At 66.5% G+C, this 114366-nt stretch carries 102 protein-coding genes, 2 tRNA genes and 2 pseudogenes (1 of these 106 only partly in view); 55 read left to right on the forward strand and 51 right to left on the reverse strand.

The genetic code is table 11. The features are described 5' to 3' along the window. Positions 1 to 196 precede the first annotated feature (196 nt). The gene (locus tag AC3AP7_RS15260; protein ID WP_475761507.1) at positions 197 to 865 is read right to left on the reverse strand and encodes a HugZ family pyridoxamine 5'-phosphate oxidase; all 669 of its coding nucleotides are present in this window, start codon (positions 863 to 865) and stop codon (positions 197 to 199) included. Between the two features lie 209 nt (positions 866 to 1074). On the opposite strand from AC3AP7_RS15260, the gene AC3AP7_RS15265 reads away from it, so the two are divergent. Then, positions 1075 to 2286 carry an MFS transporter gene (locus tag AC3AP7_RS15265; RefSeq protein ID WP_475761505.1) on the forward strand — a complete coding sequence of 404 codons (1212 nt, stop codon included), beginning with the start codon at positions 1075 to 1077 and terminating at the stop codon, positions 2284 to 2286. A gap of 639 nt (positions 2287 to 2925) precedes the next feature. Further along, positions 2926 to 4317 (forward strand): annotated as a pseudogene (locus AC3AP7_RS15270) (collagen-like triple helix repeat-containing protein); the annotation flags it as partial. Positions 4318 to 4609: 292 nt separating this feature from the next. Here the strand turns inward: AC3AP7_RS15270 and AC3AP7_RS15275 are convergent. Next, positions 4610 to 5761 carry a branched-chain amino acid ABC transporter substrate-binding protein gene (locus AC3AP7_RS15275; RefSeq protein ID WP_475761503.1) on the reverse strand — a complete coding sequence of 384 codons (1152 nt, stop codon included), beginning with the start codon at positions 5759 to 5761 and terminating at the stop codon, positions 4610 to 4612. Positions 5762 to 6277: 516 nt separating this feature from the next. Here AC3AP7_RS15275 and AC3AP7_RS15280 point away from each other — a divergent pair. Further along, complete coding sequence (locus AC3AP7_RS15280) at positions 6278 to 6976, forward strand: dienelactone hydrolase family protein (RefSeq protein ID WP_475761501.1); 699 nt, start codon at positions 6278 to 6280, stop codon at positions 6974 to 6976. 365 nt (positions 6977 to 7341) lie between these two features. Continuing rightward, positions 7342 to 8832: an amidase gene (locus tag AC3AP7_RS15285; RefSeq protein ID WP_475761499.1), complete on the forward strand. Its 1491-nt coding sequence runs from the start codon at positions 7342 to 7344 to the stop codon at positions 8830 to 8832. 136 nt (positions 8833 to 8968) lie between these two features. Here AC3AP7_RS15285 and AC3AP7_RS15290 read toward each other — a convergent pair whose 3' ends face one another. From AC3AP7_RS15290 to AC3AP7_RS15300, 3 genes are all read right to left on the reverse strand, one after another. Further along, a complete protein-coding gene (locus AC3AP7_RS15290; protein ID WP_475761497.1) occupies positions 8969 to 9280 on the reverse strand; it encodes a high-potential iron-sulfur protein in 312 nt (103 codons plus the stop codon). A gap of 129 nt (positions 9281 to 9409) precedes the next feature. Continuing rightward, positions 9410 to 10513, reverse strand: a complete 1104-nt coding sequence (locus AC3AP7_RS15295; protein WP_475761495.1) for an NAD(P)/FAD-dependent oxidoreductase — start codon at positions 10511 to 10513, stop codon at positions 9410 to 9412. A gap of 173 nt (positions 10514 to 10686) precedes the next feature. After that, positions 10687 to 11673, reverse strand: coding sequence for an AAA family ATPase (locus tag AC3AP7_RS15300; protein ID WP_475761493.1), 987 nt, complete (start codon positions 11671 to 11673; stop codon positions 10687 to 10689). Positions 11674 to 11939: 266 nt separating this feature from the next. Here AC3AP7_RS15300 and AC3AP7_RS15305 point away from each other — a divergent pair, with 266 nt between their 5' ends. The 13 genes from AC3AP7_RS15305 (at position 11940) to AC3AP7_RS15365 (ending at position 26255) form a co-directional block, all read left to right on the forward strand. Continuing rightward, positions 11940 to 12449 carry a hypothetical protein gene (locus tag AC3AP7_RS15305; RefSeq protein WP_475761491.1) on the forward strand — a complete coding sequence of 170 codons (510 nt, stop codon included), beginning with the start codon at positions 11940 to 11942 and terminating at the stop codon, positions 12447 to 12449. A 30-nt stretch (positions 12450 to 12479) separates the two neighbouring features. Beyond that, complete coding sequence (locus AC3AP7_RS15310) at positions 12480 to 13277, forward strand: endonuclease/exonuclease/phosphatase family protein (protein WP_475761489.1); 798 nt, start codon at positions 12480 to 12482, stop codon at positions 13275 to 13277. 456 nt (positions 13278 to 13733) lie between these two features. Next, a complete protein-coding gene (locus AC3AP7_RS15315) occupies positions 13734 to 14504 on the forward strand; it encodes a ferredoxin--NADP reductase (protein WP_475761487.1) in 771 nt (256 codons plus the stop codon). A 476-nt stretch (positions 14505 to 14980) separates the two neighbouring features. After that, entirely contained in the window at positions 14981 to 15874 is an 894-nt protein-coding gene (locus AC3AP7_RS15320) for a sensor histidine kinase (protein WP_475761485.1), read from the forward strand. Between the two features lie 10 nt (positions 15875 to 15884). Continuing rightward, positions 15885 to 16541 (forward strand): response regulator transcription factor RqpR, encoded by a 657-nt coding sequence (gene rqpR, locus AC3AP7_RS15325; RefSeq protein WP_475767765.1) that lies wholly within the window; start codon positions 15885 to 15887, stop codon positions 16539 to 16541. A gap of 279 nt (positions 16542 to 16820) precedes the next feature. Beyond that, positions 16821 to 18230, forward strand: a complete 1410-nt coding sequence (bcaP, locus tag AC3AP7_RS15330; RefSeq protein ID WP_475767763.1) for a branched-chain amino acid transporter BcaP — start codon at positions 16821 to 16823, stop codon at positions 18228 to 18230. Positions 18231 to 18500: 270 nt separating this feature from the next. After that, a complete protein-coding gene (locus AC3AP7_RS15335; RefSeq protein ID WP_475767761.1) occupies positions 18501 to 19001 on the forward strand; it encodes a (2Fe-2S)-binding protein in 501 nt (166 codons plus the stop codon). A 10-nt stretch (positions 19002 to 19011) separates the two neighbouring features. After that, positions 19012 to 21393 (forward strand): xanthine dehydrogenase family protein molybdopterin-binding subunit, encoded by a 2382-nt coding sequence (locus AC3AP7_RS15340; RefSeq protein WP_475767759.1) that lies wholly within the window; start codon positions 19012 to 19014, stop codon positions 21391 to 21393. A gap of 15 nt (positions 21394 to 21408) precedes the next feature. Then, positions 21409 to 22206 (forward strand): FAD binding domain-containing protein, encoded by a 798-nt coding sequence (locus AC3AP7_RS15345; protein WP_475767757.1) that lies wholly within the window; start codon positions 21409 to 21411, stop codon positions 22204 to 22206. Between the two features lie 341 nt (positions 22207 to 22547). Then, on the forward strand, positions 22548 to 23435 hold the full coding sequence (locus AC3AP7_RS15350) for an AAA family ATPase (protein WP_475767755.1): 888 nt from the start codon (positions 22548 to 22550) through the stop codon (positions 23433 to 23435). Next, positions 23432 to 24694 (forward strand): vWA domain-containing protein, encoded by a 1263-nt coding sequence (locus AC3AP7_RS15355; RefSeq protein WP_475767753.1) that lies wholly within the window; start codon positions 23432 to 23434, stop codon positions 24692 to 24694. Before AC3AP7_RS15350 ends, AC3AP7_RS15355 begins: the two co-directional genes overlap by 4 nt. Next, entirely contained in the window at positions 24685 to 25260 is a 576-nt protein-coding gene (locus tag AC3AP7_RS15360; protein ID WP_475767751.1) for an SRPBCC family protein, read from the forward strand. Before AC3AP7_RS15355 ends, AC3AP7_RS15360 begins: the two co-directional genes overlap by 10 nt. Next, complete coding sequence (locus AC3AP7_RS15365; RefSeq protein WP_475767750.1) at positions 25233 to 26255, forward strand: XdhC family protein; 1023 nt, start codon at positions 25233 to 25235, stop codon at positions 26253 to 26255. Before AC3AP7_RS15360 ends, AC3AP7_RS15365 begins: the two co-directional genes overlap by 28 nt. A 25-nt stretch (positions 26256 to 26280) precedes the next feature. On the opposite strand, the gene AC3AP7_RS15370 is transcribed toward AC3AP7_RS15365, so the two are convergent. Together AC3AP7_RS15370 and AC3AP7_RS15375 are read right to left on the reverse strand one after the other, a co-directional pair. After that, the gene (locus tag AC3AP7_RS15370) at positions 26281 to 27306 is read right to left on the reverse strand and encodes a serine/threonine protein kinase (RefSeq protein WP_475767748.1); all 1026 of its coding nucleotides are present in this window, start codon (positions 27304 to 27306) and stop codon (positions 26281 to 26283) included. 69 nt (positions 27307 to 27375) lie between these two features. After that, positions 27376 to 27588: a hypothetical protein gene (locus AC3AP7_RS15375; protein ID WP_475767746.1), complete on the reverse strand. Its 213-nt coding sequence runs from the start codon at positions 27586 to 27588 to the stop codon at positions 27376 to 27378. 632 nt (positions 27589 to 28220) lie between these two features. Between AC3AP7_RS15375 and AC3AP7_RS15380 the strand changes: the two genes are divergently transcribed. Further along, positions 28221 to 28403, forward strand: coding sequence for a hypothetical protein (locus tag AC3AP7_RS15380; RefSeq protein WP_475767744.1), 183 nt, complete (start codon positions 28221 to 28223; stop codon positions 28401 to 28403). 11 nt (positions 28404 to 28414) lie between these two features. On the opposite strand, the gene AC3AP7_RS15385 is transcribed toward AC3AP7_RS15380, so the two are convergent. Further along, a complete protein-coding gene (locus AC3AP7_RS15385; RefSeq protein WP_475767742.1) occupies positions 28415 to 29452 on the reverse strand; it encodes a fatty acid desaturase in 1038 nt (345 codons plus the stop codon). 190 nt (positions 29453 to 29642) lie between these two features. Then, a complete protein-coding gene (mgrA, locus tag AC3AP7_RS15390; RefSeq protein ID WP_475767740.1) occupies positions 29643 to 30686 on the reverse strand; it encodes an L-glyceraldehyde 3-phosphate reductase in 1044 nt (347 codons plus the stop codon). Positions 30687 to 30932: 246 nt separating this feature from the next. On the opposite strand from mgrA, the gene AC3AP7_RS15395 reads away from it, so the two are divergent. Further along, positions 30933 to 31139 carry a DUF3185 family protein gene (locus AC3AP7_RS15395; RefSeq protein WP_475767738.1) on the forward strand — a complete coding sequence of 69 codons (207 nt, stop codon included), beginning with the start codon at positions 30933 to 30935 and terminating at the stop codon, positions 31137 to 31139. Between the two features lie 47 nt (positions 31140 to 31186). On the opposite strand, the gene AC3AP7_RS15400 is transcribed toward AC3AP7_RS15395, so the two are convergent. Beyond that, positions 31187 to 31948, reverse strand: coding sequence for a phytanoyl-CoA dioxygenase family protein (locus AC3AP7_RS15400; protein WP_475767736.1), 762 nt, complete (start codon positions 31946 to 31948; stop codon positions 31187 to 31189). 367 nt (positions 31949 to 32315) lie between these two features. Here AC3AP7_RS15400 and AC3AP7_RS15405 point away from each other — a divergent pair, with 367 nt between their 5' ends. After that, on the forward strand, positions 32316 to 32714 hold the full coding sequence (locus tag AC3AP7_RS15405) for a hypothetical protein (protein WP_475767734.1): 399 nt from the start codon (positions 32316 to 32318) through the stop codon (positions 32712 to 32714). Positions 32715 to 32943: 229 nt separating this feature from the next. Here the strand turns inward: AC3AP7_RS15405 and metK are convergent, their stop codons facing one another. Continuing rightward, positions 32944 to 34131, reverse strand: a complete 1188-nt coding sequence (gene metK / locus AC3AP7_RS15410) for a methionine adenosyltransferase (protein ID WP_475767732.1) — start codon at positions 34129 to 34131, stop codon at positions 32944 to 32946. Between the two features lie 275 nt (positions 34132 to 34406). Between metK and AC3AP7_RS15415 the strand changes: the two genes are divergently transcribed. From AC3AP7_RS15415 to hslU, 9 genes are all read left to right on the forward strand, one after another. After that, positions 34407 to 35291, forward strand: coding sequence for a lipid A biosynthesis lauroyl acyltransferase (locus AC3AP7_RS15415; protein ID WP_475767731.1), 885 nt, complete (start codon positions 34407 to 34409; stop codon positions 35289 to 35291). A 169-nt stretch (positions 35292 to 35460) separates the two neighbouring features. Next, a complete protein-coding gene (dapF, locus tag AC3AP7_RS15420; RefSeq protein ID WP_475767729.1) occupies positions 35461 to 36321 on the forward strand; it encodes a diaminopimelate epimerase in 861 nt (286 codons plus the stop codon). 73 nt (positions 36322 to 36394) lie between these two features. Then, complete coding sequence (locus AC3AP7_RS15425; RefSeq protein ID WP_475767727.1) at positions 36395 to 37084, forward strand: DUF484 family protein; 690 nt, start codon at positions 36395 to 36397, stop codon at positions 37082 to 37084. 51 nt (positions 37085 to 37135) lie between these two features. Further along, entirely contained in the window at positions 37136 to 38074 is a 939-nt protein-coding gene (xerC, locus tag AC3AP7_RS15430; RefSeq protein WP_475767726.1) for a tyrosine recombinase XerC, read from the forward strand. Positions 38075 to 38137: 63 nt separating this feature from the next. Beyond that, positions 38138 to 39340, forward strand: coding sequence for a class I SAM-dependent rRNA methyltransferase (locus AC3AP7_RS15435; protein ID WP_475767724.1), 1203 nt, complete (start codon positions 38138 to 38140; stop codon positions 39338 to 39340). Positions 39341 to 39501: 161 nt separating this feature from the next. Then, on the forward strand, positions 39502 to 40590 hold the full coding sequence (locus AC3AP7_RS15440; protein WP_475767722.1) for a CobW family GTP-binding protein: 1089 nt from the start codon (positions 39502 to 39504) through the stop codon (positions 40588 to 40590). Between the two features lie 605 nt (positions 40591 to 41195). Further along, positions 41196 to 41615 (forward strand): RNA polymerase-binding protein DksA, encoded by a 420-nt coding sequence (dksA, locus tag AC3AP7_RS15445; RefSeq protein ID WP_475767720.1) that lies wholly within the window; start codon positions 41196 to 41198, stop codon positions 41613 to 41615. Positions 41616 to 42168: 553 nt separating this feature from the next. Next, the gene (gene hslV, locus AC3AP7_RS15450) at positions 42169 to 42705 is read left to right on the forward strand and encodes an ATP-dependent protease subunit HslV (protein ID WP_475767718.1); all 537 of its coding nucleotides are present in this window, start codon (positions 42169 to 42171) and stop codon (positions 42703 to 42705) included. A gap of 9 nt (positions 42706 to 42714) precedes the next feature. Then, positions 42715 to 44052, forward strand: coding sequence for an ATP-dependent protease ATPase subunit HslU (hslU, locus tag AC3AP7_RS15455; RefSeq protein ID WP_475767716.1), 1338 nt, complete (start codon positions 42715 to 42717; stop codon positions 44050 to 44052). Positions 44053 to 44127: 75 nt separating this feature from the next. Here the strand turns inward: hslU and AC3AP7_RS15460 are convergent, their stop codons facing one another. From AC3AP7_RS15460 to AC3AP7_RS15470, 3 genes are all read right to left on the reverse strand, one after another. Next, positions 44128 to 44670 (reverse strand): response regulator transcription factor, encoded by a 543-nt coding sequence (locus AC3AP7_RS15460; RefSeq protein WP_475767713.1) that lies wholly within the window; start codon positions 44668 to 44670, stop codon positions 44128 to 44130. Continuing rightward, positions 44667 to 45977, reverse strand: coding sequence for an ATP-binding protein (locus AC3AP7_RS15465; RefSeq protein ID WP_475767711.1), 1311 nt, complete (start codon positions 45975 to 45977; stop codon positions 44667 to 44669). Before AC3AP7_RS15465 ends, AC3AP7_RS15460 begins: the two co-directional genes overlap by 4 nt. A 173-nt stretch (positions 45978 to 46150) precedes the next feature. After that, a complete protein-coding gene (locus AC3AP7_RS15470; RefSeq protein WP_475767709.1) occupies positions 46151 to 46387 on the reverse strand; it encodes a cysteine-rich CWC family protein in 237 nt (78 codons plus the stop codon). A gap of 262 nt (positions 46388 to 46649) precedes the next feature. On the opposite strand from AC3AP7_RS15470, the gene argB reads away from it, so the two are divergent. The 7 genes from argB to AC3AP7_RS15505 all read left to right on the forward strand — a co-directional run bounded on the left by argB (position 46650) and on the right by AC3AP7_RS15505 (position 53740). After that, positions 46650 to 47549, forward strand: coding sequence for an acetylglutamate kinase (argB, locus tag AC3AP7_RS15475; protein ID WP_475767707.1), 900 nt, complete (start codon positions 46650 to 46652; stop codon positions 47547 to 47549). 275 nt (positions 47550 to 47824) lie between these two features. Continuing rightward, positions 47825 to 48625, forward strand: coding sequence for a pyrimidine 5'-nucleotidase (locus tag AC3AP7_RS15480; RefSeq protein WP_475767705.1), 801 nt, complete (start codon positions 47825 to 47827; stop codon positions 48623 to 48625). Then, positions 48592 to 49278, forward strand: coding sequence for a nucleoid occlusion factor SlmA (slmA, locus tag AC3AP7_RS15485; RefSeq protein ID WP_475767703.1), 687 nt, complete (start codon positions 48592 to 48594; stop codon positions 49276 to 49278). Before AC3AP7_RS15480 ends, slmA begins: the two co-directional genes overlap by 34 nt. 214 nt (positions 49279 to 49492) lie before the next feature. Beyond that, positions 49493 to 50638, forward strand: a complete 1146-nt coding sequence (gene metX / locus AC3AP7_RS15490; protein WP_475767701.1) for a homoserine O-succinyltransferase MetX — start codon at positions 49493 to 49495, stop codon at positions 50636 to 50638. After that, positions 50635 to 51243 (forward strand): methionine biosynthesis protein MetW, encoded by a 609-nt coding sequence (gene metW / locus AC3AP7_RS15495; RefSeq protein ID WP_475767699.1) that lies wholly within the window; start codon positions 50635 to 50637, stop codon positions 51241 to 51243. Before metX ends, metW begins: the two co-directional genes overlap by 4 nt. A 14-nt stretch (positions 51244 to 51257) precedes the next feature. Further along, entirely contained in the window at positions 51258 to 52652 is a 1395-nt protein-coding gene (locus tag AC3AP7_RS15500) for an AmpG family muropeptide MFS transporter (protein WP_475767697.1), read from the forward strand. Beyond that, positions 52649 to 53740 carry a M48 family metallopeptidase gene (locus AC3AP7_RS15505; protein ID WP_475767695.1) on the forward strand — a complete coding sequence of 364 codons (1092 nt, stop codon included), beginning with the start codon at positions 52649 to 52651 and terminating at the stop codon, positions 53738 to 53740. The genes AC3AP7_RS15500 and AC3AP7_RS15505 overlap by 4 nt, the downstream gene beginning before the upstream one ends. A gap of 12 nt (positions 53741 to 53752) precedes the next feature. On the opposite strand, the gene AC3AP7_RS15510 is transcribed toward AC3AP7_RS15505, so the two are convergent. From AC3AP7_RS15510 to gatC, 5 genes are all read right to left on the reverse strand, one after another. Further along, a complete protein-coding gene (locus AC3AP7_RS15510; RefSeq protein WP_475767693.1) occupies positions 53753 to 54532 on the reverse strand; it encodes an exodeoxyribonuclease III in 780 nt (259 codons plus the stop codon). Between the two features lie 58 nt (positions 54533 to 54590). Further along, entirely contained in the window at positions 54591 to 55430 is an 840-nt protein-coding gene (locus AC3AP7_RS15515) for a PPK2 family polyphosphate kinase (RefSeq protein ID WP_475767691.1), read from the reverse strand. A 168-nt stretch (positions 55431 to 55598) separates the two neighbouring features. Next, a complete protein-coding gene (gene gatB, locus AC3AP7_RS15520) occupies positions 55599 to 57074 on the reverse strand; it encodes an Asp-tRNA(Asn)/Glu-tRNA(Gln) amidotransferase subunit GatB (protein ID WP_475767688.1) in 1476 nt (491 codons plus the stop codon). 4 nt (positions 57075 to 57078) lie between these two features. Further along, a complete protein-coding gene (gatA, locus tag AC3AP7_RS15525) occupies positions 57079 to 58566 on the reverse strand; it encodes an Asp-tRNA(Asn)/Glu-tRNA(Gln) amidotransferase subunit GatA (protein ID WP_475767686.1) in 1488 nt (495 codons plus the stop codon). Between the two features lie 148 nt (positions 58567 to 58714). Continuing rightward, positions 58715 to 59014: an Asp-tRNA(Asn)/Glu-tRNA(Gln) amidotransferase subunit GatC gene (gatC, locus tag AC3AP7_RS15530; protein ID WP_475767684.1), complete on the reverse strand. Its 300-nt coding sequence runs from the start codon at positions 59012 to 59014 to the stop codon at positions 58715 to 58717. Positions 59015 to 59415: 401 nt separating this feature from the next. Between gatC and AC3AP7_RS15535 the strand changes: the two genes are divergently transcribed. The 5 genes from AC3AP7_RS15535 to rodA all read left to right on the forward strand — a co-directional run bounded on the left by AC3AP7_RS15535 (position 59416) and on the right by rodA (position 65869). Continuing rightward, positions 59416 to 60459 carry a rod shape-determining protein gene (locus AC3AP7_RS15535; RefSeq protein WP_004189550.1) on the forward strand — a complete coding sequence of 348 codons (1044 nt, stop codon included), beginning with the start codon at positions 59416 to 59418 and terminating at the stop codon, positions 60457 to 60459. A gap of 167 nt (positions 60460 to 60626) precedes the next feature. Continuing rightward, positions 60627 to 61730, forward strand: coding sequence for a rod shape-determining protein MreC (gene mreC, locus AC3AP7_RS15540; protein ID WP_475767681.1), 1104 nt, complete (start codon positions 60627 to 60629; stop codon positions 61728 to 61730). Continuing rightward, positions 61727 to 62239 (forward strand): rod shape-determining protein MreD, encoded by a 513-nt coding sequence (gene mreD, locus AC3AP7_RS15545; RefSeq protein ID WP_475767679.1) that lies wholly within the window; start codon positions 61727 to 61729, stop codon positions 62237 to 62239. Before mreC ends, mreD begins: the two co-directional genes overlap by 4 nt. Positions 62240 to 62380: 141 nt before the next feature. Next, positions 62381 to 64717 (forward strand): penicillin-binding protein 2, encoded by a 2337-nt coding sequence (gene mrdA, locus AC3AP7_RS15550; protein ID WP_475767677.1) that lies wholly within the window; start codon positions 62381 to 62383, stop codon positions 64715 to 64717. Positions 64718 to 64720: 3 nt separating this feature from the next. Further along, complete coding sequence (gene rodA, locus AC3AP7_RS15555) at positions 64721 to 65869, forward strand: rod shape-determining protein RodA (RefSeq protein WP_475767675.1); 1149 nt, start codon at positions 64721 to 64723, stop codon at positions 65867 to 65869. A 67-nt stretch (positions 65870 to 65936) separates the two neighbouring features. On the opposite strand, the gene AC3AP7_RS15560 is transcribed toward rodA, so the two are convergent. The 14 genes from AC3AP7_RS15560 to def form a co-directional block, all read right to left on the reverse strand. Next, on the reverse strand, positions 65937 to 66647 hold the full coding sequence (locus AC3AP7_RS15560; protein ID WP_475767672.1) for a tetratricopeptide repeat protein: 711 nt from the start codon (positions 66645 to 66647) through the stop codon (positions 65937 to 65939). Next, positions 66644 to 67426, reverse strand: coding sequence for an HpcH/HpaI aldolase family protein (locus AC3AP7_RS15565; protein ID WP_475767669.1), 783 nt, complete (start codon positions 67424 to 67426; stop codon positions 66644 to 66646). The genes AC3AP7_RS15560 and AC3AP7_RS15565 overlap by 4 nt, the downstream gene beginning before the upstream one ends. Before the next feature lie 151 nt (positions 67427 to 67577). After that, complete coding sequence (gene queD, locus AC3AP7_RS15570) at positions 67578 to 68021, reverse strand: 6-carboxytetrahydropterin synthase QueD (RefSeq protein ID WP_475767900.1); 444 nt, start codon at positions 68019 to 68021, stop codon at positions 67578 to 67580. A 9-nt stretch (positions 68022 to 68030) separates the two neighbouring features. After that, positions 68031 to 68663, reverse strand: coding sequence for a 7-carboxy-7-deazaguanine synthase (queE, locus tag AC3AP7_RS15575; protein ID WP_475767667.1), 633 nt, complete (start codon positions 68661 to 68663; stop codon positions 68031 to 68033). A gap of 66 nt (positions 68664 to 68729) precedes the next feature. Continuing rightward, positions 68730 to 69461 carry a 7-cyano-7-deazaguanine synthase QueC gene (gene queC / locus AC3AP7_RS15580; RefSeq protein WP_475767665.1) on the reverse strand — a complete coding sequence of 244 codons (732 nt, stop codon included), beginning with the start codon at positions 69459 to 69461 and terminating at the stop codon, positions 68730 to 68732. 336 nt (positions 69462 to 69797) lie between these two features. Further along, positions 69798 to 69873 (reverse strand) — tRNA-Phe (locus AC3AP7_RS15585). 86 nt (positions 69874 to 69959) lie between these two features. Then, the gene (esaR, locus tag AC3AP7_RS15590) at positions 69960 to 70649 is read right to left on the reverse strand and encodes a response regulator transcription factor EsaR (RefSeq protein ID WP_475767664.1); all 690 of its coding nucleotides are present in this window, start codon (positions 70647 to 70649) and stop codon (positions 69960 to 69962) included. Further along, positions 70650 to 73067, reverse strand: a complete 2418-nt coding sequence (locus tag AC3AP7_RS15595) for a sensor histidine kinase (protein ID WP_475767661.1) — start codon at positions 73065 to 73067, stop codon at positions 70650 to 70652. Further along, positions 73057 to 73647, reverse strand: coding sequence for a DUF4390 domain-containing protein (locus AC3AP7_RS15600; protein ID WP_475767658.1), 591 nt, complete (start codon positions 73645 to 73647; stop codon positions 73057 to 73059). Before AC3AP7_RS15600 ends, AC3AP7_RS15595 begins: the two co-directional genes overlap by 11 nt. After that, the gene (gene rsmB / locus AC3AP7_RS15605; protein WP_475767656.1) at positions 73644 to 75062 is read right to left on the reverse strand and encodes a 16S rRNA (cytosine(967)-C(5))-methyltransferase RsmB; all 1419 of its coding nucleotides are present in this window, start codon (positions 75060 to 75062) and stop codon (positions 73644 to 73646) included. Before rsmB ends, AC3AP7_RS15600 begins: the two co-directional genes overlap by 4 nt. A gap of 84 nt (positions 75063 to 75146) precedes the next feature. Continuing rightward, positions 75147 to 76004: a zinc metalloprotease HtpX gene (htpX, locus tag AC3AP7_RS15610; RefSeq protein WP_475767655.1), complete on the reverse strand. Its 858-nt coding sequence runs from the start codon at positions 76002 to 76004 to the stop codon at positions 75147 to 75149. A gap of 106 nt (positions 76005 to 76110) precedes the next feature. Next, a complete protein-coding gene (locus tag AC3AP7_RS15615) occupies positions 76111 to 76761 on the reverse strand; it encodes a LysE family translocator (RefSeq protein WP_475767899.1) in 651 nt (216 codons plus the stop codon). A 102-nt stretch (positions 76762 to 76863) separates the two neighbouring features. Then, positions 76864 to 77847 (reverse strand): methionyl-tRNA formyltransferase, encoded by a 984-nt coding sequence (gene fmt / locus AC3AP7_RS15620; RefSeq protein WP_475767653.1) that lies wholly within the window; start codon positions 77845 to 77847, stop codon positions 76864 to 76866. A 32-nt stretch (positions 77848 to 77879) separates the two neighbouring features. Next, positions 77880 to 78383 (reverse strand): peptide deformylase, encoded by a 504-nt coding sequence (gene def, locus AC3AP7_RS15625; protein WP_475767651.1) that lies wholly within the window; start codon positions 78381 to 78383, stop codon positions 77880 to 77882. A gap of 244 nt (positions 78384 to 78627) precedes the next feature. Between def and dprA the strand changes: the two genes are divergently transcribed. The 3 genes from dprA to AC3AP7_RS15640 all read left to right on the forward strand — a co-directional run bounded on the left by dprA (position 78628) and on the right by AC3AP7_RS15640 (position 83153). Next, positions 78628 to 79863, forward strand: a complete 1236-nt coding sequence (gene dprA, locus AC3AP7_RS15630) for a DNA-processing protein DprA (RefSeq protein ID WP_475767649.1) — start codon at positions 78628 to 78630, stop codon at positions 79861 to 79863. Between the two features lie 72 nt (positions 79864 to 79935). Further along, positions 79936 to 80313 (forward strand): thioredoxin family protein, encoded by a 378-nt coding sequence (locus AC3AP7_RS15635; protein ID WP_475767647.1) that lies wholly within the window; start codon positions 79936 to 79938, stop codon positions 80311 to 80313. 203 nt (positions 80314 to 80516) lie between these two features. Further along, the gene (locus AC3AP7_RS15640; RefSeq protein WP_475767645.1) at positions 80517 to 83153 is read left to right on the forward strand and encodes a DNA topoisomerase III; all 2637 of its coding nucleotides are present in this window, start codon (positions 80517 to 80519) and stop codon (positions 83151 to 83153) included. A gap of 251 nt (positions 83154 to 83404) precedes the next feature. On the opposite strand, the gene AC3AP7_RS15645 is transcribed toward AC3AP7_RS15640, so the two are convergent. Both AC3AP7_RS15645 and AC3AP7_RS15650 read right to left on the reverse strand, forming a co-directional pair. Next, the gene (locus AC3AP7_RS15645) at positions 83405 to 84496 is read right to left on the reverse strand and encodes a LysR family transcriptional regulator (RefSeq protein WP_475767643.1); all 1092 of its coding nucleotides are present in this window, start codon (positions 84494 to 84496) and stop codon (positions 83405 to 83407) included. 335 nt (positions 84497 to 84831) lie between these two features. Beyond that, positions 84832 to 86691, reverse strand: a complete 1860-nt coding sequence (locus tag AC3AP7_RS15650) for a phosphoenolpyruvate carboxykinase (GTP) (RefSeq protein ID WP_475767640.1) — start codon at positions 86689 to 86691, stop codon at positions 84832 to 84834. Between the two features lie 364 nt (positions 86692 to 87055). Between AC3AP7_RS15650 and AC3AP7_RS15655 the strand changes: the two genes are divergently transcribed. Then, the gene (locus AC3AP7_RS15655) at positions 87056 to 88069 is read left to right on the forward strand and encodes a D-2-hydroxyacid dehydrogenase family protein (RefSeq protein WP_475767638.1); all 1014 of its coding nucleotides are present in this window, start codon (positions 87056 to 87058) and stop codon (positions 88067 to 88069) included. Between the two features lie 37 nt (positions 88070 to 88106). Here AC3AP7_RS15655 and AC3AP7_RS15660 read toward each other — a convergent pair whose 3' ends face one another. Continuing rightward, complete coding sequence (locus AC3AP7_RS15660; protein ID WP_475767635.1) at positions 88107 to 88979, reverse strand: patatin-like phospholipase family protein; 873 nt, start codon at positions 88977 to 88979, stop codon at positions 88107 to 88109. Positions 88980 to 89075: 96 nt separating this feature from the next. After that, positions 89076 to 89480 (reverse strand): PaaI family thioesterase, encoded by a 405-nt coding sequence (locus AC3AP7_RS15665; RefSeq protein ID WP_475767632.1) that lies wholly within the window; start codon positions 89478 to 89480, stop codon positions 89076 to 89078. Between the two features lie 222 nt (positions 89481 to 89702). Between AC3AP7_RS15665 and AC3AP7_RS15670 the strand changes: the two genes are divergently transcribed. Further along, positions 89703 to 89778 (forward strand) — tRNA-Lys (locus AC3AP7_RS15670). A gap of 25 nt (positions 89779 to 89803) precedes the next feature. On the opposite strand, the gene AC3AP7_RS15675 is transcribed toward AC3AP7_RS15670, so the two are convergent. The 3 genes and pseudogenes from AC3AP7_RS15675 to AC3AP7_RS15685 all read right to left on the reverse strand — a co-directional run bounded on the left by AC3AP7_RS15675 (position 89804) and on the right by AC3AP7_RS15685 (position 91987). Beyond that, a complete protein-coding gene (locus tag AC3AP7_RS15675; RefSeq protein WP_475767630.1) occupies positions 89804 to 90871 on the reverse strand; it encodes a tyrosine-type recombinase/integrase in 1068 nt (355 codons plus the stop codon). Between the two features lie 196 nt (positions 90872 to 91067). Continuing rightward, a pseudogene (locus AC3AP7_RS15680) lies at positions 91068 to 91580 on the reverse strand (transposase); the annotation flags it as partial. A 47-nt stretch (positions 91581 to 91627) separates the two neighbouring features. Then, a complete protein-coding gene (locus AC3AP7_RS15685) occupies positions 91628 to 91987 on the reverse strand; it encodes a hypothetical protein (protein WP_475767628.1) in 360 nt (119 codons plus the stop codon). Between the two features lie 158 nt (positions 91988 to 92145). Between AC3AP7_RS15685 and AC3AP7_RS15690 the strand changes: the two genes are divergently transcribed. Beyond that, positions 92146 to 92481, forward strand: a complete 336-nt coding sequence (locus tag AC3AP7_RS15690) for a hypothetical protein (protein ID WP_475767626.1) — start codon at positions 92146 to 92148, stop codon at positions 92479 to 92481. Between the two features lie 12 nt (positions 92482 to 92493). Here AC3AP7_RS15690 and AC3AP7_RS15695 read toward each other — a convergent pair whose 3' ends face one another. Further along, on the reverse strand, positions 92494 to 92910 hold the full coding sequence (locus AC3AP7_RS15695) for a LysR substrate-binding domain-containing protein (RefSeq protein ID WP_475767623.1): 417 nt from the start codon (positions 92908 to 92910) through the stop codon (positions 92494 to 92496). 163 nt (positions 92911 to 93073) lie between these two features. Next, complete coding sequence (locus tag AC3AP7_RS15700) at positions 93074 to 93955, reverse strand: LysR family transcriptional regulator (protein WP_475767621.1); 882 nt, start codon at positions 93953 to 93955, stop codon at positions 93074 to 93076. Positions 93956 to 94112: 157 nt separating this feature from the next. Between AC3AP7_RS15700 and AC3AP7_RS15705 the strand changes: the two genes are divergently transcribed. Both AC3AP7_RS15705 and AC3AP7_RS15710 read left to right on the forward strand, forming a co-directional pair. Further along, positions 94113 to 94859, forward strand: a complete 747-nt coding sequence (locus AC3AP7_RS15705) for an SDR family NAD(P)-dependent oxidoreductase (protein WP_475767619.1) — start codon at positions 94113 to 94115, stop codon at positions 94857 to 94859. 86 nt (positions 94860 to 94945) lie between these two features. Continuing rightward, positions 94946 to 95119: a hypothetical protein gene (locus AC3AP7_RS15710; RefSeq protein ID WP_475767617.1), complete on the forward strand. Its 174-nt coding sequence runs from the start codon at positions 94946 to 94948 to the stop codon at positions 95117 to 95119. A gap of 56 nt (positions 95120 to 95175) precedes the next feature. Here the strand turns inward: AC3AP7_RS15710 and AC3AP7_RS15715 are convergent, their stop codons facing one another. The 7 genes from AC3AP7_RS15715 to AC3AP7_RS15745 form a co-directional block, all read right to left on the reverse strand. Continuing rightward, entirely contained in the window at positions 95176 to 95829 is a 654-nt protein-coding gene (locus AC3AP7_RS15715) for a hypothetical protein (protein ID WP_475767615.1), read from the reverse strand. 1 nt (position 95830) lies between these two features. Further along, entirely contained in the window at positions 95831 to 97576 is a 1746-nt protein-coding gene (locus AC3AP7_RS15720) for a ShlB/FhaC/HecB family hemolysin secretion/activation protein (RefSeq protein WP_475767897.1), read from the reverse strand. 35 nt (positions 97577 to 97611) lie between these two features. Continuing rightward, the gene (locus AC3AP7_RS15725) at positions 97612 to 97917 is read right to left on the reverse strand and encodes a hypothetical protein (RefSeq protein WP_475767613.1); all 306 of its coding nucleotides are present in this window, start codon (positions 97915 to 97917) and stop codon (positions 97612 to 97614) included. A 421-nt stretch (positions 97918 to 98338) separates the two neighbouring features. Beyond that, positions 98339 to 98608: a hypothetical protein gene (locus AC3AP7_RS15730; protein ID WP_475767611.1), complete on the reverse strand. Its 270-nt coding sequence runs from the start codon at positions 98606 to 98608 to the stop codon at positions 98339 to 98341. 8 nt (positions 98609 to 98616) lie between these two features. Further along, the gene (locus AC3AP7_RS15735) at positions 98617 to 107748 is read right to left on the reverse strand and encodes a two-partner secretion domain-containing protein (protein ID WP_475767895.1); all 9132 of its coding nucleotides are present in this window, start codon (positions 107746 to 107748) and stop codon (positions 98617 to 98619) included. A gap of 241 nt (positions 107749 to 107989) precedes the next feature. Further along, entirely contained in the window at positions 107990 to 108112 is a 123-nt protein-coding gene (locus AC3AP7_RS15740) for a hypothetical protein (RefSeq protein WP_475767609.1), read from the reverse strand. A gap of 32 nt (positions 108113 to 108144) precedes the next feature. Further along, complete coding sequence (locus AC3AP7_RS15745; protein WP_475767607.1) at positions 108145 to 108492, reverse strand: hypothetical protein; 348 nt, start codon at positions 108490 to 108492, stop codon at positions 108145 to 108147. 27 nt (positions 108493 to 108519) lie between these two features. Here AC3AP7_RS15745 and AC3AP7_RS15750 point away from each other — a divergent pair, with 27 nt between their 5' ends. The 6 genes from AC3AP7_RS15750 (at position 108520) to AC3AP7_RS15775 (ending at position 112792) form a co-directional block, all read left to right on the forward strand. Beyond that, positions 108520 to 108696 (forward strand): SDR family oxidoreductase, encoded by a 177-nt coding sequence (locus AC3AP7_RS15750; RefSeq protein WP_475767605.1) that lies wholly within the window; start codon positions 108520 to 108522, stop codon positions 108694 to 108696. A 25-nt stretch (positions 108697 to 108721) separates the two neighbouring features. After that, a complete protein-coding gene (locus AC3AP7_RS15755) occupies positions 108722 to 109225 on the forward strand; it encodes a DUF3237 domain-containing protein (RefSeq protein ID WP_475767603.1) in 504 nt (167 codons plus the stop codon). An 18-nt stretch (positions 109226 to 109243) separates the two neighbouring features. After that, entirely contained in the window at positions 109244 to 109645 is a 402-nt protein-coding gene (locus AC3AP7_RS15760; RefSeq protein ID WP_475767601.1) for a nuclear transport factor 2 family protein, read from the forward strand. A gap of 222 nt (positions 109646 to 109867) precedes the next feature. Continuing rightward, positions 109868 to 110713 (forward strand): alpha/beta fold hydrolase, encoded by an 846-nt coding sequence (locus tag AC3AP7_RS15765; protein WP_475767893.1) that lies wholly within the window; start codon positions 109868 to 109870, stop codon positions 110711 to 110713. Positions 110714 to 110777: 64 nt separating this feature from the next. Beyond that, a complete protein-coding gene (locus AC3AP7_RS15770; RefSeq protein ID WP_475767599.1) occupies positions 110778 to 111527 on the forward strand; it encodes an SDR family NAD(P)-dependent oxidoreductase in 750 nt (249 codons plus the stop codon). 17 nt (positions 111528 to 111544) lie between these two features. After that, positions 111545 to 112792, forward strand: coding sequence for an MFS transporter (locus tag AC3AP7_RS15775; RefSeq protein ID WP_475767597.1), 1248 nt, complete (start codon positions 111545 to 111547; stop codon positions 112790 to 112792). Positions 112793 to 112862: 70 nt separating this feature from the next. On the opposite strand, the gene AC3AP7_RS15780 is transcribed toward AC3AP7_RS15775, so the two are convergent. Together AC3AP7_RS15780 and AC3AP7_RS15785 are read right to left on the reverse strand one after the other, a co-directional pair. Next, positions 112863 to 113885 (reverse strand): class I SAM-dependent methyltransferase, encoded by a 1023-nt coding sequence (locus AC3AP7_RS15780; RefSeq protein ID WP_475767594.1) that lies wholly within the window; start codon positions 113883 to 113885, stop codon positions 112863 to 112865. 26 nt (positions 113886 to 113911) lie between these two features. Continuing rightward, on the reverse strand, positions 113912 to 114366 hold the 3' end of the coding sequence (locus AC3AP7_RS15785) for a chloride channel protein (RefSeq protein ID WP_475767592.1). The gene runs 1357 nt beyond the window's last position; only the last 455 of its 1812 coding nucleotides appear in the window; its start codon lies beyond the right edge, outside the window; the stop codon is at positions 113912 to 113914.

A 114366-nucleotide genomic window follows, 5' to 3' on the forward strand; every position in this document is an offset into this window, starting at 1 on the left:
CCTTTTCATCCGGCGCTCGTGTCTGCCCCTACTTTCTCAAAAATATGAGGTTAATTATCGGATCATGAAACCCGAAGATGTCCGCCCCCCGGAAACATTTCATTGGATGACAGCTTCTGCGACGATGCGACGCACCCGGTCCGATTATTGTTCCGCCTGGAGCGGATTCTTTCGCGCCAACACGGCAATTGCCTGATCAGCCCGCCGCCCGAGTGCGTTCAATGCACGCTTCGAGCGCGTCATGCAACGCGTGGGTATCCGCCGCGGGTGAATCGAATGGATACCGCACGCGTGCGCCGTCGACGCGCGCATCCACGCCGTAACGGTCGACGCCGATCGATTCGACCGACGGCGGGCGCCGCGGATGCGCACTGAAAAAGGCCAGCAGTTCCGCCTCTTCTTCTTCGCCGATGGGCGCAAGCGGATCCAGTTCGTCGCCATCGAGCCAGCCCATCGAGCCCAATCCGCCGATGTAGCGCATCCGCTCGGGCGCGAGAGTCCAGAAGCCGAAGTCGCCGAGCGCGAGATACCGGCTCGCATCCGGGTGATAGCGCAGATAGCGCCGCTGCGGCGCGTGCGCGGCGTCGACCGGTTCGAAGCGGCCGAGCAGCGTCACGCGCGCGCCGTTGAGCACGTCGCCGTCGGGCGCATGCGCGACGAGAAAGCCGGCGCGCGGATCGGCGAGCAGGTTGCGCGTGTGCTCGGCAAGACCGCTCACAAGAATCGTCGGCCGATGTCGCGCGTCCGGTGCGAACGGCAAGATCGACGGGTACGGAAAGCCCCCCGGCCGGCGCTCGTGCGTCGCCAGGGTGCCGAATGCGGCCTGATGCAGCAGGTGCAGCGGGGCATGAGCGGGTATCTGCAATGCACGTCCCTCGTGACGGAACAGCGGTGGACCGGTTGCGGCCGCCCGCGCAGTGCGATGACGCGCGATGCAGCGCGGCCGGGCGGCATAGAGCAGATAGTAATGCAGCCTCCCTGCAGGACCCCACGCCATTGGCTAGAATCAGGGCTTCGCTTTCAGCCCGCTTTCTCCCGTGCCCGCGCGCGGGTACATCCGCCGCCGAGCCTGCCGTGTCCGATCACCCGTCCGATCTTTACGCCGCTGCGACCGTCCGCCGCGCGCTGCCTGCGGCTTCGCTGCGCCGGGCGCGCATCGCGACGATGGCGTTGTTCTTCATCGCCGGCATGATGTACGCGTCATGGGGCGTGAACGTGCCGACCGTGCGCGACCGCTTCCATCTCGATCCGGCCATGCTGTCGCTGGCGCTGTTCGCGGTTGCGGGCGGCTCGATCGCGGCGATGGCGACCAATGCATCCTGGATTGCCCGCGTCGGCACCCGCCGCGCGTGCCTCGCCGGCGGCCTGACGATGTCGGCTTGCGCCGCGCTGATTCTCGTCGTGCCGTCCTACTGGCTGCTGCTGCCGGTGCTGGCGATGTTCGGCGCCGGCATGGCGACGCTCGACGTCGCGATGAACGCCGAGGCGAGCGCAGTCGAGGAAGCCGTCGGACGGCCGATCATGTCGTCGCTGCACGGCATGTTCAGCGCCGGCGGGATGGCCGGGGCCGCGGCGGGCGGCGCGCTGCTGTCGCGCGGGATGGCGCCGGCCATGCACATGGCGCTCGCGGCCACGCTGAGCGCGCTGGTCCTGCTCGCCGCGACGCCGGCGGTGCTGCCGCATGTGCCGCACGACAGCCATCCGCACGCGGCGGCGCCGCGCGCGAACCGCTGGCGCTCGATGGCGCTGTGGGCGCTCGGCGCGACGGCGCTGGTCGCCCTGATTGCCGAGGGTGCGATGTACGACTGGGCGACCGTCTACATGCGCGACGTCGTACACGCGACGCCGGCGCTCGCCAGCGCCGCCTACGCCGCGTTTTCCGGCGGCATGGCCGCGGCCCGCTTTGCCGGCGACGCGGTGCGCGCCCGCTTCGGCGCGCCCCAACTGGTGATGGGCAGCGCCTCGCTCGCGTGCGCAGGCATGACCGGCGCGCTGCTGCTGCCCTTTCCGCTGGCCGCGCTGGCCGGCTTCACGCTGATGGGCCTCGGGCTCGCGAACATGATGCCGGTCCTGTTCGCGGCGGCGGCGCGCGTCGACGGCATCCACGCCGCCGAAGGACTCGCGCACGTCGCGGGCCTCGCGTACTTCGGGTTGCTGCTTGGACCGGTGATCATCGGCGGCGTCGCGCAGGTGACGAGCCTGCCGGTGGGGCTGTCGGTGGTCGCGGGGTGCGCCGCGCTGATCGCGTTCGCCGGCCCGAAGGTACTGCGGCGCCTGAAGATCTGAACGCGCGCGGCCCGCGTCGCGCGCGCGGCCGCGCAAGCCGGCCGATACGCGCGCGCCGCACCGTTACAGCGGTGACCGCCGTTACGTTACAGACCGGCGTCGCGCGGTTCTGTTACCCGCCACATCGCTCCGCAGGTCTCCATCGTGCCGCATTGCGTCATCGCGGACACGCTGATTCTTAAGGTTTTTTCCGCCTTGCCACGAGTTGTGCGAGCGATGGCATAGGGTTTGCAGTCTGCTCCTGAACAGCAGGATTTATCGGGAGCGGACATGAACAACAACCCTTGCAGAATGACGGCGATCGCGCTGTGCGTATCGTCGTTGATGATCTTGACAGCTTGCGGTACGACGGTGAGTGGACCGTCGCTCGGCAACGGTGCCGGAAGCGGCGCCCTGACGACGGGTGCGGGCGGTGCCGGCGGCTCCGGCAGCGGCTCGGGAGCGGGCTCGGGAGGCGGCGGCGCGACGCCGACGCCTAGCCCGTCGCCATCGCCATCGCCATCGCCTTCGCCTTCGCCTTCGCCTTCGCCTTCGCCGTCGCCGTCGCCGTCGCCGTCGCCGTCGCCGTCGCCGTCGCCTTCGCCTTCGCCTTCGCCTTCGCCGTCGCCGTCGCCGTCGCCGTCGCCTTCGCCTTCGCCTTCGCCTTCGCCTTCGCCTTCGCCTTCGCCTTCGCCTTCGCCTTCGCCTTCGCCTTCGCCTTCGCCTTCGCCTTCGCCGTCGCCGTCGCCTTCGCCAAGCGCCAACGCGATCGGCCAGGTGCTGAAGCAGGTCAGCAACGTCATCACGGCAACCGGTCAGACCGTGAGCGCCGCCGGCAACCAGGTCGGCACGACAGCAGTTCCGGGCGCCAATTCCGCGACGACCGCCGCGCTCGGCAATGTCGTGTCCAATCTCGGCGACGGCGTGACCGCGCTCGGCGTCGGAGCCGGCAACGGCCTCGGCCAGCTCGGCGACTCGACCGACCCCGTCGGAACTACCGTCGCGAGCACCGGCAATCTGGTCTACGACGCCGGGCAATCCGTCAACAGCGCCGGCCAGCTCGTCACGAGCCTCGGCACCGGCTCGACGGCCCCGCTCAGCCCCCTGACCGCGCCGCTCGGCTCGGCGGTCTCGTCCGCCGGCAACGCTGTCAGCGCGTTGGGCACGCAACTCGGCACGTCGCTGTCGACGGGACCGGTCCAGCAGCTCACCGAGGCCACCAGCACCGCCATCACCCCGATCACCAGCGCGCTCGCGCAGACGACCCAGACCGTCGGTGACACCACGGGGCTCGGCGCGCCGCTCGACGGCCTGCTGTCGACCGTCGGCAATGGACTCGACAGCGCGGGTCAAAAGGTCAGCGGCGCCACCGATAACGCAGTCGGCGAAAATTTCGGCAATGTCGTCAGCAAGCTCGGCGACACGGTGACGTCGGTGGGCGGCCTGCTGACGTCGGGCGCGGGCAGCAGCAATCCGCTGGCTCCGCTGACCGGCATCCTGAATATCGGCGGCGACAGCGGTTCGGGCTCATCGGGCAATCCGCTCGCATCGCTCACCAGCATCCTGACCGCTTTGCCGAGCACGCTGAGCGGCGGCTTGTCCGGCAGCGCCGGCAACCCGCTCGCCCCGCTCACCAGCGCGCTCAGTTCGGTCACCTCCACGTTGACGGGCGGCCTGTCCGGCAGCGCCGGCAACCCCCTCGCTCCACTCACCAGCGCACTCAGTTCGGTTACCTCCACGCTGACGGGCGGCCTGTCCGGCAGCGCCGGCAACCCCCTCGCGCCGCTCACCGGCGCGCTCGGTTCGGTCACCTCCACGCTGTCCGGTGCGGGCAGCGGCGCGACCAGCCCGCTGGCTCCGGTGACGTCCGCACTCGGCTCGCTGAGCGGCACGCAAGGCACAGGCTCGGGCACCGGAAGCAGCGCGTCGAGTCTGCTGTCGCCCGTCACCGGGTTAGTGAGTTCGCTGACCAGCGAACTCGGCAGCACGACCTCGTCGAGCGGCAGCGGCAGTCTGCTGGGCGGACTGAGCACCCTGACCACGAAAAAATAACGACAGCAGCACAAGCAGGGAGGCGCGGCGGACCGGGCAACCGGTCCGCCGTTTGTTTTGCGCGGCTCAAAAGATCGGTGCAGGGTCGGTCGCGCCGGCGCCACGATCCATGAATACGCGGCCCGGCGTGTCGCCCGACGCGTGGCGCAGGCACGAGCGGCGCAAGCACGTGTGGCGCTGCGCGCCGGCACGCCTTCAGGTCAAACAAAAAAGGCACGCGGCCCATGCGGGGCGCGTGCCTTCCTGAATCCGGAGCCGACGGGCAGTGCGCCCGCCGTCACCGCGTCGCGAATTACATCTTGACGACGTCGAGCAGGGTCTTCTTGCCTTGCTTGTAGTCGTACAGCGAGATCACGCCGTGGCGCAGGTCGCCGTGCGAATCGAAGGTCGTTTCGCCGATCACGCCGTGGTAGTCGGTCGACGGCATTTCGGCCAGGATCTTCGCCGGATCGGTCGAGTTCGCGCGCTTCATCGCGTCGACGATGATGTACACCGCGTCATACGTGAACGGAGCGTAGATCTGGATCGGCTGATGGAAACGCTTCTCGTACTTCGCTTCGAACGCCTTGCCGCCCGGCATCTTTTCGAGCGCCATACCCGCTTCCGAGCACACGACGTTGTCGGCTGCATCGCCTGCGAGGTCCGACAGCTTGTCGGTACACACGCCGTCACCCGCGAGGATCTTCGCGCGCAGGCCGAGCTGCTTCGCCTGCTTCGCGAACGGGCCCCCGGTGGCGTCCATGCCGCCGAACATGATCGCGTCCGGGTTTTCGCCCTTGATCTTCGTCAGAATGGCGCGGAAGTCGACGGCCTTGTCGTTCGTCGCGTCATGCGACAGCACCTTCATGCCGAGCGTCTTGGCGGTCTTCTCGAACTCGTCCGCGAGGCCTTGGCCGTAGGCGGTCGCGTCGTCGACGATCGCAACGCTCTTGATGTTCATGTGCTTGGCCGCGTAGTTGGCCAGCGCCGGACCTTGCTGCGCATCGGTCGCGACGACGCGGTAGGTCGTCTTGAAGCCCTGCTGCGTGTAGGCCGGGTTGGTCGCCGACGGCGAGATCTGCACGATGCCCGCATCGCTGTAGATCTTCGAGGCCGGGATCGTGGTGCCCGAGTTCAGGTGGCCGACCACCGCGACGACGTGATCGTCGACCAGCTTCTGCGCCACCTGGGTGGCCGTGCGCGGGTCGGCTGCGTCGTCCTGTGCGTCGAGTACCAGCTTGATCTTCTTGCCGCCGATCACGAGACCCTTGGCGTTGATTTCTTCGACCGCGAGACGTGCACCGTTCTCGTTGTCCTTGCCGAGGTGAGCGATTTCGCCGGTCAACGGCGCGACGTGGCCGATCTTGACGATCTCGACATCGTCGGCCGACGCGGTCGTTGCAAACGACGCGAACAGCGCAGCCGCTGCAGCGATCGGCACCAGCTTTTGAATCTTGATATTCATGTAAGTCTCCAGTTTCGGTCCCAAAAACAACGTAATCGCCTGTGCCCCTGATTCCTGCCCGTATCGCTCTATCCCCTGGGACGATCACGCCGGTTGCATCGTTCATGCACTTGGCAAGCACGTCAGCCGGTCCGTTCGTGGCAGGCGGCTGTGCGTACTTGCGCGCAAGTGTAGGGCATCAAATTAATTTGTGGGATTTTTTTGGGTAAGTGGGATGAACACCAATAGCGTTTATCCGGCAGCATTGCGCGCGGCGCTGATACGCAACGCGCAAAGCGCCTGCCCATGCGGGTTTGCACTCAGCCGCGCGATTTATCGCGCATCCGTGGATCCGCCCGCCGGCGCCGCGCCGCGATTATGCAAAATCGCGTTTGCGCGGCGCAATCGCGCGTCCCGCATTAGACAAAGGTGCGCACCCGGGTTGAGCAGCATCAATGCAAAGCGGATCTTTTAATGGCACACTGACCGCCCGCCGGGGCATTGCCCCGCAAGCACTCGAGATTGAAGGAGCGTGACGTGACTGTGACTTCGCGATGGATCGATATTCCGGCCGGCAAGGATAGCTTTCAGGGCTATCTGGCGCTGCCGAAGAGCGGCAAGGGACCGGCCGTCATCATCATTCAGGAAATTTTCGGCGTGAACAGCCACATCCGCGCGGTCGCCGACCAGTACGCGCAGGACGGGTACGTCGCGCTCGCGCCGGACGTCTTCTGGCGCACGCAGCCGCGCGTCGAGCTGACCTATGCGGGCGCCGACCGCGACAAGGGGATCGAACTGCTGCAGAAGACGGACGTGGGTCTCGCCGTCGCCGACATCGGCGCATGCGCAGCGGCGCTGCGCACGATGCCCGAGGTGAGCGGCAAGGTCGCGGCGATCGGCTACTGCTTCGGCGGACGCCTCGCGTATCTCGCCGCCGCGCAGAAGCTGATCGACGTCGGCGTGGCCTATTACGGCGGTGGAATCCAGAACCAGCTCGACCTCGCGGCGAACATCACGGCGCCGATGCTGTTCCACTACGGCGAACTCGACCACGGCATTCCGGTTGACGCCGTGGGCCAGGTGCAGGAGCGTTTCGCCGGTCGCGACAATACCGAGCTTTACCTCTACCCGAATGCCGATCACGGCTTCAACTGCACCGACCGCGCGACCTACAACCAGCACGCCGCCGCGCTCGCGCACGGGCGCACGCTGGTGTTCCTCGGCACACATCTTTAAGCGGCGCCAGCCCGGGCGCCTTTCCGGGGGTGCCTTTCCGGGGGTGCCTTTCCGGGGGTGCCTTTCCGGGGGTGCCTTTCCGGGGGTGCCTTTCCGGGGGTGCCTTTCCGGGGGTGCCTTTCCGGGGGCGCCTTTCCGGGGGCGCCTTTCCGGGGGCGCCTTTCCGGGGGCGCCTTTCCGGGGGCGCCTTTCCGGGGGCGCCTTTCCGGGGGCGCCTTTCCGGGGGCGCCTTTCCGGGGGCGCCTTTCCGGGGGCGCCTTTCCGGGGGCGCGGCCGGGTGTGCCCGGCGCACGCGGACCGCGCGATGCATCGTCACGCGGTCCGCCTTCATCATCGTTCGATCGTCCCTGCGAGGCGCATCCGGCGTGCTTTCCGATTACCTTGCCCATGACGCGATCGGCCTTGCCGAACTCGTGCGCACGCGCGCGGCGAGTCCGCGCGAACTGCTCGACATTGCGATCGCGCGCGCCGAAGCCGTCAATCCCGCGATCAACGCGATCGTCCTGAAGGACTACGACGCCGCGCGCCGGCGCGCATCGGACCCGCACGCCGGAATGCCGCACGATGCGCCGCTCGCAGGCGTGCCGTATCTGATCAAGGACCTCGGCGCGCCGGTCGCGGGGCTGCCGATGTCGATGGGCAGCCGCCACTACCGCCGCTACGTGCCCACCGACGACGCGCCGGTCGTCGCACTCGCGCGCGCGGCCGGGCTCAACCTGTTCGGCAAGACCAGCACGCCGGAGCTCGGGCAGATGCCGTACACGGAGCCCGAGCTGTTCGGCCCGTGCCGCAATCCGTGGAGTCTCGACCACACGCCCGGCGGGTCGAGTGGCGGCGCGGCCGCCGCAGTCGCGGCCGGCGTCGTGCCGCTCGCGCATGCGTCGGACGGCGGCGGCTCGATCCGCATTCCCGCGTCGTGCTGCGGCCTGTTCGGGCTGAAGCCGTCGCGCGGGCGCGTGCCGTCGGCGGGCGCTGCCGCACCGGGCGAACTCGGAACCGATCATGCGCTGTCGCGCAGCGTGCGCGACAGCGCGCTGCTGCTCGACATTCATTGCGGCCATACGCCGCAGCGGCCGGCGGGCGCACCCGGCACCTTCCTCGGCGCGCTTCGCGAACCGTGCAAGCCGCTCGCGATCGCCTACGTGACCGACCCGATGCTGGCGCCCGCGCTCAGCGCCGATGTGCGCGCCGCGCTCGACGATGCGGCGACGCTCGCCGCATCGCTCGGACACCGGATCGAACCGGTGACGCTCGGCATCGATTTTGACGCGGTGCGCCACGCATTCCTGATCATCAGTTCGATCAGCACGCGCGACATGGTGCTGGGGGCTTCGCGCATCACCGGCCGCAAGCCGGCGCGCAGCGAGTTCGAGATCGCCACGTGGGCGATGGCGCAGATCGGCCGCAAGCTCGGCGAGCGCGAATTGCCCGCGGCGCTGGCCGAACAGCAGCGGATCGCCGCGAGGCTCGCCGACCTGCTGGGCCGCTACGACGTGATCCTGTGCGCCACGCTTGCCGCGGCGCCAATCGGCATTGGCGAAATGCAGCCTACCGGGGCCGAGCGCGCGCAGATGCGCGCCGTCACGACGCTGGCGCTCGAACCGCTGCTGCGGAAAATGCTGGCTCAGGCCGCGGACAAGGCCTTCGCGTGGGCAGGCTGCACCGAACTGTTCAACCTGAGCGGTCAGCCGGCGATGTCGGTGCCGCTCTACTGGAATGCGCGCGGCTTGCCGGTGGGTGTGCAGTTTGCGGCCCGGACCGGAGGCGAAGCCACGTTGCTGCGGCTCGCGGCGCAACTCGAAGACGCGCGGCCGTGGTTCGCGAAACGGCCGCCGCTGCTGCCCGCGCGCTCGTAGCGACACGCGGATACGGCGCCGGTTGTTGCGCGCGAAGAAGGAAGGATGTCAGCGAGTACCGGCAAACCCGCGGCATGCGCGAACAGCCCACCCAGCACACCCGGCGCGCCCGGCACACTCGCCGCGCCGCTCCTGCTCACGCCTTCTTGTTGTACGCGCTGCACCAGCCCCTGGACGACACCAGCTTGCCGCCGAACATCGGACACGCGCCCCACGGGTCGCTCGCCTTGCCCTGATAGAAGCTGCAATTGCCGCAATCCTGGCCGGCGGCGTACTTCGCAAACTTCGCCTTGTCGACCTTGCTGGCGTCTTCCTTGTAGCCGAGCGCAACGGCGGTCGGGTCGCTTTCGGAAACTTTCTGCGGCGCGGCAAAGGCCTCGCGCGATAGCGCGAGTGTCGACGCGACGCCGATGCTCGTGATCAGAAAAGTACGGCGGGATGATTTCATGGGGACTCACTCCATTGGTTTTGTCATGAACCGGACGCCGTTCTCACGACAGCGTTTCCCAAGCATAACAATGAAGCCGCCCGGCGTGGCGCCACAAATGCCGGAGATAAGCGAAACGGTAGCCCGCCCCTAGCGCCCGACGAGTTCGCACACGCGCTGCGCGATCGCAAGCGACGCGGTGAGCCCCGGCGACTCGATTCCGAACAGATTGACGAGGCCGCGCACGCCATGCGCGGCCGGCCCCTGGATCACGAAGTCGGCCGCCGGTTCGCCCGGCCCCGACAGCTTCGGACGGATGCCCGCATAGGCGGGCTCCAGCGCGCCGTCGGGCAGCCCCGGCCAGTACGCGCGGATCGCCGCATAAAACGCCTCGGCGCGACGCGGATCGACGTCATAGCTGATCGCGTCGATCCACTCGACGTCCGGTCCGAAGCGCACCTGGCCGCCGAGATCGAGCGTCAGGTGCACGCCGAGCCCCGCCTCGTTCGGCATCGGATAGATCAGCCGGCTGAACGGCGCCTTGCCCGAGATGCTGAAGTAATTGCCGCGCGCGAGATAAAGCGGCGGCACGTGGCGCGCGTCGAGGCCGCGGATCTTGCGCGCGAGCGCATTGGCCTGCAGGCCCGCGCTGTTGATCACGTGATGCGCGGAAATCGTGGTGGGCGCGGCGCCCCCCACCCGCACGACGAAATGCCCGTGGTCCGCATCGATCGACTCCACCGGCGCATGAAACGCGCAGACCGCGCCGTCGCGCTGCGCATCGCCTTGCAGCGCGAGCATCAGCTGATGGCTGTCGACGATGCCGGTATGCGGCGAAAACACCGCCTCGACGCACTGCAGCGCGGGTTCGAGCGCCTGCGCTTCCGCGCCGCCGATACGGATCAGGTCGAGCACGCCGTTTTCCCGGCCGCGCGCGAGAATGCCTTCGAGCTGCGGCACCTGATTGCGCGCGGTCGCGACGAGCAGCTTGCCGCAGCGCGCATGCGGCACACCGCGCGCTTCGCAATACTCGTACAGCATCTCGCGTCCGAGCACGCACAACGTTGCCTTCAGCGAGCCGCGCGGGTAATAGAGCCCCGCGTGGATCACCTCGCTGTTGCGCGAACTGGTGCCGACGCCGATCGCTTCACCGGCTTCCAGTACGATCACCTCGCGCCCGCGCGCGGCCAGCGCGCGCGCCACCGCGAGCCCGACCACACCCGCGCCGATCACTACCGATTCGATCTGATCCATGTCCGTTCGCGCGGCCAGCCGCGCCGCGCGCTGCGTTGTTCATCCGATGTCGAGAATGACGGCAGGCGGCACGCGCAACGCGTGCCGCACTGCCCGATCCCTGCATTGCACTCACTACGATTGTACGTCGCTGGCGGAAAACATACGCCCGCGTCCCGACCGCGCGCGCTGCGCTACGCGGCGCGAAAGCCCATCGGCTTGCGCCGGCAGCCGTAATCGAGCCGGATGTCCGCCGCGGCGATCGCATCGCGCCCGTCGATGCGCGCCGCACCGAAGCCGTTCAGGATCGCACGCCGCATTTCGCGCGGCGACGCGCCCTGCAGGACGTCGAGCGCATCGTCGCCGAGCTGCGCGGGAAAACGCAGGCCCCAGTTGTGCGCGCAACGAATCTCGTCGTAGATGGTCTGCGCGATGCGCCGCGCGCCCGCCTCGTCCGGCGACGGAATCTCGTAGACGTTCATGCGGTTGAGGATCGGCTCCGGGATCGCGCGGGCATCGTTCGCCGTCGCGATCCAGATCACGTGGCCCGCGTTGATCGGGATCTCGGCGAACTCGTCGATGAAGCTGCGCGCGGTGTCGTGCTCGAGCAGCGCGTAGAGCGCGCCGAGCGGATCGTACTGGGCGTCGCCGGTGGCCTTGTCGATCTCGTCGACGGTCATCACCGGGTTCGCGTAGCTGCCGTGCACGAGCGCCTCGAAGACCTTGCCGGGCTTCGCGTTCTTCCATTGCGACGAGGCGCCCGACAGGATCCAGCCGGCAGTCAGCGAGCTCATCGCGACGTAGTGGCAGGACGTGCCGAGCAGCCGCGCGAGCTGCTTCGCGAAATGCGTCTTGCCGATGCCCGGATCGCCGAGCAGCAGGATCGGCATCAGTTCGAGCCGGTCGTCGGTTTCGAGGCACAGCGCCACCTGCTTGCGCACGTCGTCGAGCGGCTCGGCAAAATTGGGCAACTGCGCGACCAGATCGCCGATCGACGGCATCCGGTTCGGCTTCACGCAGAAGCGCAGATTGCCGACCTTCAGCATCTTTTCGTACGTGCCGCGCAGTGCATCGTTCGCGCCTTCACCCAGTTCGTTCAGCGCCGCCTCGACCTGTTCGAGCTCGTAGACCTTGCTGAACGAAGCCACTGCAATTTCCTGTTTCACCATGGCTGTCGTCATGATTCACCCCGTCGTTCCAGTCGTGCCGCGCCTGCGTCGCCGCGACGATTTCAGTGTATCGGAGCAATATCCGTGCGCAAGCGAGCAGCCGGGCGAGGCTGCTGCTAACACCGCCGCCCGTTGAAGCGGCACGGCGCGTCCCCATCTGGGAATGCAGCCGGATGAACCTGGCCGATGCCGCCGTGTCAGAAAGGCGTTGCGTCCATCAGGCGTAAGATGAACACGTGTCGCGCTGCCTGACGCAGCGCTGCGGGGAGCCGCCGGCCATGTCGAAAAAGAGTCTCGTTGCGTTGCATGCACTGCTTGCGTTGCTGCTGGGCGTGTGGACGCTCGCCGATGCGCAGCAGCCCGCCAGTCCGCCAGTCGTGCAGTGGCAGCTCGACGTGATGCGCGACGGCCAGCAGATCGACACCTTCGACGGCAACACCACCGTCGGCCAGTCGCAGACGGACACGCACCATCACGTGGTGCAGCACGACGTCGGCTGCAAGGACAGCCCCGGCGGCAGCATCGATCTCGCCCGCACGCTGACGGTCTCGCCGATCTCCGCCGACGCGAGCAGCGTCACGCTCGCCATCGACGCGCACGAAACGCTCGAAGGCGACCGCCCCGCGCATACCGACACCGGCTGCGCGCTGCCGCCGCAGCCGCGCCTCGTGACCGCCAGCCACCCCGGCCTGCGGATCCCGGCGGGACAATGGGCCAGTTGGACGATCGTCGACAGGAATCCGAGCCTCGTGTATCGCGCGCGGGCCAGCGTCGCGAGCCAACCCTGACACATCAACGAACCCCGTAGACCACGCGGCATGCGAAACCCCGAAGAACGCCCTCGCGAATACGCGCAGCCCAAAGATTTCCTCGCGGTCAGCTGGAATCTGCACAAGGGACGCACGCCGCTCGGCTTTCATGCATGGCAGGCCATGCAACGCTGGGTCCAGTCGACCCACGCCGACGCCTATTTCCTGCAGGAAGCCATGGCGCGGCGCATCCCGGCGCCGATGCTGTCGGACGGTTTCGGCGCGCCGCTGCGCGACCCGCTCGCGGACGTCTGGCACTGCCAGGCCACGGAAATCGCGCGCGCCGCCGAGTTGCAGATCGCGCTCGGCCCCAACGTGTTCAAGCCGTCCTGGCGCCACGGCAATGCGATCCTCTCGCCACACCCGCTCGATCTCGGCGGCCGCTGGGACATCTCCGCGCACCGCTTCGAGCGGCGCGGGCTGCTGGTGGCGCGCGCGACGTTCGCGGGCCAGTCGGTCACGCTGCTGTGCGCGCATCTGGCGCTCACGCGCGCCGCCCGCCTGCGCCAGATGCACTGGATCGCACACTGGATTTCGCGCGAGGCGCCCGAAGGCCCGCTCGTGCTCGCCGGCGACTTCAACGACTGGCGCAACGACTCGGTGCCGCTCTTTCGCGAGCACGGTCTCGACGAAGTCGCGACGCTGCTCGGCGAACCGGCGCGCACGTTCCCGGCTTTCTCGCCGGCGCTCGCGCTCGACAAGATGTTCGTGCGCGGGCTGCGGCCGGTCGAGTGGATACCGCCCGCCCAGGAAACCGCGTGGCTGTCCGATCACCTGCCCTACGTGGCGCGCCTGCGCATCGGCTGACGGACCGGGCGCACAACGCGCTGCGCTTTTCCGCGCTGTTCGGGCTCAATTCGCGCGTATTCGAGCCGTTTCGGCCGGGTTTGCCTGTTTCTTCAGCAGGGTCAATGCTGCAGCGCGCGACGGGTTTCGGTATCATCGCGACCAGAGTCGTTGTTCAGGGCCCACGCCTACCGGCGCGCCGGCCCGCCGCGCACGAAGGTCGCGCCACGCGGGCGCAGCCCTCGCCCGTTTCGCGGCTGAATCCCAGCCGCCCCCCTGCCGACCGGCCTCGCCGCCGCCGCGCCCGAACCCCGTGTCCCGCCGGACACCCGGCCCCCGGTGCGCCGCCTCGCGGGCGCAAGCAAGGTAAAATAGCGGATTGCGCGTCATTTTCCCCGCCAGCGGGTTGGCGCAGCGTCGCCCGTGCCGGCCGGCTCTTTGTCTGGCCGTATTTGTTTTCGCACCCTACACGAAGCCATGAGCAACCTGAATCCACAAACCGTCCTGAGCGTCCATCACTGGACCGATACGCTATTCAGCTTCACCTGCACGCGCGACCCGTCGTTCCGCTTCGACAACGGCCAGTTCACGATGGTGGGCCTCGAAGTCGAAGGCAAGCCGCTGCTGCGCGCATACAGCCTCGCAAGCGCGAACTACGAGGAACATCTCGAGTTCCTCAGCATCAAGGTGCCGGACGGCCCGCTCACGTCGCGGCTGCAGCACCTGAAGGTCGGCGATCCGGTGCTGATCGGCAAGAAGCCGGTCGGCACGCTGGTGGCGGACAACCTGCTGCCGGGCAAGACGCTGTGGCTGCTGTCCACCGGCACGGGCCTCGCGCCGTTCATGTCCATCATCAAGGATCCGGAGATCTACGACCGCTACGAGCGCGTGGTCCTCACGCACACGTGCCGTTTCGTGGACGAACTCGCCTACAACGAGTACATCACCGACCACCTGCCGGCCCACGAGCATCTCGGCGAACTGGTGCGCGAAAAGCTGGTGTACTTCCCGACCGTCACGCGCGAGGCTTACCAGAACCGCGGCCGCGTCACCGAGCTGATCGAAACCGGCAAGCTGTTCGCCGATCTCGGCGTCGAGCCGTTCTCGGTCGAAAACGACCGCATCATGCTGTGCGGCAGCCCGCACATGCTGCGCGACACGCGCAAGCTGCTCGACGACATGGGCTTCAAGGAAGGCAGCAACAACGAACCCGGCCATTACGTGGTCGAAAAGGCGTTCGTCGGCTAAACCGCCCGTGCGCCGCGCGCGGCCTCGCGCCGTGCGCCCGACCCCGCCGAAACCGGAGCCTCGCGCTCCGGTTTTGCTTTCCGGGCTGCGAATCGTGCCGCCCGGCTCCGCTGCAGTTACAAATTCCGCTCAACGGACCCGCTCCGCGTGTCAGGATTTTTCCTACATGCAAAACCCGAGTGACATTTCAACCTTTGCTTGAAATATGTTCGCTAAGCCCTATCGGAACTGCATATTTTCTTTTTTTAAGATATGATCCGAGCCGTTGACCGGTCGTTTTGACCCCTTGGACGGCGCCTCGGCGCCATGTAACCGAACGTAACTTTCGTTACGTCACAGCGTAGCGATTCTCTGTCGCGTGCGGGGTTGCGCGAGGCAAACCGGAAGGTTCGAGCTTTCATGAGCAGCCCGTTGTCCTCGCGCGGCCAATGCGCGCGGGATCTCCAATAGCAGTTGGCATCGTGAGCGGGAGAATCATGGATACGTCGATGATCGTGCCGATCAGCGCTCATGCCTCATCCTCCGTCGCAAGCGACGGGGCGCAACGCCCGGGCCTCGCGGCTGCCGCCGCGCCCGCGGGCGTCGAACCGTGCGCCGGCGAGGCGCGCGGCGCGGCGCTCGAAATCGCCCGCCTGCGCGCCCGCGTGCGCACGCTCGCCGCCGAACTCGTGCAGGCGCAGGAAGCCGCCTGCCAGCGCGCCGCGCGCGAATTGCACGACAGCGTCGGGGCCGAGCTGACCGCTACCCGCTTCGCGCTTGCCGGCGTCGAAACCTGGCTGCCCACCGACGCGCCGCCGCAATGCGCAGCCGCGCTGGACACGGCGAACCGCTCGCTCGACGCGGTCTGCGACGCGATCCGCGAGGCCGTCGCGCAGTGGCACGCGCCGTCGCTGGACGCCGGCATCGTCAGCGCGCTCGCGCATTGGACCGGCGACTTCGCCGCGCGCACCGGCTTGCGCACGAGCTTCGTATGCGCCGCCGATCTGCGGCTCGCGCGCCTGCCGGCCGAAGCGGCCATGGCAGTGTTCCGGGTCGCCCAGGAGGCGCTGAACAACGTCGCACGGCATGCGCGCGCAAACGCCGCCGACGTGCGCCTCGACGTCGGCCGCCGGCATCTGACGCTCGTCGTCAGCGACGACGGCGTCGGCATCGCGCCGCGCACGCGGCCGGCGCGCGGCCACTTCGGCCTTGCCGGCATGCGCGCGCGCTGCGCCGCCTTCGACGGCACGCTGCAGGTCGCCCCGCGCCGCCAGGGCGCCGAGCCGTGCCGCGGCACCACCGTGCGCGCGCGTTTCGCGTGGGACGCGATCCTCGCCGACGCCCCCGCTGCCGCGCGCCGCGTCGCGAGCGGCGCGCCGCAACGCTCGTGAGGATGCCCCGATGACGCTGCGCATCCTGCTCGCCGACGATCACGTCGTCGTCCGCCAGGGCGTACGGCAACTGCTGATCGACCGCGGTGTCGCGCTCGAAGTCGCCGAGGCCGAAAACGGCGCCGAAGCGCTCGCTGCGGTCGCGAAGCACGCGTACGACGTGATCCTGCTCGACATCTCGCTGCCGGACATGAACGGCGTCGAGGTGCTCAAGCGCGTGAAGCGCAAGACGCCGCGCACCCCGGTGCTGATGTTTTCGATGTACCGCGAGGACCAGTACGCGGTGCGTGCGCTGAAGGCGGGCGCGTCCGGCTATCTGTCCAAAACCGTCGACGCCGCGCAGATGATCGGCGCGATCCAGCAGGTCGCCGCCGGACGCAAATACGTGAGCCCGGCGATGGCCGAGGCGCTGGCCGATTACGTGTCGTTCGACGGCGAGCAGTTGCCGCACGAGAAGCTCTCCGACCGCGAATATCAGACGCTGTGCATGCTCGCGTCGGGCAAGCGGCTGACCGACATCGCGGCGGCGCTGTCGCTCTCGGTGAAGACGGTCAGCGTGTACCGGACCCGACTGCTCGAAAAAATGAAGCTGCGCAACAACGCCGAACTCACGTTCTACGTGATGAGCAACCGGCTCGTGGACCTGAATCCCGCGATCGGCGGATAGCGGCGTATCGCCGCACGCGGCGCGGCGCCCGCGCCGCTGCAACCAGGTGAATCCGCCGCCGCCCCGACCATATCTCGAAAAAGCCTTGCGCGGTGCCGGGGCACGCTGCCATGACACCGCCGAATCCGCGCGCAGCCCAACCGGATTTCCCTCGCGCCTCGCGTCCCGAACCGCTCGCTTCGCCCGGTCGGCGTGCGCGAATCCGCTAGAATTCAGGGTTTTCCCGATGCATGTTGCGCCCACCGCGGCGCCCACCGCGCGTTTCCGATTCCCGCTCCCATGTCCCTGTTTCGCAAGAAAAGCATCGAGCAGATGCTTGCGGCGCGCGCCCAAGGCGCCGGCCTCAAAAAGGCGCTCGGCGCGCTCGATCTGACCTTCCTCGGCGTCGGCGCCATCATCGGCACCGGCATTTTCGTGCTGACCGGCACCGGCGCCGTGCAGGCCGGCCCGGCGCTGACGGTGTCGTTCGTGATCGCGGCCATCGCCTGCGCCTTCGCGGCGCTCGCCTACGCGGAGTTCGCGTCCACCCTGCCCGTGGCCGGCTCGATCTATACGTACTCGTACGCGACGCTCGGCGAACTGGCCGCGTGGATCATCGGCTGGGACCTGATGCTCGAATACGGGCTCGCCACCTCGGCTGTGTCGGTCGGCTGGTCGGGCTACCTGCAGTCGCTGCTGGCCGGCTTCGGCCTGAAGCTGCCGGTCGCGCTCAGCGCCGCGCCGGGGGCGCTCGCCGGCCATGCGACGCTGTTCAACCTGCCGGCCTTCCTCGTGATGATGCTGATCACCGCGGTGCTGTCGGTCGGCGTGCGCGAGTCGGCGCGGATCAACAACGCGATGGTCGCGATCAAGGTGACGGTCGTGCTGCTGGTGATCGCGGTCGGCGTATTCCACGTCCGTCCCGAAAACTGGCATCCGTTCATGCCGAACGGCTGGCATGGCGTGTTCGGCGCGGCGGCGGTGATGTTCTTCGCGTTCATCGGCTTCGATTCCGTTTCATCCGCCGCCGAGGAGGTGAAGAACCCGAAACGCGATCTGCCGATCGGGCTCATCGCGTCGCTCGCGGTGTGCGCGGTGCTGTACGTCGCGGTCGCCGCCATCGTCACGGGCATCGTGCCGTCCGGGCAATTCGCGAACAACCTGGCGCACCCGGTTTCCTACGCGCTGCAGGTGGCGGGCGAGCGTTGGGTCGCCGGCTTCATCGACCTCGGCGCGGTGCTCGGCATGCTGACCGTGATTCTCGTGATGGCGTACGGCCAGACCCGCATCACCTACGCGATGTCGCGCGACGGGCTGCTGCCCGCGCCGCTGTCGAAGCTGCATCCGCGCTTTGCGACGCCGTTCCTCGCCACCTGGCTCATCGGCCTGATCTTCGGGCTGATCGGCGCGCTGGTGCCGCTGAACGTGCTGGCCGAGCTGATCAACATCGGCACGCTGGCGGCGTTTTCGATGGTGTCGATCGCCGTCCTCGTGCTGCGCAAGACCCATCCGGCCCTGCCGCGCGCGTTCCGCTGCCCGGGCGTGCCGGTGGTGCCGGTGCTCGCGGTCGCGTCGTGCCTGTTCCTGATGCTGAACCTGCAAAAGACGACGTGGCTCGCATTCGTCGTATGGCTGCTGATCGGCATTGCGGTTTATTTCGGCTACTCGCGCCGCCACTCGCGCCTCGCCGGCGACCCGCGCGCACGCTGAGCACGAGCCCACCCGCAGCGTCTCGGCCGCCGCCACGACAAACGGCACGCCTGCCCCGCAGGCGTGCCGTTTTCTCTTTGACGCATCGCACGCGCGCGACCGGCTTCGATGGCAGCCCCGGGCGATTTGTGCTTTACTTTTCGTTGGAACCATAAAAAGTACCAACCAAAAGCACCAGAAAGCACCAACCGAAGCGAGCCCCCAGGCAGGCAGACGGTAGTGGCGGTGAATGGGGCCCGCGCCGGTCTCGATCCCCCAAGGAGACAGTTCATGGCGATCAGCATCAGTCTGACGGTCAACGGCGCGTCCGTGACCGCCGATGTCGAACCTCACACCCTGCTTGTCCAGTTCCTGCGCGAACAGCTACGGCTCACCGGCACCCATATCGGCTGCGACACCGCGCAATGCGGCGCCTGCACGGTCCATCTGGACGACCGCGCGGTCAAGGCGTGCAACATCCTCGCCGTGCAGGCCGACGGCGCGCAGGTCACGACGATCGAAGGCCTTTCGCCGAACGGCGAACTGCATCCTATGCAGGCCGCATTTCGCACGTGCCACGGCCTGCAGTGCGGCTTCTGCACGCCGGGAATGGTGATGAGCGCCAGCGCGCTCGCGATGCAATACCCGGCGCTCACCGAAGCCGACGTGCGCGCGCAGCTCGACGGCAACCTGTGCCGCTGTACCGGGTATCACAACATCGTCAAGGCCGTCCTCGAGGGCGCCGCCGGCATGAAGGCCGGCGCGCACGCCACCGCCAAAGCGACCGCTTAAGGAGCCGACGATGAACGCACCCGAATCGCATCCGTTGATCGGCAGCCCCGTTCAGCGCAAGGAAGACTATCGCTTTCTGACCGGCAGCGGCCAGTACACCGACGACGTCGTGCTGGCGCAGCAGACCTATGCGGTGTTCCTGCGCTCGCCGCATGCGCACGCGCGCATCGCCCGCGTCGATACCGGCGCGGCGCTGAAGTCGCCGGGCGTCGTCGCGATCTTCACCGGCGCCGACCTCGCCGCCGACAAGGTCGGCGGCCTGCCGTGCGGCTGGCTGATCCACAGCATCGACGGCACGCCGATGCACGAACCGCCGCACCCGGTGATCGCGCACACCAAGGCGCGCCACGTCGGCGACCAGGTCGCGCTCGTGATCGCCGAATCGGTGAAGGCCGCGAAAGACGCGGCCGAGCTGATCGAAGTCGACTACGACGAACTGCCCGCGACCGTCGATACCGCGCATGCGGCCGACCCGGGCCAGCCCGCGGTGCACGACGAGGTGCCCGACAACATCTGCTACACGTGGGGCCACGGCGACAAGGCCGCCACCGACGCCGCATTCGCGAAGGCCGCGCACGTGACGACGCTCGACATCGTCAACAACCGCCTGATCCCGAATGCGATCGAGCCGCGCGCGGTGAACGCGAGCTACTCGCCGCAGGACGACAGCTACACGGTGTACGTCGCGAACCAGAACCCGCACGTCGAGCGGCTCCTGATGGCGGCGTTCGTGCTCGGCCTGTCCGAGGCGAAGCTGCGCGTGATCGCGCCGGACGTCGGCGGCGGCTTCGGCTCGAAGATCTTCCTGTATGCGGAGGACGTCGCGCTCACGTGGGCCGCGAAGAAGATCCGCCGGCCGGTCAAATGGACCGCCGAGCGCTCCGAATCGTTCATCTCCGACGCGCACGGCCGCGATCACGTGACGAAGGCCGAACTCGCGCTCGACGCGAACGGCACCTTCCTCGGGATGCGCGTGCATACGACCGCGAACATGGGCGCCTATCTGTCGACCTTCGCGTCGAGCGTCCCGACGATCCTGTACGCGACGCTGCTCGCCGGCCAGTACGCGACGCCCGCCATCTACGCGGAAGTGAAGGCGGTGTTCACGAACACGGTGCCCGTCGATGCGTACCGCGGCGCCGGCCGGCCCGAGGCGACCTACGTGGTCGAGCGCCTCGTCGAGACGGCGGCGCGCGAGATGAACCTCGATCCGGCCGAACTGCGCCGGCGCAACTTCATCCGCAGCTTCCCGTATGCGACGCCGGTCGGCCTCACCTACGACACCGGCGACTACGAAACCTGCCTCGCGCGCGCACTCGAACTGGCCGACGTGAAGGGCTTCGCCGCGCGGCGCGCCGCCTCGGAGAAGAACGGCAAGCGGCGCGGGCTCGGCTACTCGTGCTACATCGAAGCGTGCGGCCTCGCGCCATCGAACATTGCCGGTGCGCTCGGCGCGCGCGCCGGGCTGTTCGAAGCCGGCGAAGTGCGCGTGCATCCGACCGGCTCCGTCACCGTGTTCACCGGCTCGCACAGCCACGGCCAGGGGCACGAAACGACCTTTGCCCAGGTGGTCGCGGACCGGCTCGGCATCCCGCTGGAGAACGTCGAGATCGTGCACGGCGACACCGGCCGCATCCCGTTCGGAATGGGCACCTACGGTTCGCGCTCGATCGCGGTCGGCGGCTCGGCGATCATGAAGGCGCTCGACAAGATCGAATCGAAGGCGAAGAAGATCGCCGCGCACCTGCTCGAAGCGTCGGCCGACGACATCGAGTTCCACGACGGCGTGTTCCGCGTCGCCGGCACCGACCGCACGAAGACCTTCGCCGACGTATCGCTCGCCGCGTACGTGCCGCACAACTATCCGCTCGACAAGCTCGAACCGGGCCTCGACGAAAGCGCGTTCTACGATCCGACCAACTTCACCTATCCGGCGGGCGCGTACATCTGCGAAGTCGAGGTCGACCCCGATACCGGGGCGTGCAGCATCGAGCAGTTCACTGCCGTCGACGACTTCGGCAACGTGATCAATCCGATGATCGTCGAAGGCCAGGTGCATGGCGGCCTCGGCCAGGGGATCGGCCAGGCGCTGCTCGAACGCTGCGTGTACGACAACGACAGCGGCCAGTTGCTGACCGGCTCGTACATGGACTACGCGATGCCGCGCGCGTCCGATCTGCCGAGCTTCACCGTCGAGACCGCGAAGGGCACCCCCTGCACGCACAATCCGCTCGGCGTGAAAGGGTGCGGGGAAGCCGGTGCGATCGGCTCGCCGCCCGCGGTGATCAACGCGCTCGTCGACGCGCTCGCGCCGCTCGGCGTGAAGGATCTGCAGATGCCGGCGACACCGCATCGCATCTGGTCCGCGATTCAAGCCGCGCAACAACCCTGAACGGAGCAAGCCGACATGTACTCATTCGACTATCAACGCGCGGCCGATCCGAAAGCGGCCGTCGCAGCGCTCGGCGGCGACAGCGAAGCCAAGTTCCTCGGCGGCGGCCAGAGCCTGTTGCCGACGATGCGCCTGCGCCTCGCACAGCCGTCCAGGCTCGTGGACGTCACCCGGATCGACGCACTCAAGGCAATTCGCGTCGACGCGCAAACGGTGACGATCGGCGCGGCCGTCTGTCACGCGGATGTCGCCGCGCACCCGGACATCCAGCGCCTGCTGCCGGGTCTCGCGCATCTCGCGGGCCACATCGGCGACCGCCAGGTGCGCGCGCGCGGCACGCTCGGCGGCTCGCTCGCGAACAACGACCCGGCGGCCTGCTACCCGGCCGCGGTGCTCGGGCTCGGCGCGACTGTCGTCACCGACCGGCGGCGTATCGCGGCGGACGATTTCTTCGTCGGCCTGTACGAAACCGCGCTCGAACCGGACGAGCTGATCACCGCGGTCGAGTTTCCGCTCGCCGAACGCTGCGCGTACGAGAAGTTCAACAATCCGGCTTCGCATTTCGCGCTGGTCGGCGTGTTCGTCGCCCAGCGCGCGGACGGCGTGCGCGTGGCCGTGACCGGCGCGGCCGCGTCGGTGTTTCGCGCGCATGCGCTCGAAGCGGCGCTGACCGCGAACTTCGCGCCATCGGCCGCGCGCGCGGTGACGATCGCGGCCGATGACCTGAACACGGACATGCATGCGAGCGCTGCCTATCGCGCGCACCTGATTCCGGTGCTCGCCGCGCGCGCGGTCGCGCAAGCGACCAGCTAGCGAACCGCGCGGCGCGCGCCTGCCGCCGCGTCGTCGGGGGCTTCGGGGCTTCGGGGCTTCGGGCTTCGGGGCTTCGGGGCTTCGGGGCTCCGGCGCTTCGGGCGCTTCGGGCGGTTCGGGCGGTTCGGGCGCTTCGGGCGCTTCGGGCGGTTCGGGCGGTTCGGCGGTTCGGGCGGTTCGGCGGTTCGGCGGTTCGGCGGTTCGGCGCTTCGGCGCTTCGGCGCTTCGGCGCTTCGGCGCGGCAGCCCGACGCGGGGCCCGGTGCGTCCGGGCCGTTTCGCTTCGCTCTGTTTCGCTTCGCTTCGTTTAGACCGCGCAGTTTCGTGTTCACAGGAAGATTCATGCAGCCCGCCTCGATTGACGACACCCTCGCGCAACTCGCCGCGCAAGACTATTACGCGAACCGCGAACTCGCGACCGCGCTGTTTCTCGCGCTGCGCATGGAGCGGCCGCTGTTTCTCGAAGGCGAACCGGGCGTGGGCAAGACCGAACTCGCAAAGGCCGCGGCCGGCATGCTCGGCACATCGCTGCTGCGCCTGCAATGCTACGAGGGGCTCGACACCGCGAGTGCGCTGTATGAATGGGACTACCCGCGCCAGATCATGGCGCTGCGTCTCGCCGAAGCGGCCGGCGAGACGCCCGGCAACGACACGCTGTACCGCAGCGAATTCCTGCTGAAGCGCCCGCTGCTGCAGGCGCTGCTGCCCGACGAGCATCACCCGGACGCACGCCGCGTGCTGCTGATCGACGAGATCGATCGCGCCGACGAGCCCTTCGAGGCGTTTCTGCTCGAACTTCTTTCGGACTTCCAGGTATCGATTCCCGAATACGGCACGGTGCGCGCGGCCCAGCCGCCGCTTGTCGTGATGACGTCGAACCGCACGCGCGAAGTGCATGATGCGCTGAAGCGCCGCTGCCTGTATCAATGGATCGGCTATCCCGAGCGCGATCGCGAGCTGGCGATCGTCGCGGCGCGCGCGCCGCAGACCGGCGCCGAGCTGCAGCGCCGCGCGGTCGATTTCGTGCACCGGCTGCGCGGCATCGACCTGTTCAAGGCGCCGGGCATCGCCGAGACGATCGACTGGTGCCGCGCGCTCGCCGCGCTCAGCGTGAGCGAGCTGGATCCGCAGTCGGTGCAGGATACGCTCGGCGTGCTGCTGAAGTATCAGGACGATCTGGCGCGCGTCGACGCCGCGCAGATCGCGCAATGCCTCGCGGTTGCGCAATGAAACCGGCCAGCGCTGTCATCGACGCACCCCGCGCGCCGCAGGCGCCCGCGACGTTCGCACGCAACGTCGTGCATTTCGTGCGCCTGCTGCGCGGCGCCGGCCTGCCGATGTCGCCGGCGCATGCGGTCGATGCGATCGCCGCGCTGCGCTGGATCGATCTCACGCGGCGCGACGACGTGAGGGCGGCGCTTGCCGCGTTGCTCGTCTCCGCGCCGGACGAGCGCGACATCTTCGACGCCGCGTTCAGCCTGTTCTGGCGCGATCCCGACTGGGAGGGCAAGCTGCGCGCGCTGCTGCTGCCGAAGGTAAGCAACGGCATGCCGCCGCCCAGGCGCAACAACCGCCTCGCCGACGCGCTCGCCGCCCGCCAGCCGCCCGCGCGCAAGCCGCACGACGCGCCCGGCGGCGGCGCGCAGGCATCGCACGCGCACGTGACGTTCAGCGCCGAGGAACGCCTGCGCCACCGCGACTTCGACACGCTCAGCGCCGACGAATGGCGCACGCTGCGTCATGTGATCCGCAGCCACCGCCTGCCGCTCGCAACCGAGCCGACCCGGCGCCTGAAGGCCGCCTCGCGCGGCACGCATGCGGACCTGCGGGCAAGCGCGCGCCACGCGGTGCGCTCCGGCGGCGACTGGACCGTCTGGAAGTACCGCGCCGTGACCGAGCGCAAGCCGCCGCTCGTGCTGCTGCTCGACATCTCCGGCTCGATGAGCGCCTATTCGCGCGCGGTGCTGTATTTCTGCCACGCGCTGCTGCAGTCGCGCGAACGCCTGCAGGTGTTCCTGTTCGGCACGCGCCTGACGAACGCCACGCGCGCGCTGCGCGAGCGCGACCCCGACGTCGCGATCGCCGCGCTCGCCGGGCAGGTGCTCGACTGGTCCGGCGGCACCCGCATCGGTGCCTCGCTCGCCGAGTTCAACCGGCGCTGGGCGCGCCGCGTGCTGAACGGCCGCGCCACCGTGCTGCTCGTCACCGACGGCCTCGATCACGAAGCCATCCCGCTGCTCGATGCGGAAATGGCGCGGCTGCGGCGCTTCGCGCATCGCATCGTCTGGCTCAATCCGCTGCTGCGCTATGGCGGCTTCGCGCCGAAAGCGCGCGGCGTGCAGGCGATCCTGCCGCATGTCGACGCGCACCGGCCCGTCCATAATCTCGACAGTCTCGCCGCCTTCGGCCGCGACCTCGCACAGCTGGCGCGCATGCCGCGCGCGTCCGGCCGGCGTACGATACAAACAGGAGACGTCCGATGGAACTGACCGAAAGCTACACGCTGCCCGTGCCGCAGCAGCAGGCGTGGGAAGCGCTGAACGATACCGCGATCCTGCGCGAGTCGATTCCCGGCTGCGAGAGCATCGAAGCGGATGGCGAGAACGTCTACCAGGTATCGATGCGCGCCGCCGTCGGGCCCGTGAAGGCGCACTTCAAGGGACGTATGATGCTCACCGACGTCGACGCGCCGCACACCTACACGATCGTGTTCGAGGGGCAAGGCGGCGTCGCCGGCTTCGGCAAGGGCTCGGCCACCGTGACGCTCGAAGCCGACGGCGAAGGGACGACGAAGCTCACCTACGGCGCAACCGCGCAGGTGGGCGGCAAGCTCGCGCAGATCGGCTCGCGGCTCGTCGACAGCGCGGCGCGCAAGATGGCGAGCGAATTTTTCAAACGCTTCACCGCGCAGCTCGCCGGTGAAGACAACACGGCAGCCGACGACGACGCCGCCGCTACCGGGGACGTCGAGGCGGCCGGGTCGACCGGCGAGAACCCCGACGGCGATCAACCGAAAAGGAAGCGATCATGGAAAGCGTGGATCTCGAAGTCCTGAAGTCCAGCGCCCGCTGGCTGGAACAGGGACATCGCGCGCTGCTGGTGACGGTGGTCAAGACGTGGGGCTCGTCGCCCCGCCCGGAAGGCGCGATGCTCGCCGTGCGCGACGACGGACTCGTCGTCGGCTCGGTATCGGGCGGCTGCATCGAAGACGATCTGATCGAGCGCGTGCGCCAGCAGGGCATTGCACAGACGCGCCCCGAAGCGGTCAAGTACGGCATTTCCGCCGAGGAGGCCCACCGCTTCGGCTTGCCGTGCGGCGGCACGATCCAGCTCGTGCTCGAACCGCTCACGCCCGCCAGCGGCATCGCCGCATTGTGCGAAGCGGTCGAAGCGGGCCAGCTGGTCGCGCGCACCGTCGAAATGACGAGCGGCAGCGCGCAGCTCGGGCCCGCGCAGGCCACCGACGGCGTGCACTTCGACGGCGCGCGCCTGCTGACGATCCACGGGCCGCGCTACCGGATGCTCGTGATCGGCGCGGGCCAGTTGTCGCGCTACCTGTGCCAGATCGCCGTCGGGCTCGATTATCACGTGACCGTCTGCGATCCGCGCGAGGAATACACGGACGCATGGGACGTCCCCGGTACGAAGCTCGTGCGCACGATGCCCGACGACACCGTGCTGGACATGAAGCTCGACGAACGCTCGGCGGTGATCGCGCTCACACACGATCCGAAGCTCGACGATCTCGCGCTCATGGAGGCGCTGAAAACGCCGGCATTCTATGTCGGCGCGCTCGGCTCGCGGCGCAACAACGCGGCGCGCCGCGAGCGGCTCAAGGAATTCGATCTCAGCGAACTCGAACTGGCGCGCCTGCATGGGCCCGTCGGGATCTACATCGGCAGTCGCACGCCGCCGGAAATCGCGGTGTCGATCCTCGCGGAAGTGACGGCGGCGAAGAACGGCGTGTCGCTGCCCGAACTGCTGCGGGTCGAGGGCGCGAAGGCCGCGCGCGAAATCGCCGCCAACGACGGCACGACCTGCAGCGTGTAGCGTCGGCCCCGCACCGGCGCGTCAGTCAGACCGGCCAAAGCGGCTCTTCCTGCATCGCGCCGAGTTGCTCGCGCATCTCCAGAATCCGCTCTTCCCAGTAGCGCTGCGTGTTGAACCAGGGAAACGCCGCGGGAAACGCCGGATCGTCCCAGCGGCGCGCAATCCATGCCTGATAGTGAATCAGGCGCAACGTGCGCAGCGCTTCGATCAGATACAGTTCGCGCGGCACGAATTCGCAGAAGTCCTCGTAACCCGCCAGCAGGTCGGTGAGCGCGCGTGCTGCTTCGCTGCGCTCGCCCGGCAGCAACAGCCACAGGTCCTGCACTGCCGGCCCCATCCGGCTGTCGTCGAAGTCGACGAAATGCGGACCCGCGTCGGTCCACAGCACATTGCTCGGATGGCAGTCGCCATGCAGGCGCAGCATGCGGATCTCGCCGGCGCGCTCGAATGCGCGCTCGACACCTTCGAGCGCCAGGTTGACGACCGTCTCCCACGGCGTGCGCAGATCGTCGGGCACGAAGCGGTGCGACAGCAGGAAATCGCGCGGTTCGTAGCCGAAGGTCGCGATGTCGAGCGTGGGACGCGCCACGTAGGGCTGCGTGTGGCCGAGCGCATGAATGCGGCCGATGAAGCGCCCGAGCCATTCCAGCGTATCGCGCCGGTCGAGGTCCGGCGCGCGGCCGCCGCGCCGCTCGAAAATCGCGAAGCGATATCCGTCGAACGCGTGCAGCGTCTGTGCGCCGAACGCGCGCGCCGGCACGGCCGGAATCTCGCGCGCGGCCAGTTCCGCGACGAACGCATGTTCTTCGAGAATCGCCGCATCGCTCCAGCGGCCGGGCCGATAGAACTTCGCGACAATCGGCGCGCTGTCTTCGATGCCGACCTGATAGACGCGGTTCTCGTAGCTGTTGAGCGGCAGCATCCGGCCGTCGGTGCGCAAACCGGCCGTGGCGAGCACGCTGTCGAGTGCGTCGAGCACGCATTCCGGCGTGAGCCGGGCGAACGGCACCGCGTCGGCGGCGCCCTGCTGGGAAGGAGTGTTTTCGTTCATGCCCGCATTGTGCGCCGCGCGGCCGTCAAAGACGAGCGGCACAGCGACACGGCGGACATGCATGCGGGGCTAATGAACCTGCGCGCCCGCCGGGCGAACCGTTTCGCCGGTATCGATCAGATCCTCCAGGAAGAAGGGCTCGGTGTTCAACTGCTGCGAACTGCCTGGTTCGCCTGCATACCACGCCACCATCGCCATGTCGCCCAGAATGCGCATGACGATTCCGCGCGCTCCGTGAGGCACCGCAATATGCACCGACCGGACGATAGAACCGACTTGCATGATGTTTCCCCGTTCTCCAAAAGCCATCGCGACGCACGGCGCGTGCTGCCTCGGCCACTCCAACCGCGCCGCCGTGCCTGATCACGTTGCGTACGCACCCGATTTTCTCCGCCTCCTCGCGCAGCGGGCTTGTCTTATTGTTCCCGCTTTGCGCGTTCTGGGAAAGCGCGAACTGATGTCCGTTCCGGCCTCAGTTCGGCGTCTGCCCACCGGAGAGCGGCAGTCGAATCGCAACTGCACGGCCCTACTGTACCGCACTGCGAAGGTTCATCCTACTTTCGCGGCCTTGCGCGCGGCTGTCGCCGTCCACCGGACGCGGCGGCATTCGAATGCGCGCGCCCATGCGCGCATGCGTGGCGCCGGCGAGCGACGCACGAAAGCGGCGAAGGCAGCGAAAGCGGCAAAATAACCGGCGGAAACGCGCAACCCGCTCGCGGACCGCCGCAAAGCGAAACGCACCGCCGATCGAAACCTCGATGTAAGAAAACGCGAGGCCTCTCCACGCGGCCCGCTTCAGCCGCGCCGCGCGGCAAACGGTTCACCAGCCGCCGCGCGCTCGCCTATACTCGAAACACGGGCACGCAAGCTGCGAACGTCGCCTGCATCACGATGCCGATCACAAGGAGACACGCATGACGTACTTCACGATCGCCGATTTCGTTCTGATCATCCCGATGGCGCTTGCCGGTGCGTTGTTCGTCGGCGCGATCCCCTGCAAATCCGAGTTCAGGCACAACGTGTTCCGGCTGATCGGCGCGCTGCTGGGCGTCGGTGTCGCGGTGCTGCTCGTCGAGGGCCTGCCCGCGCTGGTCTGAGGCAGGTTGCGTCAGCGCATCGTCGGATCGGGGGCGTGCGGCCCGCGAAACTGGCGCAGCGCGCTGGCGAAATAGCCCGGCTCGCGGGCGTCGTGCGGCTGCGTGTCGTGCGGCTGCGCGTCGTGCGGCTGCGCGTCGTGCGACGCGCGCGCGAGCGCCGGCAGCGCGCGCCAAGGCAGCGTCGGATGCAGATGATGCAACCGGTGCAGATGGTGATTCATCAGGATGCCTTGCCAGATACGCGGCACGCGAAAATTGCGCGCCCGTCCCGGCATGTCGAGCGGCACCCCGTGATGCGGCAGATTATCCGCGAGCGACAACCAGACGCCGCGCAGATAGACCGTCAGCACCAGCACCGGCCACGCGGCGCCGTACCGATACGACGACAGCGCATAGAGCGCGAGCGTCAGCAGCGCGTCGCCGCGAATCCGCGCGCGGCGCGCCGGATCGCTCGCAAAGCCGGCGAAAAGCCGCTCGACGTCGGCCCCCGCCGGTCCGTGTGCGCCGATCGTGCGCTGCAGGATCGCGCGCGCGAATCGCACCGGCAAACACGCCAGTAGCGGCACGATCAGTTCTCCGACATACAACCCGCCCAGCAGGCGCATGTAATAGACGAGCCGCGCGCGCCAGCGCGGCTCGCCGGACGCCACGACGTCCGGACGATCGAACGCCTCGCGGGTAAAGCGGTGATGCATCAGGTGTCCAAAGCGTACTGCGTCGTAGGGCAGCGCGAGCGCAATCGATAGCGCGCGCGCCACCGCTTCGTTCAGACGGCGCCCGGCAAACAACTGGCCGTGGATCGCTTCGTGAATCAGGCCCCAGTGAGTCGGCGTCAGCACGACGACCGGCACGACGAGCCACCACGCCGGCGCCCCCCACGCATGCAGCAGCCACGGCAGCCCGGCCAGTTGCAGTGCGAGCGCGAGCACCACCGGTATCAGCATGGCGAGGTTCGCACGCGCATCGATGGCTGCGCGCTGCGGCGAACGCCGCGCTGCCGCGTCTGTCTGCGGCGCCTGGGTGGGTTCGTTTGCCGCGCGTGGCTCCATCGTTGCTCCGTCGTCACGATTACGCCCGCGAACTTAGCAGCGGCATGTGACAGCGGGAAGAACGCACCACGCGCGGAATCGCGCAGCACGGATGGCCGCGCAGAAAAAAGAAGCCGCCCGAAGGCGGCTTGCCGGCGACACATGGGCCGCGCGCGGCGCATGCGCAACGCGCGCCGTCAGCCGGTCGGGCTCAGATGTCCTGATCGGTGGACGGCTTCTCCCACAGGTTCACGCCGCCTTCCGTCGCGTGGCGGTCGATCTCGGCCAGTTCCTCCGGCGAGAACTCAAGCTGCTTCAGCGCGGCGACGTTCTCGACGATCTGCTGCGCCTTGCTCGCGCCGATCAGCGCCGACGTCACGCGACCGCCGCGCAGCGTCCAGGCGATCGCCATCTGCGCGAGGCTCTGGCCGCGGCGCTGGGCGATCTCATTGAGCTTGCGTACATGATCGAGGTTCGCCGCGCTCAGGTGCTCCTCTTTCAGCGACCCGCCGCCCGCCTTGTTCACGCGCGCGTCCTGCGGCACGCCGTTCAGATACTTGCCGGTCAGAAGCCCTTGAGCAAGCGGCGTGAACGCAATGCTGCCCACGCCGGTGTCGTCGAGCGTATCGAGCAGTTCGCGCTCGATCCAGCGGTTCAGCATGTTGTAGGCGGGCTGATGGATCAGCAGCGGCACCTTGTATTGCGCGAGCAGATGCGCCATCTCACGGGTCTTCGCCGCCGAATACGACGAGATGCCGACGTACAGCGCCTTGCCCTGCTGCACCGCGCTCGCGAGCGCGCCGGCGGTTTCTTCGAGCGGCGTGTGCGCGTCGAAGCGGTGCGAATAGAAGATGTCGACATAGTCGAGACCCATGCGCTGCAGGCTCTGATCGAGACTCGCGAGCACGTACTTGCGCGACCCGCCGCCCTGGCCGTACGGGCCGGGCCACATGTCCCAGCCGGCCTTCGTCGAAATCAGCAGTTCGTCGCGATACGGCCTGAAATCTTCCCGGAACAGGCGGCCGAAATTGATTTCAGCGCTGCCGTACGGCGGGCCGTAGTTGTTCGCGAGATCGAAGTGCGTAATGCCCAGATCAAATGCGGTGCGCAGAATGTCACGCTGGACCGACAACGGCGTCGTGTCGCCGAAGTTGTGCCACAAGCCGAGCGACAGCGCCGGCAGTTTGAGGCCGGATTTGCCGCACACGCGGTACTGCATGTCCGAATAGCGCGCTGAAGCTGCTTCGTAAGCCATTGCCTGAGTCCCTGGAGAAGACGGTGAATGAGTCGCCTGGCGGCCGCGATCCGGCGCCGCTGCGCGCGCGGTCACTACGGCCGCGCGAGGGGCGAGGTGTAAATCGACGTGCAAATCGAGGTGCAGATGTTAGCCAATTGTGCAAAGACGTGCAGATGTCCAGTATGCGGGACGTCTGCGCAACGCGGGTAGACGCAGGCGGCCCGCGTCGCCTACACTGCCCGCTTACCTTACGGGAGGAAAGCTATGGTCAGGGCGATCTCGCTCGCGTTGGTGGTCGGCGGCGTCATCTTGCTGTACTTCGGCGGCATGGCATTTCATTCGCTCAGCAGCGACGTGTCGCGCGTTTTCACGGGCTCGCCCAGTAACAAGGCGATCGCGCTGATCGCGGGCGGCGTGGTCGCGACAGTCGCCGGCCTGATCGGCTTCGCGACGTCGGCCGGCAAGCGCTAGCGCCCGCGCGCCGGCCGGCAAACGCGGCAAGCGGCCGCGCGCGGCGCTCAGAAATCCACGTCCGGCTTGGCTGCCGAACGCGAACCCGGCAGCGGCGGATTGCTCGCGCCGTGGTACGTGTAGACAAGCGAAAACTTCACCTGCTCGCTGCGGTTCTGGCCCGCGGAGTGCAGCGTGTTGCAATGAAAGAACACCACGTCGCCGGTATCGAGCGCCGGCGACACGGCCGTCTGGATCAGCGCCTGATTCTCCGGGAGATCGGCGCGGAAAAATTTCGCGTCGTCGAATCGGTCGGACGTGAAAATCTCGCGATGCGAACCCGGCACGAACCACAGCGCGCCGTTATCGACCGTCTCGGGCCCGAGCGCGAGCCATACCGACACCAGGTCGTCGCGCGCAAACGACCAGTAGCGCGCATCGCGATGCCAGCCGGTGAGGCTGCCGTAGGCCGGGTGCTTGGTCATCATGCAGTTGTGATGCGCGCGCGACAGACGCGGCGCCTCGCCGAAATACAGCGCCATCCAGCTGCGAATTTCCGGCGAGATCGCCCAGCCGGCGAACCCGGGATCGCGCGCATACGCGTCGAGCAGCCGGCGCACGGTGTGGCCGCCGGGTGCGTTCTTCGATTCCGGCGCGCCCGGATAACGCAGGTCCGCCTCGAACTCGACCGGCGCGGCCGCTTCGTCGAGCTGGCGCTGCGCGACCGCTTTCAGCTGCGCGCAGCGCTCGGGCGAAACCAGTCCGGGAACGACGACAAAACCCTGCTCCCGCAGCAGTTGAACCTGTTCTTTCTGTGAATGGACTGACATGAGGTATTCCGCAACCTGGTTCGCGGGCCGTTTTTCACTGTTCACCGACCCTAGCATCTGCGATTGTAAAACGGGCGCGACCCGCGTGCGGTGCACCACGCACGGCGCAAGGGCATCGCTGCACGCAAAGCGGTCGCAAAGGGACGGACCCGCGCGGGGTAAACCGACTTTCTGACGTCATGAATCGCGTGTAGCCTGATGGGATGTCGCTTGTCAGATACACCGCTTTTCCCGCGGCCCGGCCCTGCGTGGTCGCTGCCGCGCATTCCCGCCCATCACAGGGTGCGTGTGCGATTTCCGCTGGCATGATGGGTGCTGCAGTCTGCGGCGTCCTCTCTCCGCCCGGCACGCGCCCCTCTCCGAAGCCATGCAAACGTCCCTGAGCACCCGTCTTGTCCCGGCCGTCCTGAAGGCCGCCCGTCCCGTGCGCCGGCAGATCGTGCGCGCGCTGCGCCATCACGCGGCGCGTACCCGCGCGCTCGCCATCCAGTGGCGCGACGCCAGGCCCGCCGACAGCATTCGCACGTGGTTCCTGACCTTTTTCGCCGCGCTGCGCACGCAAGCCGGCTCGCGCCGCTTTTCGCTGCGCACGCTGCTGCACCGGCCGACGCCGCACGAGGCGGCGCGCGCGTCGCGCACGGGCAGTGCCGCGCCGCGCGCAGCGAGCGCCATTCAGCGCGCGGGCAACGCTGCACCGCGCGCGGTTGCGCGCCGTCCCCAACGGCTCGCGGCAGCCAGCGGCTGGTACGGTTTCGCCGCGCGCTAGCGGCGGCTTGTGCCCGCCGTCTCGCCGCGCCGGCCGTTTTTCCGAGGCCCCAAACGACACAGCCCGATCAGCGGACGCCGATCGGGCTGTTGCGATCGCAAGGGGATCGTGGCGATACCCCGCCGATTGCCTGGCGATAACCTGCGTAAGTGGCTCGGGCGGCGCTAACCCCGCATCGCCCGGCTGCCGCTGAACGGGGCAGCCGCGCGGCGGGCGCCGCCCCGCCGGCTTACGCGAGAGCGGCCACCGGCTCGGTGCCTGCCGCTTCGGCAAGCGTGAGCGCCTTGTCCGCGGCTTCCCACGTGAATTCCGGCTCCTCGCGGCCGAAGTGGCCATACGCGGCGGTTTTCTCGTAGACCGGACGCAGCAGGTCGAGCATCTGGATGATGCCCTTCGGACGCAGATCGAAATGCTCGGCAACCAGGCGCGTGATCGTCGCATCCGACACCCGGCCGGTGCCGAACGTGTTGACCATCACCGACGTGGGCTGCGCCACGCCGATCGCATACGACACCTGGATCAGGCAGCGCGATGCGAGGCCCGCGGCGACGATGTTCTTCGCGACATAGCGGCCCGCGTACGCGGCCGAGCGGTCGACCTTCGACGGATCCTTGCCCGAGAACGCGCCGCCGCCGTGCGGCGCCGCGCCGCCGTACGTATCGACGATAATCTTGCGGCCGGTCAGCCCGCAATCGCCTTGCGGCCCGCCGATCACGAAGCGCCCGGTCGGGTTCACGAGGAACTTGATGTCGCCCTTGATCAGCTCGGCCGGCAGCGTCGGCTTGATGACCTCTTCGATCACCGCTTCGCGCAGCACGGAAAGCTCGATGTCCGGCGCATGCTGCGTGGACAGCACGACGGTGTCGATCGAATGCGGCTTGCCGTCGACGTAGCGCACCGTGACCTGCGACTTCGCGTCCGGGCGCAGCCAGGGCAGGCGGCCGTCGCGGCGCAGATTGGCCTGGCGCTCGACCAGCCGGTGCGACAGGTGGATCGGCAGCGGCATCAGTTCGGGCGTTTCGTCGCACGCGTAGCCGAACATCAGGCCCTGGTCGCCGGCGCCCTGGTCGAGGTTGTTGTCGTGCGCGCGGTCGACGCCCTGCGCGATGTCCGGCGACTGCTTGTCGTACGCGACCAGCACCGCGCAACCGCGGTAGTCGATGCCGTAGTCGGTGTTGTCGTAGCCGATGCGCCTGATCGTGTCGCGCGCGACCTGGATGTAGTCGACGTTCGCCGTGGTGGTGATTTCGCCGGCCAGCACGACGAGGCCGGTGTTGCACAGCGTCTCGGCGGCGACGCGCGAGTATTTGTCCTGCGTGAGGATGGCGTCCAGGATCGCGTCGGAAATCTGGTCGGCAACCTTGTCGGGATGCCCTTCGGAAACGGATTCGGACGTGAAGAGATAGTCGTTTGCCACGTTGCGGACTCCAGTTTGGCGGTTACGGTTGAGTTTCACGTAGCCAGCTTCGGGAGCCTGAAGCGGCGACGCTTTAGCGGATTTCCTGCCCGACCGGCGCGTGACGATTGAACGCACCAGCCAGCTTCGCCCCGCAAGTTGTCTGTTAACTCGGCGAAGCCCTTATTATAGCGACTTCCCATTTTTGCCGCAGGGTACCCACGCGTGCCGTCTCCCCTTCCGTGTCCTGTCCACGCGCGCATCGCGCGCACGCGGCTCCCGCGCGGAGCCGCAGCATGCTGAGCCGCGTCGCAACGAAGCTCGCCATCGCGCTGCTGAAGCTCTTCGCGCTGCTGCCCTACGGCCTCGTCGCCCGCATCGGCGACGGCCTCGGCTGGCTGCTCTACCAGATTCCGAGCCAGCGCAGGCGCATCGTCCACATCAACCTGAAGCTGTGCTTTCCCGAGTGGAGCGAGGCGCGGCGCGAAGACGTCGCGCAGAAGCACTTCCGCCATGCGATCCGCAGCTATCTGGAGCGCAGCGTCCAGTGGTTCGGCTCGGCGAAGAAGCTCGAAAAGCTGATCCAGGTCGACAGCGAAGTCGACCTCACAGACCCGGATATGCCGCCCACGCTGCTCCTCGGGCTGCATTTCGTCGGCATCGAGGCGGGCTCGATCTTCCTGAACTACGCGCTCGGGCGCCAGTGCGGCTCGCTGTACCAGCCGATGTCGAACCCGGAGCTCGAAGCCGTCGCGAAAGCCGCGCGCGGCCGCTTCGGCGCGGACATGGCGAGCCGCGCCGACAGCGCGCGCGTCGTGCTGCGCTGGCTGCGCGAGCGCAAGCCGGTGATGCTCGGCGCGGACATGGACTACGGCATGCGCAACTCGACCTTCGTGCCGTTCTTCGGCGTGCCGACCTGCACGCTGACCGCGGTGGGCCGGCTCGCGAAGGTCGGGCATGCGCAGGTGGTGCCGTTCATCGGCGAGGTGCTGCCGGATTACAAGGGCTATCGCCTGAAGGTGTTCAAGCCGTGGGCCGACTACCCGAGCGGCGACGACGACGCCGACGCGCGCCGCATGAACGCGTTTCTCGAAGAACAGATTCCGCTGATGCCCGAGCAGTATTACTGGGTGCACAAGCGCTTCAAGACGCGCCCGCCCGGTCAGCCCGGCTTCTACTGACGCGCGCGGCCGGCGCGCCGGCGGCGCGGGGCGTCCATTCCGCGGCGGGCGCGCCAGCGTGTATCATCCGCTATCTGTCTACCTTTCATTTCCCGGCGGAAACCGGCCTGCGGTCCGCGCGCGCCTCGCGCACGTCCGCTCCGGCGCCGCAACGGAACCCACGCGCAACGTGAAACTGACCTTCACCAAGATGCACGGCGCGGGCAACGACTTCGTCGTGCTCGACGGCTACACGCAGCCGCTCAACCTGAGCGCCGCGCAAGTGCGCGCGCTCGCCGACCGGCACTTCGGCGTCGGCGCCGACCAGTTGCTGGTCGTCGAGAAGCCGACGGTCGAAGGCGTGGATTTCCGCTATCGCATCTTCAACTGCGACGGCGGCGAGGTCGAGCATTGCGGCAATGGCGCGCGCTGCTTCGTCAAGTACGTGCGCGACGCGCGCCTCACGGACAAGCACAGCGTGCGCGTGCAGGTGCAAAACGGCATCATCACGCTGACGATGCAGGAGAACGGCGAAGTGGTCGTCGACATGGGCGCGCCGGTGTTCGAGCCGGCCCGCGTGCCGTTCGACGCGAGCGGGCTCGACGGCCGCCGCGAAGGCCGCGACACGCTGTGGCCGCTCGACGTGAACGGCGCGACGCGCTGGATCTCGGCGGTGTCGATGGGCAACCCGCACGCGGTGCAGGTGGTCGACGACGTCGAAGCGTTCCCGGTGCGCGTCGAAGGCCCGCTCGTCGAGCACCATGCGCGCTTTCCGGAGCGGGTGAACGCGGGCTACATGCAGATCGACTCGCGCCACGCGGTCCGTCTGCGCGTCTTCGAGCGCGGCGCGGGCGAAACGCTTGCCTGCGGCACGGGCGCCTGCGCGGCCGTTGCCGCCGGCATCCGCCGCGGCCTGCTCGACTCGCCGGTGAAAGTGCACACGCACGGCGGCGTGCTGACGATTACCTGGAGCGGCGAGGCCGCCGCCCCGCTGCTGATGGCCGGCCCGGCCGCCACCGTCTTCTCGGGCGAGATCGAGCTGGCCGACTGAACCGGCGCCTGCCGCCGCCCGACCTTATTGACCGATGCGCCCCGCGAGCGGGCGCCGTGCTGAAGCCGAAACCATGAACGATCGCGAAGTCGCCGACTACCTGCTCGCCCACCCCGAATTCTTCGCCGAACACGCGGAGCTGCTCGCCACCATCCGGCTCGCGAATCCGCACGGCAAGGCCGCGGTGTCGCTGCAGGAACGCCAGATGGACATGCTGCGCGAGAAGAACAAGCATCTCGAACGGCGCCTCGCGGAACTGCTGCGTTATGGCCACGAAAACGACAGCATCGCGTCGAAGTTCAACCGCTGGACCACCCGCGTGATGGCCGAGCGCGATCCGCACGCGCTGCCGCGCACGATCGCGCACGGGCTCGCCGACGTCTTCGACGTGCCGCAAACCGCGCTGCGCGTGTGGGACGTCGCCGAGACCTACGCCCAGGCGGATTTCGCGCGTCTTGTCAGCGAGGAGGTGCGGATCTTCACCAACAGCCTGACGACGCCGTACTGCGGCGCGAACACCGGCTTCGAGGCCGCCCAGTGGCTTGCGCCGGCGAACCCGGAGGCCGCCGCGCCGGCGGACACCGAATCGATCGCGCTGCTGGCGCTGCGCGATCCGCTCGCGCCGGAAGAGGCGCCGGCCTTCGGCCTGCTGGTGATGGGCTCGCACGACGCGCGCCGCTTTCACGACGGCATGGGCACCGATTTCCTGACGCAGATCAGCGCGCTCGCGAGCGCGGCGCTCAGCCGGCTGCTGCCGCGCTGACGTGCCGCGCATGCGCCGACCCGACACGTCGCTCCGCCGCCGCCCGACACCGTGAATCCCGCCGCCCCGATCGCCGAATACCTGTCGCATCTCGAACACGAGCGGCGGCTGTCGGCGCACACGCTGCGCGGCTACGCACACGAACTCGACGAGTTGAGCCGCCTCGCCAAAGGCCGGCCGCTCGACAGCCTGACGCCCGCCGATATTCGCGGCGCGGTCGCGCGGGCGCACGCGGCCGGCATGAGCGCGCGCTCGATCAGCCACCGGCTGTCGGCGTGGCGCGCGTTCTACCGGTGGCTCGCCGGACGCATCGCGCTGCCGGTCAACCCGGTCGCCGCGGTGCGCGCGCCGAAACAGCCGAGAACGCTGCCCAAGGCGCTGTCGGTGGACGACGCCAACCGGCTGATGGAATCGCCCGGCGCCGAAGCGTCCGCGGCCGACTCGCCCGAGGCGCTGCGCGACCGCGCGATCGTCGAGCTGTTCTACTCGTCCGGGCTGCGGCTGGCCGAACTGGTCGGGCTCGACGTCCGCTACGCAGACCTGCCGGACTATCGCTCGGTGGGCTGGTACACGCGCGCGTCGGCCGAAGTCGAGGTGCTCGGCAAAGGCAGGCGGCGCCGGATCGTGCCGGTCGGCAGCAAGGCGCTCGCCGCGCTCGACGCATGGCTCGCGGTCCGCGCCGCGTTCGTGCGCGACGATCCGCATCCGCTCTTCCTGACGGCGCGCGGCAGGCGGATGTCGCCGAACGTCGTGCGCGAGCGCGTCAAGCGGCAGGCGCTCGCCGCCGGCATTCCGGCCAACGTGCATCCGCACGTGCTGCGCCATTCGTTCGCCACCCACGTGCTGCAGTCGAGCGGCGATCTGCGCGCCGTCCAGGAGCTGCTCGGCCACGCCAGCATCACCGCGACGCAGGTGTACACGGCGCTCGATTTCCAGCATCTCGCGCACGTCTACGACGCCGCGCATCCGCGCGCCAAAAAGCGCGGCTGACCCGCGGCGCGGCCATGCAGGCCGCCGCGCCGCCTCCCGTTCCGCCCGATCACAGACGAAGTCATGAATACCGTTACGCTCAAACCGTCGAAAGAAAAATCGCTGCTGCGCCGCCATCCGTGGGTCTATGCGAACGCGATCGAGCGGGTCGACGGCAAGCCGGCGCCCGGCGCGACGGTGCTGGTGCGCGCCCACGACGGCCGCTTCCTCGCGCGCGCGGCGTACAGCCCGCACTCGCAGATTCGCGCGCGGGTCTGGAGCTTCGACGAAGCCGAGCCGATCGACCATGCGTTCTTCAAGCGCCGCGTGCAGCGCGCGGTCGCGCACCGGCGCGCGATGGTGCGCGACACCGGCGCGGTGCGCCTCGTGTTCGGCGAAGCGGACGGCCTGCCGGGCCTGATCGTCGACCACTATGTCGCCGACGCGCAGGGCCAGCGCGACCAGCTCGTCTGCCAGTTCATGGCGGCCGGCGTCGAAGCGTGGAAGGACGCGATCGTCGCCGCGCTCGCCGCGGCCACCGGCTGCCCGAACGTCTACGAGCGCTCCGACGTGTCGATCCGCGAAAAGGAAGGGCTCGCGCAGATCACCGGCGTGCTCGCCGGCGAGCCGCCGTCGGACCCGCTGATCGCGGTCGAAAACGGCGTGCGCTACCACGTCGACGTGCGCCACGGCCACAAAACCGGCTTCTACGTCGACCAGCGCGACAACCGCGCGCTCGTGCAGTCGCTCGCGCAGGATCGCGCGGTGCTGAACTGCTTCTGCTATACCGGCGGCTTCTCGCTCGCCGCGCTCAAGGGCGGCGCGACGCGCGTGGTCTCGATCGACTCGTCCGGCGAAGCGCTTGCGCTCGCGCAGCGCAACGTCGAAGCGAACAGCTTCGACCCGGCGCGCGCCAGCTGGCTCGACGCCGACGCATTCCGCACGCTGCGCCGCCTGTATGACGACGGCGAGCGCTTCGACCTGGTCGTGCTCGATCCGCCGAAGTTCGCGCCGTCGCGCGAGCACGTCGAGCGCGCCGCGCGCGCGTACAAGGACATCAACCTGAGCGGGCTGAAGCTGCTGCGCCCCGGCGGGCTGCTGTTCACCTATTCCTGCTCCGGCGCGATCGACGCGGCGCTGTTCCAGAAGATCGTCGCGGGCGCGGCGGCCGACGCGGGCGTCGACGCGCGGATCCTGCGCCGCCTCGGCGCAGGGGTCGATCACCCGCTGCTCAGCGCGTTTCCGGAAGGGGAATATCTGAAAGGGCTGCTGTTGCAAATCGCCTGAGCGCCCTCATGTGGGGCTTTTCAGGCGACGCGCCCGGGGCCGGCGCGGCAGCGTCAGCAGCCGCCCGGCAGATATGTTTCAATAATCGGCCAGCCGACCGCGCGGGCAGCCTCGCGCGGTTCGCTCCCGGATCCGATTCACGCACACCACAGGCGATTACCATGATTCCCGTCACCATCCTGACCGGCTTCCTCGGCAGCGGCAAAACCACGCTGCTCAAGCGCATCCTGAACGAAAAGCACGGCATGAAGATCGCCGTGGTGGAAAACGAGTTCGGCGAGGAGAACATCGACAACGAAATCCTCGTGCAGGACGCGAACGAGCAGATCGTGCAGATGAGCAACGGCTGCATCTGCTGCACGATCCGCGGGGATCTGGCGCGCGTGCTCGACGACCTCGCGTCGAAAAAGCACCACGGCGCGCTCGATTTCGACCGCGTCGTGATCGAGACGACCGGCCTCGCGAACCCCGGCCCGGTCGCGCAGACGTTCTTCATGGACAACGAGATCGCCGACCAGTTTCTGCTCGACGCGATCATCACGCTGGTCGATGCAAAGCACGCGGATCACCAGCTCGACGAACACGAGGTGGTGCAGCGCCAGGTCGGCTTCGCGGACCGGCTGTTCATCACGAAGGCCGATCTGGTCGACAGCGCGAGCGTCGACGCGCTGCGCCATCGCATCGTGCACATGAACCCGCGCGCGCAGATCCGCACCGTGAACTTCGGCGAAGTCGACATCAAGGAGGTGTTCGACCTGCGCGGCTTCAATCTGAACGCGAAGCTCGAAATCGACCCGGACTTCCTCGCCGAGGACGATCACGAGCACGCGCACGATCACGCCCATGCGCACGACGAACACGGCCACACGCACGACCACGCGAACTGCGATCACGATCACGGCCAGTGCGATCACGATCACGGCCATGCGCATCATCACCATGCGCACCACGACGACAAGATCAAGTCGTTCGTGTTCCGCAGCGAGCGCGCGTTCGATCCGAACAAGCTCGAAGACTTCCTCGGCGGCATCCTGCAGATCTACGGCGAGCGGCTGCTGCGCTACAAGGGCGTGCTGTACATGAAGGGCGTCGACCGCAAGGTGGTGTTCCAGGGCGTGCACCAGATGATGGGCAGCGATCTCGCCGCGAAATGGCTGCCCGCCGAGAAAAAGGGCAGCAAGATGGTGTTCATCGGCATCGAGCTGCCGCAGGACCTGATCGTGGACGGCCTGACCGCCTGCCTCGCCTGAAACCGGGGCCGGAACCCACCCGACCGAGCGACCGGGTGGCGCCAATCAGACACTTATAATGAAGTAAGAATTTCCTGATCGGAAAAAAGCGCGTGGAAAGCGGCCGGTAAGGGTGCTGAAAAACCCGCGACGCAACGATCGGCGGCGAAACGTGGTGCAACAAACATGCACGGTCATCGCTTTTTGGTCGGGCTCACGTTATATTTTAAAGATATCGGTGTGCGCGTCAGGACGTTTTCCCGCTTGCAGTGCAGGATTGTGATTCAGTTACAATACGGGCCCACCGGACAAAGAGAACGATCGACCTTCCGCGCGTCACCCACGCCAGGTCTTGTCGGGCACCGGAGAGCCCGGCCCGGAAACAGCCGGCCGACAAGCCCTGTCCATGTTGCGCCAGACGGGCCGCGTCGCCGGTATAGCATTGCCTCAGGAGCATTTGAAGATCGTTTCCAGAGGAGTTCGGCCCCGCATCGACGCCCGACGCTTCGGCGTTACGACAGCCCACCGTCCGTGTCCGCCGCAGTCCGTTGTCAGGTGTCCTCGCGGGTAACAGATCGTGCGGGCAACATGTACCCGTTTTGCCTCACATTGAAGAAGCAAGCCAGATGACGACGAAACGACTCTTGACCGAAGCCGAAATCCTGAAGATGAGCGACAAGGATTACATGAATGAGGATCAGCTCGCCTTCTTCAAGAACAAGCTCGAACAACTGCAGGCGGAAATCCTCCGCAATGCCGGCCAGACGACCGAGAACCTGCGCGAGACCGTGATCGTGCCGGATCCGGCCGACCGCGCGACGATCGAGGAAGAGCACGCGCTGGAGCTGCGCACGCGCGACCGCGAACGCAAGCTGCTGAAGAAGGTTCAGCAGGCGCTCGCGCGGATCGAGTCCGGCGAATACGGCTGGTGCGAGGAAACCGGCGAACCGATCGGCGTGCCGCGCATGCTGGCGCGCCCGACCGCGACGCTGTCGCTCGAGGCGCAGGAGCGCCGCGAGCTGCGCCAGAAGCTGTTCGGCGACTGAACTGACGGGCCGGCGAGGCTTCGCCCGCCCCTGACATGCTGCTTCGTGAAGAGGCGCACGGCGCTCCGTGCGCCTCTTCTTTTTGGCGATCCGATAGCCGCCGCCGTTCCCGGCCGACGCCCGGCCGCCCGCGCGAACGGGCTGTCCTCACGTCGCGGTTGCCGTACCGCTATCCCCGCACCGCCTTTGCCTTATCGCCGTTGCCGCTCCCGCCGCTCCCACACCGCCGTTCCTGCTCTGCCGTTCGCACACCGCCGTTCCCGCTCTGCCGCTCCCGTTCCTCTGTTCCCGTTCCGCCGCCCCCACGCCGCCATCCCCCTTCCCCCGCACCTACAACCGGCTTTCACACCCTTTTTGCACACCGCCCGCCGGGCCGGCCCTTGATATGCCCGCGCGCGCCCTAAAATAAATCCGACATGCGCCGCCCGCCTCAGCCTGCTCGCCCGCCCCGCAGCGGCGCGCCGGCGCCGCCGCAACGAGGCGGCCGCGCACCGGCCCGGCAGCGCGCTTACCCGCGCCGCCGCGCCCCACCTGTTTAGCGAAAGGAACGCACATGGAGCAATTTCACGGCACGACGATCGTCTCGGTGCGCCGCGGCGACCAGGTCGCCCTCGGCGGCGACGGTCAGGTGACGCTCGGCAACATCGTCATGAAAGGCGGGGCGAAGAAGGTCCGGCGCATCTACAACGGGCAGGTGCTGGTCGGCTTCGCCGGCGGCACCGCCGACGCGTTCTCGCTGCTCGACCGCTTCGAGGCCAAGCTCGAAAAGCATCAGGGCAACCTGACGCGCTCCGCGGTCGAGCTGGCGAAAGACTGGCGCACCGACCGCATGCTGCGCCGTCTCGAAGCGATGCTGATTGCCGCCGACCGGCAGACGACGCTCGTCATCACCGGCAACGGCGACGTGCTCGACCCGGAGGGCGGCATCTGCGCGATCGGCTCCGGCGGCGCGTACGCGCAGGCGGCAGCGCGCGCGCTCGCCGAAAACACCGAACTGGCGCCGCGCGAAATCGTCGAAAAGGCGCTGCAGATCGCCGGCGACATGTGCATCTACACGAATCACAACCGCGTCATCGAGACGATCGAGTAAGGACCCACGATGAGCACCATGACCCCCGCCGAGATCGTCTCGGAACTCGACAAGCACATCATCGGCCAGGGCCGCGCGAAGAAGGCGGTCGCGGTCGCGCTGCGCAACCGCTGGCGCCGCCAGCAGGTCGCCGAGCCGCTGCGTCAGGAAATCACGCCAAAAAACATCCTGATGATCGGACCGACCGGCGTCGGCAAGACCGAGATTGCCCGGCGCCTTGCCAAGCTCGCCGACGCGCCGTTCATCAAGATCGAGGCGACCAAGTTCACCGAAGTGGGCTACGTCGGCCGCGACGTCGACAGTATCGTGCGCGACCTGATCGAGATTTCCGTCAAGCAGACGCGCGAAAGCGAAATGCGCAAGGTGCGCACGAAAGCCGAAGACCTCGCCGAAGACCGCATTCTCGACATCCTGCTGCCGGGCGGCCACACGGTCGGTTTCGGCACGCAGACGGTCGCCGCGTCCGAGGAAAGCAGCACGCGCCAGACCTTTCGCAAGCGCCTGCGCGAAGGGCTGCTCGACGACAAGGAAATCGAGCTCGACGTCGAGCTGCCGCAGGCCGGCATGGACATCATGGGCCCCCCCGGCATGGAAGACATGACCGAGCAGATCCGCTCGATGTTCGCCAATCTCGGCGGCGGCAAGAAAACGCGGCGCAAGCTGAAAGTGCGCGAAGCGCTGAAGCTGCTGACCGACGAGGAAGCCGCGAAGATGCTCAACGACGAGGAAGTGAAGGCCAAGGCGGTGCAGAACGTCGAGCAGAACGGCATCGTGTTTCTCGACGAGATCGACAAGATCGCCTCGCGCAGCGAGGCCGGCGGCGGCGAGGTGTCGCGCCAGGGCGTGCAGCGCGACCTGCTGCCGCTCGTCGAAGGCACGACGATCAACACGAAGTACGGGATGGTGAAAACCGATCACATCCTGTTCATCGCGAGCGGGGCGTTCCACCTGGCCAAGCCGAGCGACCTGATTCCCGAACTGCAGGGCCGCTTCCCGATTCGCGTCGAACTGGATTCGCTGTCGGTGAAGGACTTCGAATCGATTCTGGTATCGACCGACGCGAGCCTCGTCAAGCAATACCAGGCGCTGCTCGCAACCGAAGACGTGCAGCTCGACTTCGCCGAAGACGGCATTCGACGCCTCGCCGAAATCGCGTTTTCGGTGAACGAAAAGACCGAGAACATCGGCGCGCGCCGGCTCTACACGGTGATCGAGAAGCTGCTCGAGGACGTGTCGTTCTCGGCCGGCAACCATGCGGGCGCCAGCGTGAAAATCGACGCCGCGTATGTGGACCGCGCGCTGAACGAGGTCGCCGAGGACGAGGATCTGTCGCGCTACGTGCTGTGACACGCCGGGCCGCGCCGGCCGGCGCAGGCGGCGCCACGCGCCGGCGCGCATCCGCGCCGCGGCGCGCGAGCGTGCTTACTGCTTGACCGGCCGCTTCGCGAGCTTGCGCTGCAGCGTGCGGCGGTGCATGTTCAGCGCTCGCGCGGTCGCCGAGATGTTGCCGCCGTGCTCGGACAGCACGCGCTGGATATGCTCCCATTCGAGCCGCGCGACCGACAGCGGCACCGGGTGCTCCAGCGCCTCCTCCGCCTGGATCGCGCTCGCCTCGGCCTGCAGTGCCGAGAGGATCGTCTCGACATTGGCGGGCTTGGTCAGATAGTTGTCCGCGCCGTCCTTCACCGCCTGCACCGCGGTGGCGATGCTCGCATAGCCGGTCAGCACCAGCATCCGCGCGTCCGGCTGCAGTTCGCGCAGCGGCGCGATCAGCGTGAGCCCCGAGTCGTCGCCGAGGTGCAGATCCACGGTGATCTGGCCGAACTTCTGCTGGTTGGCAAGCCGGATCGCTTCGTCGGCGCTGTGCGCTTCGGCCACCGTGAAGCCGCGCCGCGTCAGGCCGCGCGCGAGGATGCCGGAGAACACCTCGTCGTCGTCGATCACCAGAAAATTGCTGTCGCTCATGCCTGTTGCTCCGTGTTGGAGGGCGCCGCGCCGGAGCGGCCCGCGCCCGAAGATTGAAGACCCGCGACCGGCAGACGCAGCACGGCGCGCGTGCCGCGCGGCGCCGTCTGCCTGATGTCGGCCAGCTCGACCGAGCCGTGCAACCGCGCCGCCGCCGCGAACGCGAGATAGAGCCCGACCCCGTGACCGCCCTGGGTGCTGTCGACCGGCATCGCGCCGAGCGAGCTGCGCAGCGCGGCCGGGATGCCGGGGCCGTCGTCGCAGACCTCGAACTCGACGCGGGTGCCGTCGGACGCCAGCCGCGCGGCGAGCGTCACGCGATCGCGGCTGGCGCGCGCCGCATTGTCGAGCAGGATCGTCAGGATCTGGCTTACCGCGACCGTATCGTCGAGGTCCGCATCGCGCGGCGGCGTGCCCGACTGCTCCAGCTTCACGTGCGGATGACGCAGCCGCCACTGCTGCGCGAACGATTCGAGCCATTCGCCGACCGGCTGCCGGTTGCCCGTCGTCGACGCGCGCGAGCGCAGCCGCGCGAGCGCCGACGTGCACAGCGACATCTGCTGCTCCAGCAGTTCGAGATCCGCGCCATAGGGCGCAAGGCCCGCGTCGGTGCGGGCGGCCTCGCGCAGTTCCTCGGTGAGCATCGCGATCGTCGACAGCGGCGTGCCGATCTCGTGCGCCACCGTCGCCGCCTGCACGCCGAGCGCGACCGCGCGCTCGTCGCGCAGCAACCGCTGCTGCGCATCGCCGAGCGCCTGGTCGCGTACGCGCAGCGCGCCCGACATGCGCGCGACGAACCACGCGATCAGCCCGACGCTCACGGTGAAATTCACCCACATGCCCGCGCGGAAATAGTCGAACAGGTTCTCGGGATTGTCGAGATTCAGCGGCAGCGAGTCGTAGCCGAGCACCGCGTAGCACGCGACCGCGAACGCGGCGAGCCATGCCATCAGCCGCCACGGCAGCACCGCCGCCGCAATCGCGAGCGACGGCAGATAGAGCGAGACGAACGGATTGGTGGTGCCGCCGGACAGGAACAGCAGCGCGGACAGCGCGCCGAGGTCGACCCACAGCTGTCCGAACAGTTCGAGGCTGGATTCGGGCCGCTGCTTCATCACCCGCAGCCAGGTGATCGCGTTGAAGAGCACTTCGAGGCCGATCACGAGCAGCATGGCCGGCAGCGGCAGATGCACGCCCAAAAAGAGCTCCACGACCGCGATCGTCAGCAGCTGGCCGATGATCGCAAGGCAGCGCAACCAGAACAGATGTCCGAGGTTGACCCGACCGGTGTTGGTTATTCGATGCATGGTGTCAGTGTAACTGTTCGACGTGACCCGACAGAAGGGTTCGCCGGCCTCCCGGGCCCGCTGGCGGCACGGCTGAGGCAATTGGCCGCACGGCGCGGCGCACGCTGCCGCAGCGCCCGGCCGCGCGCCGCGGCGCAACAGCGTCGGCCGGTGAGGCCGCCCGCCGGCGTTGCTCAGTCGCCGGGGTCTGCCGCCTCGCCCGCCGCCCGCGCGCGGGCGATTTCCGCGGCGAGGCACTCCGGGCACAGGCAGCGCCCGCCCGGCTCGAGCCGCTGCGCCGGCAACGGGGGCATCGCCCGGCACCAGCAGCCGGGCGGCCCGGCGTGCCTCCCGCAGTCGAACAGGCACGCACAGCGCGGACAGCGCGCGCGTTGCACGCCGGGAGCAGTCTCGCGGTCAGCCGGTTTCATCGCGCCTCGGCAAAAAAGCACCGGACATCCGGTGCCGAAAATGATGCCACGCGAGCCCCCGCAGGGCAAAGCGACATCCCTCGCGCGGCCCCGTTGCGCGTCCTCGCTGCGCCCTCTGCGCGCGCTCGCGCGAGGCCCGTGGCGCGGTGCGCAACGATGCCGCCGCGGACCCCGGCCGGGCGCGTCGAAAACCCTGTTGCAGCGCGCCAGTCCTGTACAATTCCGCCTGTTTCAACCGTTCCGTGCCCGAGCCCCTGCCGCCATGTCCGACACCCCCGATCTCTCGCAGATTGCGCCCACCCTGAAGGCCGAAATTCTGGCCGAGGCGCTGCCTTACATCCGTCAATATCACGGTAAAACCGTCGTCATCAAATACGGCGGCAATGCGATGACCGAAGAGCGCCTGAAGCAGGGTTTCGCGCGCGACGTGATCCTGCTGAAGCTGGTCGGCATCAACCCGGTGATCGTGCATGGCGGCGGCCCGCAAATCGATCAGGCACTGAAAAAGATCGGCAAGCAGGGCACCTTCATCCAGGGCATGCGCGTCACCGACGAAGAGACGATGGAAGTCGTCGAATGGGTGCTGGGCGGCGAGGTGCAGCAGGACATCGTCACGCTGATCAATCACTTCGGCGGCCACGCGGTCGGCCTGACCGGCAAGGACGGCGGCCTGATCCACGCGCGCAAGATGCTGATGCCGGATCGCGAAAACCCGGGACAATACATCGACATCGGGCAGGTCGGCGAGGTAGAGGCGATCAACCCGGCCGTCGTGAAGGCGCTGCAGGACGACGCGTTCATTCCGGTGATCTCGCCCATCGGCTTCGGCGAGGACGGTCTGTCGTACAACATCAACGCGGATCTGGTCGCAGGCAAGCTGGCGGTGGTGCTGAACGCCGAGAAGCTCGTCATGATGACCAACATCCCCGGCGTGATGGACAAGGAAGGCAATCTGCTCACGGACCTGTCGGCGCGCGAAATCGACGCACTGTTCGCCGACGGCACCATTTCCGGCGGCATGCTGCCGAAGATCTCGTCGGCGCTCGACGCCGCCAAGAGCGGCGTGCGCTCGGTGCACATCATCGACGGCCGGATCGAACACTCGGTCCTGCTCGAAATTCTCACCGAGCAGCCGTTCGGCACGATGATCCGCTCGCACTGAGCCGGCCGGGCGAGCCGCCGCACGGGCCCGCTCGCCCGCACGGCGGGTCGGCTGCGGATCGTTTGCAGGGCGTCTGGGGGTCTTCACGGGTCCTTTGCGGGTCCTTTGCGCTTCGCCGGCGCGCCCAGGCGCGCCGTTTCACGCGTCGCGCGCCGCCTGCTTTCCCTTCCCCCGCCGCACGCTTTCCTTTTTCCCCCGCCGCACGCATGATGGAGCACGGGCGCCGCTCGTCCCCACCCCGCGGCTGCCCGCTCACCGCACTCCCCGTTCCTCGCATGCGCTCGCCCCTGTCCCGCTCCGTTTCACGCCGCCGGCCCGATCTTGCGGGCGGCCGTCCGGTCTGGCTGTTCGACCTCGACAACACGCTGCACCACGCATCGCACGCGATCTTTCCCGAGATCAACCGCGCGATGACGCAGTACATCATGGATACGCTGCAGGTCGGGCGCGACGAAGCGGACCGCCTGCGCACCGGCTACACGCACCGCTACGGCGCCACGCTGCTCGGTCTCGCGCGGCATCATCCGCTCGACCCGCACGACTTCCTGAGGGTCGTGCACACGTTCGCCGACCTGCCGTCGATGGTGCGCGGCGAGCGCGGTCTCGCGCGCCTGCTCGCGGCGCTGCCGGGGCGCCGCATCGTGCTCACCAACGCGCCCGAGCAGTACGCGCGCGCGGTGCTCGCGGAGCTGGGCATCGAGCGGCTGTTCGAGCGCGTGATCGCGATCGAGCATATGCGCGACCGCCGCGGCTGGCGGGCGAAACCCGACGCCGGCATGCTGCGCCGCGCGATGCGCGATGCGCGCGTGCCGCTGTCCGACGCGATCCTCGTCGAGGACACCCGCTCGCACCTGAAGCACTACCGGCGGCTCGGCCTGCGCACGGTGTGGATCGTCGGGCACCTCGCGCGTCCGGTGCGCATCGACGGCGCGCCCGCGCGGCTGCCCGGCACCGGGCGGCCGCATTATGTCGACCGGCGCATTCGTTCGTTAAAATCGCTCCGACTGGGCAGCCGCTCGGTGCGACTGAAGGGACGACGCACATGCAACCGGATCGCAGGCATGACGAAACCGTAAGCGACACCCAGCCCGCCACGGACGCTGCACGCAGCGCGCGCCTGAAACCGGGCGAGCGCCGCGTGCACATCCTGCACACGCTCGCGGGCATGCTCGAAACGCCGCGCAACGAGAAGATCACCACGGCAGCGCTGGCCGCCCGGCTCGGCGTGTCCGAAGCGGCGCTGTATCGCCATTTCGCAAGCAAGGCGCAGATGTTCGAGGCGCTGATCGAATTCATCGAGCAGTCGATCTTCGGTCTCATCAACCAGATCGACGCGAGGGAGCCGAACGGCGTGCTGCAGGCCCGCGCAATCGCGCTGATGCTGCTCGGCTTCGCCGCGAAGAATCCCGGCATGACGCGCGTGCTGACCTGCGAGGCCCTCGTCGGCGAACACGAACGGCTCACCGAGCGCGTGAACCAGATTCTCGAACGCACCGAGGCGTCGCTCAAGCACGCGCTGCGGCTCGGCGCCGCCGCCCCCGCAGCGGGCGATGCGGACATCGCGGGGGACGGCGCACCGGTGCCGCTGCCCGCCGGTTACGATCCGGCGCTGCGCGCGAACCTGCTGATGAGCTACATCGTCGGACGCTGGCATCGCTATGTGCGCAGCGGCTTTGCGCGCAGCCCGACGGAGCACGCGGACGAGCAGTTGCGGCTGATTCTCCAATGACCCGCGCCCGCTCCCGGCGCGCATTTTCCGCTATACTTCGCGCTGAAACACATGATCTGCGCGCCGATTTGCTGACTCGATTGCGGGCGCGCGAACCAGCCGGTCCCCGTGGCGGCGGTTCACTATAAATGCGGCTAAAGAGGTCGTCAGCCGCGCATCCCCGCTTTCCGCGCACCGCCGACACCGTTTAGCCGCCCTGCAGAAGGCGGAATCAATGGAATCGATCGGCATCGTCGCTCCTCACACGCTGCATTTCTCCGAGCCGCTTGCGCTCCAAAGCGGTCACGCGCTCGCCGGGTACGACCTGATGGTCGAGACCTACGGCACGCTGAACGCCGCGCGCAGCAATGCCGTGCTCGTCTGTCACGCGCTGAACGCATCGCATCATGTGGCCGGCGTCTACGCGGACGACCCGAAGAACGTCGGCTGGTGGGACAACCTGGTGGGCCCCGGCAAGCCGCTCGACACCGACCGCTTCTTCGTGATCGGCGTGAACAACCTCGGCTCGTGCTTCGGCTCGACCGGGCCGATGAGCGTCAATCCGGCGACCGGCGAGCCGTATGGCGCGAGCTTTCCGGTGGTCACCGTCGAGGACTGGGTCAACGCGCAGGCGCGCGTCGCGGACACGTTCGGCATCGAGCGCTTCGCGGCCGTGATGGGCGGCAGCCTCGGCGGCATGCAGGCGCTCGCCTGGAGCACGATGTACCCGGAGCGGCTCGGCCATTGCATCGTGATCGCGTCGACGCCGAAGCTCTCGGCGCAGAACATTGCGTTCAACGAGGTGGCGCGCTCGGCGATCCTGTCCGACCCGGACTTCCACGGCGGCGACTACTACCGCTTCGGCGTGAAGCCGCGGCGCGGGCTGCGCGTCGCGCGCATGATCGGCCACATCACGTATCTGTCCGACGACGACATGGCGGCCAAATTCGGCCGCGCGCTGCGCCGCGCCGAAGGCGCGCACGACGCGTACAACTTCAGTTTCGACGTCGAATTCGAGGTGGAATCGTATCTGCGCTATCAGGGGGACAAGTTCGCGGACTATTTCGACGCGAACACCTACCTGCTGATCACCCGCGCGCTCGACTACTTCGATCCGGCCAAGGACTTCGACGGCGACCTGACCGCCGCGCTCGCCCACACCCGCGCGAAGTACCTGATCGCCGGCTTCACGACCGACTGGCGCTTCGCGCCGGCGCGCTCGCGCGAAATCGTCAAGGCGCTGCTCGATCACAAGCGCCAGGTCACGTACGCGGAGATCGACGCGCCGCACGGCCACGACGCGTTCCTGCTCGACGATCCGCGCTATCACAACCTGCTGCGCGCCTACTACGAACGCATCGCCACCGAGGTCAACGCATGAACCAGCGCGCTCTCGACTATCTTGCGCAACGTCCCGATTTCCGCGCGATCGCCCGCTGGGTCGAACCGCGCGCGAGCGTGCTCGACCTCGGCTGCGGCGACGGCTCGCTGCTGCAGCTGCTGAGCGAGGAGCTCGACGTGCAGGGCTACGGCATCGAGATCAACGACGCGGGCGTGCTCGCGGCGACGAAAAACGGCGTCAACGTGATCCAGCAGAATCTCGAAGACGGCCTGCGCCTGTTCGAGGATGCGAGCTTCGATTTCGCGATCCTGTCGCAGACGCTTCAGACGATTCACCAGACCGCCGCGATCCTGCGCGAGACGATGCGCGTCGGCCGGCAGTGCATCGTGTCGTTTCCGAATTTCGGCTACTGGCCGCACCGGCTGTCGGTGCTGCGCGGACGCATGCCGGTGTCGAAATCGCTGCCCTACCAGTGGCACAACACGCCGAACGTGCGCGTGCTGACGATCCGGGATTTCGAAGCGCTCGCGCCCGAGGTCGGCATCGAGATTCTCGACCGCGCCGTGCTGCACGGCGGCCAGACCGTGCGTTGGGGCGAGAACTGGCGTGGTAGTCTTGCGGTCTATCGCGTCAAGAAAAGCTGAAACCGCTCGCTGAAATGTCAAACCCGCCGCACGAGGCGCCCGCACTTACCGCTCACGTCGAACATGCCGGCTGGCGCGCGTTCCTGAACACGCGCATGCTGATCTGCGTCTTTCTCGGCTTCACGTCGGGGTTGCCGCTGTTCACGCTCGTCTATCTGGTGCAGGCCTGGCTGCGCTCCGAGGGCGTCAATCTGAAGGAAATCGGCCTGTTCGCGCTGATCCAGTTTCCGTACACGTGGAAATTCCTCTGGGCGCCGCTGATGGACCGCTTCGTTCCGCATCTGCCCGGCTGGCGCCCGGGCCGCCGGCGCGGCTGGATGCTGGTCACGCAGCTGCTGGTCGCCGCGGCGATCGCGTCGCTCGGCTTCGTGTCGCCGCGCAACGCGATCTGGACGGTCGCCGCGCTCACCGCGCTGGTCGCGTTCTTCAGCGCGAGCCAGGACATCTCGATCGACGCGTATCGCCGCGAACTGCTGCCGGACGTCGAGCAGGGCCTCGGCAACGCCGTGCACGTCAACGCTTACAAGATCGCCGCGCTGGTGCCGGGCTCGCTCGCGCTGATCCTGTCCGACCATCTGCCGTGGACCACGGTGTTCATCGTGACCGCCGCGTTCATGATTCCGGGCATCGTCATGACGCTCGTCGTGCGCGAGCCCGAGGTGCACGGCGCGCCGCCGAAAAACCTGCGCGAGGCGGTCATCGAGCCGTTCCGCGAGTTCGTCCAGCGCGACGGCTGGCGCGGCGCGCTGCTGGTGCTCGGTTTCATCTTTCTGTACAAACTCGGCGATACGATGGCCACGAACCTGTCGACGTCGTTCTTCCTCGACCTCGGCTACACGCGCACGCAAATCGGCGTAATCGCGAAAACGACCGCGTTCGGCGCCAGTCTGGCGGGCGGCCTCGTCGGCGGCCTCTGGATGATGCGCATCGGCATCGGCCGCGGGCTGTGGGTGTTCGGCGCGCTGCAGATGGTGTCGACGCTCGGCTTCGCGTGGCTCGCGCATCTCGGACCGCACTCGCCGGGCCTTGCGCAGCTCTATGACGTTGCGGTGCTCGCAAGCCACGCGGCGACCCGGCTGCTGGCGCTCGTGGGCATCGACTGGACCGTGCAGTTCGATCCGCGCGCGCTCGCGCTCGCGCTCGTCTACGGCCTCGAAACCTTTGCCACGGGCCTCACCATGGCCGCGTTCACTGCCTACATCGCCAGCACGACCGATCCGCGCTACACCGCGACGCAGTTCGCGCTCTTCACGAGCCTCGCGGCGGTGCCGCGCACGCTCGCGTCCGCGGCAAGCGGGTATGTCGTCGCACAGATCGGCTGGTTCGACTATTTCATCGCGTGCACGGCGCTCGCGCTTCCCGGCATGCTGCTGTTGCTGCGCGTCGCGCCCTGGAGAGCGCAGTCGTGAGCGCCCGTCCGACGCAGCGCGTGGCGCAGCCGGCAAGCGTCCGCGCGCACCGCCTGCACCGCACTCGCCGCACGCTGCGCGCCGCGCTCGCGCTCGCCTGCGCGGGCAGCGCGCTCGCACTACCGGCGCGCGCTCATGCAACCGCGATGCCCCCGGTCGCATCGCGTCCGGTCGCGCCGCTGACGCCGTCGTCCGCGAATGCGGCAAGCCACGCGAGCCCCGCCAATCCCACGAATACCGCGAGCGGCGCCGCACCGACGTCCGGGGCGACGCCGGAACAGGCGCTGCGCTTCGGCGATTACGCGATCCTGCGCCGGCTGATCCCGTCCGCCGAACTCGAAGGCCAGGCAGCCGAGGAGTTCCAGCAGATCGTGTACGGCGCGAAGGACGCCGGCCGGCTCTATCCGGATACCGACCCGCACGTCGTGCACGTGCGCGAGATTCTCGACAGGCTGATTCCGTACGCGCTGAAGTGGAACGACCGCGCGCCGCGCTGGCACTGGCAGATCGCGGTGATCCGCTCGCCCGACATCCGGATGTACTGCCTGCCCGGCGGCAAGCTGGTGATCTACAGCGGCATTCTGGACCGCGCGCATCTGAACGACAACGAACTCGCGATGCTGCTCGGCCACGAAATCGCCCACGCGCTGCGCGAGCACATCCGCGAGCGGCTCGGCGAGCTGCAGGAATCGCAGCTCGATTCGTCCGGCACGATCCCGCAGCTGTTCGGCCTCGCGGATCTCGGGATAATGCCGCTCGGCATCGGCTCGCAGCTGCTCGACCTGCGATATACGCCGATGGACGAAACCGAGGCCGACGTGATCGGCAGCGAAATCGCCGCCCGCGCCGGCTACGACCCGCGCGCGGCGATCACGCTGTGGGACAAGCTCGCCGACGCCACGCACAGCAATCGCGACGGCGGTTTCATCTATGTGCACCCGTACTCGACGGCGCGCCGCGACGACATCATCAAGCGCCTGCCGGACATGCTGGCGCTCTATGCAAAAGCCCTTGGCACCACGGTCGGCGCGTTGCCGGACTACGAGGGCATCGCGCATCCCCGGCGCGGCGCGCCCGCGCGCAAGTGACGCGGCGCGGGCTCAGCGCGCGAGCTTGACGTCGTAGTCGACCGTCACCGGCGCGTGGTCGCTGAACTTGATGTCGCGGAACACGTCGGTGCGCTTCGCGTGGCCGGCCACGCCCGGTGTGGCGATCTGGTAGTCGATCCGCCACCCGACGTTCTTCGCGTACGCCTGGCCGCGGTTGCTCCACCACGTGTACTGCTCGGGACGCTGATCGAGCGTGCGGAACACGTCGACGTAGCCGACCTCGTCGAACAGTCTGGTGAGCCACGCGCGCTCCTCGGGCAGACAGCCGGAGTTTTTCTGGTTGCCCTTCCAGTTCTTGATGTCGATTTCCTTGTGGACGATGTTCACGTCGCCGCACAGGATCACCTCGCGCTGCGCGCGCAGTGCGACCAGATGCTGCATGAACGCGTCCATGAAGCGGTATTTGGCCTGCTGACGCTCCTCGCCGCTCGAACCGGACGGCACGTAGACCGAGACCACCGACAGCTTGCCGAAACGCGCCTCGACATAGCGCCCTTCCTGATCGAACTCCTCGCTGCCGAAGCCGATCACGACCTCGTCCGGCTCGTGGCGGGTGTAGACGCCCGCGCCGCTATAGCCCTTTTTCACCGCATGCTGGAAATAGCCGGCGTAGCCGTGGGGCGCGAGAAACTCGGGCGTCATGTCGTCCTGTGCGCATTTGATTTCCTGCACGCACAGCACGTCGGCGTTCTGCTCGCCGAACCAGTCGAAGAAGCCCTTTTTCGCCGCGGAGCGGATGCCGTTCAGGTTGGCGGTGATCACACGCAACATGTCGTTCCCTTGTGGTTGATTCGGAGTAAAAGCGGGTCGCCCCGGAAAGCCGGACGGCTCACTCGACCTTCAGGCCCTTCAGCGATTCCTTCGCGGGCGGGAAGGCGAGCTTCAGCGACTCGAACGTGCGCAGCAGCAACTCGGCGACCATCAGGTTGCGATGCGTTTTCGAATCGGCGGGGATGACGTACCACGGCGCATAAGGCGTCGACGTCGCCGCGAGCGCATCGCGGTACGCGCTCTGATACGCATCCCAGTGCCGGCGCGCCGCGAGATCGGAGACATCGAATTTCCAGTGCTTCGTCGGATCGTCGATGCGCGCCTGCAGGCGGGCGCGCTGCTCGTCCTTCGAGAGGTGCAGCATGCATTTGACGATCGTCGCGCCGTTCTCGGCGAGCAGCGCCTCGAATTCGCGAATGCGCCGGTAGCGCTGCTCGCATTCGGTCTTGCCGAGTTGTCCGAGCACGACCGGCACCAGCACGTCTTCGTAGTGGCTGCGATTGAACACGGTGAGCTCGCCGGCGGCCGGCGCCTGCGCATGCACGCGCCACAGGAAATCGTGCGCCTGCTCGGCGACGCTCGGCGCCTTGAACGGCACGATCCGCAAGCCGAGCGGATCGACGTCGTGAAACACCGCGCGCACCGTGCCGTCCTTGCCGCTCGTGTCCATTCCCTGCAGCACCAGCAGCACACGCTGCATGCGCTGCGCGTGCAGGCACTCCTGCAATGCGTCGAGCTGCGCGCCGATTGCCGCGAGCCGGTCGCGATCCGCCTTCTTCGCGCCGCTGGAAAACGGCTTGGCGCCCGGATCGAAGTCGGTCAGCGCGAATTTCGCCGCCTGCTTGCCGTCGTCGAAATACGGCACCCGGTAATCGTCGAGTTCGGGCTTCTTTGCCATCGCGGGCCTCCTGTCGTTGTACCGCGTCGCGTCTCGTTGCGTTGCCGCCCGCGCCTGCCGCGGCCGAACCTGACCGTGAGCGCGTCATGACGCCACGGCGCGGCGGCGTCATGACGTAACGGCGCGGCGGCGCGGCCGCCGTCCACCGGGCCGCCCGCCGCCCGCCGCTCAGGACAGCTTCTTCTTCAGCAACTCGTTGACCTGCTGCGGATTCGCCTTGCCCCGGGTCGCCTTCATCGCCTGGCCGATCAGTGCGTTGAACGCCTTCTCCTTGCCGGCGCGGAATTCCTCGACCGACTTCGGATTCGCGGCGAGCACCTCGTCGATGATCGCTTCGAGCGCGCCCGTGTCGGAAATCTGCTTCAGCCCCTTCGCTTCGATGATGCGATCGGCCGCGGCGTCGTCGGTGGCGCGCTCTTCCCAGATCGCGACGAAGATTTCCTTCGCGATCTTGTTCGAGATCGTGCCGTCGCCGATGCGCTGCAGCAGCACGGCCAGTTGCGCGGCCGACACCGGACACGCGCCGATTTCCAGCCCTTCGCGATTGAGTATCGACGACACTTCGCCCATCAGCCAGTTCGCGGCGCTCTTGGCCTGCGCCGCGCCGGCCTTCGCGACCACGGCTTCGTAGTAGCCGGCCATCGCCTTGCTCGCGGTCAGCACGCCCGCATCGTACGGCGTGAGGCCGTACTGCGCGACGAAACGCTGCTGGATTGCCTCCGGCAGCTCGGGCAGTTCGCCCTTCACGCGCTCGACCCACGCATCGTCGATCACGAGCGGCATCAGGTCCGGGTCCGGGAAATAGCGGTAGTCGTGCGCGTCTTCCTTGCTGCGCATGGAACGCGTTTCGCGCCGGTCCGGGTCGTACAGACGCGTTTCCTGCACGACGGTGCCGCCGTCTTCGATCAGCTCGATCTGACGGCGCACTTCATACTGGATCGCTTCTTCGAGAAAGCGGAACGAGTTCAGGTTCTTGATCTCCGCGCGCGTGCCGAACTCGGCCTGGCCGACCGGGCGCACCGACACGTTCGCGTCGCAGCGGAACGACCCCTCCTGCATGTTGCCGTCGCAGAGGCCGAGCCACGTGACGAGCGTATGCAGCGTCTTCGCATACGCAACCGCCTCGGCGGCGCTGCGCATGTCCGGTTCCGTGACGATTTCGAGCAGCGGCGTGCCGGCGCGATTCAGGTCGATGCCCGTCATGCCCGCGAAGTCTTCGTGCAGCGACTTGCCGGCGTCCTCCTCGAGATGCGCGCGGGTGAGGTGAATGGTCTTTGCGTAAGCCGGCGCGCCGGTCTTCTCGTTGGCCGGCACCTGGATCGTGAGCTCGCCGCCCTGCACGACCGGGATTTCGTACTGGCTGATCTGATAGCCCTTGGGCAGGTCCGGGTAGAAGTAATTCTTGCGCGCGAAGATGCTGCGCGGCGCGACCTTCGCGCCGATCGCAAGCCCGAACTGGATGGCGCGCTCCACCGCGCCGCGGTTCATCACCGGCAGCGTGCCCGGCAGCGCGAGATCGACGGGGCAGGCCTGCGTGTTGGGTTCGGCGCCGAACTGCGTCGGCGCGCCCGAAAAGATCTTCGACACGGTCGAGAGCTGCGCGTGCGTCTCGAGACCGATCACGACTTCCCATTGCTTCGTCATCTGTTCACACTCCTGCCGGCGCCTGGCGATGCCAGTCGGTCACGCGCTGGAACGCGTCGGCCACCTGCAGCATGCGCGCCTCGTTGAAATAGTTGCCGATGATCTGCAGTCCGACCGGACGCTGCGCATTCGCGCCCGCGCCGAAGCCGCACGGCACGCTCATGCCGGGCAGCCCGGCGAGACTCACCGACAGCGTGTAGATATCGGCCAGGTACATCTGCACCGGGTCGTCGCCCTTCGCGCCCAGGTCCCAGGCGACCGACGGCGCCACCGGCCCCATGATCACGTCGCACTGGCTGAAGGCCTGCTGGAAGTCCTGCGCGATGATGCGGCGGATCTTCTGCGCCTGCAGGTAGTACGCGTCGTAATAGCCATGCGACAGCACATAGGTGCCGACGAGAATGCGCCGCTTCACCTCGGGGCCGAAGCCCTCGGCGCGCGACTTCTTGTACATGTCGAGCAGGTCGCGGTACGCGCCGGCGCGATGGCCGTAGCGCACGCCGTCGAAGCGCGACAGGTTCGACGACGCCTCGGCCGGCGCGATCACGTAATAGACCGGAATCGACAGTTCGGTCTTCGGCAGCGACACCTCGACGAGCGTCGCGCCGAGCGCCTCGTACTGCCGCAGCGCGGCGTCGATCGCGGCGCGCACGTCGTCGGCGAGGCCGGCGCCGAAATACTCCTTCGGCAGGCCGATGCGCAGTCCGGCAAGCGGGCGGCCCGGCTCGCCCGCCGTCCACGGCGTGCCCAGATGGCGCGTGTAGTCCTCGTTCTCGCGCTGCAGGCTGGTCGAGTCGCGCTCGTCGAAGCCGGCCATCGCGTTGAGCAGCAGCGCGCAGTCGGCGGCGCTCTGCGCCATCGGGCCGCCCTGGTCGAGCGACGACGCGAACGCGATCATCCCGTAGCGCGACACGCGGCCGTAGGTCGGCTTGATGCCGGTCACGCCGGAGAAGGACGCGGGCTGGCGGATCGAGCCGCCGGTATCGGTGCCGGTCGCGGCCGGCGCGAGGCGCGCGGCGACCGCCGCCGCCGAGCCGCCGGACGAGCCGCCCGGCACCGCCCGACGGTCCCACGGGTTCTGCACCGGACCGAAGTGGGAGTTCTCGTTCGACGAGCCCATCGCGAACTCGTCCATGTTGGTCTTGCCGACGCACACCATGCCGGCGCGGCCCAGACGCTCGACCACGGTCGCGTCGAACGGGCTCGCGTAGCCGGCCAGCATCTTCGAGCCGGCGGTGGAGTGCCAGCCGCGCGTGACGAACACGTCCTTGTGCGCGACCGGCAGACCGAGCAGCGCAGCGGAGTCGCCGCGCGCGAGCCGCGCGTCGGCCGCGCGCGCCTGCTCGAGCGTGAGGTCCGCGTCGACCTCGATGAACGCGTTCAGGCTGCCGGCGGCTTCGATGCGCCGCAGATACAGTTGCGCCAGTTCGACGGCGGAGCACGCCTTCGCGGCAAGCGCGGCGCGCAGTTCGGTCAGACTTTTTTCATGCATTGTGTAGTTCCTGGAGAGCGCGGCAGCCCGGCGGGCCTGACCGCAAGGGCCTGGGAGACCCGGCGCCGCACCGGCGCGGCAGTCCCCCGGCCGCCGGCACTGCGGGCGCCGCGGCAGCGGTAGCCGCCGCGGCGCACCGGCGCGGCCGCTATTCGATCACCTTCGGCACCAGATACAGCCCGTCCTGCACCGCGGGCGCGACGCGCTGATACGCGTCGCGCTGCACGGTTTCGGACACGACGTCCTCGCGCAGGCGCAGCGCGACGTTCTCGATCTGCTCGATCGGATGCGCGAGCGGTTCGATGCCCGCGGTGTCGACGGCCTGCATCTGCTCGACGAGGCCGAAGATTTCGTTGAGCTGCGCAAGCGTGTGCCCGGCTTCGGCGTCGGCCAGTTCGAGCCGCGCGAGATGCGCGATGCGTTTAACATCGGTCAGGGTCAGAGCCATGCATTCACCGGAAAAGAATCGCGGACCGTCACAGCGCGGAAAAACAATGCTGTAACAGCAAGTTACGACGCTGGAGGCGGCCCTCGAAAAAGGGGCCAGCGGCGGCGAAAAGTGCCGACCGTTTCCTTCAAAACAGGCAAAATTATAAGGTATCATTACGCGTTCGACCCAAACCCGGACCGACTTACCCAAGCCTTTCTGGTTCTTTCTGGCTCATTCGCTGGTCATTTCGCCCACGCGATCGCGAGCCGGATACCCGGCCTGGGCCCGGCCTCCGGTAAATTCCCTCGCAGCTTCGGGCCCCTGTTGCGCCGCATCCGCCAGACCGAGGCTGTTATTTTTTCCGCTGCCGCCCTGCGTCACCTTTGCGAGGGCCGGCCCCCAGCGAGACAGGATTTTGAATGTTCGGTTTTTTGCGCAGCTACTTTTCCAACGATCTGGCGATTGACCTCGGCACCGCCAACACGCTCATCTACATGCGCGGCAAGGGCATCGTCCTCGACGAGCCGTCGGTGGTGTCCATCCGCCAGGAAGGCGGCCCGAACGGCAAGAAGACCATTCAGGCAGTCGGCAAGGAAGCCAAGCAGATGCTCGGCAAGGTGCCCGGCAACATCGAGGCGATCCGCCCGATGAAAGACGGCGTGATCGCCGACTTCACCGTCACCGAGCAGATGATCAAGCAGTTCATCAAGACGGCGCACGAGTCGCGCATGTTCTCGCCGTCGCCGCGCATCATCATCTGCGTGCCGTGCGGCTCGACCCAGGTCGAGCGCCGCGCGATCAAGGAAGCCGCGCACGGCGCCGGCGCCTCCCAGGTGTACCTGATCGAAGAGCCGATGGCCGCGGCCATCGGTGCCGGCCTGCCGGTCTCGGAAGCCACCGGTTCGATGGTGGTCGACATCGGCGGCGGCACGACCGAAGTCGGCGTCATCTCGCTCGGCGGGATCGTCTACAAGGGGTCGGTGCGGGTGGGCGGCGACAAGTTCGACGAAGCGATCGTCAACTACATCCGCCGCAACTACGGCATGCTGATCGGCGAACAGACCGCCGAGGCCATCAAGAAGGAAATCGGCTCCGCGTTCCCGGGCTCCGAAGTCAAGGAAATGGAAGTGAAGGGCCGCAACCTGTCGGAGGGCATTCCGCGCAGCTTCACGATCTCCAGCAACGAAATCCTCGAAGCGCTCACCGACCCGCTGAACCAGATCGTGTCGTCGGTGAAGATCGCGCTGGAGCAGACGCCGCCGGAACTCGGCGCGGACATCGCCGAACGCGGCATGATGCTCACCGGCGGCGGCGCGCTGCTGCGCGACCTCGACCGCCTGCTCGCCGAGGAAACCGGCCTGCCCGTGCTCGTCGCCGAAGACCCGCTGACCTGCGTCGTGCGCGGCTCGGGCATGGCGCTCGAACGCATGGACAAGCTCGGCAGCATCTTCTCGTACGAGTAAGCGAGAGCGCTTCGCCATGCCAGCTGCGCGGGTCGGACGGCTAACCTGCTTCGGTCGGTCCCGTCCGTGCCGCGCCCGTCGTGCGCGGGCTTACCCGGCCGCCGCGCGCTGAGCGCGCCATTGCGCGCCGACGTCTCACCCAACCGCTCACGCCCCCGGCGCCGACCATGGAATACAGTCCGCCGCCCCTGTTCAGACAAGGTCCGTCCGCGCTTGCGCGGCTGATCTTCTTTGTGCTGCTCGCGCTCGCCCTGCTGTTCACGGACGCGCGCTTCAAGACGCTCGAAATCGTCCGCGGCGTGCTCGGCGCGGGCCTGTACCCGCTTCAGCGCGCCGCGCTCGTGCCGCGCGACCTCGTGCTGGGCGCGGCCGATCTCGCGGTCACGAGCGCCACGCTGCGCAACGAGAATGCGGCACTGCACAAGCAGAACCTGCAGTTGTCGCTCGCGGCAAATACGAACGCGCAACTGCTCGCCGAAAATGCGCAATTGCGCTCGCTGCTGCAGCTGTCGCAGCGCATGACCACCCAGTCGACCCCGGCCGAGGTGCAATACGACACACGCGATCCGTTCACGCAGAAGGTGATCATCGGCCGCGGTTCGCGACAGGGCATCCAGGACGGCTCGCCGGTCGTCAGCGAGAACGGCGTGATCGGCCAGGTGACACGCGTCTTCCCGATGCAGGCCGAAGTCACGCTGCTCACCGACAAGGACCAGGCGGTGCCGGTGGAAGTGCTGCGTACCGGGCTGCGCAGCGTCATCTACGGCACCCCGAAGGGCGACTCGCTCGATTTGCGCTTCGTGCCGATCAGTGCCGACGTGGTCGCAGGCGACGAACTCGTGACGAGCGGCCTCGGCGGCACCTATCCGCCGGGCCTCCCGGTCGCGAAGGTCGTGCGCGTCGACAAGCAGGCGGACACGGCGTTTGCGCGCGTCGTCTGCGTGCCGGTCGCGATGGTGCGCGGCGCGCGCCAGGTGCTCGTGCTGCATTACCAGGACACCGAACCGCCGCGCCCCGCCGACGCACCGGATGCGGCGAGCGCCGCGAAGGCGGCGAAGGCCGCGAAAGCCGGCAAGTCCAACGGCAAGAATGGCAAAGGCGGGAAAAGCAGTAAAGGCGTAGCGCAGGCGAAAGGCACGGCGCACGGCGTCGCCGCGGCGTCCACGCCGGCTGCCGCGGGCGCGGCGGCCGAGCCGAAGCACGGCGCCGGCGCGCCGCCGCACGACGCCGCGCATGCAAAGCCCGCGGCCGCGCAGGGAGGCCAGCCATGAACCGTCCGCAATATATCCTGCAGCCGGTCAACCCGTACTTCATCGCCTTCAGCCTGGCCGCCGCGTTCCTGCTGAACCTGATGCCGTGGGGCCGCCTGATCGGCATTCCCGACTTCGTCGCGCTCGTGCTGCTGTTCTGGAACGTGCATCAGCCGCGCAAGGTGGGCATGGGGATCGCGTTCGTGCTCGGCCTGCTGATGGACGTCCACAGCGCAAGCCTGCTCGGCGAGCACGCGCTCGCCTACACGCTGCTTTCGTACGGCGCGATCACGATCCACCGGCGCGTGCTGTGGATGCCGATGGGCGTGCAATTGTTCGCGGTGATGCCTTTATTCGTGATTGCGCAACTTGTACCGTTCGTGATCCGTCTACTGATGGGAGCGGCGTTCCCTGGCTGGGGCTACCTCGTCGACGGCTTCGTCGAAGCCGCGCTGTGGCCCATTGCGAGTGTGCTGCTGCTGATGCCGCAGCGCCGTCCGGCCGATCCGGACGACACGCGCCCCATATAGTGCCGCGCGCACGGCGAGCCCCGCGTTGAACACGCCGAGCCGACCTATTCAGGGGCGCCGCACGCCACGCCGTCTCGCCGGACCCGGCCCCGGCGCGCCTTTTCCGATGACCGCGCCGCAGCCCTTTGACGTATCGCACGCATGACCGAATTCAAGGACACCCAGCAACAGCTCACGAAATTCCGCCTGCGGGTTGCAGCCGCCGGCCTGTTCGTGTTCGTCTGCTTCGGGCTGATCGCCTTCCGCTTCCTGTATCTGCAGGTCTGGCACTACAGCAAGTACTCGCTGGAGGCCGACGAGAACCGCATCTCGGTCGCGCCGATCGTGCCGAACCGCGGCATCATCATGGACCGCGACGGCGTCGTGCTCGCGAAGAACTACTCGGCGTACACGCTGGAGATCACGCCGTCGAAGCTCGATGCGCCGCTCGAAACCGTGATCGACGAACTGTCGTCCGTGGTGACGATCGACACGCGCGACCGGCGCCGCTTCAAGAAGCTGCTCGAAGACTCGAAGAATTTCGAAAGCCTGCCGATCCGCACCCGGCTCACCGACGAGGAGGTCGCGCGCTTCACCGCGCAGCGCTACCGCTTCCCCGGCGTCGAGGTGCGCGCGCGGCTGTTCCGCGAATATCCGCTCGGCACGACGGCCGCGCACGTGATCGGCTACATCGGCCGCATCTCGCAGCGTGACCGCGAGCGCATCCAGAAGATCAGCGACGAGAACGACAGCGATCCGGATCACTACGATCCGCGCCTCGACGCGAACAACTACAAGGGCACCGACTACATCGGCAAGATCGGCGTCGAGCAGAGCTACGAAACCGAACTGCACGGGCTGACGGGCTTCGAGGAGGTCGAGGTCACGGCGGGCGGACGCCCGGTGCGCACACTGTCGCGCACCCAGGCGACGCCGGGCAACAACCTCGTGCTGTCGCTCGACATCGGCTTGCAGGAAGTCGCCGAGCAGGCGTTCACCGGCAAGCGCGGCGCGCTCGTCGCGATCGAGCCGTCGACCGGCGACGTGCTCGCATTCGTGTCGGCGCCGAGCTTCGATCCGAACCTGTTCGTGGACGGCATCGACCAGCAGACCTGGGATGCGCTGAACAACTCGCCGGATCACCCGCTGCTGAACCGGCCGCTGCGCGGCACCTATCCGCCCGGCTCGACCTACAAGCCGTTCATGGCGCTCGCCGCGCTGGCGCTGCACAAGCGCACGCCGAGCTGGGGCTTCCAGGATCCGGGCTACTACATGTTCGGCGGCCACATGTTCCGCAACGACGTGCGCTCGGGCCAGGGCTGGATCGACCTGAACCGCGCGATCGTCGTATCGAACGACACGTACTTCTACATGCTCGCGCACGACCTGGGCGTCGACGCGATCGCCAAGTTCATGAAGCCCTGGGGATTCGGCCAGCTGACCGGCATCGACATCGCGGGCGAGGCGAAGGGCATCCTGCCATCCACCGAATGGAAGCGCACCGCCTATCACAAGCCCGACCAGCAGCGCTGGTACGAAGGCGAGACGATCAGCCTCGGCATCGGCCAGGGCTACAACTCGTTCACGATCCTGCAGCTCGCGCACGCGGTGGCCACGCTCGCCAACAACGGCATCATCATGAAGCCGCACCTCGTGAAGGAGATCGTCAACCCGATCACCCATCAGGTGCGCATGACGGTGCCGAAACCCGAGGGCCGCATCGACGTCCCGCAGCAAGACTTCGACATCGTGAAGCGCGCGATGGTCGGCGTGGTGCAGACCGGCACCGCGTCGAAGGTGTTCGTCGGCGCGCCGTACCAGGCGGCCGCGAAGACCGGTACCGCGCAGGTGTACTCGCTGCAGGGCGCCAACTATCACGGGCATGCGGTCGCCGAGCGACTGCGCGACCACGCGCTGTTCATCGCGTTCGCGCCCGCCGATCATCCGAAGATCGCGGTCGCACTGATCGTCGAGAATGGCGGTTGGGGCGCGGAGACCGCCGGCCCGATCGCGCGCCGCGTGATCGACTACTACCTCGTGGACCGCTTCAAGCCCGGTGTCGAGGCGGCCGCCGTCGCCGCGGCCGCCTCGGCCACCGAGGGCGCATCCGGCCCGGTGATCGGCGACGCCGCGGGTTCCGGCGCGGCCGCGCAGCCGATCTCGATCGCTTCGGGCTTCGTCGCGCTGCCCACGCCCGTCGTCGCGGCGCCGGCCAACGCGTCGGGCGTCGATGCCGCCTCGGGTATCGACGCGGCATCGGGTGCCGTGCCCACGCCGATCTTCGTGCCCACGCCGGCATCGCCCGGCGCGGCGGCCTCCGCTGCGCCCGGCGCCGCGTCCGCGCCGAAGCCCATTCTGATTCCGCGTCACCGGGGGCCGCATCGTCCGCTTCCGCCCGCCGCACACGCGGCCAGTGCCGCCGCAGACTCGCGCGGCACGCGGCTCGCGACCCCGTCCCCCCGCCAGCCGGATACCGGCGACACGGCGGCCAAGGAGTAAGGCATGCAATTCGACAAGCGCGCCGTGCTCGAGCGCATCAGGCACCTGTTCGCGGGGTTCGACCGCCCGCTCGCCCTCGCGGTGTTTCTGCTGATGTGCGTCGGCATCGTGACGCTGTACAGCGCCACGCTCGACATGCCCGGCAAGGTCGAGGAACAGTTGCGCAACATCATGATCACGTTCGTGCTGATGTGGGCGCTCTCCAACGTACCGCCCAACACGCTGATGCGCTTTGCCGTGCCGCTCTATACGTTCGGTATTGCGATGCTCGTCGCGGTGGCGCTGTTCGGCCTCACGCGCAAGGGCGCGAAACGCTGGATCAACGTCGGCGTCGTGATCCAGCCGTCGGAAATCCTGAAGATCGCCACGCCGCTGATGCTCGCCTGGTACTATCAGCGGCGCGAGGGCGTGATGCGCTGGTACGACTTCGTCGTCGGGCTGCTGATCCTCGCGGTGCCGGTCGCACTGATCGCGAAGCAGCCCGACCTCGGCACCGCCGTGCTGGTGCTCGCGGCGGGGCTCTTCGTCATCTACTTTGCCGGGCTCAGCTTCAAGCTGATCGTTCCGGCGCTGATCGCCACCGTGATCGCCGTGGGCGCCATCGCGACGTTCCAGGACAGGATCTGCCAGCCGCAAGTCCAGTGGCCGCTGATGCACGACTACCAGAAACACCGCATCTGCACGCTGCTCAACCCGGAATCGGATCCGCTCGGCAAGGGCTTCCACACGATCCAGGCAGTCATCGCGATCGGCTCGGGCGGCGCGCTCGGCAAGGGCTGGCTCAAAGGCACGCAGGCGCATCTGGAGTTCATCCCCGAAAAGCATACCGACTTCATCTTTGCGGTGTTTTCGGAGGAGTTCGGGCTCGCCGGCGGCATCGTGCTGCTCACGCTCTACATGGCGCTGATCGCGCGCGGACTCTATATCGCGGCGAACGGCGCCACGCTATTCGGCCGCCTGCTGGCGGGCTCGCTCACGATGGCCTTCTTCACCTACGCGTTCGTCAACATCGGGATGGTGAGCGGCATCCTTCCGGTGGTCGGCGTGCCGCTCCCGTTCATGAGCTATGGGGGGACCGCGCTCATCACGCTGGGCATCGCGACCGGGCTGATCATGAGCGTCGGTCGCCACAAACGTCTGATCCAGAGCTGACACGGCAAACGAACAGGGGCGCGACAGCGCCCCTGTTTCATGCTCGCGTGCGCCGCGCGGCGCCGCTTCACTGCGGCTTGGCCTGATGCTCGCTGCGCAACTCCGCGCTGAGCGCCTCGAACTTCAGCCGCGCGACCGGGTCGCCCTGCGCGGCGGCCGCCGCGTAATAGGCGCGCGCGACGTTCAGGTTCTTCGTCACGCCGTCGCCGCCGCGTTCGTAGAACGAGCCGGCCACGTATTGCGCAGTCATGTCGCCGGCCTGTGCGGCCTTCCTGTACCACAGAAACGCCTGATGGTTGTCGCGCGGCGTGCCGCGGCCGTCGAGGAACTGGTTCGCGAGCGCCAGTTCCGCCAGCACATGCCCCTGCCGCGCCGCCTTCAGAAACCAGCGATGCGCTTCGGCCGGATCGCGGGCGACGAAATCGCCATCGTCGTACATCTTGCCGTACACGTATTGCGCGTGAGACATGTTCGCGTCGGCCGCCTTGCGCAGCCATTTCTTGCCTTCTTCGACGTTCGCGGGCGTCCCTTCGCCGTTCAGCAGCATCATCGCGTAATCGAACTCGGCGAGACGATTGCCGCGCAGCGCCGCCTTGTGGAACTCGGCGAGCGCGGAGATCACGTTGCCGGCGTTGTAGTCGGCGATCGCGGTTTCCGTTTCCGGATCGTCGGCCTTCGACGGGCCGTTTTGCGCGGCCGCACTCGCCGCCGCCGACAGCCACACGCCGGCGGCCGCCGCCACGGCCAGACGCCGCACCTGTCGCACCCTGCTTCTCATGACCGCACCTCCTGCAACGCCTGACGGGTCGCCCGCAACAGCCAGATCACGTCGGCTGCGAGCGCAATGAAACGGAATCCGGCTTCGCGCGCCTGCCGCGCCGACGCGGCATCCATCGCGAAGGTACCGGCTGCGATGCCGACGTTTTGCGCAGCGGCAACGATACGGCGCACGGCCTCCTGCACCTCCGGATGCTTCGCGTCGCCGAGGTGGCCGAGACTGGCCGCCAGATCCGACGGCCCGACGAACAGGCAGTCCACGCCCGGCGTCGCCGCGATCTGCTCGACCTGCTGCACCGCGCGCGCGGACTCGATCTGCACGATCGTCGCGATCTGTGCGTTCGCCGTCTGCACGTAGTCGCGGCGCATCCCATATGCGCCGGCGCGCACCATGCCCGCGACGCCGCGCAGGCCATCCGGCGTTTCCGCGCCCGGGTAGCGGGTGAGCCGCACCGCGTGCGCGGCCTCCTCGGCCGACTCGATGTTCGGGAACATCACCGTGCGCGCGCCCGCGTCGAGCACACGCTTGACGAGCCACGCATCGCTCGCCGGCACGCGCACGACCGGCTCGCCCGGCAAATGCGCGGCCGCGATCGCGCGCAACTGGCCGGTGACGTCGCCGCTGTCGTTCGGCGCGTGCTCCATGTCGATCAGCAGCCAGTCGAAGCCCGCATGCGCGAGCGCTTCGGCCGCGCTGTCGCTGCCGAGCGACAGCCACAGCCCGTACAGCGGCTCCGCTTCGCGCAGACGCGTCTTGAGAGGATTGGTGAAGGTGCTCATCGCCGCGCTCCGGGGCGACGCGGCGCGCCGTCCGCGATGCGGCAGGAAGCGCGGGCGCTGCGCGCAGGGTGCGCGCGGCGCGGTTCGGTGGCCGGCATGTCTCGCTCCGCTAGTGGTTGCGACGATCATACCGTGACAATAACGCGCGCGTTCAGTCGCGTGTCACGTCCGCCCAGCAGTTCGGCGTTTCGTACAGGCGCACTCTGGCGAGGCGCAGATTCACGCCGTAATGGGCGTCGTAGACGTTCGCCAAGATCGAAAAGGCGGCGGCGGCCAGATTCTCGACCGTCGGAATGCGGTCGAGCACGACCGTCTTGTGGCCCGGCATTGCGTCGAGGAAGCCCCGCACCTGGGTGTCGCCCTCGTAGACCAGAAACGCGTGATCCCACTTGTCGACGAGGTGCTCGACTGCGAGCGCCTTCACGTCTGCGAAGTCCATCACCATGCCGCGGTCCGGCGCGCCTTCCGTCTCGACGAGATCGCCCTGCAACGTGATTTCGAGCACGTAGCGATGCCCGTGCAGGTTGCGGCACTGGCTGCGGTGGTCGGGGATGCGGTGGCCCGCGTCGAATTCGAGTTTTCGGGTAATCGTCAGCACGGCAAATCAGGGAATGTTCAGGTACTTGTGAGTCTGCATCGACAGGCGCCATTGCGGATGCCGTTTGCACCAGTCGATCGCGAGCCGGGTATTGATGTCGCGCGACGGACCGTCCATCGGCTGCACGAGGAAATGATCGAAGTCGAGCGCCGCATAGTCGGCGAGCCGCTGGTTGTCCTGCGGCACCACGACCTTCAGCTCGTTGCCCTTCGTGACGACGAGCGGCGCGTCGGCCTTCGGGCTCACGCAGATCCAGTCGATGGTCGCCAGCACCGGCAGCGAGCCGTTCGTTTCGATGGCGATTTCGAAGCCGGCATCATGCAGAGCGTCGACGAGCGGCTGATCCATTTGCAGCATCGGCTCGCCGCCGGTGCAGACCACGAAACGCCGGCCCTCGCCTTGCGGCCACAGCGAGGCGATCTGCGCCACGAGTTCCGCCGCATCGCGGAATTTGCCGCCGTTTTCGCCGTCGGTGCCGACGAAATCCGTGTCGCAGAAGCGGCACACGGCGTCCGCGCGATCGTCCTCGCGGCCCGACCACAGATTGCAGCCGGCAAACCGGCAGAACACGGCCGGGCGGCCGGCGTTCGCGCCCTCGCCCTGCAACGTATAGAAAATTTCCTTGACCGTGTACGTCATGCTGCTGTCTTTGGGCGCCGTGCGCCGTTGTGCCTCGTTCAGTGGTGTGCCGCTCGCGTGCGGCAATCAGGCGGGCTGCGCGATCTTTTCGCCGGCGAGATAGGCCTCGTAGCCGCGCTTGCGCAAACTGCAGGCCGGACATTCGCCGCAGCCGAAACCCCAGTCGTGCAGTTCCGCGCGCTCGCCGACATAGCAGGTGTGCGTTTCAATCCGGATCAGCTCGACCAGCGCGTCGCCCCCCAGCTCATGTGCGAGACGCCAGGTATCGGCCTTGTCGATCCACATCAGCGGCGTCTCCAGCACGAAACGCGTATTCATGCCGAGATTGAGCGCCACCTGCAGCGCTTTCATCGTGTCGTCGCGGCAATCCGGATAGCCGGAAAAATCGGTTTCGCACATGCCGCCCACGAGGACACGCAGGCCGCGCCGATAGGCGATCGCCGCGGCGATCGTCATGAACATCAGGTTGCGGCCCGGCACGAACGTGTTCGGCAAGCCGTTCGCGGTCGCTTCGATCTGGATTTCGCGCGTCATCGCGGTGTCGCTGATCGAACCGAGCACCGACAGGTCGATCAGATGATCGTCGCCGAGCCGGTCCGCCCACTGCGGAAACGCGCGCACGATGGCGTCGCGAAACCCCTCGCGACATTCGAGCTCGACGCGGTGCCGCTGACCGTAATCGAAGCCGAGCGTCTCGACCGTTTCATATCGTTCGAGCGCCCAGGCGAGGCACGTGGCCGAGTCCTGGCCGCCGGAAAACAGCACCAGAGCGCTACTCTTGGCGTCTTTGCGGATCACCGTGAAACTCCGAGAATGAGGGGGCCGTGACGCGCGGCGCGGCACGGACCGGCGCCACCGCCGGCTCATGCAGTATAGGCCGCGGCCCATGCACGGAGCGTCGCCACCGCTTATACCGCTGATCGCCGTTCGTGCGCTTCGCACCCGCCACGCCTGCCCCGCTTGTCCCGGCCGGATCGCCTGCGCGAAACGAAAAAGGACTTGTCGGGAATCTGCGCAAGTCCTTGAACTGTCGCGATTTTATCATGCACGACACAGCGCTGCCGGCGACACGCACGCGACCCCGCCAGAAACAGAAAAGCCCCAGGAATCTTGCGAGTTCCTGGGGCTGAATTCTGGTGGCCTGGGGCGGAATCGAACCACCGACACGCGGATTTTCAATCCGCTGCTCTACCAACTGAGCTACCGGGCCAACGAAGAAGAAAGAGTATAGCAAACAGTTTTCACCGACTCAAGCCCCGTTGCCGATGTTTTGCCGCGCGGCCGGCCGGTGTTCCGTCAATCGCCCTTGTTCTTGCCCAGGTCGACGCCGAGCTGCTTCAGCTTGCGGTACAGGTGCGTGCGTTCGAGCCCGGTCTTCTCGGCCACGCGCGTCATGCTGCCGTTCTCGCGCGCGAGGTGATACTCGAAGTACGCGCGTTCGAACGCATCGCGCGCGTCGCGCAGCGGGATGTCGAACGAGATCGACGCGGCCTGTGCGGCGAGCGCGCCGCCGCCCGCGCCGTCGGCGGGCAACAGCGGCAGCGCGGCGGCCGAGGCCACCGCCGACGCGCTCGTCTGCAACGCCGGCTTGGCGGCCGCCCCTGACGGCGCCGGCGCCGGATTGCCGCGCGCGAGTCCCTGTTCGACGGCCTTCAGCAGCTTTTGCAGCGCAATCGGCTTCTCCAGAAAATTCAGCGCACCGATTCGCGTCGCCTCGACCGCGGTGTCGATCGTCGCGTGACCGGACATCATGATCACGGGCATCGTCAGCAGGCCTTGCGCGGCCCATTCCTTCAGCAGCGTGACGCCATCGGTGTCGGGCATCCAGATGTCGAGCAGCACCAGGTCGGGCGCCTGGCGCAGGCGGTATTCGCGCGCCTCGTACGCGTTCTCCGCCAGCTCGACGGCGTGCCCTTCGTCGCTCAGGATCTCCGAGAGCAATTCCCGGATGCCCATTTCATCGTCTACCACCAGGATGGTTGCCATTTACGCTGCCCTTGTCTGCACTGTTGCTTTTGTCGTTCCCTGCGACGTGCCGCCCTGCCCCGGACGCGGTCCCGCACCGGGCGCCGCGTCGTCTTCCGCCAGTTGAAGAAAGAGGATCGAAATCTGTGCTCCCTCGATCACGTCGCCCGCCTTCAGGCGGTTGCGAATGTCGATGCGCGCGCCGTGTTCGTCGACGATCTTCTTGACCATCGCCAGTCCCAGCCCTGTTCCTTTGGCCTTGGTCGTCACGTATGGTTCGAACGCACGCGTGAGGATACGCGTAGGGAAGCCGGGTCCGTTGTCAGAAACTGTCAGACGCACGGCGACGCGCACCTTTCCTTCCGCGTCGGGATCGCCATATTCTACTGTCCGCGTTTCCAGCAGCACACGGGGCTGCGCGGCCTCGGCCACCGCGTCCTGAGCGTTCTGCAGCAGGTTGTGAATCACCTGACGCAACTGCGTTGCGTCGCCGCGGATCACCGGCAACGTCGCGAGTTCCACGCGAATCGGGCTCTTGCCTTCCTCGATGCCGTACAGCGTGAGCACCTCGCTCACGAGTTCGTTCAACTGCAGATTCGCCAGCACTGCGGGCGGCGTGCGCGCGTAGTCGCGAAAGCTGTCGACCATCTGCTTCATTGCCGCCACCTGATTGACGATCGTGGTCGCGCCGCGCTTGAGCACGTCCGCGTCGCCCGGTGCGAGCTTGTCGGCAAGCTTCATCTGCAGCCGCTCGGCGGACAGCTGGATCGGCGTGAGCGGATTCTTGATCTCGTGCGCGAGGCGCCGCGCAACCTCGCCCCACGCAATCGAACGCTGCGCGGAGATCACGTCGGAGATGTCGTCGAACACGACCACGTAGCCGGACGTCTGCACGTCCTCGGTCTCGTGGCCGACGCCCGCCACGAGGCGCGCGCCGCGTACCAGCAGCGTAAGCGGCTCGGTTTCGCCCGGCACCTGCACCGAGAACTGCTGCTGCCAGTGGCCGCGGTCGTCCTGATCGTCGCCGCCGCCGGCCGCTTCGCGATCGGCAAACGCCTTGCGCACCATCGTGCCGAACTCGTTGAGCACCGCGATGTGTTCGAGCGGCGCGCCGAGCGCGGCCTGAAACGGCTGGCGAAAAATCCGTTCGGCGCCGCGGTTCGCGGTAGTGAGACGGAACTGCCGGTCGAACACGAACACGCCCGCTGTCAGGTTCGCGAGGATGCTCTCCAGATAGGACTTCGAATGCTCGAGCGCGACGCGGTTGCGCTCGACCGCCGCGCGCGCTTCGGAAAGCTGGCGCGTCATTGCATTGAACGCCTGGGTGAGAAAGCCCAGTTCGTCGCGCGATTTGATTTCGCGTTTCGGCGTGTAATCGCCTTCGGTCACTTCCTTCGTGCCCTGCGCAAGCAGGAACAACGGCCGCGCGAGCTGATTGCCGAGCGCGAGCGCAAGCATCATTGCAATGAAGGTTGCGAGAAACAGCGCAAGCGTGAGCGTGCCGATGTACATCTTGCGCAGGCCGGTGCGGCCGAGCGCCTTCTCCTGATACTCGCGATACGCGCGCTGCACGGCGTCGGCATTGCGTGCGAGCGACGGAGAAACGGGCTGCGTCAGTTGCAGGAAGCGCTCGGTCGGCCGCAGCAGCGACGAGTTCGTATCCGGGATGCGCTGCACGACGCGCAGCCGCAGCGCGCCGCGCATGCCGCTCGCGTGCGGGTCGCCGTCCACCTCGCCTTCGATCGCCGCAAAACCGCGGCCGCGCGCCTGCTCGATCATCATCGGCGTCGGCAGGTCGTTCGGCACCAGCGACACATAGTTGCCCGACGCTTCCGCGACCACGTGCATCTCGGGTGCGGCGCCGGACATGCTGCGCACCGGCTCGACGATCGTCGCATCCTGCACGCCGAACTGGTCGCGCAGGCGCAGCAGCGTCAGCGTCGTGCCGGCGGCATCGGACGTGGCGAGCTGCTCGGCCATCAGGCGCGCCTTGTTCTGCAAATCCGACAACGACGCATCGAGCATGCCGCGGCCGAGATTCAGCCCCGACGTCAGCGCGGTCTCGACATTGACGTCGAACCACGACTCGATACTGCGCGACACGAACTGGTACGACACGACGTAAATGATGCCGCCCGGCACCACGCCGACGAGCGCCATGAAGAACGCGAGCTTCGCGAGCAGCCGCGTGCCGAACTTGCCCTTGCGCAACCGGTAGATGATGATCAGCACGAGCGTCGTCACGATCATCAGGAAGATCAGCGCGACGGCGACGTTCGCCGCGTACAGCCACTGGTAGTAGCGGTCGAAGAACTCGGTGTTGGCGCTCGCCGCGGCGAGCAGCACCAGCAGCAGGACGGCCGTGACCGCCACCGTCGACACCAGCACACGCACGACGATGCTGCGCAGACTCGTGGTGCCGCGCACTCTATTTAGCACGTTCGGTCACCGTGAAGGTAAAGCGCTTCCAGTCGGAAGCGAGGTTCCAGTCGCGGTTGTTGACCGCGTCGATCTGGAACGGCTTGGGCATCAGCGCGATGTCGAGCTGCATGCGCACCGAGGCTGTGTACGTTTCGCCGTCCTGCACCTGGTTGCGGTCGATCACGTGCCACGAGGTGACATGCTGGATCACCGCGAGCGCGTCTTTCAGCGTGCTGAAGCCTAGCTGCAGGCCGCCGGTCGAGACGCGGTACTCGCGCGTAAGCGGCTGGAACGAGAGCCGGTAGCTTTGCGATACGCTGACCGGCTGCTCGTCGAACCAGTACCAGCGCGGACGGGTCAGCTCGAAATCGGTGGTGAAGTAGAGCGGAATGCCCTTGTTGACGGCATCTTCGAGGCTGCTGTTCAGCGCGAAATCGAATTGCGCATCGAGACTCCAGCCGGTGCCGTCAGCCTGCAGCGACGCGCGCTGCACCGAGATCGAATCGGCATGCGCTGCGTCCGGCGCGCCCAGCCAGAAAGCGAGCGCCATCCAGAGCACGGCGACGAGCCGAAGCGGGAAGAAGCGTTTGAAGGTCACCGTTTCTGAAAGCGCGCGTAGAAAAATCCGTCGTGGTCTGCGTGATCGCCGTTGCCCGCGTCGGCGCGCAGGCCGTCCGGAGCATCGGCGGGCGCGCGAGCCGCTACGGGCAATAGCTGCCCCGGCGCGTCCAATCGTACCGCATCCTGGTACTGGTTTCCAAACCACTGCGCCTGCAACTCGCCCTCTTCGGGAAAGATCGAGCACGTAACGTAAAGCAACTCGCCGCCTGGCTTCACGAGCGGCCAGAGCGCCGCGAGGATCCGGCGCTGCTCGGCGACGAGCGCGGCGATGTCGCTGGCGCGCCGCAGCCAGCGGATGTCAGGATGACGCCGTACGATACCCGATGCCGAGCACGGTACATCCGCGAGGATGCGGTCGAACGGCCGGTCGAGCGCGTCATGCCATTTCGCCGGCGTGCCCGCGTCGCCGATGCGGACCTCGGCGCTCAAGCCGAGGCGCCGCAGGTTTTCGTCGATGCGGCGAGCCCGCGTCGCGTCGCTTTCGAGCGCGACCAGTTCCAGACTGGCCCGCTCGAGCAGATGACAGGTCTTGCCGCCGGGCGCGGCGCACGCGTCGAGGACGCGCATGCCGTCGTGCGCGCCAAGCCACTGCGCCGCGAGTTGCGCGCCCGCATCCTGCACCGAGACGATCCCTTCGCCAAAGCCGGGAAGACGGTCGACCGGCATCGGCGTCGCGAGCCTCACGCCGTCTTCGCCGGCGCGGGCCGCATCGATATGGTGTTCGCGCAGCAGTTGCAGGTAGGCGTCGACGGTGGAGCGCCGCGCATTCACGCGCAACGTGAGCGGCGCGTGCGTGTTGCCGGTGTCGAGCACGGCCTGCCAGCAGTCGGGCCACGCGCGGCGCACGGCGTCAATCCACCACGCCGGATAATTGCAGCGCGCGACTTCGTCGGCGCCCGCTTCGGCGAGCAGGTTGTCGCGCTCGCGCAGGTACTGCCGCAATACCGCATTGACGAGCCCTTTCGCGAAACTGAACTCGCGCCGCGCGGCGATCGCCCGCACCGCCTGGTCGACGACGGTGAACGGCGTATAGCCGGGCGCTCCGCCGAGGAGCGTCAGCGCGCACGCCAGCAGGTTGGCGACATGCGGCGGCGGCGGCTTGCGGACCAGTCTGGCGATGATCCAGTCTGCCGTGGCAAGCCAGCGCATCGTGCGATAAGCGATGTCCTGCACCGCGCCGCGCGCAGCCGCCGCGCTGCCCTCGGGGGCGGACACGAAGACCGACTGCAGCGCGGCGGGCAGTGCGGAACCGAGCCGCACCGCACCGACTGCCTGGGCGGCGCAATCGAGTGCAAAGCCGAGCGATTCCGGCGCGAGATGCAGCACCGACAGGCGCGATTCGCGCGCGCGGGGTACGGAAGAAGCGGGATGCGTGACAGGCTTTGAAGTCATGAAGGGCGGGGCCTCGGCGCGCAGCGCGCGCAACGCAAACGCCACATTGTAGCGTGGCGCGCCGGGCGACCCGCGCCTCGACGTTCAGTCGAAGCGGCCCGTGCGGGCCATCTCCATCAGCCGCGCGATGCGCTCCTCGGTCGACGGGTGCGTCGAGAACAGGTTGGAGAAACCACCGCCGGACAGCGGATTCATGATCATCATCTGCGCGGTCGAGGGGTGCGCTTCAGCCGCCGGGAACGGAATGCCGCTCGCGTAGCGGTGGATCTTGTCGAGCGCCGCGGCGAGCGCCTGCGGATCGCCCGAGATCTGCGCGCCGCCGCGGTCGGCCTCGAACTCGCGCGCGCGGGAGATCGCCATCTGGATCAGCGCGCCGGCGATCGGCGCAAGCAACGCGACCGCGATGCCCGCGACCGGATTGGCCGGGCGGCCGTTCTCGTCGCGGCCGCCAAAGAACATCGCGAAATTCGCGAGCGCCGAGATGGCGCCGGCCATCGTGGCGGAGATCGTCGAGATCAGGATGTCGCGGTGCTTGACGTGCGCAAGCTCGTGCGCCATCACGCCGCGCATCTCGCGCTCCGACAGCACGCGCAGGATGCCGGTGGTGGCGGCCACTGCCGCATGCTCCGGGTTGCGGCCGGTGGCGAACGCATTCGGCGCATCCTCGTTGATCAGATACACGCGCGGCATCGGCAGTCCGGCGCGGGTCGCGAGTTCGCGCACCATGCGGTAGAACTGCGGCGCGCTGGTTTCGTCGACTTCCTGCGCGTTGTACATGCGCAGCACCATCTTGTCGGAAAACCAGTACGAAAAGAAATTCATCCCGAGCGCGATGATGAGCGCGAGCATCATGCCGCGCGTACCGCCAATCGCCCCGCCGATGACGATGAACAGGGCCGTGATCGCGGCCATCAACATCGCGGTTTTGACCCAATTGAACATGTTCGATACTCCTTGCCCCGCGCGCGGGTCGCTATCCAGTGACGGCCGCCCGATAACGGCCTGACGTAAGGATTTTGTTAGATATGGGCGCGCGGGAAAAATTCAATCAGCGAGACGCGGCAAGCCGCAGGCCGAGACCGACGAACGCGCTGCCGACGGTGCGGTCGAGCCAGCGCTTCACGCCAGGCCGGTTCGACACGCGCCGCGTCACGCTGCCGGCCACCCAGGCGACGAAGCTGTTCCACACCGTGCTCATCAGCACGAACACGCCGCCGAGCGCGAGGAACGCGAGCGCCTTGTGCGTGCCGCCGGCCACGACGAATTGCGGGAAGAACGACACGAAGAACAGCACGACCTTCGGATTCAGCACGTTGGTCCAGAAACCCTGCAGGAAGAGTTGCCGCAGCGACCTGGGCCCGCCCGCCGTGCCCGGTGCGCGGGCCGCGTCGGCCGGCGCGGTCCCGGCCGCGGGCCGCGCGAAGATTAGCCGGATGCCGAGATAGATCAGGTACAGCGCACCCGCGAAGCGGATGACCGTGAATGCGCCTGCGGACGCCGCGAGCAGCGCCGTCAGGCCGAACGCGCAGGCAAGCGAATGCACGCAGCCACCGGCGGAAATGCCGAGCGCCGACATCAGCCCCGCGCCGCGCCCCTGGGCGACGCTGCGCCCGACGATATAGGCGGTGTCGGGACCGGGCGTGACATTGAGCAGAAACACCGCCGCGATGAAAAAGCCGAAATGGGTGATGCCGAACATGGAGACCTCAGGCACGAGCGGGTTGCAGCAGGAATTCTACGCGCCGCTCCGGCGCCGCGCGAGCCGGCCGAACGGACGATGGCGCGGTGGGCAGCGCGGCGGTTACGCTGTCTCCGGTGAAGAAAACCGCTGGCCCGCGGCGAGCGGCGAGCCGGCGAGAAACTCGCGCACCGGCAAACGCTTCCCGCCGGGCTTTTGCATCTGCGTGACACAGAGCGCGCCTTCGCCGCACGCAACCACCACGCCGGCGGCGCAGACGTCGACGATCACACCGGGCTCGGCCGCGCCGCTCGCCGCCACGGGGTGCGCTGCCCAGATCTTGAGCGGAGTGCCGTCGAGCGTCGCAACGCCGCCGGGAAACGGATCGAACGCGCGCACCTGGCGGGCGAGCGCGTGCGCCGGGCGCCGCCAGTCGAGCGCGGCTTCATGTTTGCCGATCTTGGCGGCATACGTGGCGCCGTCGGCTGGCTGCGGCGCCGCGGCCAGCCGGCCGCTGCGTTCGAGTTCGCCGAGCGCTTGCACGACCTGGCGCGCCCCCGCGTCGGCGAGCCGGTCGTGCAGTGTGGCCGTGGTGTCGTCGGCGCGGATCGGCATGCGGGTTTCGCTGATCATCGCGCCGGTGTCGAGGCCCGCGTCCATCTGCATCAGCGTGATGCCGGTCTCGGCGTCGCCCGCTTCGAGCGCGCGGTGAATCGGCGCCGCGCCGCGCCAGCGCGGCAGCAGCGATGCGTGAATGTTGATACAGCCGTGCGGCGGGATGTCGAGCACCTCCTGCGGCAGCAGCAGTCCATAGGCGGCGACCACCATCACGTCGTGCGGCGTCGCGCGCAGCAGGCCGAGCGCCGCGGCGGCCTCGCCGGGAAACTTGCCGTCACGGCGCAGCGAGGGCGGTTGCGCAACCGCGAGGCCGTGTTGCTGCGCATAGCGCTTGACAGGGCTCGCCTGCAGTTTCATGCCGCGGCCAGCCGGGCGGTCCGGCTGCGTGAGCACGAGAGGCACCGGGAAACCGGCAGTGTGAATGGCGGAGAGCGCCGCAGCGGCGAACTCCGGCGTACCGGCAAAAATAACGCGCAAGGAATGGCTCATGAACGGCGGGCGTCAGCAAAGTCCGGCACGCGTTACATCGCGTGCGCAAGCTTCTTCATCTTGGTCCTGATGCGGGTTTGCTTCAGCGGCGACAGGTACTCGACAAACACGTGCCCCATCAGATGATCCATTTCGTGCTGGATGCACACCGCCAGCAGCCCCTCGCAGTCGAGCTCGAACGTTTCGCCCTTCTCGTCGAGCGCCCGCACACGCACCTTCTCGGCGCGCTCGACGTTGTCGTAAATGCCCGGAACGGACAGGCAGCCCTCTTCGTTGATCTTCTTTTCGTTGCTCGACCAGACGATCTCGGGATTGATGAACACGCGCAACTGGTCGTGCGTTTCCGACACGTCGATCACGATCACGCGTTCGTGCACGTCCACCTGGGTGGCGGCCAAGCCTACGCCGGGTGCGGCGTACATCGTCTCGGCCATGTCGGAGACGAGCGTGCGAATGCGGCCGTCGACAGCCGCAACAGGCTTCGCAACCTTGTGCAGCCGCTTGTCCGGATAGTTCAGGATGTTCAGTAAGGCCATGGTCTCGGAGTCGGGTAAGGCGCGGCACGCGCGCAGTGCGTCAACGACTGGCCATCCGGCCAGCTAGCCGGGCCAGCGGCAAACACAGAACATTGACGAGGTCGAACCGGACAGGTTCGCCGCCTCGGCGCTGTGCAGGCGACCAGCCCGCGCGCTCGTGCGCGGCACCTTGGTTATTTCGGATCATGAAAATTCTAGCATGGCGCTCGCGTGCTCGCTGGCCGTGCTGTAGGGGGAATCGTCGATGCAACCGCTGTCTGCAACCGCCGAAGAACTTGCCGCGTGGCTGCGGCTCACGATGGCGCCCGGTCTGCGGCCGGGCGCACTGCGTGCGCTGCTGACGGCGTTCGGCCTGCCCCAGGCGATTCTCGCGCAGCCGTTCGCGCGCCTCGCCGCCGCCACAGACGAGGCGAGCGCCCGAGCCGCGCTCGCGCCGCCCGCGCCGGCGTTCGCGCCATACGTAGAAGCGGTGCTCGGCTGGCGCGCGCAGCCTGGCAACGCGCTCGTGACGCTCGACGACCCGGCTTATCCGCCCGCGTTGCTGAACATGCCGGATCCGCCCGCGCTGCTCTATATAAAGGGGCGCCTCGACCTGCTGCACGCGCGCGCCGTCGCTGTGGTCGGCAGCCGCAGCGCCACCCCGCAGGGGCGCGAGGACGCAGGGCGCTTTGCGCGCGCGCTCTCCGAAGCGGGACTTGCGGTCGTCTCGGGCCTGGCACAGGGCATCGACGGCGCGGCGCACCGCGGCGCGCTGGCCGCGCGCGGCAGCACGATTGCGGTGATCGGCACCGGCGCCGATCTCGTCTATCCTGCCGCTCACCACGCGCTCGCACAACAGATCGCCGTGACAGGCGCGATCGTCTCGGAATGGCCGCTCGGCACCCCCGCGCGCGCAGCCAATTTCCCGCAGCGCAACCGGCTGATCGCGGGCCTTGCCGACGGCGTGCTGGTCGTCGAAGCCGCGATGCGTTCGGGTTCGCTGATCACCGCGCGCCTCGCCAATGAAATGGGGCGCGACGTCTTTGCGCTGCCCGGTTCGATCCATGCGCCGCTCTCGCGCGGCTGTCACCGCCTTCTCAAACAGGGCGCACGGCTCATCGAAACGCCGGAGGAGATGCTCGAGGAACTCGGCTTTGTCGCGCCGCCGCTGCGAACCGCGCCCGCAGCCGCCCGGCGGGGATATCCCCAGCCGTTCGTTCAGCCCAGCAGCACCGCCTCGGCGACCGCACCGCCTGACGCCGGCGATGCGGCAGCCGCCGCCGGCGCTGCCTCGCCCGCTCCGGGCGGCGGCTACGCGCTCGACGCCGACGCGCAGCGACTCCTCGACGCACTCGGCCACGCGCCCGCCACGCTTGAAATGCTGGGGGCTCGCACCGACATGCCCGATGCGCTCCTGCAAAGCGCGCTGCTGCGGCTGGAACTGGCCGGCGCGCTGACCGTGCTGCCCGGCAGCCGCTTCGTTCGGGCCAGCAAGGCGTGACAGCGTTGCACGAGCCGCCATGCTAAATTCCCGCGAAAGCACCTGATACGATACTGCAAGCAAGGAAATCTCATGCCCGCGCTGAATCTCGACACCGACTCCGAACGGATCGCCGAGCGCGTCAACACCCCGAGTACTCTGTTCGTCGCCTGCCTGTGCGCGCAATGGTGCGGCACCTGTCGCGAATATCGCGAAACCTTCGACCGTCTCGCGGAGCGGCATCCGGAAATCTGTTTCGCATGGATCGACATCGAAACCCATGCCGATCGTTTTGACGACCTCGACGTAGAAAATTTTCCTACACTACTGATCGAAGACAGCACCGCAACCCGCTTTTTCGGCACCGTGCTGCCGCAGGCCGCGATCGTCGAGCGGATGCTCGCCGACCTGACCGCGCTGCCCGGCGTCAGCAATGCACCGAAACTGCGGCCAGCGCTCGCCGTCGCGTAACAGGCGTCAAGCGCGCCGCCGCCCCCGGCCCGAAGCGCGCCCGAGAGGCGGCCCGGCGCTTGCTCAACCGATATTCGCGCAATTATGATGACGCGCTTTTCACGGCACTTGACACGCCGGGCCAGCGCCGTGTGCTATAAAGCGGTCGTCAACGGGTCGCACACCCAGGGTCGAACCCCGGACTTACCAACCAACTTCGAGTCATGTCCAAAGCACTGATCATCGCCGAGAAGCCCTCCGTCGCGAACGACATCGCGAGAGCTTTGGGCGGCTTTACAAAGCATGACGAATATTACGAGAGCGACGAGTACGTCCTTTCGTCGGCAGTCGGCCACCTGCTGGAAATCGCGGCCCCGGAAGAGTTCGAGGTCAAGCGCGGCAAGTGGAGCTTCGCCAACCTGCCGGTCATCCCGCCTCATTTCGACCTGAACCCGATCGCGAAGAGCGAATCGCGGCTCAAGGTGCTCACGAAGCTGATCAAGCGCAAGGACGTCGATCGTCTGATCAATGCGTGCGACGCGGGGCGCGAGGGCGAGCTGATCTTTCGCCTGATCGCGCAGCACGCCAAAGCGAAGCAGCCGGTGCGCCGCCTGTGGCTGCAATCGATGACGCCCGCGGCGATCCGCGACGGCTTCGCTCACCTGCGCACCGACGACGACATGCAGCCGCTCGCCGACGCCGCGCGCTGCCGCTCGGAAGCCGACTGGCTGGTCGGCATCAACGGCACGCGCGCGATGACCGCCTTCAACAGCAAGGGCGGCGGCTTCTTCCTGACCACGGTCGGCCGGGTGCAAACGCCGACGCTCTCGATCGTCGTCGAGCGCGAAGAAAAAATTCGGCGCTTCGTGCCGCGCGACTACTGGGAAGTGAAAGCGGAATTCGTCTGCGCCGGCGGCTTTTACGAGGGGCGCTGGTTCGACCCGAAGTTCAAGCGGGACGAGTTCGACCCCGAAAAGCGCGACTCGCGGCTATGGTCGCTGCCGGCGGCCGAGACGATCGTTGCGGCGTGCCGGGGCCAGCTCGGCACGGTGAACGAGGAGTCGAAGCCTTCCACCCAGCTGTCGCCTGCGCTGTTCGACCTCACGAGCCTGCAGCGCGAGGCAAATGGCCGCTTCGGCTTCTCGGCCAAGAACACGCTCGGGCTCGCGCAGGCACTGTACGAGCGCCACAAGGTGCTCACCTATCCCCGTACCGACGCGCGCGCGCTGCCGGAAGACTACCAGGAGACGGTGAAGCAGACGCTCGGCATGCTCAAGGAGAGTAACAACTACCTGCCGTTCGCCAAGCAGGTGCTCGACAGGGGCTGGGTGAAGCCGAACAAGCGCATCTTCGACAATTCGAAGATCAGCGACCACTTCGCGATCATCCCGACGCTGCAAGCGCCGAAGAACCTGTCGGAGCCCGAGCAGAAGCTATATGACCTCGTCGTGAAGCGCTTCCTCGCCGTGTTTTTCCCGGCGGCGGAGTACCGGGTAACCACGCGCATCACCGAAGTCGTCGGCCATCACTTCAAGACGGAAGGCAAGGTGCTGGTCGAGCCCGGCTGGCTGCAGATCTACGGCCGCGACGCGGGCGGTGACGACGCGAACCTCGTGCCGGTGCAGAAAGACGAGAAGGTCAAAACCGACAGGATCGCGGCGCAGCAGCTCGTCACGAAGCCGCCGGCGCGGTACAACGAGGCCACGCTGCTGTCGGCCATGGAAGGCGCGGGCAAGCTTGTCGAGGACGACGAACTGCGCGAGGCGATGGCGGCCAAGGGGCTCGGCACGCCGGCGACACGGGCGGCGATCATCGAAGGGCTGCTCGGCGAAAAATATCTGGTTCGCGAAGGCCGCGAACTGATTCCGACCGCCAAGGCATTCCAGCTCATGACGTTGCTGCGCGGACTGGGCGTGGAAGAACTGACTGCGCCCGAACTCACCGGCGAGTGGGAATACAAGCTCTCGCAGATGGAGCGAGGCAACCTGCCGCGCGATGCGTTCATGCAGGAAATCGCCCGCATGACGCAGACCATCGTGAAGCGCGCGAAGGAGTACGACTCGGACACGATCCCCGGCGATTATGCGACGCTGGAAACGCCGTGTCCGAATTGCGGCGGTCAGGTGAAGGAAAATTATCGGCGATTCGCATGCTCGAAATGCGAATTCTCGATTTCGAAGATTCCGGGCGGCCGGCAATTCGAGATCGAAGAAGTCGAGGAACTGCTGCGCAACAAGACGATTGGTCCGCTGTCGGGTTTTCGCAGCAAGATGGGCCGGCCCTTTTCGGCCATCCTGAAGCTGTCGCTCGACGACGAAATCAAGAACTACAAGCTGGAGTTCGATTTCGGCCAGGACGCGGCCGGCGAGGACGGCGAAGCGCCGGACTTCTCGGGGCAAACGCCGGTCGGCGCGTGTCCGAAATGCAAGGCTCACGTGTACGAGCACGGAATGAGCTACGTCTGCGAAAACTCGGTCGCCAGCCCGAAAACCTGCGACTTCCGCTCCGGCAAGGTGATCCTGCAGCAGGAGATCACCCGCGAGCAGATGGCGAGGCTGCTCGAAGAAGGCCGCACGGATCTGCTGACGAACTTCAAGTCGTCGCGCACCGGTCGCAACTTCAAGGCGTTCCTCGTCAAGCAGAGCGACGGCAAGATCGGTTTCGAGTTTGAGAAGAAGGAGCCGTCGGCCAAGGCCGCCGCGAAAAGCGCGGCCGCAAAGAGCGCTGCCGGCGAGGAAGAAGGGTCGGGCGCAAAGGCAGCCCCCGCGCGCAAGACAGCCGCGAAGAAGAGCACAGCGGCCAGGCCCGGGGCATCGGGCAAAACGTCCGCGCGGAAGACCGCCAGCGAGACCGAATCGTAAGCGTCGCGCGTCGCGCGGATTCGTCCGCGCGGCGACTGGCCGCGCAATGTGCGGCTCCGGTGCATCGGACTGCATGCGAGCAGGAGCGCGCGAAAGGGCGCCGCCACATGACGTGGCGGCGCCCTTTCGCTTTTTTCTGCCTGGGGCGCTGACCGCGACCCCGTGCCCCGACCAGGCGATACCTGCCGTAATCAGCGCACTTACCGAGGCCCCGGCGGCCGGTGCGAGACGCGCGCACCATACCGCCGCGCCTAGAGCGGCGTCACGGGCGTGGGCCGGTTGCGCGGCGGCGTTTTCGGCGCGGGCTTCGGCGAAATCTCGCTGTCGAGCAGGCGCGACAGCGGTACCGCGCCGTCGAACGCTTCCGGCGGTGCAATGGCCGATCCGTCTGCGGCATCGATCTGCCGGGTGTCGATTCCATTGCGCGCCCACTCTTCGCCGAGCGTGCTGTTCGGCGTCTGGCTGAAATGCTCAACCAGGTGGTCGATGAACGTACGCACCTTGGCCGGCAGGTGACGGCGGCTCGGGTACGCAATGTTGATCTCGACCTGCGGCAGACGGTACTCGCCGAGCAGACGCACCAGCCTGCCGCGCTGCATGTCGCGGCCAATCAGGTAACTCGGCAGGATCGACACGCCCATGCCGAGCAGCGCGAACTGACGCAGCATTTCGGTATTGTTCGCGACGATCACGTTGGTCGGGCGCACCCGCACCTCGCCGTCCGGCCCGGTGAACACCCGCTCGTCGCCCCAGTACTCAGACGGCAGCGACAGGCACGGATGTTCGAGCAGGTGCTCCGGACGAACCGGCGTGCCGTGCTTCTCCAGATACGCCGGCGTGGCGCACACCGTCATGCAGCCCGTGGTCAGGCGGCGCGTGACGATGCTCGCGCTGCGCATCTGCCGCGCAATCACCACGCCCACGTCGAAACCCTCTTCCACCAGATCGACCTGACGGTCGACCAGCGTGACGTCGGGCACGACCTTCGGGTAACGCTCGGCGTAGGTCTGCAGCACCGGGGCAAGGTTGTGCAGCCCGAACACGACCGGTGCGACGATGCGCAGCGTGCCGACCGGTTCGTGGTTGCGCGCGACCACCATCTGCTCGACGTCTTCCAGCTCGTCGAGGATCTGGCGCGCGCGTTCGAGATACACCTGGCCCGACTCGGTCAGCGACAGGCTGCGTGTGGTGCGGTTAAGCAGCCGGGTGCCGAGCCGGCCTTCGAGGTCGGCGACGTGGCGCGTGGCGACTGCATTGGAAATATCCATGGCGCTGGCGGCTCGGGCGAAACTGCCGAGATCGGCCACCTTGACGAAAACGCGCATCGACTGCAAATGATCCATAAGGCAACTCCTGCGGTATTGCTGCTGCGCGGCACGCGGACGGCGCTGCACAGTGAATCTGGAATTCTCCTACGACTCGGAGAATCGTGCAGAAGTTGCTCAAATTGACGATTGTTCACGAGATTTCCTATCAACTTACACGTTTGTGCGATATTGTCTCGCTTATTGTTTTACCCCAAGAAACAATCAATCGCAATGCAGCATGAAATGTGATCATCGGCGAAACAGCGGAAATCACGTTCACCGGCGCGCCAAAATCGAGACAGCCTGTTTGCTGGCACCAAAATGACAAAACCGCCCGGAGGCGGTCATGTCAACCGGAGTGTGTACTCACATTAGTGAGTCGCGAGACGCTCCTCAAGGGCCAGTTTCGTGTCCTGCAAGGCCGCCGGCAGATTTTGCTGCAACGCGTCAAACAACTCGGTGTGCAATGCAAGCTCGGCCCGCCATGCGGCGTCGTCGACGGAAATCACCTGTTCAAACTGGGTGCGCGTGAAATCGAGACCGCGCCAGTCGATGTCCTCGTAATGCGGGGAAATGCCGAATGCATGCTCCTCGCCTTGCGCGGCGCCCTCGATGCGTCCGACCATCCAGCCGAGCACCCGCATGTTCTCGCCGAAACCCGGCCACACGAACTTTCCGTCCGCGCCTTTGCGGAACCAGTTCACGCAGAAGATCTTCGGCAGCTTCGCGCCCAGCTTCGCGAGCCGCGTCCCGGTGTCCAGCCAGTGCGCGAAGTAGTCGCTCATGTTGTAGCCGCAAAACGGCAGCATCGCGAACGGGTCGCGCCGCACCACACCCTGCTGTCCGGCCGCCGCCGCGGTGGTTTCGGAGCCCATGGTCGCGGCCATGTAGACGCCTTCGTCCCAGTTGCGCGCTTCGGTGACGAGCGGCACGGTCGTCGAGCGGCGGCCGCCGAAGATAAACGCGTCGATCGGCACGCCGGCCGGGTTCTCCCAGTCCGCGTCGATCGACGGGCACTGCGACGCCGGCGCGGTGAACCGCGCATTCGGATGCGCCGCCTTCCGGCCGGTCTCCGCGGCGAGCGCCGGGGTCCAGTCCTGCCCCTGCCAGTCGGTCAGATGCGCCGGCGGCGTGTCGGTCATGCCCTCCCACCAGACGTCGCCGTCGTCGGTCAGTGCGACGTTGGTGAAGATGACGTTCTCCTTGAGCGTCGCCATCGCGTTGAAATTGGTCTTCTCGCCGGTGCCCGGCGCCACGCCGAAGTAGCCGGCCTCCGGATTGATCGCGTACAGGCGGCCGTCCTTGCCCGGCTTGATCCATGCAATGTCGTCGCCGATCGTCGAGATCGTCCAGCCGTCGAGCCCCGACGGCGGAATCAGCATCGCGAAGTTGGTCTTGCCGCAGGCCGACGGGAACGCCGCGGCGACGTAGTGCTTGCGCCCCTGCGGCGAGGTGACGCCCAGAATCAGCATGTGCTCGGCGAGCCAGCCCTCGGCGCGCCCCATCGTCGACGCGATGCGCAGCGCAAAGCATTTCTTGCCGAGCAGCGCGTTGCCGCCGTAGCCGGAACCGTAGCTCCAGATCTCGCGCTGCGCCGGAAAGTGGACGATGTACTTGGTGTCGTTGCACGGCCACGCCACGTCCGCCGCGCCGTCGGCAAGCGGCGCGCCGACCGAGTGCACGCACGGCACGAACTCGCCGTCGGCGCCCAGCACGTCGTACACCGCGCGGCCCATGCGCGTCATGATGCGCATGTTCGTGACCACGTACGGACTATCCGTCAGTTCGACGCCGATGTGCGCGATCGGCGAGCCGAGCGGCCCCATCGAAAACGGCACCACGTACAGCGTGCGGCCGCGCATCGCGCCATCGAACAGGCCGTCCAGCGTCGTGCGCATCTGCGCGGGATCGACCCAGTTGTTGGTCGGGCCGGCGTCCTCGCGGCGCGGCGAGCAGATGAACGTGCGGTCTTCGACGCGCGCGACATCCGACGGATCGGACCACGCGAGATAGGAATTCGGCCGCTTCGCCGGATTGAGCTTCTTGAGGGTGCCGGCTTCGACCATCTGCGCACACAGTGCGTCGTATTCCTGCTGCGAGCCGTCGCACCAGACGATGCGCGCCGGACGGGTCAGCGCCGCAATCCGGCTGACCCAGTCGATCAGCGTGCGGTGTTTGACCCATGCGGGCGCATCGACGGCGGGAAATCCTGCAAAGGAAGGGTGATTCATCGAGCTGTCTCCGGTTCGAACGTAAGCAAAAAGAAAAGCGGTTCGAGCCCGTTCACGCTGCATGCGAGAGGCATCTGTCCGATCGCGCCGGCGGCAGCCGGTGCGCGATTGTGCAGGTCGTGACGGACTGCGCAGCCTGCCTTGCGACGCTGTCTGCAACCGTCTGTAAAGCGGCTTGCGTCGGCGCGCGACAAACTGTTAAAAACGATGTCAATCTGGCCTTGCGCCGTATCGGCCGTCTAGGCGGCCTGACACGACGATAGGGCATCCATCCAAACCAGCGTGTGATCTACCTCACATGATGGGACAGACGGCCCGACACTCCGTTCCGCCCATCCATGATGCGCCGCAACATCTCACAACCATGAAGATTGCCATCCTCGACGATTACCAGGACGCCGTCCGCAAGCTCGACTGCTTTCAGCTGCTCGCCGACCACGACGTCAAGGTTTTCAACAACACCGTGCGCGGCCTCGGACAACTGGCCAGCCGCCTCGCGGAAGTCGACGCGCTCGTGCTGATCCGCGAACGCACCCGCATCACGTCGCAACTGCTCGACAAGCTGCCGCGTTTGCGCATGATCAGCCAGACCGGCAAGGTGTCGAGCCACATCGATCTGGCCGCCTGTACCGAGCGCGGCATCGCAGTGCTGGAAGGCACCGGCTCGCCGATCGCGCCTGCCGAACTCACGTGGGCCCTCATCATGGCCGCCCAGCGGCGCATTCCGCAATACGTGGCAAACCTTAAGCAAGGGGCCTGGCAGCAGTCGGGGCTGAAGACGTCGGCGCTGCCGCCGAACTTCGGTCTGGGCCAGGTGCTGCGCGGCCAGACGCTCGGCATCTGGGGCTACGGCAAGATCGGCCGGCTGGTGGCGGGCTACGGCAAGGCATTCGGGATGAACGTGCTGATCTGGGGCCGCGGCCCGACGCTCGAAGCGGCGCGGGCGGACGGCTACAACGTCGCGGACAGCCGCGAGGCGCTGTTCGAGCAGAGCGACGTGCTGTCGCTGCACCTGCGGCTGCATGACGACACGCGCGGCATCGTTACGCAGGAGGACCTGCTGCGCATGAAGCCGACCGCGCTGCTCGTCAACACAAGCCGCGCGGAGCTGCTCGAAGAGAATGCGCTGGTGAATGCGCTGGCGCGCAACCGGCCGGGCATGGTCGCCATCGACGTATTCGAGAGCGAGCCGATCCTGCAAGGCTACAGCCTGCTGCGGATGGAGAACGTGATCTGCACGCCGCACATCGGCTATGTGGAACGCGAGAGCTACGAGCTGTACTTCAGCGCGGCGTTCCGGAACATCCTCGCGTTCGATGCGGGCGACATGTCGAGCGTCGCCAATCGCGACGCGCTGCAAGGCGGGCGGCGCCGCTAGCCGGGCGGGTGCGCGGCCGGCACGCGGAGCGGCCGGCTCAGGCGAGCGCGGCAGTGGCGCCTTCGAGCAAGGGCGGCATGCGCTGCAGGAAATGCTCGCCGTCCGCGCGGCCGAGATCGTACGCGTGATGCATCTGCGACGGGCTCGTGTAATCCCAGCTTGAAATCGGCACCTTGCGCGACGGCTGCACATAGATGCGCTGCTGCTCGCCTTGCGCGACGACGAACGTCTGCGGCCGCGGGTAGCGGCGCGTGACCATCACGAGCACGCGGCCGGGCGTGGCGTCGAGCGCGCCGACGGGCACGTTGTCGACCATCCCGCCGTCGAGCACCGGACGGCCGGCGCGGCGCAACACCGGCGTGAACGGCGGCGTGCACGAGGACTGCAGGATCAGATCGGCGAGCGCCTCCACCGACGTGCAATCCTGGGCGCGCACATATTCCGGACGGAAGCCGAGGCTGCGGCCGAGCGTCGGATGCAGCGTCTTGCGCACGTACTTCTCGATGTTGTACGCAATGAGGCCTGCCGCCACGCCGCTGCGCGCGCCGAGCCAGCGCGGCAGATGCGACAGGCCGACGCGGATCTCGGGCGCTTGCGCGAGCGCCGCGAAACGCTCGCCGTAGATGTCGAGCAGCGCCTGCCGATAGATCCGGTAGTGCGGAAATACCGGCTCGCCGCGCAACAGGTTGCCCCAATAGACGTTTTTGCGGTTGTGCCGCAGCGCCTCTTCGTAATAGCGCATGACCCACGCGGAATCGCGCGTGTGCAGCATGCAGGCCGTGGCGGCGCCGGCGGAGATGCCGGCGATGACGCGCGGGCGGATCTGTAGCGCGGGCTGCACGACGTCCCAGAAACCGGCCTGCCACCAGCAGCGATTCCCGCCGCCTGCGAATACGACCTGATCGAACATGATTTGCGTTGCCGAGCCTTCTCGTTGATGCGTTGATACGGTGATGCGTCGATACGCCGCTGCCGGCGATGCCGGCGGTGCCCGATGCGTGCGCGGTCAGGACACGAGTGCGTAGGTGGTGGTCGCGTGCACGGCCAGCTTGCCGTCTTCGTCGAGCAGCTCGACTTCGCCGAACACGAGATTGCGGCCCATGCGCAGCACGCGCGCGGTGATCAGCACGTCGCCCTTGCGAACGGCGCGCATGAAGCTGATGTTCAGCGAGACGGTGGTCATTGGCTGGAAGCCGTCGAGCGCTGCGGAGATCGCGACGACCATCGCGGTGTCGGCGGCGGCCATGAATACCTGGCCGCAGATCACGCCGCCCGAATGACGCAACTCGCCGGAAAACGGCAGACGCAGCGTGGCGCTTTCTTCGTCGACCTTGACCGGGGTCAGCGCAAGGGTGCGCACCCAGGGGGCCAGTACCCGGTCGAGCAACTGATTGATTGCGTTGTTGTCCATTGTTACCCCCAAGCGCCAGGCGCTGCCGCCCGCAGCATGCCCGATTCGCGACATGATACCGGGTCGACCGGGGTTGCGCGTTTTCACGACATCTCGGGATGTTTGGCGCGTTCCAGACGCCCCGCAAGCGGCGCGGACGCGGATGGGACGCAACTTTTTTTAAGAAATTGGCGAAAGGGACTAGGCAAATGCGAGGAAGTTCTGCATAATCTCAAGTCTGTCGGGGCGTTAGCTCAGTTGGTAGAGCAGCGGACTCTTAATCCGTAGGTCGAGTGTTCGAGTCACTCACGCCCCACCAAAGAATTCTCTTAAGAATCAAGAAATTATGCCGCTCTAACCAGCGGCATTTTTTCTTTCTGTTCCCCGGTACTTGACCAAAACTTGACCGTGCCTGCGTGGGCAGCTAGGTGACTGGGTGCGAGGTGGGCGTACTTCTGCACCATCTCAACAGTTTCCCACCCTCCCAACTCCTTCAGCACCATCAGCGGAGTGCCGCGCTGGACATGCCAGCTCGCCCACGTATGGCGCAGGTCGTGCCAGTGAAAGTCCTCGATGCCGACCGCCCGGCAAGCCCGCTCGAAATCCCGCGTGTCGATCTGCTGGATACGAGCGTCCAGCCCTTCTCCACGCGTGAAAACGAGACGCTCCGCAGACTTCAGGCGGCGAGTCAACACACCTACCGCGTCGTCGTTCAATGGTACCGGGCGGGCACGTTTGGACTTGGCCCCCTCATGAGTGATCCAAGCGTTGCATTGCGCCAAATCGACTTGGGACGGAGTGAGCCCAAACAACTCGGACTGACGCATGCCCGTAGCGACTGCCACAACAGCGGCGTCACGCATCCAAGGCAACCGCAGCGCATTGATAAGCGCCGCAATAACCTCGGGCGGCTCCCAACGGACACGCACATCCGGCTCGAAGTACCGAGGGAGTTTGGGCACCCGTTCAATCCACTCCCATGCCACACACAGATTCAGCAAGCGTTTGATGGTGGCGATATACCGGTTGCGCGTACTGCCAGTTAAAGGCTCTACGGGCTTGCCCTTGACAACCCGATGCGTGGGCAACGAGTCCGTGATTTCATCAGCGGTTAAAGAACGAACCGATCGGCCCGAGAACTGCTCGCGCCAGTACGCGACATGCCGCAACTTGGTGGCGTAATCGCGCTGGCCTTCGCATTCCCGCAAGAACCGCACGGCGGCCTCCTCGAACATCCTCTCGGGAGTCTCGCCGAGCTTGTCCTGTCGCCATAGATCGGCTTTCAGTCGGTCGTGGTATTCCTGCGCGGCCTTTTTGTCCGCAGTGTCAGCAGAGCGTCTAATTCTCTGACCGCCTGGCGTGCGGATGTCGAGGTGCCAGATACCGGATTTTTTATCTTTGCGGATTGCCATTGATTCTCTCCAGCGACCCGCATCGATAGCCGAGCCACATTGTTTCTGGTTTCGCAGAGTTCGGCAAGTCGGGACGGCAGCACGCGCCATACGCGCGATCCCGGCAACCGGAACCCGATGCGTTCCCGCATCGAGAAAACGGTGCTATACGAGAGCTGTAGCTGATCGGCGACTTGCCGCAGGGTCAGAGCTACGTCGTCACTCACAACTTGCCCCCTCCTTTCCGCCACCAGTTCCGTATCGTCCGTCTGCACGGCGCTGCGTCTGTCTTGCCAGCCGGCAGGGCGTGCACGCCTGACCGACACGTTCGAGCGCGCAACGCCGAGAACATCACAGACCTGCTTCACTGGTCGTCCCCCGGCAATGATGGCGAGCGCGCTATCCATTTTTTTGCTCGACCGTACTCCACTGCTTCTTTCAGAATTTCGACTTCTACGGTCTTCTTGCCGAGCAGTCGCTGCAATTCGCGAATCTGCCTGAGCGCGTCTGCCAACTCTGAAGCGGGCACCACCTCTTCGCCGGCGGACACTGCCGACAGGCTGCCGTCCTGATACAGCTTCTTCCAGTGGAACAACTGATTTGGATTGACGCCGTGCTGGCGAGCCACCATCGATACGGTCTTACCCGGCTCCAGACTCTCCCGGACCATCGCCGCTTTCTCTTCCGCAGACCACCGCCGCCGGCGCTCCGGCCCAGTCAACACTTCCATCACTTCCTGCTTGCTGTTAGGTCTAAACACAGTCGTATGACCACCCGTTATTTTAAGGTAGAGACCGTGTCCGGCAATTCAGGGGGCTGCTCCACCACTCGGGCGACCCAGTCCGCTTTCGCCATACCTTGCTGAAAAATCTCTGCGAAAACTTTGTCGAAATCGTCCAGCCCCCAACCAAGCTCTTCCGCCATCGCAGCCCGCCCGCTGCGGAAAATACCAGGAATCTGCCTGGTATGAGGGCCTGTTAGCAGGTAAATCCAGAGTCCCTGTCCACAAGGCAGAACGGGCGTCAGATGGCAGAACCTCTCGTCGCCCCACATACGTACTTCGATTCGGCGATAAATGGCTTTGGACGTCTGGAAGTCCTCCGAGCCAACGCCCGAAACAGCAAGGGGATCACCCATTGATAAACGCGAAACACCGTCAGTTTACAAGCGCGTCGCTATGTCATTGAAAGTAAACGGCTTGTCTCGCCGCCGCAGAACAGCGGCCACGTTGTGTATAACGGCATGGGTTTGCCGGTTTGAAGGCTTGTCGTGCATTGAAATCCAGTGAACGACAATTGCAAAAGCTGCTCGTCGGGAAGACCGAAGCCTTTGAGCTGATCAAGTTGTCTCATAACGCGGTCAGAGCAGTGAACCGCTTTTTGGTCGATTCCATCTTGAATCGCTGGATCGACCGCGATGTTCTTGTCGGCACATGGCAAACTGATAAGAAACCGTTCGTAGCACTAGTCGAGAAATTCTGGGTGAAAGGGGAAGATGGTTTTGGAAGCGCCCCGCAAGCAGCTTACGAACCAGTGAAGCGCGTCGTCGTGATGCGGAAACGGGCTATGGCTGCAAAAGTTGACCCCGTAAACGCAACAAATGCGCAGCAGCCAAAGAAGGCAAAGGTGTGACCGCAGTCCGGGCTAGCCCCGGACATGGCGGTTATCTTGAGCCGGCGCTGCAACGATAACGCGGCGGATATTGGTGATGCGCCTCGCCGTGGCGGTTGAATCGACGAGTCGCCCGAGCCGGATGGCGACGTCGAACGCGTCGCGAATGAGATCCTGACGCTGGTCGCCGAGCGTCAGTTCGATGTGCCGCGCGGGATGCTTCTCGGCGAACGGCTGCAAGCGCGGAAGAACTTCGCGGACGCCCACACTGGTGGGCATGCTCATACGCAACACGTCTCGCAGGTCGGTCCCTTCGCGCACGCTATGCTCCGCCTCTTCGAGCGCGACCAGGATGGACTCGACGCGCGCCAGAAAATCGGCGCCCGCATCGGTAGGCACCACCGCACGCGTGGTGCGGGATAGCCGGCGCACCCCGAGGTCGCTTTCCATATCCGCAATCGAGTGCGATACCTGGGACTACGAAAAAACCATCTCCCGCGCGGCAGCAGAAAAGCTGTCCAGACGCGCCACGCGCGTGTAGAGCTTGAGGAAAAGAATGTCGTCCCATGGCGGTGTCTTTCACGTTGCGAGGCCAAACGCCCTGTTACTGGGATCACGCCCTGATCGGCTCGATCCGCGAGAGGAAGAGCTCGACAATCGGTGAACGATTGTTCCGGTTATATCCGACCACCAGTTCGATCCTCGGCGGTTCGCCCCGGAGCGGCCGGCTCGTCACCGACCAGGGCAGCAGCTTCTCGGCATAGGCGGGCAGCAGCGCAACCCCTCTCGTGGAAGCGATCAGCGACATCGCCATCGTCAGGTTGTGGACGCGGTGCGCCGGTTCGATGGCGAGACCGTTTGCCGCCAGATAGTTTTCGATCGCGCGGCGCATGGGGCCCGCCACGTCCGAACCGCTGATGAACTGCTCGCTCGCCAGTTCGTGCACATCGACCTCGTCGAAGGCCGCGAGGCGATGATCGCTCGGCATCAGCACGACGAACGGCTCGCGCGCGACCGTCACGTACGCCAGGTCGGGCCGGTTGGCTTCGGCCCGCATGAACGCGATATCGAGCCGGCCCGTGGACAGTCCCTCCGCCAGATCCGGGGAGTGCTCGCTCGACACCGTCATTTCGAGCGTCTGCAGATCGGCCGCGAGAACCCGCGTCGCCTCGCCAAGCCAGGTCACTTCCTGGCCGCTCAGAAAGCCGACCGCAAACGTCGGCTTTGAAGGCCGGGCCGCCCGCCGCGCGGCCTCGCGTGCCGCATCGACCTGGGCCAGGGCCAGCCGCGCGTGGTCGAGAAATGCCTTGCCGGCATCGGTCAGTTCAATGCCGCGCGCACTGCGCACGAAGAGCTGCGCGCCGACTTCGTATTCGAGATCGCGGATCTGCCGGCTCAGGGACGGCTGCGACGTGTAGAGCCGCCGCTCCGCCGCGACGGTCAGGCTGCCCTCTTCCGCCACGGCAACGAAATAACGCAGATGACGCAGTTCCATGCGCGCGGTCCTTTACGGGTAGTCATGCCTGTCGGGTATGGCACCCAGCTTACAAAGTCTTTTTCGCGCGAGCAAGTGCCGGCTATCGTTCGATTCCATCAGCCGGACGAAACCGTCGCTCACCTCAACGTCAGTCATCTGCGGGAAAGACACGATCATGAAGACCCTCACCGGAAAAACCGCGCTCGTCACGGGCGCTTCGCGCGGCATCGGACGCGCCGCGGCGCTCGCGCTCGCGCAGGCCGGTGCCCAGGTCATCGTCCACTATGGCCGCGGCGCGCGCGAGGCGGCCGCAGTCGTCGCCGGAATCACCGCGGCGGGCAGCCGTGCGCATGCCATCCAGGCCGATCTCGCGGAAGCCGACGGGCCGCACCGGCTCGCGCGGCAGGTTCGCGCAATCGTCGGCGACCGGCTCGACATCCTCGTTGCCAATGCGGGCATCGCGAAGGCCGCCACGCTCGACGAAACCCGTGTCGAGGATTTCGACGCACTGTTCGCCGTCAACGTTCGCGCGCCGTATTTTCTCGTGCAGCAGCTCCTGCCGATCATGTGCAAGGGCAGCAGCGTCACGCTGCTGTCGTCGCTCGCAGCCCATGCAGCCGTGGGCGACCTGTCGGCCTACTCGGCCACGAAGGGCGCCGTGGAGACGCTCGTGCGCCATCTGGCGGCCGACCTCGGAGCACGCGGCATCCGCGTGAATGCGGTCGCCCCCGGCGCGGTGCAAACCGACATGTCGCGCTTCACCCGCACCGAAGCAGGCCGCGACATGACACTCGGCCTGCAGGCCGTCAAACGGCTCGCGGAACCCGGGGACATCGCCGCTGCCATCACGTTTCTCGCCTCCGGCGAGGCCCGCTGGACGACGGGCGCGACGCTCCATGTGGACGGCGGCTCGAAGCTCTAGGCGCGGCGGGCGCACCCCCGCTGAACGCGACCCGCTGCCCCGCTGTTTGCCCTTTATTCCCGCCCTATTCCGACAAGGAGCCGATCATGTCCACCGCACGCCCCAGCGAGAAACCCGTCAGGATCCCCGGTCCCGACCATCCGGTCACGATCGAACGCCATCCGTCGAGGATCGTCGTGAAGGCCGGTGGCACCGTGAACCGTCCGTGCAGAGGCGAGGATCTTCGGATCATCTTCGAGGCCGTTTTTGATACGCGGTAGTCAACCGAATAGCCGGCGGCCCTTGCCATGCGGGCTGCTATCATCCGCTCAACTGACTACGGCGTCAGGCGGACGACGTATAGCCCCGTATTGTTCACATGAGCGGAAACGCTGTAGTTTGGCTTCACTGCCATTAGCGGCCCCGGAACTGTGGACGTATCGGTGACGCCCGTACTTGTAACGGTCGCCAGTTCAATCGCCGGAGTACCTGTTACCGGCTGGGTGGTCGTGAAATTGAACGTCAGCAGGTTCGAGAACGACTGGATACTGGCGCCATTTTCCGTAATCTCGTAGACATAGTCGGCCTGCACGCCAGCGGGCACCGGATCGGGTTTGCCCAGGCATACGGTCAACGCACGCGATACGCCGGAAGTCGGAGCCGTGAGCGTCAGGGTTGCGATATTGTCATCGGTCACCAGAGTCATTGTTGTGCCCGGCGGCGTATCCGTCGAGATATCCAGTCGCTTGTAGTTGTCCGGACAGTTGAAAACGGTCGGTTGCGGCGATGACGCCGCGTCCGGCGCAGAGGCCGCCCCTGGGTCAGATGCGACTCCAGGCGCCGAAGCCGTCGAATCGTCTACACCCGCTGCCGCGCCACTGCCGCCATTGCCTCCGCCGCACGCGGCCAGCAGTACGGTCAAGCCAATCAGACTGCTCAAGGTTTTTCTGCTTACCGTCATATTGTTTTCCTTGCGCTCAATGGATTGCACATCAGAATTGCGCCGTTACCTGAAACCCGAGCGTGACGCTCGGCGCGGGAAAGCCTGACGGCGCATAGATCGGCGTACCCGCGAACACGTCGTAGCTATAGGTACCGAGACGCGACGGTACCGAACCCTTTACGCCGATAGCCGCGCCCGCGAGCTGCGTACCGGCGAGGTAAGCGGCGGACGGTCCCCACAGATGGCCGTAGTCGATACCCGCATAAAGAACCTGCCCAGATTGCCCGAGCGGATACTGGAGTTCGTTGCGCCAGTAGAAACCCTTCTCTGCCGCGAGCATCGTCTGGCCGCTAAAACCACGCACCGTATAGCGGCTCCCGATACTCAGGTCGTCGAGATAGTTCAGCTCGTCGTTGGTGAACTGGCCGTGTAAGGTACCGACATAGCGAAGCGACTGACCGGCAACCGCGAACGGGACCGAGAGGTTCGCGTCGAGCGTCGCCATGTGGAAGTAGTAGGTCGGTCCACCGGACGTATCCGGCATCGCGCCGAGCGCCCCAATACCCTGGCGATAGGCGAGCGTACCGTCGAACTGCGCCGAACCGAAGTAATGGCGATTGGTCAGGCCCGCCTCGATAAACGTATTGTCGCGGTACTGCTGGGGTATGGAGGTATCCGCGATGAAGCTCTCGCCCCAGCGCTTGATGAACTGGAACTCGACGCCCGATACGTCGCTCTGGCTACGATACATGACCCGCTCCAGCTTGAGGCCCGCCGTCTCCGCGTTGCCGCTCGCGACGAAAATCTGGCTGGCCTGCGCAACCTGCTGGTAGTACGTGTTCGTATAGCCATAGAGCGTACCGGTCCAGTCGCCCCAGGGGACCGCATACGAGGCATTCCAGCCATGCGTACCGAGGTCGTGATTGCCGAACTGGAGATCCTGATTGAAGCCGCCGGAGAGGACGTCATTCAGGCCGAGGAGGTTGTAGAGCGCGAGCGATGCGTTACCGATATAGCGGCCTGTCTCGTCGGTCCCCGAGTTGTCTGCCGCGAGAACAAGCGACCATGGTTTCGTGCGCTTGACGGTCACGACGACGTCGCTCTCGCCGGGCGACGTACCGGGTTCAATCTGCATCGTGGCGTCCTGGTTCGGTACGCGCTTCATCTGTTCGAGACCCTGCTCAAGGTCGCGCAACTGGAGCACGTCGCCGTCCCGCGCAGGAAACGCGGATTTGAGCGAGCCGCGCGTATTGGCGTCGGCGAACTTCAGATTGCGGATAACGCCCGGTATGAGGGCGAATTTAAGCGTCCCCTTTGAGAGGTCCTGCGCCGGCAGGAGGACGCGCGTCGTGATGTAGCCCCGGCTCAGGATGACGCCTTGCAGCCCCCTGGTCAGGAGGTCGAGGCCCTGTTTGCCGACACATTGGCCCTCATAGTGCTTCAGCCAGTCATTCAGGAATGCGAATCGGTCCATCGGAAGCGCGGACGCGCCTTTGACGCGGACGGCCTCGGGTAGCGTATCGGGTACGTCGACCGAGAACGAATCGATACGAAAACACGGCGTCTCGACGGGCAGGACGGGCCATTCCCCCGCAACGGGCGCCGCCGAGCGTACAACGGGCGCGGCGACCGTCGCCGCGCGCTGCTGCGCGTCGCGTTGCTGCTGGACCTGTTGTTGCTGTTCGGCGTTCGCGCGGGCTGCTGCTGCTGCCACATCGGGCGGGGTCTGCGCCTGAACGACAAGCGGGACAAGAACAGCAAACGGCAACCCCGCGAATTTCTTCTTGTTTTTCATTGCTAACCAATATTTTTTTAGCGTGAAACCTTCGATCAAATAGGTCTCTCGTTATTTTGGAGCACAAGTGATGCGTCACTCGGGAAGCATTTCTTAATAGCTTCTGCGGCGTCTTTTATGCGGTCCGCGGAATCCTTTTCATTCAGACTGACCAGGAAGTAGCTTTGCGCCTGTAGCCCATGCTCGTTAGCTATCTCCGCGAAGGGACCGCGAGCTTCGAGTACCTTTGCGATAAGAAACCGCGATGAAAATAGATCTGCGCGTTCAACCCTCAGAAGATCGAGAGCGGAATCAACTTCGTGGGGTCGCATCGCGACATAGCAAAAAAGGTCAATAGCCATTTATTTGCTCATTAAAAGCCTGGCGCATTCGGCCAATGAGTATATTCAGGACAGGCTTCCCTATTGAGAAACGCCGCAAACAACTCTGCGACCTGATCCGCTACGAACCACTCGTCGGACTTCATCGGAATATTTCCGGCCCTGCATACGAGAATAGTCCCATCCGGCCTGACCGGACTTGGCTTATCGTGATAGGCTCGCTCGCGCTTATTGGCTTCTTTCTCGTACCGCTCAACCATGCAGGCAACGCCGCCACCAGCTACCTGAATATAGTTGCCTTGATCGTCCGTTAGCGACGCGTACGAGGATGGGCCATAGCTCCTGAGAGACTTCAACGCCGAGCGAAGCCGAGCAACGCTCGGCCCGCTTACGTCGGGCTTTCCTTCAGCCTGAAATAACATTGCCTATCCTAAGTATGGGATCAGCTAGATTTGGTTTCCTTGACGTAGGCAACGAATTTGTTACGGCCAGCTTCTTCTAAATGTAGCCGACCACAAGACGGACAGCGATAGACCGTAATCTCCTTTCCGCGAAGGAAATCAATAAACATTTCACCATTCGTGATTTTTCCATCATCCAATGCTGAGACGATATCCTCAAGTGTCACCTCTTTAATGAGCCTCCACTCATTATCGCTTGGAGAAACAATCAGATTGATTACATGCCCACATTCACAAGTAAATTTAGCCATAGTCATCCTCAATTCGGGCGGGTAAATTTAAATACCTGTCCACTTGAATTCTGAAAAAATACCGTATTAAAGTCCTGCCCGTTAGGCTTGCCCCAAACGCGGGCAGCAATAGACGCCATATCAGCGTCTGACAAGTCAACCTGAACAATAACGCCGTTAGCTTGGTCGAATTTTCCTTCGATATTTCGGACAATATTGTTCGGATTGGTGTTCACCGGCGTATAAACATCAACTTGACCGACGCCGTCGACCGACAGATCCGCTGTTCGTACGCCGCTAATCCCTTGGGACGACGCCGTAGCTTGATGGTCTACATCATAGCCAAGATTGGCCAGCCCTTGTCCAGCGCGAACCTCATTTGAGTCGGGCGTAGCGCCTGATTCGACGTTGATATTACCTTGCGTGTTACCGCTATTGAGCGTCGCATTCGGCGGCGTACCTCCAGATGCTCCGGCTGTAGCAAGCGGCGGCGACATGACACACCCCACATTCGGGGCACAAACTACCGCTGGAGGCGTTACAACCGCGCCAGCCGTACTGGACGGCGTATTCCCGCCATCATTGGCCTGTACGAGCGGGTTCGGATCGGAGGGCGGGTTTTGGCCGTTATGTGCCTGTATCTGCCCGACAAACTGGTTTGCTGCGGAGCTAATCGCGTTGCCGACCGCCTGCCGCGCCTGCTGGATAGCGTTGTACAAATCGACAACCTGCTGCGCAAGGCTTGCCGCCTTCGCGTTCGCCGCCTTGTTCGCCGTATCTACCGACTGGTTGTACAGGTTGACACCCGAAGCCGTCGCCGCGCCTGCGGAACCGCCAACCAGCGCGCCTCCGAGGTTCGCCAGAATATTGCCGGTCACGTTGCCGAGGACCGTCGAACCCGTCGCTCCGGCAACCGAATCGCTAACTGCCTGGGTCTGGTCCGCGAGTTTTGACGAGAGCGCAGCGCCCGCCGCTCCGCCAATCGTCGAAAAGGCACTCCCGCCGCCGAGACCGCCAATCAATGCGCCGCCTACAGCTTGCAGTTCGGCGCGCGAATCGCCGCCTTCCTTCCAGTTGTTGTAGTCCGCGAGAGCGGCGGCGGCGGCATCAGGATCGCCGTTATCTACCGCCGTTTGAGCGGCCTGGAGTGCCGCGTCGCGCTTCGAATCCGCATACATGCCGATGCCCTGCGCGACGACCTGGCCCGCCGCCTGCGCGGCCTGCATCGTATCGGCCTGTTGCGAGAGGATATTGCTGACGTCCGGCGTATTCGAAACCGTACCGTTCGTATTCGTCGTGTCCCGGCTCAAGCCCGCGACGTCCTGAGTCTGCGCGGCCTGGTTCGTAATGTTGATCGAGCCCGCGCTGATCGCGCTACGCGTCGTCGAGCTCTGGTCGCCGCTCTCGTTCTGCGTAATCATCGGGACAACGCCGCCCGTATTGCTAACCGAACCCGGGCCGATTGCCTTGCCGGTATTCTGAACGCCCACACCCGCGCTAATCCCGTTGCTCGTCGCGTCATAATGCGACTCGTTCTGGATATTGCTATACGTCAGCGTACCCGTCGTCAGGTTGTTCTGCGACGGATCGGCGGTACTCGAAATGACAGCGCCGGTCAGGCCCGTATTGCCCTTGACGTTGATATCAAAGCCGCCGCTACCGGCATTGATACCCGCCTGTCCGTTGACCTGGGCGTAGTTCGCGTCGGCATGGCCGTTCTGCGCGCTAAAGCTCGCGCTACCGCCCGTCTCGCTAATGCTGAACCCGCCGCCTGAACTGCTCTGGTGCGCGGTACTGACCGTCGTATCCTGAACACTCTGGATATTCAGGTTGCCGCCGACTTGTGCGGTGACCTGGTTACCGTTGACCTGCGAGCCGATGATATTCGTGTCGCCGCCCGAAACGACGGTCACGCTGTTCGCGCCGTTAATGTTCGAAGCGTTCTGGATCGCCGCGCTACTGTTGCCGTCGCCGTGCGCGTTCTGCATGGATGCTGAAACGCCGACGCCGTTCGTCCCGATCGACACGCCCACGCTCGAACCCGACGACGAATTCGAGCTTTGCGTCACATCGGTATTCGTCGTATTGACGATGTTCACCTGATTCCTTGCCGCGAGGACGACGTCGTTCGCGCTGACGTTCGAACCGGCGATGGTCAGGTTGCCGCTACCCTCCGTACCATTACCCGTTGCCACGAATGCAGCGGTACCGCCTGCCTGAACGTTCGAGCCGACCTGGGTCGCCTGATCCTCCGACGACTGGCTCTGGCTATGACTCGAACCAACGCTCACCTGTACGCCAATGCTTGGTGCGTTGGCGGCATCCGAGATACCGTTCTTTGCCAGACTGTACGCACCGTACCCCACAATCGCCGCGTCGCCGCCCGCCGCGATCGCATGCAGCGCATCGGCGCGACCGTTGCTATTGCCGCTCGCGAGCGTCTGGCTCTGCTGGTACGCGCCGTTGATCGCATCGCCAACGCTGCCCGAGAGGCCGATGGTTACGCCGCTGCTGCTCGTCTGCTGGGTCTGGCTCGTATGGCTCGTATCGGTCGCCGAATCGATGATGACGTTCGCCGCCGTACCCGTCACGTTCTGCGCCGCGACGAGGTCGCTGCCGGTGACATGCAGGGTATTGCCCGCCTGAATCGAGAGGTTCCCGTTCAGAGAACCGACGACGCTACCGTTGTTCGTAACGCTCGACGCCTGGTCGGTCGTGGCCAGCCTGCTGGTACCGACGGTGACGCTCAGGCCACTCGTACCCAGGCCCGAATGCTTTTCCTGATACGTGCCCGACGACTGCATGGTGTCCTGCGTCGTGGTGATGTTCACATCGTGACCGGCGCTCAGGGCGACATCGTTCGTGCCGACAATCGTGCTGCCCGCGACATGGATATCGTTGCCGCTGGAGATCGATACGGCATCGGCGGAAACCGTGCTGCCCTGACTGACAGTTGTCGTTGTGTTGCGGGTACTCGATACCTCCTTGCTGCTCACCACATGGCTGTGGGTGCCCGTCTGTGTCGAGTTATCGACATAGGTTGCCGTGGCTGCGCCGATGTTGACGTTGTTCGTCGCCGCGAGCGTTGCCGCCCCCTGGTCGAGGTTGAGCGTGCTGCCCGTGATGTTGATATCGTGGCCGGAAGCAACGGTCAGCGAATGGCCGGAATTCAGCGTCGTTGCTGTCAGCGTGTCGGTGGACGTATGCAGCGAATCGCTGTACTTGCCGTTGTGATCGCTGGTCGCGCTGTTGCTGTCCACCGTCGACGTCGTGGTAGCGGCCTGGAGCGTCACATCGCCCTTCGCCGCAATTGTCCCGCCGCCGCCGAGACTGATGTTCGCGCCGGTCGCGGTCAGGTTGCCGCCCACGCCGATTGCCGACACGCCACCAACATTGACGTTGCTCCCGGTCGCCTGGTTGATGTTCGTATCCGATACGCCGTTCGCGCGCGCCACGACCTTCTGCTCGCCGGTCTGGACCGTACCGATATCCCAGTTGCCGCCGACGCTCATACCGAGATTGCCGCCGACATTCAGGTTGCCCGCGTTCTGCTCGACGTTACTGCCGGTCACGATCGCAGCGTCGCCCGCCACATTGAGGTTCGCAATAGGGCCGAGTGTCGTCGTGGTGCGCGTCGCGCCCGTCGCGCTGACCTGGTTGACGGTATTCGCCGCCGTATTGAGGATCAGGTTGCCGCCCGCGTTCAGCGCGAGGCTTCCCGCGTTCACGTTCGCCGAGGTGAAGTCGATATTGCCCGTCGTCGCCAGCGACATGAGGCCGCCGCTTTGCAGCGTACCGAACGCGTTGTTGATCTGCTGGCCCTGAATGGAGAGCGTATTGCTCGCCTCTACGGTCCCGGAATTATTGAAGGTTTGCGCGTTCTGCAGATCGATACTGGTCGCGCCGATAAGCGGCCCGTTCATGTCCTGCTGGCTCGCCTTCGCGAGATAGACGACCGGGACGAGCACGGACTGCCCGTCGACGATCTCGGTCTGCATGATAACGACGTTCGTCGTCAGCGCCGCGACCTGGTCCGGCGTGAGGGCCATGCCGAGCGGCAGGTTCAGCGACTCGGCGAGCGACGCGCCCGCCGCCATGAGCGCCTCGTACATCGACTGGACGTCGGTATAGGGGCCGAGAACGGCCTTGCCGGTCAGCGAGGTCAGCTGGTTCTGGACGAGCTGTGCCTCGTACAAACCGTCGCCGAGGCGCTTTTCGACGTTCTGCGGATTCAGTCCGAGCTGCTGGAGATAGTAGTTGCTCGAAATGAACGAGGCCGCGCTCGTGAAGGCCGGGTTCGTCTCGATCAGGTACGGCGCATTGGGCGCGGTATCGGGCCTGAACAGGCCGCCCTGGGGAATCGTCAGGTTGCTCAGGACATTGACCGCCGTCGCGCTCGCGATGACGGCATTCACGAGCCCCGGGCCGCCGTTGACCGAAGCGGCTGCGCCTTTCGAGCCGCCCGCGTTGCCCGCGACGCCGCCGACGCTCACGCCCCCGGGCGACTGGCCCGGAACAAGACCGAGCGACGGAATCCCCGCATTGCCCGCCGTGTTGTCGATGTTCACGCCCGTACCGGTAATCGTGCCGCCAGCCGTCCAGGTGGATTCGTAGTCGGGCAGTCCATAGGTACGGACATCGGCGGGCGCGGCCTGCGTATAGCCGCCCGGATGGCCGGTCGGGAACAAAGGCGTCGGGTCGCCAAACGGCAACTGCCAGTTGTATTCCGAGTTGTCGTAGTTGTTGTAATGGTAGTAGCCCGAGTACGTCACCTGGACCTCGGGCGCGAGCTGCCCCTGCCAGCTATTCGCATCAAGCGTTGCGGGCATCGCGATATTGCCGACCGCCGCGACCGCGCTCCAGTCGTTCTGGAACAGGCCAACGTTCGACAGGTCAAGATTGCCCCCGGCGATAATCTGCGCCTGCGGGCTGATCGACGCGATGAGGTTCGCGACCGCAACGCCCGTATAGGTCGTGTACTGATACGTCGAGTTCCACTGCCCGCCGTGGGGCGGATCGGTATAGACGCCGCCGATACAGGTCGGGCAAGGCGTTCCGACCTGGCCCGTCGTACCCGACAGGCTGATGCCAAGCTGCGTGAGCAGGTTCGGATCGACCGCCTGGTTCAGGCCGGTCGTCGTCATCGTCGTGCGCGTATTCGTGACCTGGTTCGCGTCGAGCGTCATGTCGCCCGCCGACTGGATCAGCGCCGACTGGTTGCGGATCAGGTTCGCGTTCGTATAGTTGCCGTTCGCATCCTTGCCGCCCGCCAGCACGATGGCGCCGAGACCGTAAATCGCGGTCGTCGCCTGCGTGTCGGTCATCGTCGTATCGTCGCGGTTCCCGATATCGGGCGCGAGGATTTCGAGCAGGCCGTTACTGTCGGTCGCGCCGATCAGCGCGGTCGGCCCGACGTTTGTTACGGACTGCGTAGCATTGAGCGAGACGCTACCGCCGACCATCGCGCCCGTATTCTCCAGCGTGGCCGAGTGCGTCGTCAGCGTGCCGCCCGCCATCATCGCGCCGCTGTTCTGGATATCGCTCGCGTGAATGTCGAGGTTATCTGTCGCCTCCAGCGCGCCGCCATTCGCGAACGTGCCGGGTAGCGTAAAGGCAAGGTCGTGACCGGCGTTGAACGAGAAAGCGGCGGTCGGCGCAAAGTCGCCCTGCATGTTGATTGCGACGTCGTTCGCCGCGCTATAGGCACCGCCCCCGTTCAGCGTCGCCGCGTCGACGCTCAGGTTATGGGTCGCGCCGATCTGCCCGTTCGTATTCGTCATCGCGCCGGTCGTCGTGATCGCGACGTCGCCGGTCGAACCCGCGAAACTGCCGATTTCGCCGTTGCTGTTGTCGACGGTATTCGCCTGGATACCGACGCTACCGCCGCTCACCTGGCCGCCCTGCGTGTTAGAGAGCGCCGCGGTATCGACGGCGACGTTGCCGTTGCCCGTCACGACGCCGCCCGTATTGATCATCTGGCTAGCGCCCTGGATGGTCGTATTGCCCGTCCCGAGGCCGCTAACGAGACCGCCCGTATTGTCGACGGACGCGGCCTGAACGTTGAGCGTGCTCGCATCGCCCGGCTCGCCGGTACCCGACTGGATCTGTCCGTTCGTGTTCGTCAACGCGCCGCCGCTGGCGAGCGAAAGGGACCCGAGCGAGCGTACCGCGCCCTGCGCGTTGTCGATATTGCCCGCGACGTTCGCCGCGATGTTGCCCTGCGCAGCGAATACGCCGCCCGCGTTGTCGAAGCTGCCGGCTTGCGCCGCGATCTGGCCGGCGGTGATAATCTTGCCGCCGACGTTCGAGAGGGAGCCCGAGCCGTTGCCCGGCGTGATCGTCAGCGTACCCGTTCCGGCGTCGAGAATCGTACCGCCGTCGTTGATGAGTGTGCCGGGCGAAAGTGTCAGGTCCGTACTGTTCGTCTGGATCGTGCCGCCCGCCGAGTTGTCGAGCGTATTGCCGACGTTGACGCTCATCGGCGAGGCGCCGTACTGCGTGATCGTCCCGCCGTGGTTGAGGAGATCCGTCGCGCCGAGCGCGAGCTGGTTCGCCTCGATATCGCCGTTCGAATTGTCGAGCGTGGAGCCGATCGAGAGCGTGAGATCCGGCGCGACGATCGAGCCGCCGCTATTGGTCATCGATCCGCTCTGGACCGTCCCGTTCGAGGCCGCGCCGACCTCGCCGCCGTTGTTGCTGAGCGACCCGCTCGCGAGGCTCAGACCGGCATTCGAGAGCAGTTTGCCGTTTGTATTGTCCAGCGCGCCGCCAACGGTTGCGGTTACACCCGTCTGGCCGAGCACGAGGCCTGCCGTATTGTCGAACGCGCTGGCCCCGGCGACGACCGTTCCGTTGCTCTCGATGGTCCCGTTCGCGTTCGAGATCGTCCCCGCGCCGCTGCCCGCGTCGAGCGTGAGCGTTCCGGTTCCTGCGTGAACAAGGGAGCCGCCGTCGTTGTCGAGGGTAGCGGGCGTCAGCGAGAGATCCGTACTGTTCGTCTGGATCGTGCCGCCAGCCGAATTGTCGAGGGTGGACGATACCGCGACCGTCATCGGGCCGCTTCCCGTTTGCGTGATCGTGCCCGCGTGATTGACGAGGTCCGTCGCGTTGAGCGAGACCTGCGCGGCCTGGGTCGTGCCCGAGCTGTTGTCGAGCGTCGTCGCGCGCTCGCTCACCGTCTGGCCCGCCGTAATCGAGCCGCCGCCATTGGTCAGCTTCGAACCGGCGTTCACCGTCGTATTGCCTGACGCGCCGAGCAAACCACGGCTATTGTCGACCGATTGAACCCCGGTTACCTGGAGGTTCGTCTGTGCCGATACCGTCCCGTGGTTGGCAATGGTCCCGCCTTGCAGCGCGACCGCGCCATTGCCGCCGATGAGGCCGCCCTGTGCGCCGGTTGCGGTCGTCCCTGCCGCGTTCGTGATTGTGCCCGTCGCCGTGACCGAGAGGCCGTCGCCGTTGAGCGACGTGATGCGGCCGGCGGTATTGTCAACGGAGGACCCGGATACCGCCATGCCCGCCGCGCTCTGCATGGTCCCGGCGCTGTTCGCGATGGCGCCGCCCTGAACCTGCATCGCGCCTTGCGAGACCATCGAACCGGCCTGATTGTCGATCTGGCCGGCTGCCTGCGCGACGAGCGGCCCTTGCGACGAGATATCGCCGTTCTGGTTCGAGAGGTTGCCCGCGGTCAGCGTTGCGCTACGGCCCGCCGCCAGCGAACCGTTGTCGTTGTCGAGCGTGCCCGCCGCACTCGCCGCGACCGAGCCGCCTGCGCTCGTCGTTGCGCCCGCGAGGTCGAGGTCGCCCGCGTTCGCTGTCAGCGAGACGTTACCGTTCGCCGCCGTCTCGCTCCCTGCGAGATTCACGCCGCTACCCGTCAGCGTTGCGCTACCGCCAGCGACATTTTCTCCGGTCGCATTGAGCTGCCCGCTCGTCGAGACGTTGAGATTTCCCGAATTGCCGAGTGAGCCGTCGTTGTTCACGCCCGCGCCGAGAATACCGGTCGAGTCGAGCGATCCGGCATCGATGGTCGTGCCCTGTTGGGCCGCAACGGTGCCGCTATTCGTGAGCGCGCCCGCCGAGACGATGGCGGTATTCTGCTGCCCGTAGATGGTCCCCGTATTGGCGAGGCTCGCCGCGTTGATGGCGACGTTGCCGCTCGCGGTCATTGTGCCCGCCTGGACAAGCTGGCCCGAAGCCGTGAGGATCAGATCGCCCGCCTGCGCAGAGAGGGTGCCGGCGTTCGCGACCCCGACACCGTTCTCGTTGCTCGTCAGGACGATACGGTTTGCGTACATGCCGCCGAGCTGCGAGACGTCGATCGAGACGGCCGGGGGCGCTCCGCTGCCTGCGACCGCGCCCGGCGTCAGGCTCGCATAGTCGATGCTGTTCGAGCCGGCCGTCACGTTCAGGGCATTGGCATAAATCGCCGCGTTGACCTGTACGGCACGCGCCAAAAGATCAACCTCATCGATATTTGAAGCATTGAGCCCCGCGCCCTGGACAGTAATTGTCCCGCCGGTTACGTTAAAACCGGTCAGGTTGCCGTTACTGTCGATCAGCGGATTGCCCGTAGTCAAAATTCCCCGGGACGTATTGATAAAACCGCCGCCGTCGACCACAATGCCCGAACCGTTTGCGATGACAACAGCCGCTTTCTGGCCCGCGACCTCGACATAACCGCGTAACTGGCTCGGATTGTTGCTATTGACCTGGTTGACAATGATTTTTGCGGCGTCGTTCGCCCCGTAATTCGGGTTGCCGGATATCATGCCCGCGAGTTGTGTATTCACATTGACGGGCGAATTGTTCAATATCGCGCCACTTTTGCTTACGTCAAATTGCGAATACGTGTTAAGCGAGACGCCCGCCCCCGAGGGCTTGTTTACGTTTACTTGAGGCAGGCCATTTGCCGTAGTAATGGCGCCCGGCGCGTGCGCGCCCGACGGTACGATCTGCGCATCCGCGAGAACCGGAGCGAGCCCGAAGAGGGCCAGTGCGGCAAAAGCCGCATGACGCAGGGCGAAAAGCGTCATCGGACGAAGCGCGCGCGACGCTCCGGTGTCGCTTTGGCCTGCCGTATGTCCGGTTGCAGTCTCCGCAACCGCGACGGGCATACCCCGGAGCGTGCTGAAAACAAGCCGGTAACAGTTTTTATTCATGCTTATACCCGTAATGCTGAATAAAGCCCGCCCGATGCGAGGCGCCTCCCAGTCAATGGACGACACAAGAAAACGACGACCAGCAGGCGCCGCATTTCGATTCTCTTTGAGCGTAGCCGGCGAGATTAACAGGCCGATCTGCAAATCGCCATCGGATAAGTCTTAATTAATATCAACCTGACAATATTTGATGATTTATCTGTTATTTATCGACTTCCCTTTCGCAAAGAATCCTCAGTATTCAATGTAAATCAGGATCGGTCGGCGCATGGTTACGGCACCCATAAATACTCAAAACGCATATCACCAGCAACAAGGCTACGACTATCGAAGCGACGACGAAAATCGCCGTAATGTCGTCCATGCCGCTACCTCCTGTCGAACCGTCGCCCACTTTCACGCGAGACGTAGTCCCGCGTCCTCGGTCAGGCGCGAAACCAGTCGCGCGAAGAACGCGAAATCTGCTGGCGGCGCATTGCTGCCGGCGAGCGGCGATATGCTCGCCTCCGCTGTCGCCGCCAGCTGGTACCACGCGTAGTGATAGCGCTCCGCCCGGTAGGTTTTGAGCTGCGCGTCGTGCCGGACGAGTAGCGGCGCGATCTGCGCCACTTCGTCCACGTCGAGTTGCCAGCCCGCGCCAGCCTCCGCGCGCGTCAGGCATTGGTGGAGGGCATCCTCGGCGGCGCAAAACGGCCCCGCATCGGTTGCGCCCGGGTTCTCCGCGCAAAGCATCAGGCGGGACATGTAGACGGTACGCGCGAGCGCCGCGAGGTGCTCACCCGGCTGACCGGCTCCAGCGAACGCAAGGCCGCCATGCTGTCGAGCGTCCCGCTCAAGCGCGCGGGAACGCCCGAGGAAATTGCCGAGGCCATCGTCTTCGTCGGTTCGGACAAGGCCCGCTACATGACCGGCGAAGTGCTGCGCGTCAACGGCGGCAGGACTGCCTGAACCCGTCGGATGAGAGGAAAACACCATGTCCGCAAGCCATACGCCCCAATTTGACGATCTCCCCCCGGTCATGAAGGAAGTCCGGACGCGGCCGCTGTTCGTGGTCCGCCTGGGCGTCAAGCCGATCGTGACGGTCGGTCAGACGCCAGGCGCGTTGCGTCGCGTCGGGATCGTCGAGTCCGGCACGTTCCAGGGCGACCGGCTCACCGGTACCGTGCTCGACGGCAGCAACGACTGGCAGACCGTGCGCGGCGCTACCGGCACGTCGCACGATGTGCGCCTCACGCTGCGCACCGACGACGGCGTCCACCTCCTGATGTCCTACCACGGCGTCCGGCATGGTCCGACCGACGTGATCGAGCGCCTGGAACGGGGCGAAGTTGTCGACCCCGCAAGCTACGCCTTCCGCATCAACCCCGTGTTCGAAGCGCCGGCCGGACGTTACGGATGGCTGAACGGCATCCCGGCCGTCGGCCTCGGCCACCGCTTCGCGTACGGCCCCGTGTACAGCGTATTCGAAGTGCTCTGATCCTCACCGGAGAACACCATGACCACGACTACCCCCGCACAGAACAAGGCGCTGCTCCTTGAAGCGTTCGATACGCTCTTCAACCAGCGCGACTACGCCGCCGCCGAGCGCTTCTGGTCGGAGGCCTATATCCAGCACAGCGCGCACATCGCGCCCGGACGTGAAGGCCTGTTCGACCTGATCCGCACCTTGCCCGACACGTTGCGTTACGAGAATCAGCTCGTGGTGGCGGAAGGCGATTACGTGATTGCGCATGGCCGGTTTTCCGGCAACGGCAGGCCCGCCGCCTGGATTGCCGCCGACATCGTGCGTTTCGAGAACGGCAAGCTGGCCGAGCACTGGGACGTGCTCCAGGACGAGGCCAGCGCGGCCCAGTCCGTCAGCGGCCTGCCAATGTTCGGCCAACGCTTTCCGTCCTGATTCGCGGGGCGCCGGCGGCCATGCATGCCCCATACCTGAAAAGCATGGCCACTTGCCTGCAAAGTCTTTTTCCTGTTGCCGGACAGCGCGTACATTACCCATCAACAGGCACCGCCACACAAGACTTGCAGGCACGTGAGCGGACTGAGAAAGCAGCACCCCATGCATTCCAGACATACCAGACAGTCAACCGCTCAACCCGCCTCTGAAAGGACCGCGATCATGGCCCACCCGACTCACCACACCGCGCCGACGCAATACGTCGAGGCAAACGGCATCCGCTTCGCGTATCGCCGCTTCGGCAATCCGCAGGGTGTTCCGCTCGTCATGAACATGCACTTCACCGGCACCATGGATCACTGGGACCCTGCCGTGACCGACGGCCTCGCCGCGGGACGCGAGGTCATCCTGTTCAACAACGCGGGCATTGCGGGCAGCTCGGGCAGCGTCCCCGAATCGATCGAGGAGATGGCGGCCCACGCCGCCGCGTTCATCCGTGCGCTCGGCCTCGAACAGGTCGATGTACTGGGCTTCTCGATGGGCGGCCTGATTGCCCAGACGCTCGCCATTGCCGAGCCCGCCCTGGTGCGCCGCCTGATCCTCGTCGGCACCGGCCCGCGCAGCGGAGAAGGCATGGCCTCGCTGACGCCGGAAGCCCGGGACATCTTCGGCGCGGCCTATGCCGAGCCGGACCACCTCTGGCTGCGCGTGCATTTCTCGCCGACCGAAACCAGCCAGGCCGCCGGGCGGGCGTTTCTCGAACGCCTGCGTCGCCGCACCGAGAACCGCGATCCGGCCGCCAGCGAAGCCGTGGCGCCGGCCCAGCTCGCGGCGCTCGCGAAATGGGGCAAACCGCAAGACAACCCGTACGCTTACCTGTCGGCACTCCGCCAGCCGACGCTGGTCGTCAACGGCGACAACGACGTGATCATTTACACGGTCAATTCGCTGATCCTGCGCCAGCACATTCCGGATGCCCAGCTGATCATCTATCCCGACGCCAATCACGGTTCGCTCTATCAATACCCCGAGCGTTTCGTGGAAGACGTTTCCCGGTTTCTTGCGTGATTCCTTCGTGATTCCTTAGTCGCTATATCCGCCTTTTCGATGCATAACCCAAGGAGAATTAATCGTGAGTCCTAATCTTGATGGCAAGACTGCTCTCGTCACGGGCGCTTCGCGCGGCATCGGCCGCGCCACCGCCCTCGCGCTCGCTGCCGCAGGCGCACGCGTGCTCGTGCATTTCGGCAGCGACGAACAGGCTGCACATTCCGTGGTCGAGACGATCCGTGCATCGGGCGGTTCGGCCGAAGCGGTCGCAGCGGACCTGAGCACGGCGAATGGCCCGCACGAACTGGCCCGTCAGGTCCGTGCGCGGGTGGGCGAGCGCCTCGACATCCTCGTGGCGAATGCCGGCATCTCGAAGGCCTCGCCCATTGCGGAGACGACGATCGACGACTTCGACCGCCTGTTTGCCGTCAACGTCCGCGCGCCGTACTTCCTCGTCCAGCAGTTGCTGCCCGTGCTGGGCGAAGGCAGCAGCGTGGTCCTGCTGTCCTCCCTTGCCGCGCGCAACGCGGTCGGCAACCTGTCGGCCTACGCCGCGACCAAGGGCGCGATCGACACGCTGGTCAAGCACTTCGCCGCGGCGCTCGGCGAGCGCGGCATCCGCGTGAATGCCGTCGCGCCGGGCGTCGTCGAGACCGACATGTCGAACTTCGCCAAAACCGATGCCGGCCGCGACTTCACGCTCGGCATGCAGGCCCTCAAGCGCGTCGCGCAGCCCGACGACATCGCGGGCGCCGCCCTGTTCCTCGCATCCGACGCGGCGCGCTGGGTGACGGGCGACACGCTGCGCGTCGATGGCGGCTCGAAGCTCTAACCCCGACGGAGACGGCCATGACCCACGCAGCCTGCCCGACCGTTGCCGCGAATCGCCGCGGGAGCACCCGCCGGCATACGCATGTCGCACTCGGCGCGCGCGCCAGCTTCTGGGTCTCGGCCGGCGTGGTCGCGCATACCCTCTGGACCAGCGCCGCGCCCGCCATGACGTACCGGCTCTACGCGAGCGAATGGCACCTCACGCAGACAACCACGGCCGCCATCTTCGCGATCTACCCGATCGTGGTCGTCAGCGTGCTGCTGCTGTTCGGCGGCCTGTCCGACCAGATCGGCCGGCGGGCGACGATGCTGCTCGGCCTGGGCGCGTCGTTCCTCGGCGCGCTGACGCTTGCGCTCGCGCACGATGTCTCATGGCTCTTCGCGGCCCGGGCATTCATGGGGGTCGGTGTCGGCCTGACCGCCGGACCGTCGACGGCGGCAATGGTCGAATTCAACAAGGGCGGAGCGCCACGCCGTGCCTCCGTGGTTGCCACGGCCGCCCAGGCCGCGGGCTTCGCGGCGGCGCTCATCGTCGGGGGCGCGCTGACGCAATACGCGCCCTGGCCCCTGCATCTGGTGTTCTGGCTGCTGGCACTGCTGATCGCGGCGCTGTTCGCCGTCACATGGTGCCTGCCCCGCCCGGCGGAGCGCGGCGCCGCCAGCGGCTGGACGCCCAGCCTGCCGTCCGTGCCGCGGCGCGCGCGCAGGGCCTTCGCGGTCGCTGCGTTCGCGATGATCACCGCCTACACCCACGGCGTCATGATCCTGTCGCTCGGCGGACAGATCGCGCATGACCTGGTCCGTTCCCCGAACACGCTCGTCAACGGCGCGATCCTCGCGGTCTTCGCCATCACGTCCGGTGTCGTGAGTTTGCTGGGCAAATCGCTGTCGACGCGGTCCGCAATGATTGCCGGTGCCGCGGCGTCCGGCGCGGGCATGGGATTGCTTGCGGCCGCAACCGCCCTTCACGGCATCACGCTTTTCCTGTCCGCGACCGCGATGACCGGCGCCGGCTACAGCCTGCTGTTTCTGGGCGCGCTCGAAGTCGTCAACCGCGCAACCCCCGTCGAACGGCGCGGCAGCGCGCTGTCGGCGCTCTATCTGCTGGGCTATCTGGCCGTCGGCGTACTTGCGCCGATTCTGGGGCGCATCGCGACGGTTCAGGGGCTGGGCTTCGCCGTCTATCTGGGCGCTGGCCTCATCGCTGCCCTCAGTGCCGCCACGCTCGGACTCGCGCTCGGCCTGCGTCGCATCGCGGACGATTGACCGGCGATCCGGTTGCGCTGCGCCGCCTTTCCCGCTGCTAAGCCGCGTTCGTCATCGCACCGCGCTCCGATCAACCCGCGTGACGCGGCGAGAAATACAACTCGTCGCGCATCGGTACATTGCGCCCGATAATCTCGTAGATCGACAGATCGTCCAGTTCGAATGCCCTTGCCCAATCACCCAGATAGTTGCACCAGGCCCGGAAACGCCGCTCGTCGACAAGGTGCTGCAGCGCCGCTTCCTTCGCCTTGAAATTCGCCTCCCACAGACGCAGCGTCCGCACGCCATGCGTGCGCAGATTGTGCACGCACGACACCTCGAGTCCGCCCTCCCGTATCGCCGTCAACGCATCACCGAGATCGTGCGGCTCGTCGCCCGTCAGCAGATATCGGCGCGAAAATGCGCTGTTGTCGAACCGGGACAATCCTCCGCCCGGGCGGGTCGCCATCACGCAGTGGCAGACCAGCACGCCATCGGGTGACAGGTACGCGCGCAGCGCGTCGACATAACCGGGAAGATCGCTGCGATCGTCATATTCGAGCATGCCGAGGCTCGCGATCCGATCAAACCGGCGCCCGGCGTCCGGGTACGCCCGCAACCGGATCTCGACGCGATCGGCCAGCCCGGCCGCCTTGACGCCAGCGACGGCCCAGTCGAACTGGGGCTTCGAATGCGTGACGCCCACGCATCGCACGCCGAATTGCTGAGCAGCCCGAATGACCAGTGCACCCCATCCGCAGTCGACATCGAGCATCTGCTGGCCCGGCTTGATATCGATCTGCGCCAGAACGCGGTCGATCTGGCACCGTTGCGCGGTCACGAGATCCTCATCGCCCTGCTCGAACCATCCACACGAATGAAACATCAGCGGATCGACCCACATTGCGTCGTAATCGTTGGGGACACCGCGTGCGTACGGGTCGGCACGCGAAAATGCGTGCGACAGGGTCGACTTCAGAAAGCCCCCCATCTCCCGTATCCCGAAGGGTCCCGCACTGTCCGGTTGCCGCTCCCGTGACATCATGCGCGCGGATCGTCTGAGCTGGACGCGCATTTCGCCGAACCGTTGCGTCATTTTCTCGTGCCAGGGCATCGTGCCTCTCCGTTCTCGTCGTCTGTTCAGCGCCCTTCGTCGACGCGCTTGCCGGGCGCATCCTGCCTGGCGGCCGGCGAGAGGCGCGCGCTCCCCGGAATCCACACGCGGCGAAATTGCTCCCGCTCGCGCTCTTCCGCGAACACCGACAGCAGCGGCTTGACGAGGTCATGCCGCGATACGAGGCCGAGCAGACGATTCGTCTTCGTGTCTTCAACCACGGGAACGCGATCGAGCCCGTTGGCCGCCAGACGCCCCGCAACGTTTCTGCACGTTTCGCCGGGCAGCGCGACCTCGGGCAGCGTATGCGCGAAGAGCGAGCCGACCGGTGCGTCCCGCTCGCCCGAGGGCACCGGGTCAAGCAGCGCGCGATCGATCATGCCGACGAGGACGCCGTCGGCAACGACCGGATACGCGCGGAATTTCTGGTGCGGGCCGAAATGGTCGCGCAGCACATCGGCAACGGTCGTTGCCGTGTCGA

The sequence above is a fragment of the Paraburkholderia sp. PAMB 6770 genome (assembly GCF_057748135.1).

What these genes read in the sequence shown, in the direction of transcription:
- AC3AP7_RS15275 (WP_475761503.1), bottom strand. Translation starts at nt 5,761, where the DNA reads ATGAATATCAAGATTCAAAAGCTGGTGCCGATCGCTGCAGCGGCTGCG.
- AC3AP7_RS15290 (WP_475761497.1), bottom strand. Translation starts at nt 9,280, where the DNA reads ATGAAATCATCCCGCCGTACTTTTCTGATCACGAGCATCGGCGTCGCG.
- AC3AP7_RS15295 (WP_475761495.1), bottom strand. Translation starts at nt 10,513, where the DNA reads ATGGATCAGATCGAATCGGTAGTGATCGGCGCGGGTGTGGTCGGGCTC.
- AC3AP7_RS15300 (WP_475761493.1), bottom strand. Translation starts at nt 11,673, where the DNA reads ATGACGACAGCCATGGTGAAACAGGAAATTGCAGTGGCTTCGTTCAGC.
- AC3AP7_RS15305 (WP_475761491.1), top strand. Translation starts at nt 11,940, where the DNA reads ATGTCGAAAAAGAGTCTCGTTGCGTTGCATGCACTGCTTGCGTTGCTG.
- AC3AP7_RS15310 (WP_475761489.1), top strand. Translation starts at nt 12,480, where the DNA reads ATGCGAAACCCCGAAGAACGCCCTCGCGAATACGCGCAGCCCAAAGAT.
- AC3AP7_RS15315 (WP_475761487.1), top strand. Translation starts at nt 13,734, where the DNA reads ATGAGCAACCTGAATCCACAAACCGTCCTGAGCGTCCATCACTGGACC.
- AC3AP7_RS15320 (WP_475761485.1), top strand. Translation starts at nt 14,981, where the DNA reads ATGGATACGTCGATGATCGTGCCGATCAGCGCTCATGCCTCATCCTCC.
- rqpR (WP_475767765.1), top strand. Translation starts at nt 15,885, where the DNA reads ATGACGCTGCGCATCCTGCTCGCCGACGATCACGTCGTCGTCCGCCAG.
- bcaP (WP_475767763.1), top strand. Translation starts at nt 16,821, where the DNA reads ATGTCCCTGTTTCGCAAGAAAAGCATCGAGCAGATGCTTGCGGCGCGC.
- AC3AP7_RS15335 (WP_475767761.1), top strand. Translation starts at nt 18,501, where the DNA reads ATGGCGATCAGCATCAGTCTGACGGTCAACGGCGCGTCCGTGACCGCC.
- AC3AP7_RS15340 (WP_475767759.1), top strand. Translation starts at nt 19,012, where the DNA reads ATGAACGCACCCGAATCGCATCCGTTGATCGGCAGCCCCGTTCAGCGC.
- AC3AP7_RS15345 (WP_475767757.1), top strand. Translation starts at nt 21,409, where the DNA reads ATGTACTCATTCGACTATCAACGCGCGGCCGATCCGAAAGCGGCCGTC.
- AC3AP7_RS15350 (WP_475767755.1), top strand. Translation starts at nt 22,548, where the DNA reads ATGCAGCCCGCCTCGATTGACGACACCCTCGCGCAACTCGCCGCGCAA.
- AC3AP7_RS15355 (WP_475767753.1), top strand. Translation starts at nt 23,432, where the DNA reads ATGAAACCGGCCAGCGCTGTCATCGACGCACCCCGCGCGCCGCAGGCG.
- AC3AP7_RS15360 (WP_475767751.1), top strand. Translation starts at nt 24,685, where the DNA reads ATGGAACTGACCGAAAGCTACACGCTGCCCGTGCCGCAGCAGCAGGCG.
- AC3AP7_RS15365 (WP_475767750.1), top strand. Translation starts at nt 25,233, where the DNA reads ATGGAAAGCGTGGATCTCGAAGTCCTGAAGTCCAGCGCCCGCTGGCTG.
- AC3AP7_RS15370 (WP_475767748.1), bottom strand. Translation starts at nt 27,306, where the DNA reads ATGAACGAAAACACTCCTTCCCAGCAGGGCGCCGCCGACGCGGTGCCG.
- AC3AP7_RS15375 (WP_475767746.1), bottom strand. Translation starts at nt 27,588, where the DNA reads ATGCAAGTCGGTTCTATCGTCCGGTCGGTGCATATTGCGGTGCCTCAC.
- AC3AP7_RS15380 (WP_475767744.1), top strand. Translation starts at nt 28,221, where the DNA reads ATGACGTACTTCACGATCGCCGATTTCGTTCTGATCATCCCGATGGCG.
- AC3AP7_RS15385 (WP_475767742.1), bottom strand. Translation starts at nt 29,452, where the DNA reads ATGGAGCCACGCGCGGCAAACGAACCCACCCAGGCGCCGCAGACAGAC.
- mgrA (WP_475767740.1), bottom strand. Translation starts at nt 30,686, where the DNA reads ATGGCTTACGAAGCAGCTTCAGCGCGCTATTCGGACATGCAGTACCGC.
- AC3AP7_RS15395 (WP_475767738.1), top strand. Translation starts at nt 30,933, where the DNA reads ATGGTCAGGGCGATCTCGCTCGCGTTGGTGGTCGGCGGCGTCATCTTG.
- AC3AP7_RS15400 (WP_475767736.1), bottom strand. Translation starts at nt 31,948, where the DNA reads ATGTCAGTCCATTCACAGAAAGAACAGGTTCAACTGCTGCGGGAGCAG.
- AC3AP7_RS15405 (WP_475767734.1), top strand. Translation starts at nt 32,316, where the DNA reads ATGCAAACGTCCCTGAGCACCCGTCTTGTCCCGGCCGTCCTGAAGGCC.
- AC3AP7_RS15415 (WP_475767731.1), top strand. Translation starts at nt 34,407, where the DNA reads ATGCTGAGCCGCGTCGCAACGAAGCTCGCCATCGCGCTGCTGAAGCTC.
- AC3AP7_RS15425 (WP_475767727.1), top strand. Translation starts at nt 36,395, where the DNA reads ATGAACGATCGCGAAGTCGCCGACTACCTGCTCGCCCACCCCGAATTC.
- AC3AP7_RS15435 (WP_475767724.1), top strand. Translation starts at nt 38,138, where the DNA reads ATGAATACCGTTACGCTCAAACCGTCGAAAGAAAAATCGCTGCTGCGC.
- AC3AP7_RS15440 (WP_475767722.1), top strand. Translation starts at nt 39,502, where the DNA reads ATGATTCCCGTCACCATCCTGACCGGCTTCCTCGGCAGCGGCAAAACC.
- dksA (WP_475767720.1), top strand. Translation starts at nt 41,196, where the DNA reads ATGACGACGAAACGACTCTTGACCGAAGCCGAAATCCTGAAGATGAGC.
- hslV (WP_475767718.1), top strand. Translation starts at nt 42,169, where the DNA reads ATGGAGCAATTTCACGGCACGACGATCGTCTCGGTGCGCCGCGGCGAC.
- hslU (WP_475767716.1), top strand. Translation starts at nt 42,715, where the DNA reads ATGAGCACCATGACCCCCGCCGAGATCGTCTCGGAACTCGACAAGCAC.
- AC3AP7_RS15460 (WP_475767713.1), bottom strand. Translation starts at nt 44,670, where the DNA reads ATGAGCGACAGCAATTTTCTGGTGATCGACGACGACGAGGTGTTCTCC.
- AC3AP7_RS15465 (WP_475767711.1), bottom strand. Translation starts at nt 45,977, where the DNA reads ATGCATCGAATAACCAACACCGGTCGGGTCAACCTCGGACATCTGTTC.
- AC3AP7_RS15470 (WP_475767709.1), bottom strand. Translation starts at nt 46,387, where the DNA reads ATGAAACCGGCTGACCGCGAGACTGCTCCCGGCGTGCAACGCGCGCGC.
- argB (WP_475767707.1), top strand. Translation starts at nt 46,650, where the DNA reads ATGTCCGACACCCCCGATCTCTCGCAGATTGCGCCCACCCTGAAGGCC.
- AC3AP7_RS15480 (WP_475767705.1), top strand. Translation starts at nt 47,825, where the DNA reads ATGCGCTCGCCCCTGTCCCGCTCCGTTTCACGCCGCCGGCCCGATCTT.
- slmA (WP_475767703.1), top strand. Translation starts at nt 48,592, where the DNA reads ATGCAACCGGATCGCAGGCATGACGAAACCGTAAGCGACACCCAGCCC.
- metX (WP_475767701.1), top strand. Translation starts at nt 49,493, where the DNA reads ATGGAATCGATCGGCATCGTCGCTCCTCACACGCTGCATTTCTCCGAG.
- metW (WP_475767699.1), top strand. Translation starts at nt 50,635, where the DNA reads ATGAACCAGCGCGCTCTCGACTATCTTGCGCAACGTCCCGATTTCCGC.
- AC3AP7_RS15500 (WP_475767697.1), top strand. Translation starts at nt 51,258, where the DNA reads ATGTCAAACCCGCCGCACGAGGCGCCCGCACTTACCGCTCACGTCGAA.
- AC3AP7_RS15510 (WP_475767693.1), bottom strand. Translation starts at nt 54,532, where the DNA reads ATGTTGCGTGTGATCACCGCCAACCTGAACGGCATCCGCTCCGCGGCG.
- AC3AP7_RS15515 (WP_475767691.1), bottom strand. Translation starts at nt 55,430, where the DNA reads ATGGCAAAGAAGCCCGAACTCGACGATTACCGGGTGCCGTATTTCGAC.
- gatB (WP_475767688.1), bottom strand. Translation starts at nt 57,074, where the DNA reads ATGACGAAGCAATGGGAAGTCGTGATCGGTCTCGAGACGCACGCGCAG.
- gatA (WP_475767686.1), bottom strand. Translation starts at nt 58,566, where the DNA reads ATGCATGAAAAAAGTCTGACCGAACTGCGCGCCGCGCTTGCCGCGAAG.
- gatC (WP_475767684.1), bottom strand. Translation starts at nt 59,014, where the DNA reads ATGGCTCTGACCCTGACCGATGTTAAACGCATCGCGCATCTCGCGCGG.
- AC3AP7_RS15535 (WP_004189550.1), top strand. Translation starts at nt 59,416, where the DNA reads ATGTTCGGTTTTTTGCGCAGCTACTTTTCCAACGATCTGGCGATTGAC.
- mreC (WP_475767681.1), top strand. Translation starts at nt 60,627, where the DNA reads ATGGAATACAGTCCGCCGCCCCTGTTCAGACAAGGTCCGTCCGCGCTT.
- mreD (WP_475767679.1), top strand. Translation starts at nt 61,727, where the DNA reads ATGAACCGTCCGCAATATATCCTGCAGCCGGTCAACCCGTACTTCATC.
- mrdA (WP_475767677.1), top strand. Translation starts at nt 62,381, where the DNA reads ATGACCGAATTCAAGGACACCCAGCAACAGCTCACGAAATTCCGCCTG.
- rodA (WP_475767675.1), top strand. Translation starts at nt 64,721, where the DNA reads ATGCAATTCGACAAGCGCGCCGTGCTCGAGCGCATCAGGCACCTGTTC.
- AC3AP7_RS15560 (WP_475767672.1), bottom strand. Translation starts at nt 66,647, where the DNA reads ATGAGAAGCAGGGTGCGACAGGTGCGGCGTCTGGCCGTGGCGGCGGCC.
- AC3AP7_RS15565 (WP_475767669.1), bottom strand. Translation starts at nt 67,426, where the DNA reads ATGAGCACCTTCACCAATCCTCTCAAGACGCGTCTGCGCGAAGCGGAG.
- queE (WP_475767667.1), bottom strand. Translation starts at nt 68,663, where the DNA reads ATGACGTACACGGTCAAGGAAATTTTCTATACGTTGCAGGGCGAGGGC.
- esaR (WP_475767664.1), bottom strand. Translation starts at nt 70,649, where the DNA reads ATGGCAACCATCCTGGTGGTAGACGATGAAATGGGCATCCGGGAATTG.
- rsmB (WP_475767656.1), bottom strand. Translation starts at nt 75,062, where the DNA reads ATGACTTCAAAGCCTGTCACGCATCCCGCTTCTTCCGTACCCCGCGCG.
- htpX (WP_475767655.1), bottom strand. Translation starts at nt 76,004, where the DNA reads ATGTTCAATTGGGTCAAAACCGCGATGTTGATGGCCGCGATCACGGCC.
- AC3AP7_RS15615 (WP_475767899.1), bottom strand. Translation starts at nt 76,761, where the DNA reads ATGTTCGGCATCACCCATTTCGGCTTTTTCATCGCGGCGGTGTTTCTG.
- fmt (WP_475767653.1), bottom strand. Translation starts at nt 77,847, where the DNA reads ATGAGCCATTCCTTGCGCGTTATTTTTGCCGGTACGCCGGAGTTCGCC.
- def (WP_475767651.1), bottom strand. Translation starts at nt 78,383, where the DNA reads ATGGCCTTACTGAACATCCTGAACTATCCGGACAAGCGGCTGCACAAG.
- dprA (WP_475767649.1), top strand. Translation starts at nt 78,628, where the DNA reads ATGCAACCGCTGTCTGCAACCGCCGAAGAACTTGCCGCGTGGCTGCGG.
- AC3AP7_RS15635 (WP_475767647.1), top strand. Translation starts at nt 79,936, where the DNA reads ATGCCCGCGCTGAATCTCGACACCGACTCCGAACGGATCGCCGAGCGC.
- AC3AP7_RS15640 (WP_475767645.1), top strand. Translation starts at nt 80,517, where the DNA reads ATGTCCAAAGCACTGATCATCGCCGAGAAGCCCTCCGTCGCGAACGAC.
- AC3AP7_RS15645 (WP_475767643.1), bottom strand. Translation starts at nt 84,496, where the DNA reads ATGGATCATTTGCAGTCGATGCGCGTTTTCGTCAAGGTGGCCGATCTC.
- AC3AP7_RS15650 (WP_475767640.1), bottom strand. Translation starts at nt 86,691, where the DNA reads ATGAATCACCCTTCCTTTGCAGGATTTCCCGCCGTCGATGCGCCCGCA.
- AC3AP7_RS15655 (WP_475767638.1), top strand. Translation starts at nt 87,056, where the DNA reads ATGAAGATTGCCATCCTCGACGATTACCAGGACGCCGTCCGCAAGCTC.
- AC3AP7_RS15660 (WP_475767635.1), bottom strand. Translation starts at nt 88,979, where the DNA reads ATGTTCGATCAGGTCGTATTCGCAGGCGGCGGGAATCGCTGCTGGTGG.
- AC3AP7_RS15665 (WP_475767632.1), bottom strand. Translation starts at nt 89,480, where the DNA reads ATGGACAACAACGCAATCAATCAGTTGCTCGACCGGGTACTGGCCCCC.
- AC3AP7_RS15675 (WP_475767630.1), bottom strand. Translation starts at nt 90,871, where the DNA reads ATGGCAATCCGCAAAGATAAAAAATCCGGTATCTGGCACCTCGACATC.
- AC3AP7_RS15685 (WP_475767628.1), bottom strand. Translation starts at nt 91,987, where the DNA reads ATGGGTGATCCCCTTGCTGTTTCGGGCGTTGGCTCGGAGGACTTCCAG.
- AC3AP7_RS15695 (WP_475767623.1), bottom strand. Translation starts at nt 92,910, where the DNA reads ATGGAAAGCGACCTCGGGGTGCGCCGGCTATCCCGCACCACGCGTGCG.
- AC3AP7_RS15700 (WP_475767621.1), bottom strand. Translation starts at nt 93,955, where the DNA reads ATGGAACTGCGTCATCTGCGTTATTTCGTTGCCGTGGCGGAAGAGGGC.
- AC3AP7_RS15705 (WP_475767619.1), top strand. Translation starts at nt 94,113, where the DNA reads ATGAAGACCCTCACCGGAAAAACCGCGCTCGTCACGGGCGCTTCGCGC.
- AC3AP7_RS15710 (WP_475767617.1), top strand. Translation starts at nt 94,946, where the DNA reads ATGTCCACCGCACGCCCCAGCGAGAAACCCGTCAGGATCCCCGGTCCC.
- AC3AP7_RS15720 (WP_475767897.1), bottom strand. Translation starts at nt 97,576, where the DNA reads ATGAAAAACAAGAAGAAATTCGCGGGGTTGCCGTTTGCTGTTCTTGTC.
- AC3AP7_RS15725 (WP_475767613.1), bottom strand. Translation starts at nt 97,917, where the DNA reads ATGGCTATTGACCTTTTTTGCTATGTCGCGATGCGACCCCACGAAGTT.
- AC3AP7_RS15730 (WP_475767611.1), bottom strand. Translation starts at nt 98,608, where the DNA reads ATGGCTAAATTTACTTGTGAATGTGGGCATGTAATCAATCTGATTGTT.
- AC3AP7_RS15735 (WP_475767895.1), bottom strand. Translation starts at nt 107,748, where the DNA reads ATGAATAAAAACTGTTACCGGCTTGTTTTCAGCACGCTCCGGGGTATG.
- AC3AP7_RS15740 (WP_475767609.1), bottom strand. Translation starts at nt 108,112, where the DNA reads ATGGACGACATTACGGCGATTTTCGTCGTCGCTTCGATAGTCGTAGCC.
- AC3AP7_RS15745 (WP_475767607.1), bottom strand. Translation starts at nt 108,492, where the DNA reads ATGTCCCGCCTGATGCTTTGCGCGGAGAACCCGGGCGCAACCGATGCG.
- AC3AP7_RS15755 (WP_475767603.1), top strand. Translation starts at nt 108,722, where the DNA reads ATGTCCGCAAGCCATACGCCCCAATTTGACGATCTCCCCCCGGTCATG.
- AC3AP7_RS15760 (WP_475767601.1), top strand. Translation starts at nt 109,244, where the DNA reads ATGACCACGACTACCCCCGCACAGAACAAGGCGCTGCTCCTTGAAGCG.
- AC3AP7_RS15765 (WP_475767893.1), top strand. Translation starts at nt 109,868, where the DNA reads ATGGCCCACCCGACTCACCACACCGCGCCGACGCAATACGTCGAGGCA.
- AC3AP7_RS15775 (WP_475767597.1), top strand. Translation starts at nt 111,545, where the DNA reads ATGACCCACGCAGCCTGCCCGACCGTTGCCGCGAATCGCCGCGGGAGC.
- AC3AP7_RS15780 (WP_475767594.1), bottom strand. Translation starts at nt 113,885, where the DNA reads ATGCCCTGGCACGAGAAAATGACGCAACGGTTCGGCGAAATGCGCGTC.